We start from the raw sequence: 113,972 nt of genomic DNA on the forward strand, positions 1-113,972 counted from the left end.
CAGCCGGCGTTAGAAACCGAGCCCAAACAGCCCACCGGCCAGGAGCAGGATCGGAACCGCCACCCCGACGATGACGCGCTGGCCCGCCATCAGGAATGCGATGAAACCAAGCGAAGCCGCACCGATGCGCAGCCACATCGGCGAAGCTTCCAGCGTTCCGGTCGGAAAGACGATGAGTTTCGCAGTGACGGCCATGACGAGTGCTGTGGCAACCGCCCGCACCCAATAAAGCGCCTCGGAATCCTCCTTCAGCCGGTTGCCGGCAAGCACACCGAGCCAGCGCCAGAAGTCGGTCGCCAGCCAGCCAGCAATGGCGATGAAGAGATAGGGCGCCCACCAGTTCTCGCTCATCATGGTTCACTCTCCGGTGAAACGGGTTTGATCCTGCGGCGGAAAACGAAGCGGTCAATGAGATAAGCCACCGTCCCGCCGCCGATGCCGGCATAAAGAATGTCGAATTCCGGCGCGATCACCGCAAAGGCCGGTCCGGCGATGACGCCGATGACGAAGGCGACTTTGACAACGGAATGACGGGCCGAGGCCCAGATGGATGCGATGAAATAAACCGGCGTCAGGAAGAACAGCACACCCGCAACGAGCGGCGGAAAGGCAGCGACAACACCGTAACACAGGCCGACAATGATGGCATTAACGACGGTGAGCGTGATGCCGAAACCGGCAAACCAGGCGGCGCGCGCTTCACGCGGCACCTTGGAGAGATTCTGCGTGGCAAAAACCCAGGCCGTGATCGCGACGAAATGAGAGAGAAACAGCAAGATCCATGTCGGCGTCTTCGCACCGCGCATTTCCGGAACGATGGAGGCGACCATCGGCATCATCCGGACCGAAGACAGGGTGACCGCCAAAAAGCAGGCGGCAAGGTTGGCGCCGCCGACCATCGAGCCGATCAGGATCATCTTGGCCGGCAGGGCCCAGATCACCAGCGTCATGAACACCGCTTCGCCACGCGCGACACCCGACTCCAGCGCAAAGGCGCTGAAACCGACAAAAGATGTCATGAGAATGAGCGAGGGTAGCGAAAATATGCCCCGCATTCCCCGGAAGAACCAGCCGCTGAGGGGGATGGTATCGCTATCGGCAGTTTGCATTCGGCTTCCACTATGCATGAAAATGCCGGGCTTTCGCCCGGCATCGGTTTATTGGTGAAACACCAGGGTTATTTCTTCTTCGGCACCTTCGGCACCGTGTTGGTCTTGCGGCGCGGCTTGTCCTCGTCCGCCTTGTCCGCCTCGGCAACAAGAACATCCGCATCCTCATTGGCCTTCGCCGCCTTCGAGGCCGGTTTTGCTTTGGCCTTTGCCTTGCCCGGCGATTTCGCCGCCTTCAGCTCGGCTTCCGGCTGCGGCTTCACGGGTGCGGTCTCCGGCAGAACTTCAAGGATCAAACCGTCGGAGCCGTCATCCTTCTTGCCGACGGTGACGCTGACGACGCCGCCCTTCTTCAGCTTGCCAAAGAGGATTTCATTGGCGAGCGGCTTCTTGATGTTCTCCTGGATCACGCGCGACAGCGGGCGAGCGCCCATCTTTTCGTCGTAACCCTTCTCCGCCAGCCAGGAGATCGCATCTTCATGCAGATCGAAGGTGACGTTGCGCTCGGAGAGCTGGGTTTCCAGCTGCATGACGAACTTCTGCACGACCTTGTGGATAACGGCGGTCGGCAGCGGCGAGAACGGAATGATCGCATCCAGACGGTTGCGGAATTCCGGCGTGAACAGGCGGTTGATCGCCTCTTCATCCTCACCCGTGCGCCGCGAAGAGCCGAAACCGATCGCCGATTTCGCCATTTCGGACGCACCCGCATTGGTCGTCATGATGAGGATGACGTTGCGGAAGTCGATCTTCTTGCCGTTATGGTCGGTCAGCGAGCCGTGGTCCATCACCTGCAACAGGATGTTGTAGATATCCGGATGCGCCTTCTCGATTTCGTCCAGCAGCACCACGGAATGTGGATGCTGGTCGACGCCATCGGTGAGGAGGCCGCCCTGATCGAAGCCGACATAACCGGGAGGTGCGCCGAGCAGGCGCGACACGGTATGCCGTTCCATATATTCCGACATGTCGAAGCGCAGCATCTCGACGCCAAGCGAGGCGGCAAGCTGCTTGGCCACTTCCGTCTTGCCCACGCCCGTGGGGCCGGAGAAGACGTAAGAGCCGATCGGCTTGTTCGGTTCGCGCAGGCCCGCACGCGCCAGCTTGATGGCGGTGGCCAGCGCCTCGATGGCGATGTCCTGACCATAAACGACCGAGCGCAGTTCCTTTTCGAGATTGGCGAGAACCATCTCGTCGTCCTTGGAGACCGTCTTCGGAGGAATGCGGGCCATCGTTGCGATGGTGGCCTCGATTTCCCGTTCGGTGATCAGCTTGCGGCGCTTGGACGCCGGCAGCAGCATCTGCGCCGCACCGGTCTCGTCGATCACGTCGATCGCCTTGTCCGGCAGCTTGCGGTCGGAGATGTAGCGGGCCGACAGCTCGACGGCAGCCTTGATCGCCTCATTGGAATATCTGAGGTGATGGTAATCCTCGAAATAGGGCTTCAGGCCCTTCATGATGGCGATGGCGTCATCGATGGACGGTTCGTTGACGTCGATCTTCTGGAAACGACGCACAAGCGCGCGGTCCTTCTCGAAGAACTGGCGATATTCCTTGTAGGTGGTCGAACCGATGCAGCGGATCGCACCCGAGGACAGCGCCGGCTTCAGGAGGTTCGATGCATCCATTGCGCCGCCGGAGGTGGCGCCGGCACCGATGACGGTGTGGATTTCATCGATGAACAGAACCGCGCCCGGAAACTCCTCGAGTTCCTTGACGACCTGCTTCAGGCGTTCTTCGAAATCACCGCGATAGCGGGTTCCGGCAAGCAGCGTGCCCATATCGAGCGAGAAGATCGTGTCATTGGCGAGAGCCTCCGGCACCTTGCCCTCGACGATGCGCTTGGCCAGACCTTCGGCGATCGCCGTCTTGCCTACGCCAGGATCGCCCACATAAAGCGGGTTATTCTTGGAGCGGCGGCAAAGAATCTGGATCGTGCGGTTGACCTCGTCATGACGGCCGATCAGCGGATCGATCTTGCCGTTTTTCGCCTTTTCATTGAGGTTGACGCAATAGGCTTTCAGCGCATCCTGCTGCTTCTTGGCGGAAGATCCATCTTCCTCGGGATTGCTGCGGCTCGCCTTGTTTTCGCTTTCCGGCTCATCGGCACCCCGCGGCGCACGCGTCTGCGACGTGCCCGGGCGCTTGCCGATGCCGTGGGAGATGTAATTGACCGCGTCATACCGGGTCATTTCCTGTTCCTGCAGGAAATAGGCGGCATGGCTTTCACGCTCGGCGAAAATGGCGACGAGCACGTTCGCGCCGGTCACTTCCTCGCGGCCGGATGACTGAACATGGATGACCGCCCGCTGGATGACGCGCTGGAAGCCGGATGTGGGTTTGGAATCCTCGTCGTAACCGGTGACGAGGTTGGTCAGTTCATTGTCGACATAGTCGCTGACGGTCTTGCGCAGCGCATCGAGATCGACATTGCAGGCAGCCATCACGGCGGCGGCATCCGCGTCGTCGATCAGCGCCAGAAGGAGATGTTCGAGCGTCGCATATTCGTGGTGACGCTCATTTGCAAAGGTCAGTGCCTGGTGCAGCGCCTTCTCGAGACTTGGGGAAAAAGTTGGCACGTTGCGATCCTCATTTCTTTTCCATGACGCATTGCAGCGGATGCTGGTGCTGTCGGGCGAAATCCATGACCTGGCTTACTTTCGTCTCTGCGACCTCATATGTAAACACCCCGCATTCGCCCACGCCGTGCTGGTGCACGTGCAGCATGATGCGGGTTGCCGCTTCGCGATCCTTCTGGAAAAACCGTTCCAGAATATGGATGACGAATTCCATGGGAGTGTAGTCGTCATTCAGTAAAAGAACACGGTACAAATTCGGTCTTTTCGTCTTTGGCTTGACGCGGGTGATAACAGACGTTCCGCGGTTGGTGCCGCCCCCGTCTTCCCCTTCGCCCTCGCCCTGCATGTAGATCGGCTTAGCGATCATCTTTCATCATTCTCCAAACTGTTCTCAAACCGACAGTTCTTTGCCAGGAGGGAGAACTTCGCCTCTTCATATCTAGGTCGTTAAGACGCGATTTTAAGCCCCTTGCGAAACGGTGCAATCACTATTGCGTTTGCGAAGAGGCAAACCTCGGGAAAAGTACGGTTGCGGAGGCTGTACGCGGCGCAAGGAGAGACGAACCGGCAGGAACGGCACATTTCAGCCCGGACATAAACGCAGGGGCAGGTCATGGCGCAGGCGAATCCCGTTCGCCGCCGCCAGCCCTACTCCTTGTCGTCGAGCATTTCGCGAACGGCGATGGCGAGCTGCTTCAGCGAGAACGGTTTTGGCAGGAAGCCGAACTTGGCGTCCGCCGGCAGGTTTTTCGCGAAAGCATCCTCGGCATAACCCGAAACGAAGATGAATTTCAGGTCCGGATAGGACTTGCGCAATTCTCGCAGCAGCGACGGGCCGTCCATTTCCGGCATCACGACGTCGGAGACGACGATATCGACCTTGCCTTCCAGCTCCTCCATTACCTCCAGCGCCTCGGTGCCGGAGCCAGCCTCATGCACGGTGTAGCCGCGGGTTTCCAGCATGCGCTTGCCGCCGCGCCGCACCGCCTCCTCGTCTTCCACAAGGAGCACGACGGCAGATTTGCCGGTGAGGTCCAGCGGTTCTTCCTTCACCGGCTCGGCCGCGACGACCGGAGCAAGCGCCGCCTCGCCGGACTGCTGTCCGTTGGCCTGAACGGCCTCCACGACATGGCGCGGCAGGTAAATACGGAAGGCCGTTCCCTTGCCCATTTCCGATTCGGGATAGATGTAGCCGCCCGACTGCTTGACGATGCCATAGACCATGGACAGACCAAGGCCCGTGCCCTTGCCGACTTCCTTGGTGGTGAAGAAGGGCTCGAAAATCTTGTCCATGATCTCGGGCGGAATGCCGGTGCCGTTATCGGCGACTTCCACCATGACCATGTCTTCGGCCGGGAATTCGGGTCGGCCAAGCGCGGCGACTTCCTCCGCATCGACGTTGCGCGTCCGGATGGTGATCTTGCCACCATCCGGCATGGCGTCACGCGCATTGACGCAGAGATTGATGAGCACCTGCTCGAATTGCGAAAGATCGGTCTTCACCGGCCAGAGATCGCGGCCGTAATCGACCTCCAGCTTGACATTGGTGCCGGAAATCAACCGGTCCACCAGCATGCGCAGATCGCCGATAACATCCGTCAGGTTGAGGACGGCCGGACGCATCGTCTGCTTGCGCGAGAAAGCGAGAAGCTGGCGCACCAGCACGGCGGCGCGGTTGGCGTTGCGCTTGATCTCCATGAGATCGGCAAAGCTCGGATCGGCGGGCCGCGCCTGCAGCAGCAGATGGTCGGACGACAGCAGGATGGCGGTGAGAACGTTGTTGAAGTCATGGGCGATGCCGCCCGCAAGCGTACCCACCGCATTCATCTTCTGGGTCTGCGCCATCTGGGTCTCGAGCGCCTTCTGCTCTGTCACCTCGATGGCATAAACGATCGCCACCTCTTCTGGTGCCTCGTCGTCCTGGTCGATGACGGCGTTGACGTAGAAACGGAAGTGCCGGCCCTCGTCGCTCGGATGGCGGGAATCGAAGGGCGCAATATCGCCCTGGCGATCCTTGGCCTCGGCCAGCGCCTGTTCAAGCCGCGGCTTCTCATTGTCGTGGATAACGGTTTCGAGCGCCACGCCGCGGTCGATATCATCACGCCCGACAACGCCGGAGAACAATTTCAGGAAGGGCGCGTTGATGCGCAGGATGCGGCCTTCGCCGTCAAGCGAGGCGATCGCCATCGGCGTATTGTTGAAGAAGCGCGTGAAGCGCATGGCGGAGGAGGATTCCGTGTCCTCCTGCCCCTTCGGGCGCATCAAGACAATCGTCCGGCTCTCACCCGGCGCACCATCCCTTGCGGTGACCTGATGCACGAGACGGGCCGGCATGCTCTGGCCGTTCACCCGGCGCATGTCGAGATCGAGGATTTCGGTGCGCTTGGCCGTGCCCTGGGGATGCACCGATTCGATCAGCGCCATGCCTTCGCCGGCGACGATATCCGAAATGGTCATCGAGCCCGGCGAAAACTGCGCCAGATCGATGCCGAGCCATTCGGAAAGGGTGGCGTTCAGATAAACGATCTCGCCCTTGCGGCCGGCGGAAAAGAAACCGGCCGGCGCGTGATCGAGATAATCGATGGCATTCTGCAATTCGCGGAAGAAGCGTTCCTGATCCTCGCGCTCCGGCGTGATATCGGCGATCTGGAAAACGTGCAGCCCCTCGCCGCCCGCATCCTTCAGCACCCGGCCCTTCAGCCTGTACCAATGCGGCCCTGTGCCGGAATCCTCTCCGAGCGGCTTCAGCAGCCGGAATTCCTCGTAACCGTCACGGCCCTCGCGCAGCACGTTGATGAGCCGGTACAGCGCTTCGGTCGATTCCCGGCTGCGCGACAAAAGCGTCTCGAGGCTCTGTATGTCGCTCGCCCTGGTGGTGCCGCTCATGCGGCAATAGGTGGCGTTGGCATAGATCATATGCCCCTTGGCGTCGGTGATCAGCGTGCCGTCGGGATGGGCCGAGAGAAACCGGCGGGCAAGCCCGTCCGATTGCGATTGCGGCATGACCTCGATGAAACCGATGATCGACGAGACCAGAAAAAAGATGCCCATCATGGCCAGCACGCCGAGGATGCCGAGCACGATTTCGTTTTCCAGCGAATCCTTGAAATAAACGAAGGCGGCGGCCGCCGCGATCAGCACCAGCGCCAGAAGCAGAATGCGCAAGACCGTGCCGGAACGGGCACGCCTGTCCACCAGCGGAAGGTCGTTGTCGCTTGTCTCGCGCACCCGTGTCATCTTGGCCTCGCAGTCGTGCAGGTCGTCATTCGGTCAGCCTTATTCCGTCGACGGAATCGGGCAGCAGAATTTCTTGTAGCAACTCACTTGACCGTCAAAAAGCTCCGCCACGACACAAAGGCTTAAAAACGCACAGCGAAAACGGCCTGAAAGGTGTATAAAGGCGTTGAAAGATCACTGCCGGGTGCAGGTCAGCTCCTTCACCTGGCATTGAATGCGTGGCGCGGAACAAATGATCTTGCCATCGGTGACGGTGCAAACCGAGCATCCGTCCGTGAAATCAAGGCAGGACGGATTGTCTCGCACGAATTCCGCCATGGTGGCGGCGTTTTGGGGCGCCTTGTCATCTGCCGCAGCCTGATACGGAAAAACGAAAGCCGGCAGCAACAAAAAAACCGCGGCAAAGAGACAGGATGCAGGAGACCTGCCAACACGCAATGCCCTGATCATTTATGAGCGCTCCTGAGGCGAAAGAATTGCAACTTTCCCTGTCTTTCAGCATTGAAGGACGGGATATGGTGTTTTGGTGGCGTCGTCCGGTTGATACGGCGATCCTGTGGGGCGAAATGAATAAACCTTGTATCGCGCCCAAAAAAATCGTCTTTTCCTGCTTGATGTTCACGTTATAGGAACCACGGCAATATTAATTGCCCAAGAAACTAAAAGCCAAAAAATCTGAAGGGATGATCTCCATGATGGAAGATTTTATCGGCACCTATGGAAACAATCTCATCGTCGCCGTCGTCGGTGTGGGTGTGGCGCTTCTCGTTCTGGCGATCGCTTTGTGGCTTCTGCGCAGGCGCAACGGTTCGGCTCCCTTTATTCGCGGCGGCCGCAACCGCCAGCCGCGCCTGCAGGTTCTCGATGCGACGGCCGTGGATGCCCGCCGCCGTCTGGTGTTGGTGCGCCGCGACAATGTCGAACATCTGGTCATGATCGGCGGCCCGACCGATATCGTCATCGAAAGCGGTATCGGTGCGATCCCCATCGTCAGGGACGTGCAGGAGCCGGAATTGAAGGCGCTGCCGCGCCAGGAAAGCGAGCAGAAAAGAGCCGAGCCGCCGATTCACCAGGAACGTCGCGCCGCCCTGCCGCAGCAACAGCCGCCGGTTCCAGCCGCAGCACCCGTTTCCATCGCCGAAGAACCCGTGAAGCAGCCGCAGCGGCCTGAGCCTCCTGCCCCGGCTCCGCGCCCTGCCCCGGTCTCCGCAACGGTTACGCCGCCGCCCCGTCCGTCGACGCCGCCGCAACCCGCCGCTGCGCCCGTAACGGCGCGTGAACCCGTTCCCCCGGCAAGACCGGCGGCACCCGAGCGGGAAACCGCACGCCCCGCGCCGCCACCGATACCGGTGGCTGTCGCCGCCCCGGCTGCCGCCATTTTGCCCGCTGCCGCCGCAACGCTCGACATGGCTGCGGAACGGCCCGAGCTGAAGCGTTCCGAGCCTGCGGCATCCGCCCCGGCGCCCGTGGCGCCGCCCATCGTCCCTGCCCAGACCGTCCAGGCGCCTGTGCAGGCAAGGGCGGCGGAAGAACGGTCGTCCGAGTTTGCGCCGCCGGTCTTTACCGCACGCGAGCCGGTGATCGACCAATCCATCGCTGCCGATTTCCTCGATGCCGCGCGGGAGCGGGTTCTTCCCGGCCTGACGCCCGGACAGAATACGCCGCCCGCCGCCTTCGCGCCGAAGCCTGAAAATCCGGCCATGGCCACCAACGACGCCGAGCCGAAATTTTCCGACGAACTGGCGAGCGATTTCGAAAGCTTTCTTGAGGCGGAGATCGCCAAAAGCAAGGAAGCGGATAATGAGCCGTCAATCGCCCCTGCCGGCGAAAAACAGGCCAAGGCGCAGCCCGTCTCGCCGCCCGTCACCGGCGCCTCACCGGATGGTGACGTACAGAAGGAAATGGCGCGTATTTTCGGAGAGCTTTCCGTCACCCGCGACAGCTAGAGCGTTTCCCCTCGAAATGCGACGACACGCCAACTCCATGTCGTCGCATTTCCGGACGGGAAGCCGGGGGCCACTTTTCCCGGAGACGTTCCAGGGACGTGGGTTCCGGCGACGGGATCAGGACAGCAAAAAGGGCACGGAAATTGTTTCCGCGCCCTTTTTTAAATGGTGATGCGGTTTTCCGGCCTGCTGGCCGAAACGCCTTATTCGTCGCGGTAGACTTTTTCGCGACGCTCGTGACGCTCCTGCGCCTCGATGGAAAGCGTTGCGATCGGGCGGGCGTCCAGACGCTTGAGGCCGATGGGCTCGCCCGTTTCCTCGCAATAACCGTAGGTGCCGTCTTCGATCCGCTGAAGGGCTGCATCGATCTTCGAGATCAGCTTGCGCTGACGGTCGCGGGCGCGCAATTCGATCGCCCGGTCTGTTTCGGAGGAGGCCCGATCGGCGAGATCGGGGTGATTGGCGCTTTCTTCGGCGAGATGTCCGAGGGTCTCGCGCGCTTCTCTCAGGATGTCATTTTTCCAGGCGACCAGCTTCGCGCGGAAGTAGGCACGCTGGCTGGCATTCATGAACTCGTCGTCTTCCGAGAGTACATATTTGCTAAGATCGATCTTCTCACTCAACGCGATTCTCCTCGAAGAACATCTCAATGCGGCGGTGTATACTCCAATGATATAGGCCGGTTCAAGTCTACAGATCAGTTTTCAGGCATTTTTAAAACTGACACAAAAATCATCTAAATGACTAATTTTTATCCGTTATTGGCGTAGGAGCGATCTCTTCTTCGATCACTTAAGTGCGACTTGCCAACAGGAAAGAGGACTTGCGGTCCCGTGATCCTATCCTGTAGCATTCAGGCCGTGCCCTAGAGTTTCGAACGCCGGTCCCTGCCCTTGACAGCTTCTCCCCTCAGCCGAGTTTATCTTCTGCGCCACGCCAAGGCCGCCTGGGCGGCGCCGGGAGAACGCGATTTCGACCGGGGATTGAACGAGGCCGGTTTTGCCGAGGCGGAGATCATCGCCGACCTTGCCGCCGACCGGCGCTACCGCCCCGACGTTCTCCTGTCTTCCACGGCTGCGCGCTGCCGGCAGACGACACAGGCCTGGAAGCGGGCCTTCAACGAAGGCATAGACGTCTTCTACGTCGATGAGATGTATAATGCGCGCAGCGAGACCTATCTTTCCCTCATCGCCGCGCAGACGGACGTGCAATCGGTCATGCTGGTGGGACACAATCCCACCATGGAGGCGACGCTGGAGGCGATGATCGGCGAGGATCTGCTGCACGCCGCCCTGCCCTCGGGTTTCCCCACATCCGGCCTTGCGGTTCTCGACCACGACGACGGCGCCACGAATGGCAAAAACCGCTGGCGGCTGGTCGATTTCCTCGCACCGGGCAAATAATCGCCGCAGCGCTCAACAAGGATGCCGGGCAAGCAGCCACGCTGAAAATCCGCCGGCACGCTTCTTTTTTGGGCAGCCGCAACTTCCTATATGCAGCCGTGACCGTGAAACACAGCCAGGAAACTGCCATTGCCGCCTTCTCTTACGTCCCTGACAGACAGCGCGCTTATCGCTTTCGATAATCTGGCCGACCGTGCGAGCAACCTCACCCATCCGACATTGCGGCTTGGCGTCACCGGCCTTTCGCGGGCGGGCAAGACGGTTTTCATCTCCTCCCTCGTGCATAACCTCCTGAATGGCGGTCGGTTGCCGCTGTTCGAGGCCATGCGATCCGGCCGCGTCTCGAATGTGCGCCTGGAGCCGCAGCCGGACGACGCCATTCCCCGCTTCCAGTATGAAGACCATATCCAGGCACTGGTGCGCGACAGGCTCTGGCCGGATTCGACACGGGCGATCTCGGAACTTCGGATCACGCTGGATTATCAGAGTGCCAGCGGCTGGGGCCGATGGTTTTCGGCCGGCAAGCTTTCCATCGATATCGTCGACTATCCCGGCGAATGGCTGCTCGACCTGCCGCTGCTGTCGCAGGACTACAAGCAGTTCAGCGATGCGACCGTTGCACTGGCCGGAACCGGCATCCGCGCCGAGCTCGCGCAGGAGTGGCTGGCGATCTCCTCTTCGCTCGATATCAATGCACCCGCCGATGAAATGACGGCGCGTCGTCTGGCGGAAAGTTTCGCGGCCTATCTGAAGGCGTGCAAATCCGACGAAAGGTCGCTCTCCACCCTGCCACCGGGGCGCTTCCTGATGCCGGGCGATCTCGAAGGATCACCGGCGCTGACCTTCGCGCCGCTTCCGGACCTGACCGACGAGAAAGCGCCAAAAGGCTCACTTCGCGCCATGATGGAACGGCGATACGACGCCTATAAATCGATCGTGGTGAAACCCTTCTTCCGCGAACATTTTGCCCGGCTCGACCGGCAGATCGTGCTGATAGACACGCTGCAGGCCGTCAATCGCGGCCCGGAGGCCGTGCAGGATCTGGAGCGGGCGCTGGGCGATGTTCTTGCCTGTTTCCGCCCCGGCACCAACAGCCTGCTGTCGTCGCTGATTGGCCGACGCATCGACAAGGTGCTGATCGCCGCCACCAAGGCCGACCACCTGCACCATGAAAGCCATGACCGGCTGGAGCGCCTGACCCGCCGTCTGGTGGACCGCGCCATCACCACCATCGGCATGAATGGCGCCGGCATCGAGGTCATGGCGCTCGCCTCCGTGCGCGCCACCAGAGAGGCCAGCGTGCGCCAGGACGGCCACGAACTGCCGGTTATCGTCGGCACACCGATGGCCGGTGAAACCATCAATGGCGAGACCTTCGACGGCAATCGCAAGACCGCGATCTTCCCCGGTGACCTGCCGGATGATCCGGAACCGCTGTTTCGCAGCATCGACAGGGATGGCGACAAGGCATCGCTGCCCGATGTCAATGTCGTGCGTTTCCGTCCGCCCAATATTGACGAGCCGGGAAGCGGCGGCATCCGGCTTTCCGTTCCCCATATCAGGCTCGACCGCGCCATGCAGTTCCTGTTCGGAGACAAGCTCGCATGAAGGCTCCCACACAAAACGACCCGAAGACGCGCCGTCCCGCGGCTTTCATGCTCGAGACCGAGGAGACGGCACGTCCGTCCGCCACGCAAAAACGTGCGCCGCGCAGCTTCGATGCCGAGATTTCGCTGACGCCCGACGAGGATGATCCGTTTCTGGCGCCTGAAGAGATCGACGCCGCCGCATTACCGGTCGCGACGCCGAAGAAAAGCCGATTCTCTTTCGGCAAGCTCGCGCTCGGCGCATTGGGCGTCCTGTTCTCGCTCGCCTTCGGGCTCTGGGCGGATCAGCTTATCCGCGATCTCTTCTCCCGCTCCGACTGGCTGGGTTACACGGCGACGATCGCGCTCATCGTGGCGCTCTTTGCGGTTCTTGCCCTTGTTGGTCGCGAAGTCTTCGGCATCATGCGGCTCAATGCCGTGCAGTCGCTCAAGGCAGACGCCGAGAAGGCGAGCCTCGACAAGAGCCCGAAACCCGCCCGTGCCATCGTCACCCGCCTCAATGCCGTCCTTTCGCACCAGGCCGAAACGGCCAAGGGCCGCGCGGCGCTGAAGGAAACCGAAAACGACGTCATCGACGGGCCGCATCTGATCGAGCTTGCCGAACGCGAGTTGCTGGTGCCGCTCGACCGGCAGGCCCGTGCCCTCATTCTCAATTCCTCCAAGCGTGTCTCCGTCGTCACTGCGGTGAGCCCGCGCGCGGTGGTCGATCTTGCTTATGTGCTGTTTGAAGTGACGCGGCTGGTGCGCGCCATGGCGGAGCTTTATGGCGGCCGCCCCGGCACGCTCGGCATGCTGAAGCTGCTGCGCGATGTCATTGCCCATCTGGCCGTCACGGGGTCGATTGCCGTCGGCGACGGGCTTGCCCAGCAGGTCCTCGGCCACGGTCTCGCCTCGAAACTCTCCGCCCGTCTCGGCGAAGGTGTCATCAACGGGCTGATGACGGCGCGAATCGGCATTGCGGCGATGGATCTTTGCCGTCCGCTGCCGTTCAGGGCCGTGAAGCGGCCGGGCATCGGCGACTTCATGTCCGATCTCACGCCCGATTTAAGCGGTGGAAAAAGCGATGAGAAAGCCTGATTTGCCGGGCTCGGACGGTTCAAAAGGTTACGGACGAAGCCGCAAATGAGAGTGAAATAAACCAAGCATTAACCATTCCGCCGGTAGATTGCAGCCTATCGAACAGGCTTCTTCGCCGGGGAAAGTATCATGTATTCGCGCTTCTTTTCGCTTGTGGGCGGACTTGCCGCCATTTTGTCCGTCAGCGGCGGCTTCGGCATGTCTGACGTCCATGCCGCATCGCGCGATCGCGACGACGTCTTCTTCCGTTCCGTGGCCGGAGTTTGGAAGGGTCCGGGCGAAATCGTCGCCGGCAAATACAAGGGCACCAAATTCACCTGCGACCTGACGGGCGAACCGCTCGACGACAAGCAGACCGGCATCAAGCTCGGCGGCACCTGCCGCGTCGGTGTCTTCAGTCAACCCATGTCCGCCGTCATCACCCAGAACGGCAGCAGCTACGAAGGCAAGTTCCTCGATGGCGCCGCCGGCAAGGGTCTTGACATCACTTCCGGTCAGGTGAGCGGTGACAAGGTCGTCGTTGGCATCAACCGCGCCAAGCTCAACGGCGCCATGGTTGCCCGCGTTTCGAACGACAATTCCATGAACATCACCATTTCGGTCAAGGTCGCCGATCAGATGATCCCGGTGATCGGCGTCACGCTGGCCCGTGATATCGACCAGATCGCCGTCGGCTCGATCAAACCGTAAAAGCCGTAATCTTCTCAGCCATCACCGAGCGGGAGTGTCCACCACTCCCGCTTTTCATTTGCGCGGACAATGCCGCTCCTGTCCACCTGCTGAAGCCATTCCCGCACGGGCTTACCCTTGACCTCGAGGTCAGGGGCGATGTCGGCGAGCGGCATCAGCACGAACGCCCGTTCCGTCATGCGCGGATGCGGCACTTCGATGCTTTCCGTAACGAGAACCTCATTCCCATAGGTCAACACATCGATATCGATGGTGCGCGGGCCCCAGCGCTCCGTCCGCACCCGCTTCATGCCCTTTTCGATATCGAGGCACAGTTGCAGCAGCGCGGGCGCTGAAAGCGAGGTTTCTACCAGCGCGCAGCAATTGAAGAAATCCGCCTGATCCGTCTTGCCCCAGGGCGGCGTGCGGTAAAGGCCGGAAACGGCCAGCACCCGGCAATCGCCATGCCCGTCGAGTTCGCGCAATGCCCGCGCCATGGCGGCGGCGGGATCGCCGATATTGCCTCCGAGGCCCAACGCGGCGACGGTCATTTTCTCAGGCATGGTGCTCAACGCTCACCTGCGCATAGTCGAGAATGCCCGGAACCGGCGCGGATGGCTTGCGCACCGTGATGCGCAGCCAGACGATCTGCGGATAACGCGCGCGAAGCGCCTTGGCGATATCATTCGCCAGCGCCTCGATGAGATAACGGCGCTGCCCGACAACACTTTTTTCGATGACGGCGAAAGCCACGCCATAATCGACGGTGTTTTCGATATCGTCGGTTTCCAGCGCATCACCGGCCTCGACTTCCATCTCGGCATCGACGAAAAAGCGCTGACCCAGCACCTCCTCCTGCTCGAGAAGGCCATGACGGGCGAAAAAGGAACAGTTTTTCAGGATGATGGTATAGCGGCTCATCGCATCGCCTCCATGGCAGGACTGTTTCGCCTGAAAGCCGCGCCATCTTCAGGACACGGCATTCCGGCACTCGTTGATCTACGCATCGGCCTTTGCCGACGCTTTGGCAAGAACCGCATCGGCAATAGCCAGTGCATCACGGGTCGCGGCGACATTATGCACGCGAAAAATCGAAGCACCCGCGAGCCTCAGGATTGCGGTGGTCGCTGCCGTTCCGATATCGCGTTCCTCCGCAACATCCCTGCCCGTCAGCGACCCGATGAAACGCTTGCGCGACGTGCCGGCAAGAACCGGCAGGCCGAAAGCGGCAAGTTCGCCGAAACGTGCCATCAGCTCGACATTTTCGCTTTCGTCCTTGGCAAAGCCGAAACCGGGATCGAGCACGACGGCATCGCGGGCAATTCCCGCATCCTCGGCGATCTCAAGTGAGCGATTGAGGAATTCGAACTGGTCCTTGATGACATCGGCAAGCTTCTGCCGGTCGCGGCCGGTATGCATGACGCAGACACCCGCGCGGGTGGAGGCGACCACGCCCGCCATTTCCCCATCCTGTTGCAGCCCGAAGACGTCATTGACGATATGGGCGCCGGCACTGATCGCCAGCCTTGCCGTCGAAGCGCGATAGGTATCGACGGAAATCAGCACATCGGTCTCGCGGCGCAATTTTTCAATGACCGGCAGCACCCGGTCCTGCTCCTCCGCACCCGTGACCGCCGCCGCACCCGGCCGCGTGGATTCGCCGCCGATATCGATGATGTCGGCGCCCTCCTCCACGCAGGTCAGCGCATGGGAAAAAGCCGCATCGACGGCAAGATAACGGCCGCCATCGGAAAAGGAATCAGGCGTTGCATTGACGATGGCCATAATACGGCCACGCCCATCAAGTTTCAGGGAGCGGCCATGGGCCGCTTGCCACGCGTTGCTGCCGACTGTTATCACGTAACACGCGCCTTTCGGGAATAACGGAGTGTTATGCCAATTCTTATAAGTTCCGCTCCGCCTATGCAGCAAACCTTTTTCAAGTTCAACCGGAAGGCCGGGTCATGACCAAATCATCACGCGCTCTCTGCGCCGTTTTTGCAGGCGCATTGGCCCTTTCCCTGTCCGGACCGGCTTTTTCCGAAACCATCGTCCGCAAGACCTATTCCTATTTTTCGATCGGCGGCAAAACCGCAGCCGATCTCGACCAGCAGCTTTCCAAGCATGGCCCGCTGACCCGCAATACCGGCGCGCGCCATCCCGGTGCGACCGAAATCAAGTTCGGCGGTGAACTCACCTATGTCGAGAAAAACGGCCTGTGCAGCGTCGGCACGGCCAAGGTGTTGCTCAACACCCGCATTCTCCTGCCGCAATGGAAAAACCGCCGCCGCACCTCGGCGGAACTGGCCTTCATCTGGGATACGCTGCTTGCCGACATCAAGCGCCACGAGGAACGTCACGCGGAAATCGCCCGCACCCATGCCCGCTCGCTCGAAAGGCAGCTAACGGGCCTTCGCCCGCAAAAAAACTGCGAGACGCTGCAGGAAATGGTCGGCAAGATCACCCAGACGGTGATGGATGAGCACGATCGCGATCAGTTGCGCTTCGATGTGGTGGAATCGAGAAACTTCGATACCCGCATGACAAGGCTTTTAAAGAACCGGCTGGAACAGGGTCAGAACCGCCGCTGACGCTTGTTGGCTACCCCTTCCAAATCCCAAGCAACAACAGGGACATGACGTAACGTCATGTCCGATATCACCCGTGAATTCTCGTCATGGTGCGGCCGGCAAGACTCATTGTAGCTTGTTCATACGGTTTGAAATGGTTGCGGCCCACGGCGGGTCCGGCGGTTGCAACCGCCTCCGGTTCTCCCGGTGCGCACTTGAGGGCTCGCAGGTGTTTCCTCCCTCGCCTGCATGCTGCGTACCCGCCTCGCCCCGCTCCCCACTACCAGGTGAGCGGGGCTTTTTCTGCGCGGGACAATGCCGAAAGTTCTCAGCCCTGACGTTCGGGAACATGCACGACGAGGCCGTCCAGCTCGTCATTCATCTTGATCTGACAGGAAAGCCGCGAAGTGGGGCGCACTTCGAAGGCGAAATCCAGCATGTCCTCTTCCATCGGCTCGGGTCCGCCGACGCGCTCTGCCCAGGCATCGTCAACATAGACGTGGCAGGTGGCACAGGCGCAGGCGCCGCCGCATTCCGCATCAATGCCGGGAACGGAGTTGCGCACCGCATTCTCCATGACGGTGGAACCGTTGCTCACGTCGAGTTCATGAGGCGTGCCGTCAAAGGCAACGATGGTGAGTTTTGTCATGCCGGAAATCCAAAATGTGATCTGAGAATTGTTCTAAACACATAGAAAGGCCGACCCGCCTTGGCAACCCGCTTCGGGGACGCACAGGCTGAACCGGCCTTGCAAAATGGCAAATTTGATGGCTTTCGCCTCAGCGGCAGAGCTTGAGGATGAAATTTTCAGCTTCGACTATGGTCGCCGCGAGTTTTGCAATCAGCGCGCTGTCATTGCCCTTCTCCTCCACCGCTGCTGCGGCCGAAGAAACGGCGGAAGCGCCGACGGCCTGTGCCGATCCCTTCAGACGGTGGGCCGTGGCCATGACGGTCTTGTTGTCCGCGCCCGCCATTTCATGCAGGGCTGCGCGGGCGCTGCGGCTGAACAGCTGCAGCACCTCGATTTCCAGATCCTTGTCGCCCATCGTCTGCTGTGCAAGATGATCGAAATCGATTGGCTTCTTGCTGACGGCAGGTGCGCCGCCGTAATTATCGGGAGCTTCGAAAACAATACTGACCGCTGCCATGGCTGGAATCCTGTCTCACCGTTTCCTGTTTCGTGTCACATATGTGTCGTATTCACGCATGCTGGCGGCTGCTATCGGCTTAAATTACGGCGTGACGCAGGCGAAAATCTTCTGCTATGGTTAATTTATGTTAAACTTATGCGAAACAAGGCGTTCAGCGTGAAACTCAGGTTTAAAAACTGTTAAAAAGCCGACACTTCGCTGCCGTCGTAAATCCGCATTAATTGTTTCGAACACCTAAATGTGTCACTACGGTACTGCCGTTCTCGCAGGGCTTAAGCTCAAGCTTTGTTATTGCGGCACAGTGATGTAATTTCGCCCGAAAGCTGGACCACCAGCAATTCGGGATTTGGTAAATGGCGGAACTGTTCTCTCTTGAGGGAAAAGTTTCGTTGGCATGATGGCGGCAGTCCGCTTGCTGATCGCAAGTGGGTCAACGGCATGAAGCCGGGCGTATGTGTAACGAGGCGTAACCGCATGGCGAATAACAAGATCAGCGACTCTGTCGACGAGACTGCATTCCAGGCATTGGAAGATGCCTTGCAGCTTGGCGCTTTCGAAGAAAAGCCGGAATCGCGGAAAACTGCAGCGCCGAAGCAGCCGGAGGCCAGAGTGAAGGAAGCAAGCAGACAGACCCCTGCTCCCGAGGCCGCCCGCGCGCCTGCCGAACAGACGCCCAGATCGCCCAATCTCGAAGCCGCCAATGACGGCTCCAAGCGCAGCCCGGCCATGATCCTGAAATCGCTGGAAGGCGGCTCCATCGGCGGCGCATTGCGCAACGCCACGATCATGTCGGTGATCTGGGCGCTCGGCGGCCTTGGCATCGCACATCTTCTTTACGGCAATGCGCTGTGGAACATCGGCTCGCTCGCCGATCTCACCGCCATCCCCGGGCTGATGGCGATCGTCGTCGGCATCCTCGTTCCCGTCATGCTGTTCTTCGCCTTCGCGATCATGATGGCGCGCGCCCGCGATCTGCGCAATGCCGCCCGCTCCATGGCCGAAGTTGCCCTTCGCCTTGCGGAGCCGGAAACGGTGGCGTCCGACCGCATCATGTCCGTCGGCCAGGCGGTTCGCCGCGAAGTCTCCGCCATGAATGACGGTATCGAGCGCACCATTGCCCGTGCGACGGAACTCGAGACCCTCGTACATTCCGAAGTCAACGCGCTTGAGCGCAGCTACGCCGACAACGAACTGCGCGTGCGCAGCCTCGTGCAGGAACTGACCGCCGAGCGCGACGCCATCGTCAACCATGCCGAGCGCATCCGCTCCTCCATCGTCGGCGCGCAGGAACAGATCAAGGAAGAGCTTTCCATCGTCGGCGAAGAGCTTTCGATGCGGATTGCCACGACAGGCGAGGCTTTTGCCTCGATGATCGACACGCGTTCTGCCGCGCTGCTCGAAAAATCGCGCGCTTCGACCGAAGCAATGGGCAGCCTGATCGCCGCCAAGACAGAAAACCTGCTTCAGGCGCTGAACTCCTCCGGCTCGACGATATCAAACGAATTCGACATGCGCCTGCACAATCTCACCTCGACGCTGGACGAGCGCGGTGAAGTGCTGCTGGAGCGTTTCGCGATCCACGCGTCGACGCTGGATAGCGGCGTGGAAAGCCTCAACAGCGCGCTTGAGGAACGCACCCGCCAGCTTAACGAAACGCTGTCCAACCGCTCGCTGGAACTTAACCGCAATATCGAACGTGGCCAGCAGGTCATCGGCGGCTCGCTGGATACGGTTCTCGACAAGCTTTCGACTACGCTTGAAGAAAAGGGCCTCTCCTTCCGCCAGAGCCTGCAGAGCACGGCCGACGATGCGATCATGGATCTCGATCTTCGCTCCGGCCTCTATGAAGAGCGCATGCAGGCGACGGTCGGGCAGGTCAACTCTGCCTTCGACGAGCATGTGGCGCAGTTTGCCAGCGCCTTCGACCAGCGCGCCGGCAGCCTCGACAGCAAGCTGATGGAGAGCCTCGCCCGCATCAACGAAACCGTTGCCGGCGGCTCCGAAGCGCTCGACACCATGCTGAGCGCCGGTTTGGAGCGCATCGGCACCACCATGACCGATCAGTCGCTGGCGCTCGCAACTGCGCTGGGAACGGGTCAGGAAATGCTGGAAAGTGCGCTTGAAAGCCGGACACAGGCCTTCAGCGACGCCATCGGCCAGCGCACCGCCGAAATCACCGATGCCTTCGCCAACTCGCACGAAAAGATCGACGCCGTGCTGGCGGAACGCAGCAATGCCCTGTTCGGCGCGCTTTCGGCCAGCCAGAACCGTTTCGACGAGGCGCTCGCCAGCCGTTCGATGGCGATTACCGGCTCCGTCTCCGGCACAGCCGAGCGTCTTGCCGCCATGCTCGATGAACGCGCAGCCGCGATCAACAGCGTCGTCGCCGATGTCGAGCGTCGCCTTGCCGAAACGCTCGAAACCCGGGCCGCCGCCATCACCGGCGCGGTATCCGGCATCGAGGACCGTATCTCCGACACGCTGGAAAGCCGCACGGCCGCCCTGCACGACGTCGTCGCCGGTGCAGAGAGCCGTATCGCCGATACGCTTGACGGCCGCACCGCCGCTCTCTCCAGCGCGATTTCCGGCGTCGAGGAACGCATTGCCGACACCATGGACAGCCGCACGCTGTCTCTCGACATGACCTTCGCCAATGTCGAGGAACGCCTTTCCGAGACGCTCGACAACCGCACCTCCGCCCTTACCGGCATTGTTGCAAGTGCCGAAGAAAAGATCGCCGGCGCGCTCGACAGCCGCACGGCCACCTTCGGCGACGTGGTTGCCGGTGCCGAAACCCGTATCGCCGAAACGCTCGATGGCCGCACCGCAGCCCTCAACGCCGTGGTTTCGGGTGCCGAAGAGCGCATTGCCGATGCACTCGACAGCCGCACCATGGCGCTCGACATGGCCTTCTCCGGCGCCGAGGAAAAAATCACCGAAGCGCTCGATACCCGCACCGCAGCCCTTGGCGAGCTGGTTGCAGGCGCCGAGACCCGCATTGCCGGCGCGCTCGACAGCCGTACGGATTCGCTGAAGACCGTCGTTTCCGGCGCGGAAGAGCGGATCACCGATGTGCTGGACAGCCGCACCATGGCGCTCGACATGAGCTTCTCCGGTGTGGAAGAAAAGATCGCCGATATTCTCGACGGTCGCACCGCGGCCCTGCACAGTGCCGTTTCCGGCGTCGAGGACCGCATCGCGAGCGCGCTCGACAGCCGCACTTCGGCCCTTTCGGGCATTGTCTCCAGCGCGGAGGAGCGCATCGCGGACGCACTCGACAGCCGCACCGTGGCGCTCGACATGACGATTTCGGGCGTCGAAGAGCGGATCGCCGAGGCGATGGATGCGAGGGCCTCGTCGCTTTCGCTCGCCGCTGCCGGCGTCGGCCAGCGCCTCGAGGCGACCGCCTTTACGCTTGAAAACGCCCTTGCCAGCGGCCACGAGCGGTTGGAAACCATGCTCGGCTCGCAGGCCGAACGCATTGCCGGTTCGCTGGAACGCAATAGCGGCCTGATCGAGCAGAGCGTTTCGGGTGCCGCCAACCGCATCGAAAGCGTCGTGGAGGACGGCAGCAGCCGTTTTGCCCAGACGGTGGAAGAAGGCGTCTCGCGCCTCGAAAGCAATCTATCGCAGTCTCACGAGGATATCCGCACCACACTCGAACAGCGCCACGCGGACATCGCCACCACGCTCACCTCCGCCACGACCCAGATGGGCGACATGCTCTCCGAGCAGGCGATGATGATCGGCACCACGGTCGCCTCCAGCGCCAGCATGCTCGAATTGTCGCTCGAAACCCAGCAGGACACGTTGCAGAAGGCGATCGACGGCAGTGCCGCAACGCTGGAAGAGCGCCTTCGCAACAGCGCCGGCGACATCGCCGTCAAGATCGGCGAAGCCGCCCGCGAAATCGGCGGCGCGACGGATGCCCTGTCCTCCAAAATCGAGACCTCCATCAGCAATGTCACCGCCCGTCTCGACGAGACCGGCTCCCGTATCGAGACGTCGCTCGATACGCTGCAGGCACGCGTCGGTGGCGATCTGGCCAATGTGAACACCTCGATCGAGGATGCCGGCCGCCGCTTTGCTGACGCACTGGAAGACAAGACGGCCGTGTTCGCCCGCACCAGCGATGAGGCCGCCGAGCGCATCACCGGCATTCTGGACGAGCAGACGACGCGTGTCGCAGACACGTTCGAAAACCGCACCAGCCGTCTGGCCGAAACCTTCGATGCCGGCACGGCCCGTATCGACGAACGCCTCGGCACCATGGACCGGGCGCTGACGATCGGCCTCGACAATGTCAACCGCACCATCGAAGGCAAGGCGAGCGATCTGGCCGTCAGCCTGCGCGGCGCGGTCACCTCCGCCACCCAGAATATCGGCGATGAAGCGGCTCGCTCCTCTGCCCTGCTCGCCAAGTCCGGCTCGGAATTCGCCGAACAGGTGCAGGCGCAGAACGAGGCCTTCACCAAGGCCATCGAGGAACGCTCCGGCGAGATCGTCAACCGCATTTCCGATGCGCAGACACGCCTCTCCGGTCAGGCCGCCGCCGTCGCCCAGACCTTCTCCGAAGCGGGCAACATCATCGTCAACAAGGTGGCCGAAGCCGAAGCCGTCGTGCGCTCTCAGGTCGGCGTCATTTCCGAGACGCTGACGGGTGTGGAATCCGCCCTCGATGCCCGCGGCGAATCCATCCGCTCGGCGCTGGACAACCGCACCCGCGAACTCAACTCGATGCTGGCCAGCCGTTCTGCCGAACTGTCGCGCCTGATCGAAGAAAAGGCGAAACCCGTCGTCGACGAATATGCCAATATCGGCCGGGAAGCCGCCGAAAAGATCGTCTCCGCTGCCCAGCAGAGCGCAGATCTTCTGTCGCAGAGCAATAGCGGCATGGTCGGCATGGTGGAACAGGCGATCAGCGACTACGCCAATGCCGGAACGGATGCGGCAAGCAAGCTCGTTGCCGCCACGCGCCAGAGCACCGACATGTTGTCCGAGACCCATACCGCCATGGCGGATGCCGTCGAACAGGGCATCGACAAATATGCCCGCGCCGGCAGCGATGCGGCCAACAAGCTGGTCGCAGCCACCCGGCAGAGCACGGATATGCTGTCACAGACCCATAACAGCATGGCCGAAATCGTCGAGCAGTCGGCAACCAACTTCAACTCGGCCGTAGAGCGCGCCGCACAGGGCTTCGGCGCGGCCGATGAAGCATTGAACGCCTCTGCGACCCGTTTCTCCGAATCCGCTTCGCAGGCCGCCGACATGGTCTCCAGCTCCAGCCGTCTGCTGGAAGGAAAGATCGACCGCCTGTCGAATATCTCCGGTCAGACGCTGGCCCAGGTTGCCGGCATCGTCGGACGCTTCGAGGAACATTCGAAGGTGCTGAGCCAGGCGTCGGAACTGCTCAATGCCGCGCAGTCGAGCCTCGTCGGCACGCTGGAAGAGCGCCAGGATGCGCTTCGCAGCCTGTCGGTCGGCCTTGTCAAGCGTTCCGAGGAAATCGAAAGCGCCATGCGCAACGTTGTCGGCGTCGTGGAAAACACCCTCAACGAGGCCGAGGAGCGTTCGCAGAATGTCGCGGGTAATCTGCGTGACAATCTGCAGGCCTCCTTCTCCGATATCGGCCGCTCGCTCGACGAGACGGAACAGCGTGCCCGCTCGGCGGCACAGACCATGCGGGGCGCCCTGCTCTCCGCCGGTCAGGATGCCAGCCGCTCGATCGAAAGCACGCTCTCCGACGCGCAGAAATACTCCGACGAGCTGGTCAACCGCCTGCGCGGCGGTGTCGAATCCTCGCTCTCCGAAGTCGACAACCTTCTGGGCAGTGCCTCGGAAAAATCTAACGCCGCGGCAGCCAACCTCAAGGAAACGCTGCGCCAGGCCGTCGAGGAGGCCGTCAGCCGCTTTGCCGGTGCGACGGACGAAATCCGCCGTTCCAGCCACGATATCCGCCGCGAGCTGGATGCGACCCGCGCCGAATTGAAGCGCGGTGCATTCGACCTGCCGGAAGAGGCCAAGGAAAGTGCAGCCGCCATGCGCCGCGCCGTTTCCGAACAGATCAAGGCCCTGCAGGATATTTCCCAGCTCGTCGGTCGCTCGACCCACCAGATGGAAGTGTCCGAACCCGTCGCCCGTGCCATCGCCGCAACCCAGCCCGTCGCAGAACGCCGCGTCGAGCCGCGTCCGCAGCCGGCGGCGGCGGCTCCGGTGCAGCAGCGCCCGGCACAGCCGCAGCCTGCCCCCGCATTGCGTGGTGCGCTGCCGCTTGAGAACCGCCAGGTCGACCGCCAAGTCGAAAATCGTCAGGCACCCGCGCCGGCACAGCCGGTCGCAACCAACCCGGCCGGGCGCCGGGAAGAAGGTGGCGGCTGGATCAGCGATCTCCTGCGCGGTGCATCCCAGGAGACGCCGGCTGCATCCACACCGCGCGCCAGCACTGAGCAGCAGCCCACCCGTGCGGCCGACACCCGCAATCCCCGGCACATGGTGGAATCGCTGAATTCGCTTTCGGTCGATATCGCCCGCGCCATCGATCACGATGCCTCCGTGGAACTGTGGCGCCGCTACCAGCGCGGCGAGCGCGACGTCTTCACCCGTCGTCTCTACACGCTGAAGGGCCAGACGACATTTGACGAGATCAAGCGCAAATACGAGCGCGAAGCGGAATTCCGCACCGCCGTGGACCGCTACATCACCGATTTCGAGAAGCTGCTCGCCGACGTGGCCCGCACCGACCGCGACCGGACCGTCACCCAGTCCTACCTCACCTCCGATACCGGCAAGGTCTATACGATGCTTGCCCATGCGGCGGGCCGGTTTAATTGACCGACAAATGCTGAAATGACAAAACCCCGGTCAAGACCGGGGTTTTTCTTTTAGCTTTCTGGCTTTTCGTCGCGCCTTAACGGCGCGAACTTATCCTGCTCCGTTCACCTCAAATCTCGAACGTGCCCGATGCAACCCGCACCGCGTGGCCGCCGATGCGGGCGCGGGCGATTTCGTTGTCCTTGATGTCCATGCGCAGGTGGATGTGGGATGGTCTTTCCATCTCCACGCCCTGCTCTATCAGGAGCGGATGGTGACCGTCTGTCAGCCCGTCGAAATGGTGGATCGCACCGGAAAGGGCGGCGGCGGCCGAACCGGTTGCGGGGTCTTCCGCAATCCCCATTTCCGGGGAGAACATGCGCGCATGGAATTTTGCCGCGTGATTGACGCCACCGCGACAGTAGATATAGGCCGCCGTCAGCAAACCTTCGACCAAAGGCGCGGTGCGCAGCCAGAGATTGGCGTCGAAATCCATGTCGCGCACGGCGGCGATATTGTGCATCGGCACCAGCAGGAAAGGCACGCCGGCCGTCCAGATCGACGGCAAATGATTCTCGAAGCCTAAATGTCCCTCGCTGACGCCAAGCGCGTCGGCAAGCGCGGTATGATCGAGCGGCAGCTCGACGCGGGAGGATTTGCGCGGCAGGTCGAATTCCGCAAAGCTGACCGCGCCCGCGCGCATCTTCACCGCGCAGCGCACCGGCCCCACCTTTTCCTCCAGCACGCAAACCATGTCGATATCGTCATCACCCTCGCCGCGATTGCGTTCGGCAATGGCGACGGCCGCGCCGACGGTCGGATGTCCGGCGAAGGGCAATTCGCCCGAAGGCGTGAAAATGCGCAGCGAAGCGGCATGAGCCGGATTGGTGGAACGGTTGATGAAAACCGTCTCGGAGAGGTTCATTTCCCGCGCAATCGCCTGCATGGTGTCCTGGGGAAGATCATCGGCGTCATACATGACCGCCAGCGGATTTCCCGCCATTTTCGTCTCGGTAAAGACATCGTAGATATCGTAGTTCAGCGCCACATCCGTCTCCTGCCACTCGTCATTCCGGCTGCCCTGGCAAACTGCATCAGGCCGCCCCGCATCGCAACCCTTGTCGGCGGCCGCAAATCAAGAAGCTGTGGACCGGAACGACAAGACCGATCGCAACGGAACGCCTGCGGGTCCGAAAGGCCTTGTGGCCTGCCGCCCTCTTCATGTACCAAGGGTGCGTCTGGCGGCTTGTTATCGGCCTCTTCATCGGGGTTTGAAGATTTCGAGCCGCTTCAACGGGTTACAGCGTCCTGCGCGGGCCGGGTCCGGTCTGCGCCGTTGTCGAGGGAAGCGGATGTCGCATTCTACCTATTCACTGTCCTTCGTCGCCTCGGCAACTGAGGAGGCTCAAACGGCGCTGAAAGAACTGAAGGACATTTACGGCGATACGCCTTTCGATGAGGCGGACGTGATCGTCGCGCTTGGCGGCGACGGCTTCATGCTGCAAATCCTCAACCAGACAATGAATTCGGGCAAGCGGGTCTATGGCATGAACCGGGGATCCGTCGGCTTCCTGATGAACGACTATCGGGTGGAAGGCCTCATACAGCGCATCGCGGTGGCGAGCGGCAATGATTTCCATCCCCTGCGCATGACGACGACGGATTCCGACGGCGACGAGTTTACCGCCCTTGCCATGAACGAGGTAAGCCTGTTTCGGCAATCGCACCAGGCCGCAAAGCTACGTGTCGAGGTGGATGGCAAGGTGCGGCTGGAGGAGCTTATCTGCGATGGCATGATGGTGGCGACCCCGGCAGGGTCGACAGCCTATAACTTCTCCGCCCATGGGCCGATCCTGCCGCTCGAATCGCCGCTTCTGGCACTCACCCCCGTCAGTGCGTTCCGTCCGCGGCGCTGGCGCGGTGCGCTTTTGCCGAACAAGGTAACGGTCGATATTCATGTCCTGGAGCGCGACAAGCGCCCGGTGAACGCGGTGGCCGACCACACCGAGGTGAAATCCGTTCGTCACGTCAGGATCGCACAATCGCAGGACAGGACGGCGAGAATTCTCTCGGATCCGGATCGTTCATGGTCGGACCGGGTTCTGGCCGAACAGTTCAACAACTAAACCAACCACCACGATAGCCATGTACGCCAAAAAACCCCTCCTAGCTGCCCTGCTTGTTGCCGCGACCGTCTTGCCCGCGCGGGCGCAGACGCAGGCGATCGACACGCTGCCTGTTTCTGCCATATTCGTCGTCAGCAGCGGCATGTGGGAAGATCGGAACCTTGAGCCGGTAAAAGGCCCTGACGGACAATTGCGGCCACCGCCTGCCTCACCCACACGGGGTTATTACAAGGTCATTGCAATCCGCCAGGGCGACGGCACGGCGAAAATCTACCTGCAGCGCATCGTCTTTACCGCCGATGGCCCTAGCCTCCTCGAAAATATCGAGCTGGAAGAATTCAACCAGATGAAGTCCTATGTCACGGATATCCGTCCGGAAAGCTCGAATGGCGCCCCCGCCTCGCCCGGCCTGTTTGTGACGGTTTACCTGAAAACGGACCCGATGGCCAAGGAAGCGGAAAGCTGGACGATCCTGATCGACGAGCTCGGTGAGATGAAGGTCGAAAAAGCCTCGAACTAACCCGGTATTGTGGGTTCACTCTCTTCCGTCATTCCGGCCCTGAGCCGGAAACTAGCCAGCCCAACTCCTTGGGCCGAAGGGACTCTTCCCGCCGCGCCGACGCGTGTCGACTGGATACCGGCTCAAGGCCGACATGACGGAAAAGGAAAATGCCAGTCAAAGTATCGGGTGCATTCGTTGCCTGATCCAAAGCAGTTTCAGTCGTTCAGCTCATGCGGCCCGGCGAGAACCGCTCCGAAATGATGCTTCCATAATCTCGCCCCGAGTTCACCGCTGCGGTCGAGACTGGAGCCCACCGTCAACCACGGCAGAAGCGTAGGATGCAGCCCCGCGTCGAAGAGGGCAAAACCGGCGGCCAGCACGCAGGTATCGGCCTGAATGCCGCAGACCAGCACCCGCTCCGGTTTGAGAGACAGGAGATGGTCGATCGCCACTTTCGGCGGCGCATAACCGTGCTTGATGAAGATGTGGTCCGCCGCGACAAGCGAGCAGTCATCCCTGCCCGGTTTCCAGCCAAGCTGCCGTTCGAAAGGTGTCACGCTTTCATCATGGCGCTCGACGGTGGCAATGCTGGGCATGGTTCCGGCAAGTGCGGAAATCTCCGCCACCAATACAGCCGGCGGATTGAAGCTCGGCTGAACGTCGACGATGTAGAGCACCTGTTTCATGCATCCCTCCAACGAAAAACCCCTCGCAATGGGTTGCGAGGGGCAATTTTCCGATCGACGCATCGGGCGTCTTAATCGATATCCGCGACTTCCACATCCGCGCCGCCGCTGATGCGATGGGCGAGTGCGGCTTCCATGAACTCGTTCAGGTCACCGTCCAGCACGTTGCCGGGCGCGGTGCTTTCCACGCCGGTGCGCAGGTCCTTGACCAGCTGGTAGGGCTGCAGAACGTAGGAACGGATCTGATGGCCCCAGCCGATATCGGTCTTGGATGCAGCCTGGGCGTTTGCCGCCTCTTCGCGCTTCTGCAGTTCCACCTCGTAGAGGCGGGCGCGCAACATGTCCCACGCCTTGGCGCGGTTCTTGTGCTGGGAGCGCTCCTGCTGGCAGGCAACGGCGATGCCGGTCGGAATATGCGTGATACGCACGGCCGAGTCGGTGGTGTTAACGTGCTGGCCGCCTGCACCGGACGAACGGTATGTATCGATGCGGCAATCGCTTTCATTGATGTCGATCTGGATCGAATCATCGACCACCGGATAGACCCAGATGGAAGAAAACGAGGTGTGACGCCGGGCATTGCTGTCATAGGGCGAGATGCGAACGAGGCGGTGAACGCCCGATTCCGTCTTCATCCAGCCGAAGGCGTTATGGCCCTTGACCAGGATCGTGGCCGACTTGATGCCAGCTTCATCGCCGTCATGGATTTCGAGAACTTCGACCTTGAAACCCTGACGCTCGGCCCAGCGGGTGTACATGCGCAGCAGCATGTTCGCCCAATCCTGGCTTTCGGTGCCGCCTGCGCCGGAATGCACTTCCACATAGGTGTCGTTGCTGTCGGCCTCGCCGGAAAGCATGGCTTCCACCTGACGGCGGTTCGCCTCGCTTCTCAGCGCCTTCAGCGCGTCTTCGGCGTCCTTGACGATCTCGTCGTCGCCTTCCATCTCGCCGAGTTCGATCAGCTCGATATTGTCCTTGAGCTGCTGCTCCAGCGCCTTGACGCCGTTGATGCTGTCATCCAGCTGCTGGCGCTCGCGCATCAGCTTCTGGGCTTCGGAGGCATCGTTCCAGAGGGTCGGATCCTCTGCCTTGTTATTCAACCAGTCCAGTCGTCTTATCGCCTGGTCCCAGTCAAAGATGCCTCCTCAGCAGGCTTATGGCCTGCTTGATTTCGTCGACTACATTCACGATTTCATTGCGCATTTCGCTGGTTCTTCGCCTTCATTGAAACTTGCTGCTCAAATAAATGCGGGGGGCGCGGATGTAAAGACCCACGCCCCCCGATGATCCCGGAACTTGAGATCAATAAAGACCGCCGCCACCGCCGGTGATGGCCTGCTGTGCCTGCGGCGAGGTCTTCAGAATGTCTTCCTGCGACATGTAGCCTTCCGCACCGATCACCGAGAAGGTGGAAGCTGGACCCGTGCCGGGCTTGAAGGCTTCCATGATCGTGTCCGGTTCGCCTTCAGCCGCCGCCATGCCCGTCTTGCGGTTGACTGCAACGAAGTTCATGCCAGCAGGCACGATGAACTTGCTCGGCTCCATGTGCTTGGCCGCATCGGCGATGAATTCACCGAAGATCGGCGCCGACAGCGAGCCGCCTGTGCCGCCGCGACCGAGCGGTGCGGGCGAATCGAAACCGATATAGAGGCCGGCGACCATGTCCGGCGTATAACCGACGAACCAGGCGTCCTTTTCATCATTGGTCGTGCCCGTCTTGCCGGCAACCGGCAGATCGACCTTGATCTTGCCCGCCGCCGTACCGCGCTGCACGACGCCTTCCAGCATCGAGGTCGTCTGGTAAGCGGTCATCGGGTCGAGAACCTGCTCGCGATTGTCGACGACGACTGGTTCGTCCTGGTTCTGCCAGCTCGTCGCATTACAGCCTTCGCAGGCGCGCTCCTCGTGGCGGAAGATCGTCTTGCCGTAGCGGTCCTGAATGCGGTCGATCAGCGTCGGCTTGATCTGCTTGCCGCCATTGGCGATGACCGAATAGGCCGAGACCATGCGCATGACGGTGGTTTCACCCGAACCGAGCGACATGGAGAGAAGCGGCGGCATCTTGTCGTAGATGCCGAAGCGTTCGGCATATTCCGCCACCAGGTTCATGCCCATGTCCTGCGCCAGGCGCACGGTCATGAGGTTACGGGATTTTTCGATGCCGAGACGCAGCGTCGACGGACCGGCGGAACCCCCGCCGTAATTCTGCGGCTTCCAGACCTGATTGCCGGAAACCACCTCGATCGGTGCATCGAGAATGACCGACGCCGGCGTGTAGCCGTTATCGAGCGCTGCCGCATAGATGAACGGCTTGAAGGAGGAGCCCGGCTGGCGCATGGCCTGCGTGGAGCGGTTGAATTCCGACTGCGCATAGGAGAAACCGCCGACCATGGCCAGAACACGGCCGGTATGCGGGTCCATCACCACCATGCCGCCCTGCACCTTCGGCGGCTGGCGCAGGCGGTATTCATTGCCGGAATTGGCAAGCGGCTGCGCATAAATGACATCGCCAGCAGCAAGGACGCCGACCGGCGACTTGGCCGTCGCCTTTTTGCCGGTCGCATCGCGATAGGCCCAGCGCATGTTTTCCGCGGAGATATGGCCGCGCGTGCGCGTGTCGCCATCTTCCGTTTCCGTATCTGGCTGCACGCCGATATCGACGCCATCGGCACCAACGGCGAGCACGACCGCTACTTTCCATTCCGGAACGTCGCGCAGGCCCTTGACCTTGGCAAGCGCCGCCGTCCAGTCACCCGTAGTCTCGATCTTTTCAACGGGTCCGCGGAAACCGCGACGCTCGTCATATTGGACAAGCCCGTCCTGAAGCGCCTTGCGCGCCTCCATCTGGATTTGCGGATCGAAAGAGGTGCGGACCGAAAGGCCGCCTTCAAGAAGCGCTTCCTCGCCATATTTCTCGACAATCTGGCGGCGGACTTCCTCGGCGAAATAATCGGATGCAAAAATATGCGCGCCGCCGCGGCGCAGATTGACGCCAAGCGGCTGTTTTTTAGCGTCAGCGGCGTCTGCGACAGTGATGTAGCCGTTCTCGGCCATGCGGTCGATCACCCAGTCACGGCGCTCCAGAGCGGCCTTTTCGCGACGGATCGGATGGTAGTTGGCCGGCCCCTTCGGCAGCGAGGCGAGATAAGCGGTCTCGGCGATGGTCAGTTCCGTCACCGACTTGTTGAAATAGGTAAGTGCCGCACCGGCGATGCCGTAGGAATTCAGGCCGAAAAAGATCTCGTTCAAATAAAGCTCGAGAATCTTGTCCTTGGAATAGGTTTGCTCGATGCGGAAGGAGAGGATGGCTTCCTTGAGCTTGCGGTCGATGGTCTGGTCGTTGGTCAGCAGGAAGTTCTTCGCCACCTGCTGGGTGATGGTGGAAGCGCCGACCGGACGGCGGCCGGAGCCGAAATTCTGGATATTGACGAGGATGGCGCGGCCGAGACCGAAGACATCGACGCCCGGATGATTGTAGAAATTCTTGTCTTCGGCAGAAAGGAAGGCGGCCTTCACGCGGTCGGGAATGGCCTGGATGGGCAGGAACAGGCGCTTTTCATGGGCATATTCGGCCATCAGCGCACCGTTGCCGGCGTGAACGCGGGTCGTCACCGGCGGCTCGTAGGTGCTCAGGACGGCATAATCCGGCAGGTCCTTCGTCACGCCGTGCAAATAAATCGCAGCGACGACGGCGGCGCACAGGAAGAGCACGCTGGCCAAGCCGAAAAAATATCCAATCAGTCTGATCATACCAAGCTACCGATAATTCGAATCGTAACCATCAACGCCCGATGATACGGGCGCATCCTTGCATATCGCGTGCCGTTTTGCACACCATACCTTCGATGACAAGCCGGATACGGCAGCATTCGCCGATATGTTACCGGGCCAACCGTCGCAATCGAGCTTCAGCCGCCATGCGCATCGCCACCGAATCCGCTTTCCGAGTAACGCGGGGAATGTGAGTAAAATAGGGCTCGCGGATGTTAATCAGCCGCAAGCCCCAAGAATTGAACAGCTTTTCGGCGGCCAATGGCAGGGCGGCAACAGTATGGCCACCCTCCGCCCCATGTCTCAGCCGCCGTTCGCCACGGCCTTGGCGCGGTATCGCCCGACGGCGGTTGCCAGCGTATCGGCAACCTTTTTGCGCCATTCCGCATCGAGAAGCAGCTTTTCGTCTTCCGGATTGGAAAGGAAACCGAGTTCCAGCAGCACCGAAGGCACATCATGGGCGCGCAGCACCATGAAACCGGCGTAACGGTGCGGATTGTTGATGAGACCCACCTGCCCCTCGAAGGAAGAGACGATGTTTTCGGCGAGCGTCACCGAAAAGGCCTGGGTTTCGCGGCGGGTGAAATCGAGAAGGATATCGGCCACTTCCGGTGGCTCGCTGGAGACCGCGACACCGGCGATCTGGTCGGATTTGTTTTCGCGCTCGGCGAGCTCCTGCGCCTGCCGGTCCGACGCCCGGTCCGACAATGTATAAACGGTCGCGCCGCGAATGCCCTTCTGCTTCAGTGTATCGGCATGCAGGGATATAAAGAGATTGGCATTGTTCTGGCGGGCGATCGTCACCCGCTCCGACAAAGCAAGGAAAGTATCGGAATCCCGCGTCAGGAACGCTTTTATGCCGGGTTCGCGGTTCAGCCGTTCCACAAGTTCCTTCGCAAAGGTCAGCGTTATGACCTTTTCCTCGGTGCCTGTCGTGCCGCCGGTGGCGCCGGCATCGATGCCGCCATGGCCGGCATCGACCGCGATGACGAATTCCGCCGGGCGCGACGTCTTGTCGTCCGGCGTGATCGCAGCGGTGGTCACCGGCGCCGGCGCCTGCCACTGCTGGTCCTTCACCAGCTCGGCGAACTTACCCTTGGTGGTTATCTCGCTATCCAGAATGAAATGGAAAGATGCGCCGTCATCACCCTTTTTTGTTTCGGCAACCGCCACCTGGACCGGCTTTTTGGCCGTCAACACGATGCGGGCGCTGTTCTGGCCGATACTGCCGAAGCGGATATCTGAAAAAAGGCCGGTCGGTTTAAGGTCGGAGGCGGGGAAGCGGAAATTCACCGCCGGAAAGTCAACGACGATGCGGGCAGGCGAATCGAGATAATGCACATCGAATTCCGGCTCCTCGGCAAAATCGAGAACGATGCGCGTGCGCGCCTCGTCGCCGATGATCCGCGCCTGCTGCGCGACGATCGGTTCGGCGGCATGGGCTGCCGGGATGGCGGAAACGGAGGCGACAAGGCAAAACGCGAAAGCCGCCGCAAGCCGCGCGATTCGCGCACCAAGCCGCCCTGCCCCACCCGATATCGCTGCGCTGCGCGTGAAATTCATGATCTTCAAGAAATTCCGTATTTCAGTCGTTTTCGATAAACGGCGCGGAAAAACACCGGTAACGATGCCTTTTCAACCACGCCGAACGATGGTTTGCGCATTTGCGCCCCACAATCGCAGGCCTTGGTGAACCAATTGTTAACCCGGAAATTCCACCAATAATATGGCATATTTAGCCAGCCTATTGCTATTATGACAGAGAAAACATACAACACGGATGAGGGTTAAAAGTGTTGACGGGATAGATGCCCGCCGGCTGCCAATCGAAAAAGACGCTGGCGCTGCACATCGGGCAATCATCTGCCGTCGTTACATTTATCCTGAAACTGGATCAATTCCGGCTGTGGCCGGAGACCTACCCGGTGGCGCCGCCACCGCCGCTCTGAGGAGAGCAAATTCATCGGACCCCAAGGGGTCTATATATTATTGTCGTTCCGCCTGGCCAATGATGTCGCAGCAGTTTTCACATGAACCGGATACCAGGAGCAGGCCAAGCGCCTCGCCGTCGGTCCGGATGCTGCCAGTTTACAGAGGCCCGGCAGGAGACTTCATTTCCGGCACATCCTTGCACTCATATGAAAGGCTCGTCCGTGTGGCGGGCCTGTTCTCGTATAAAACAAGGCTGCGCCGAGGAGCACAGCTTACATGGCAGACAAAATGCTTATCGACGCCTCCCACGAAGAGGAGACACGCGTAGTCGTTGTCCGTGGGAACCGGATCGAAGAATTCGATTTCGAATCGGAGCACAAGAAACAGATCCGCGGCAATATCTACCTTGCCAAGGTCACGCGCGTTGAGCCCTCACTGCAGGCGGCCTTCGTTGACTATGGTGGAAATCGCCACGGCTTTCTCGCTTTTGCGGAAATCCATCCGGATTATTATCAGATCCCGCTTGCCGACCGTCAGGCCCTCCTGAAGGCGGAAGCCGAAGATCATCGCCGCAGCGACGATTTCGAATCCGCCGACGCACCCGAGCCCGCAGCACCGATGATCGACCTTTCCCAGGTGGATCAGCCGGATGTCGGCATTGTTTCCGCGGATGAAATCACTGAAACCGTCGTCACGGAAGAAGCAGCGCCCGTCGCGGAAGCTGTCTCCGAGGAAGCGGCCGTAGAAGCGGTTGCGGAAGAAGCGCCCGCCGAGGAAGAAAAGCCGAAGAAGCGCACCCGCCGCCCCCGCGCCAAGAAGAAGACCGCGGAAGAAGAAGCCGCAGCGGCCGAGGCTGCCGAAGCGTCTTCCGAAGACGATGGTAGCACCGGTGGCGAAATGGCCGCCATGGTCGATACCGACACGATTTCCGAAGAAGTCGAAGGTCTTCGTCGCGGCAACGACGATGATGACGACGACGATGATGACGATCATCACGAAAAGGAAGTCATCGAATCCGTCGGCGCTGAAGACGCGATGGAGGAAGTTCCCGATCGCGTCGCCCGCAAGCCGCGCAAGCAGTATCGCATTCAGGAAGTCATCAAGCGCCGCCAGATTCTTCTGGTGCAGGTGGCCAAGGAAGAGCGTGGCAACAAGGGTGCCGCACTCACCACCTATCTGTCGCTGGCCGGCCGTTATTCCGTGCTGATGCCGAATACGGCGCGTGGCGGTGGCATTTCCCGCAAGATCACCCAGCCGACCGACCGCAAGCGCCTGAAGGAAATCGCACGCGATCTGGAAGTGCCGCAGGGCATGGGCGTTATTCTGCGCACCGCAGGCGCCAACCGCACCCGCGTCGAAATCAAGCGCGACTTCGAATATCTGATGCGCCTGTGGGAAAATGTCCGCACGCTGACGCTGAATTCCACGGCGCCCTGCCTCGTTTACGAGGAAGGCTCGCTGATCAAGCGTTCGATCCGCGATCTCTATAACAAGGATATCGGCGAGATCATCGTTTCGGGCGAAGACGGCTATCGTGAAGCGAAAGACTTCATGAAGATGCTGATGCCGAGCCATGCCAAGGTGGTTCAGCCCTACCGCGACATTCACCCGATCTTCTCGCGCTCCGGCATCGAAGCCCAGCTCGACCGGATGCTGCAGCCGCAGGTCACGCTGAAGTCGGGCGGTTACCTCATCATCAACCAGACGGAAGCGCTGGTTTCGATCGACGTCAACTCCGGCCGTTCGACGCGCGAGCATTCCATCGAGGAAACCGCGCTGACGACCAACCTCGAGGCTGCGGAAGAAGTGGCGCGCCAGCTGCGCCTGCGCGATCTTGCCGGCCTCGTCGTCATCGACTTCATCGACATGGAAGAAAAGCGCAACAACCGCGCTGTCGAAAAGAAGCTCAAGGATTGCCTGAAGAACGACCGCGCGCGCATTCAGGTCGGCCGCATCTCGCATTTCGGCCTTCTGGAAATGTCGCGCCAGCGCATCCGCGCCTCGGTGCTGGAATCGACCACGCAGGTCTGCCAGCATTGCGGCGGCACGGGCCATGTGCGCTCGGAATCCTCCATCGCCCTGCATGTTCTGCGCGGCATCGAGGAATATCTGCTGCGCAACACCACCCACAACATCACCGTGCGCACCACGCCGGAAACGGCGCTTTACCTGCTCAACCACAAGCGTGGAACGATTGTCGATTATGAAGGCCGCTTCGGCGTGTCGATCATCATCGCCGCCGATTCAGGCGTCGGCGCCCAGCATTTCGCCATCGACCGCGGTGAAGCCGTCGAAAATCCGGTGAAGATCGAAAGCCTCATCCAGATGCTGCCGAACTTCGTCGAAGAGGAAGACGATTTCGTCGCCGAGGTGGAAGAGGACGAAGACGAGGAAGAAATCGTCAAGGCCGAGAGCGCCCAACCACGCCAGCAGCCGCAGGGCGAAAATGGTGAGGATGGCAAGCGTAAACGCAAGCGTCGCCGCCGCCGTCGCGGCAAGGGCGGTCAGGGTGACCAGAACGGCGCGCTCGATGGCCAGTCCGCTGATGCGGAAGGCGATGATGCCGAAGGTGACGACGATGGCGTCGAAGCCGATGAGGCAGGCGCAGACGCCGAAAACGGCACGACGGAAGCGGTAACTTCCGAAGAGGATGGCAAGCGCAAGCGCCGTCGTCGTGGCAAGCGTGGCGGCCGCCGCAACCGTGCGGAAGACGAGGCTCTCGACGCCGCCGATTCCGAAGCCGAGGATGAAGGCGAAAGCGAAGAAGTTTCCGCCGAAGCAGCCGTGAGCGAAGAGCCGGCCGCCGCCGAAGTGGTGGAAAGCGCAGTCGCCAAGGTTGTTGAAGAGGAAGCGCCGAAAAAGCCGCGCCGCACCCGCAAGGCAAAGGCCAAGACGGAAACCGAGGAAGCACCGAAGACCGAAGCCGTCGAAACGGTCGAGCCGGTGATCGTCGAGGAAACCGTCGTTGACGTCGCCGTCGAAGAAGTGAGCGAAGCTCCGGCCGATCTCACTCCGGAAGCGGAAGCACCGGCGAGCGAAGAAAAGGTTCGCGCGAACCGGGGCAGCAACGTCTCGCATTCCGAGCCGGTGGTGACCTCTTCCGGTTCGCCTGCAACACCGGAAGGCGATGAGCCCAAGCCGCGCAAGGGCGGCTGGTGGCAGCGCCGCGGCTTCTTCTGAGAGAAGTGATACTGAATAAAAACGCCCGCAACATGGTTGCGGGCGTTTTGTTTTGTCGGTGCAAGAACGAGCGTTTTCTACGCTGAGACGGCGAAGCGCACCAAGTCGATTGGTTTCCGAAGGACGCACCACGGAAGATCGAACCCATTAATTCGGCGAAAAGCTTGCTTTTTTTGCAATCGCTCCCCTCCCTCATCCCTGCGACAAGCACAGGAATGAGGGGCGATATAACCGTCCGTCAAACAGACCGCGTCAAACCGCCATCAACCCGAATGTTCTGTCCGGTGATATACCCCGCCCCTTCAGACGCAAGAAACGCCACGGTGGCGGCGATTTCCTCGCTCTTCCCGTAACGCTGCATCGGCACGCTTTCACGGCGCTCCTCCGTGGCCGGCAGGCTGTCGATCCAGCCGGGCAGGACATTGTTCATGCGCACATTATCCGCCGCATAGGTATCGGAAAAAATCTTGGTGTAGGAGGCAAGGCCGGCGCGGAACACCGCCGATGTCGGGAACATGGCGCTCGGTTCGAAAGCCCAGGCCGTCGAGATGTTGACGATCGCACCCGCCCTCTGTTTCACCATGATGGGCGCTACGATCCGCGTCGGGCGGATGACGTTCATCAGGTAGACATCAAGGCCGGTGTGCCATTGCTCGTCGGTAATATCGAAAATGGAGGCGCGCGGGCCATGCCCGGCGCTATTAACCAGCACGTCGATGCGGCCGAATTTCTCGAGCGTCTGATCCGTCAGTCGCTGGAGATCGTCATTGGACTGGTTGGAACCGGTGACACCAATACCGCCCAGTTCCTTCGCCAGCGCCTCTCCCTTGCCGGAAGAGGACAGGATCGCGAGGCTGTAACCATCCGCTGCCAGACGTTTCGCCACGGCCGCGCCCATGCCGCTGCCACCTGCCGTTACAATCGCCACTTTTTCTGCCGACATCGCTTTTCTCCATGTCCAATCCGACGGGTGTCCTGCACCATATTGGCCCATCTATAACGGGTTTCAAAGGCGAGTTCGAACCAGAAAGCCTTGCAGCCCATGCAGAAAAACTGATGCTGGAAATCTCAGCCCAAACTGCTCCCCTCTGCCGGGTGGGCGTTCCGGCTGTCGGCTGGCGCCTCCTCCCGTTCCTGCAGACCATAGTCGCGGATCACATGTGCAATACGCAGCCGGTAATCGGAAAAGACGCCGGATCGGCCCAGCGCCTGTGCTGCGCGATGTGGCATGGTGTTGCGCCATGCCCGCACCGCCTCCTCATCCCGGAAGAAGGACAGGGAAAGCATCTTCTCCGGATTGCTGATGCCCTGAAACCGCTCGACGGACAGGAAACCATCAATGGTTTCGAGTTCGGCCCACAGGCCGGCGGCAATATCCAGATAATGCTGTTTCTCGCCCTCCGCCGGCCAGACCTCGAAGATGACGGCGATCATTGCCCGCCTCCCGTCTGCGGGCCGGAAGCGAGGCGCAGGAACAGCCGGTCCTCGCGGCGGATGAATTGTTCCCGGCGGGCGAATTCATAGTTTTCCCGCCCCGCCGGGTCGGCGGCAAGTCGCGCCCGGTAGGCTTCGTAAGCGGCGAGATTTTCAATGTTGTAGACACCATAGGCAATCGTGCTCGATCCCTCCTTCGGCGCGTAATAACCGATGAGATCGGCACCACAGCGCGGTATCGCCTCACCCCAGTTGCGGGCATATCGGTCGAAGGCCTCGACCTTGAAGGGGTCGATCTCGTAGCGGATGAAACAGGTCAGCATCATTGGGCTCCTCGTGTTGTGTCGCTCCCTTTTATACCATTGCCCCGCATCGATGCTTCGGCTATCATCGAAGCATGAAAGACGGACCTCTTATCGCCAATGTCGCCGCCCTGATCGGCGACCCTGCCCGCGCCAACATATTAACGGCGCTGATGGATGGACGTGCGCTGACGGCAAGCGAGCTTGCGGAAGCCGCCGGCGTAACCCTGCAGACTGCCAGCGGGCACCTTTCCAAGCTCTCCGAGGCACAATTGCTGAAGGCGGAAAAACAGGGGCGGCATCGTTATTTTCGTCTCTCCGACGAAGATGTGGCGCAGGTTCTGGAAGCCTTGATGGGGCTTGCACAGCGCACGGGCGCGGTCCGCGTGCGCACCGGGCCCAAGGACAAGGCGCTGCGTGAAGCACGCATCTGTTACGATCACCTGGCAGGGGAAAGCGGTGTGGCACTGCTTGCCGCCATCACCGCGAAGGGGCTAGTGACGCCCGGTGACGACCCGGCGCTGACGGATGATGGGCGCGATTTCTTCTCGAACTTCGGCATCGATCTTTCGCCGCTCGAAAAGGCGCGGCGGCCGGTGTGCCTGCATTGCCTGGACTGGAGCGAACGCCGCCATCACCTCGGCGGCGGGCTCGGCGCATCGCTGCTTGAGGCCATGCAACAGCGCGACTGGCTGCGGCGCGGAAACGGCCGTGTGCTGACCTTTACCGCAAAGGGCGAAAAGGCCTTTGTCAGCACCTTTGGCTGCACGCCCGCCTGATTTCGGAAGGAGGCGGGCATGCTGGCTTATTTCAGCCAGCCGGCAATACGTCCCACCGCCTCGGCAATGTCAGATACCGAACCCGCATAAGAAATACGCAGCGCCCTGTGGCCTTCCTCGGGATCAAAATCCATGCCCGGCGTCGCCGCCACATCGATCTCCGCCAGCATGCGCTTGGCGAAATCCATGCTGTCATTGGAAAAACGGCTGGTATCGACATAGGCGTAAAAAGCCCCGTCCATCGGGGATGCCAGCGGCAGGCCGATTTCCGGCAGGCGCGCCATCAGGAAATCACGGTTGGTACGATAGCTTTCCCGGTAGACATCAAGCTCTTCCGCCGCCGAAAAGGCTGCGGTCGCCGCAAGCTGCGAGAGTTCCGGCGGTGAGATATAGAGGCTCTGGGCCAGGCACTCGACCGGACGGACGAGATTTTCGGGCAGCACCATCCAGCCGATACGCCAGCCGGTCATGCAATAATATTTGGAGAAGGAATTGATGATGATGGCGCTATCGGTGATTTCGAGCGCGCTCGTCTCTTCCCCGACGAAGGTCAGTCCGTGATAGATCTCGTCGGAAATGAAGGCCATGTCGCGGCTTTCGCAGTAGCTCGCCAGCCGCTTTAGCGCCTCGCGGCCAGTAACTGTGCCGGTCGGATTGGCGGGGCTTGCCAGAAGCACGCCCTTCAGCTTGCAGCCGGCTTTCGTTTCCGCGCGTTCGAGACTTGCCGGTGTCAGCGTGTAGCCGGTTTCGGCCGTGACCGGCACTTCCACGACATTGAGGCCGAGCGCTTTCAGAATATTGCGATAGGCCGGGTAACCGGGCCTTGCGATAGCTACATGGTCGCCGGCATCGAACAGGCTGAGGAAGGCAAGATTGAAGGCGGCGGACGAACCTGTTGTCACGGCAATGCGCGCCGGATCGATGGCGACCTGATGGCGCAGCCGGTAATGGCCGGCGATCGCCTCGCGCAGTTCACGCAGGCCGAGCGCGTCAGTATAACCGATGCGCCCGTGTTTCAGCGCTTCCTGAGCCGCTTCCAGCGAGGCTTTCGGTGCGGGATGGGAAGGCTGGCCGACCGCCATGGAAATGACGGGGCGTCCCGCCTGCCTGCGCCTGTTCGCTTCCGCCAGGATATCCATGGCGTGAAAGGGTTCGACTGCGCTCCGCTTCGACATCGTAATCAAGGGCATGCTCTTTCCTGAACCATATTTCAGAGACTTGCCGCAGAATCACAATCTTCACAATCATGCGATCATAATGCGGACAAGTATTTTTGCCGTATGGCATTTGGCTTAAAGTAAGGTAATTGCCTTCATAAGATTTCAAGAGGCTCCGGCCGAACAGAATGAGGACCGATATGGCGCATTTTCTCCGTTCCACCCTTCTCGCCAGCGTGACGGCCCTTTCAACGGTATTCGCTTCCCTGCCCGCCCATGCGCTCGATGAGCAGCAGAAGAAGGAAATGGGCGAGTTCATCAAGCAATATCTGATCGAGAACCCGGAAATCATGCTCGAGGTTCAGGATGCGCTTGAACGTAAGCAATATGCTTCGCGCAACGCCAAGGCCGCAGAAGCGGTTGCCGACAACAAGAAGGCCATCTTCGAATCGAAATACGACATGGCGCTCGGCAATCCCGACGGCGACGTCACGCTGGTCGAATTTTTCGACTATAATTGCGGCTATTGTAAACGCGCCATGGGCGACATGGACAATATCCTGAAGGGCGACAAGAAGGTCCGCGTCGTCCTCAAGGAGTTTCCGATCCTCGGGCCGGAATCGGTCGCCGCACACCGTGTCTCCAACGCCGTGAAGCTTTTGGCGCCCGCCAAATATGCCGAATTCCAGCGCACCCTGCTCGGTGGCCGTGGACGGGCCAACGAGGACAGCGCCATGGAAGTCGCCACCTCGCTTGGCCTCAAGGAAGCCGATATCCGCAAATCGATGGCGGAAAACCCCAATGACGCGCAGGTTCAGGAAACCTACAAGCTGGCAAACAGCCTCGGCATCACCGGAACACCCTCCTACATCGTTGGCAACGAGGCGGTTTTTGGTGCTGTTGGTGCCGACCCGCTGAAGGAAAAAATCGCCAATATGCGCAGCTGCGGTAAAGCCACCTGCTCGTGATTCACGCGCAAGGGCCTCATTGCCTGTGAGATAAGGGCCAGCCCCTGCGCTTTCGGGCTTGCAGGGGCTTTTCCTTGACGGCTGCGCAGTCTATAGGTGTCGCTGATTTTCTTATGGAAACGCGAATGAGCAACATCATCATCGTCATCAACGGCCCCAATCTCAACATGCTGGGAAAACGGGAACCGGGTATCTACGGTGGCAAAACGCTGAAAGACATAGAAAATGATTGCGTGAACGCCGGAGCCGATCTCGGCTTTTCGGTGGAATTTCGCCAATCCAACCACGAGGGCGTGCTCGTGGACTGGCTGCACGAGGCGGGCGAGCGGGCGGCGGGTGTCGTCATCAATCCCGGCGCTTACAGCCACACCTCCATCGCCCTGCACGACGCCATTCGCGCAATTTCGACGCCGGTCGTCGAAGTGCACATCTCCAATATCCATGCACGGGAAGAATTCCGTCACAAATCGATGGTCTCGCCCGCAGCCAAGGGTATGATCTGCGGCTTCGGACCATATGGATACGTCATGGCGCTTCACGCGCTGAAGAACATCACGGCATAAAAAGAAACAAAGAATAGGGTTTGTCATGTCTGAAAAGAAACAGGGTATCGACAAGGAACTGATCCGCGAACTCGCGAATATCCTCAATGATACCGACCTTTCGGAAATCGAAGTGGAGCAGGAAGACCTGCGTATCCGCGTTTCCCGCGCGGCTCCCGCTCCCGCCACGGTCTATGCCGCAGCACCCGCCGCTTATGCGCCCGCGCCGGCAGCAGCAGCGCCTGCAGCCGCACCGGCAGTTGCTGCCCCGGCCGCAGCTGCGGCGTCTGCAGCACCGGCCCGCAACCCGGCCAACACCGTCTCTTCGCCGATGGTCGGCACGGTCTATCTGTCGCCTGCTCCTGGTGCCCGCCCCTTCATCGAAGTCGGCGCAACCGTCAAGGAAGGCCAGACCATCCTCATCGTCGAGGCCATGAAGACCATGAACCAGATTCCGGCACCCAAGTCCGGCAAGGTCGTGGAAATCATCGTCAACGACGCACAGCCCGTGGAGTATGGCGAAGCCCTCGTGGTCATCGAATAAAGGCGGTTCAGCATGGTTTCGAAGATCCTCATAGCCAACCGTGGCGAAATCGCGCTGCGCGTCCTGCGCGCCGCGAAAGAGCTTGGCATTCCCACCGTCGCCGTGCATTCCACGGCCGACGCGGACGCCATGCATGTGCGCCTTGCCGACGAAAGCGTGTGCATCGGCCCGCCGCCCTCGCGTGACAGCTACCTCAACATCCACCAGATCGTTGCGGCCTGCGAAATCACCGGTGCGGACGCCGTTCACCCCGGTTACGGCTTCCTGTCGGAAAACGCCAAGTTTGCCGATATTCTCGACGCGCACGGCATCACCTTCATCGGGCCGACCGCCGAACATATCCGCATCATGGGCGACAAGATCACCGCCAAGCAGACGGCGCAGGAACTCGGCATTCCCGTCGTTCCCGGCTCCGACGGTGAAGTGAAGCCCGAAAACGCGCTTGAAATCGCCCGCACGATCGGCTTCCCGGTCCTCATCAAGGCGACGGCAGGCGGTGGCGGCCGCGGCATGAAGGTGGCCAAGACCGAAGCCGATCTGGAAGAAGCGGTTGCAACCGCCCGTTCCGAAGCGGCAGCAGCCTTCGGCAACGATGCCGTCTACATGGAAAAGTACCTCGGCAAGCCGCGCCATATCGAGGTGCAGGTTTTCGGCGATGGTGAAGGCAATGCCGTTCACCTTGGCGAACGCGATTGCTCGTTGCAGCGCCGTCACCAGAAGGTGCTGGAAGAAGCCAATTCGCCGGCACTGACCGTTGAACAGCGCATGAAGATCGGCGAAATCTGCGCCGACGCCATGCGCAAGCTGAAATATCGCGGCGCCGGCACCATCGAGTTCCTTTATGAAAACGGCGAGTTCTATTTCATCGAAATGAACACCCGTCTGCAGGTGGAGCATCCGGTCACGGAAGCCATCACCGGCATGGATCTCGTGCAGGAACAGATCCGGGTCGCTTCCGGCCAGGGCCTGTCGGTCACGCAGGCGGATATCGAATTCCATGGCCATGCCATCGAATGCCGAATCAATGCCGAAGACCCGCGCACCTTCGTTCCCTCGCCGGGCACGCTGACCTATTTCCACACGCCGGGCGGCCTTGGCGTTCGCGTCGATTCGGGTGCCTATCAGGGCTACAAGATCCCGCCATATTACGACAGCATGATCGGCAAGCTGATCGTTCACGGTCGCGACCGTGACGAATGCATCCGCCGCCTGCGTCGGGCGCTGGACGAGTTTGTCGTTGATGGCATCAAGACCACCCTGCCGCTTTTCCAGGACCTCCTCCAGAACGAGGATATCCTGAAGGGCGATTACGATATTCACTGGCTGGAAAAATACCTGGCCGGTGACGCGTCTCACTAAGACGATATGGTTGGGCGGCGCAGCAGAAATAACGGCATAACGGTCGATATCCTGCTGCGCGCCTATTCCGCCGGCCTGTTTCCCATGGCCGATTCGGCAGACGATCCGGAGCTTTTCTGGGTCGAGCCGGAAATACGCGGTATCATTCCGCTCGATGATTTCCATGTTTCCAAAAGCCTCGCCAAGGCGATACGCAAGAAGCCGTTCGAGATACGCGTCAACACCGCCTTCGAAGCGGTGATTGCGGGCTGCGCGGCGGAAGCGCCGGACCGGCCAAGCACCTGGATCAACGCCACGATCCGCAGGCTTTATACCGAGCTCCACCAGATCGGCCACGCCCACAGCGTCGAGGCGTGGGAGGGTGATGAGCTTGTCGGCGGGCTTTACGGCGTTTCGCTTGGCGCTGCCTTCTTCGGCGAAAGCATGTTTTCCCGCCGCACCAATGCGTCGAAGATTTGCCTCGTGCATCTGGTGGAACGGTTACGAGCGAAGGGATTCGTGCTGCTCGACACGCAATTCACCACAGAACATCTGAAGACATTCGGGGCTATAGACGTGCCGAAGCTGGAATATGCCAAGATGCTCGATCTCGCCGTGAACCGGCCGAGCCTGCAATTCTAGTCTTTACGTTAGGTTATTTGCTTGCCGTGGAGGGAGCCGGAACCTCGGAGTCCTGCTTGCAACCCGTCAGCCACACGTCATAGATCGGGTGTTCGACGGCATTGAGGCCGGGGCTATCGGCAAACATCCAGCCGGTAAAGATACGGCGGATCTTGCGGTCGAGGGTGATTTCATCGACTTCGATGAAGGCGTCGATCTTCTGGGTTTCGGTCTGGTCACGGGAGTAGCAGACCTTCGGCGTCACCTGAAGCGCGCCGAACTGCACCGTCTCGTCGATATAGACATCGAAGGAAGTGATGCGGCCGGTGATCTTGTCGATGCCGGAAAACACCGCAACGCGGTTTTCCAGACGGGCGGCGGAGACGGGTGAGACGAGGAGAACAGCAGAGACAGCCGCAAACAGCGAGACTGTCAGCGCACGCAAAGAACGATCCCGCGTGATTTTCCTCATAAAGTGGTCTCCAAAATTTGCCTGTGTCGCTATTCCGACTGGATCAACGCCTAAGGGCGGAATGTGGCAAAAACCGGTGGGCCGGATGCCGGCGCGGTGTTTTGCACAACACCGCGCATCTGAAATGCTCAGTTGCCGGGGGTCCAGGCGTCGTAGTCGCCGGTCACGCGCGGGCGCTCACCGGCTACCGCCAGCGATCCCTGCGGACGATAGGCCTTGGAGGTGCCGGTGTGGTTGGGCTGGTGCGGCTTCTGCCATTCGCGAGCCGCGTAGCTTTCCTGGCTCGGCGGCACGTCGGTGCGGTAGTGCATCCAGCCATGCCAGCCCGGCGGAATGGCCGACGCTTCGGCATAACCGTTATAGATCACCCAGCGGCGCGGCATGCCCCATGAGGTGGTGCCACCTTCATAATAGGTGTTGCCCAACTCGTCCTGTCCTACCTTCTTGCCGAAACGCCAGGTGTGAAACCGCGTTCCGATCGTCTGGCCGTTCCACCAGGTGAAGATTTGCGTCAGGAGAGTCTTCATTATGCGTTCCTCGGGCTTGAATGCGCCGCAGCGATTTTCCGTGCACGGCACAAGACATGCTTATGCCGCCCCTCACGGCAATTGTCCAGCATTTCGAGATATATCCGCGCTATTTCAGCTTCATCCTGAAGCCCAGATGCCGCTTCTCGAAACCCAGCCGCTCGTAGAAGCGATGCGCGTCCAGCCGGGCCATGTTGGAGGTGAGTTGCGCGGCGTTCAGCCCCTGGCGGCGGGCTTCTTCCAGGCAATGATTGATCATCACCGCGCCGATGCCGCGACCGCGCATATCGGCACGCGTCTGCACCGCTTCGATCACCATCGACTTCGCCCCTCGCCCGACCAGCTTGGTCAGGATCGCCGTCTGAAAGGTGCCGACCACTTCACCATCCAGTTCCGCCACATAAAGCGTTTCGCTGGGCGATGCTTCGATCGCCCGGAAGGCAGCGAGATAGTCCGGCTGCGCCGATTCGTCGGCCGTATCGCCGTGGCCGCCGATCTCGTCGGCGGCAAAGATGGCGGCGAGCGCCGGCAGGTCGTCTTCGCGTGCCGTGCGTATAGTCAGCGTCTGCAATGTCGCATTCATCGTCTCAGGCTCTTTTCCATAACGATGCCGGGCAGACCCTCGATGCCCGCCATGCGCTCGATTCGGTCTACCTCGACAAATCCGACGCCTTCATAAAAGGCGATTGCGACAGTATTTTTAGGCTCGACCTCGAGACGCATGATTTCCGCATCGGGAAAGCAGGTTTCAAGCTCGGCGAAGAGATCGCGGCCCACGCCTTGCCGCTGAAGATCGGGCGCCACATAAAGCTGATGCAGCAGGGCGGTCTTCGCCATCTTGGTGGACATGGAGCCATAGGCCATGCCGCCGATCCGCTTGCCGTCATCGGCCACCAGAAACTCGCCACCCTTTTTCTCGATACGGTCCTTCATGGCCTGCGGCGAATGCCATGCGGCAATCAGCTCGTTTACCTTGTCCGCACCGTAGATCGTGTCATAGGTGGCGTGCCATGTCGTGGCGAGCAGGGTGCGTACCGGCTCGATGTCTCGCAGGCTGGCTGTGCGGATGAAAAACATGATCTGGCTCCGTCTCAGAATAGAAAAAGCCGGGCGTTGATCCCGGCAGCAAGCGATGTCAGCCCCCAATCTCGACGTCATCCTCGGGCTTGTCCCGAGGATGTAATCACGTTTGATCTTGTGGGTCGTTAGATCCTCGGGACAAGCCCGAGGATGACGACGGAGAGGTCTACAGTCTCTCTCAACCTTTTCTGAGAGCCACTCCGGCCCGCAGTTCCTATTCGTCCTCGATGCCGAGCTTGGCCTTGACCAGCGCCTGCACGGCCTGCGGGTTGGCCTTGCCGCCCGTCGCCTTCATCACCTGACCGACGAACCAGCCGGCAAGTGTCGGCTTCGCCTTGACCTTCTCGACCTGATCCGGGTTGGCTGCGATGATTTCGTCCACGGCCTTTTCGATGGCACCGGTATCGGTCACCTGCTTCATGCCGCGGGCCTCGACGATCTCAGCCGGATTGCCGCCTTCGTTCCAGACGATCTCGAACAGGTCCTTGGCGATCTTGCCGGAGATGGTCTCGGCCTTGATGAGATCGATGATATCGCCCAGCTGCTCCGGAGAAACTGGCGTCGTCTCGATATCCTTGCCGAACTTGTTCAGTGCACCGAGCAGATCGTTGATGACCCAGTTGGCGGCGGCCTTCGCATCGCGACCGGCGGCAACGGCTTCGTAATAATCGGCAATCGCCTTTTCCGAAACGAGGATCGAGGCGTCATAGACCGACAGGCCGAGATCTGCCACGAAGCGGGCCTTCTTGTCGTCCGGCAGTTCCGGCAGGTCGACCTTCAGCGCCTCGACGAAGGCATCGTCGAATTCCAGCGGCAACAGGTCCGGATCGGGGAAATAACGATAGTCATGCGCGTCTTCCTTGGAACGCATGGACCGCGTCTCGCCCTTGCCCGGATCGAACAGGCGGGTTTCCTGATCGATGGAACCGCCGTCCTCCAGAATGGCGACCTGACGGCGCGCCTCATATTCGATGGCCTGACCGACGAAGCGGATGGAGTTGACGTTCTTGATTTCGCAGCGCGTGCCGAAACCTTCGCCCGGACGGCGCACGGAAACGTTGACGTCGGCGCGCATCGAACCTTCGTCCATGTTGCCGTCGCAGGTGCCGAGATAACGCACGATGGAGCGCAGCTTGGTGAGATAGGCCTTCGCCTCATCCGACGAACGCATGTCCGGCTTCGACACGATTTCCATCAGCGCCACGCCCGAACGGTTCAGGTCCACGAAGGACATGGTCGGGTGCTGGTCATGCATCGACTTGCCAGCATCCTGCTCCAGATGCAGACGCTCGATGCCGATCTCGATATCCTCGAAATTGCCCTGACGGTCCGGACCGAGAGAAATGGTGATGGTACCTTCGCCGACGATCGGGTCCTTGAACTGCGAAATCTGGTAGCCCTGCGGCAGGTCCGGATAAAAGTAGTTCTTGCGGTCGAAGATCGAGCGGTTGTTGATCTTCGCCTTCAGGCCGAGACCGGTACGCACCGCCTGCTTGACGCATTCCTCGTTGATGACGGGCAGCATGCCGGGCATGGCGGCGTCGACCAGCGACACGTTGGAATTCGGCGCATTGCCGAATGTGGTGGACGCACCGGAAAACAGCTTGGAATTGGAGAGAACCTGCGCATGCACCTCCATGCCGATCACGATTTCCCAATCGCCGGTGGCGCCGGGAATGAAGCGTTTCGGGTCGGGGGTGCGCACGTCTACAAGGGTCATCTGAAGCTCACGATATACGGGTTCTTTGGCCTTGGTGGGTAGAACAAATGGCGCGCGGGCGCAAGACATCTTGCACCCTGTGACACGACGCACCGGCTTTTCGGCGGCGTGGGACACGGGTTTTTTACGCTTCTCGATTTCAATTCAGGTCATGATGACGATCATTCTGTGTTTCCTGATCTATATCGCCTTCAATCTTTTCGTCTTTCTTGTCTATTGGCGGGACAAGCAGGCGGCGGGAAACGGCGGCTGGCGCATTCGCGAAAGCACCCTGCTGTGGCTTGCGCTGGCGGGCGGCAGCATGGGTGCGATTTCGGCGCAACGCCTGCTGCGACATAAAACGCGCAAGGAACCTTTCCGCAGCATCCTGCTACTCATCGTGATGGTGCAGGCAGGCCTCGTTGCATCCCTTGTCATTATGCCGGCGTGGCCGACGCGGCTTGCAAACGACCTTGGGCTTCTCTTTCAGAACTCCGTGCCGTAAAGACCGCTCTCGGCCTCGACCAGTTGCTTCTGCAGGCCGACCGACTGCACGTCCCGATCGAGTTTGGGGGCATAAGAAACCGAAAGCCAGCGAATGCTGTAATCATGATGTCGAAAAAACGCGACGGCGGGCTCGTTCTGGGCATGGGTTTCAAGCAGGATGGCGTCGAACCCCCTTTCCCGGATCAATCGCTCCATATCCGCCAGCAGCAAGGTACCGACGCGTCGCCGCTGAAAATCCGGATCGATCCAGAAATCGGATATCGTCTCGTTGAAATGTTCCCGCGCCGCCCATCCGGCAACCGCGCCACCAAATTCCGCCACGCGGATGGCCAGCCATGACGAGCGGGTGAAATTGGAAAAGGCGCTGGCTGCGTTATCGTAGAGGGTGGGTGTGATGCCAAGCGCCGCAGTTGCCTGCCGCCATGCCCTGAGGCCGATGGCCGCCAGAACCTCCGCTTCCTGCTCATGCGCATTGCGAATGACGATCAAGCCGCGCCCTCCATGGCCGTCGAAAGTAAACCATTGGCAGCGCGATTCGACCAGCAGGGTTTTGTCGCGCTTGCGCGGACTTGACCGCGACGGTTTCGCCCGCTACCCAAAAGGAGCAAGAACGGAGTTTTTATGTTCGCTCAATCGGAGTCCTGGTAAGGGCCCTGCCCGCAAGTTTCTTGCGCGCCGGGCCATATGAAATCGAGCTGGCTGCCCTAACGGCACCCGGGTTTGTTTTCACGCGTCTAGATGACGCCGACCGGACTTCCAAAAATGGACATTTCCCGCGCCGAACAGCGCATTCTTCACCTGCTCGCCCAGGGCGGCAGAATTGAACTCGTTCGAGACGACGCCCACAAAATCGAAAAACTCTCGCTTTTCACGCGTGAGGGCTGGATTTTCAGTGGCCTCGATCTCCTCACCTTCCGCAAGCTGAAGCGAAAGAGGGCCATAGCCTCTTCCGGCGGCAAGCCCTACCGTATCACCACACGCGGGCTGGAACTCGTGCGGGGTGAGCTGGACAACAGATAGAACTGGCCGGGCGGCGGCGGCACACCGTCGCCCGGCATTTACCCAGCGACGGCCACGGCACGAAGAAGGGATTAAGGCGAGAGCCTGCGCTCCAGCTTCACCTTTTCAAGCTCGACTTTCATGATGTCGGACCATTCCATGCCGCGCCAGACGATCTGAAAACCGCAACGCTCGTAAAGACCGATGGCGGCACGGTTTCTGGCGTGGGTGTCGATCGTGGCAAGCGGCAGGCCTTGCGCGCGCATCCTGTCGAAAAAATGGAGGATCAGGGCTTTGCCGATCCCCTTGCCCTGCCAGTTGGGGTCCACCCACAGATCGGAAATATGATGAGGCGCTGTATCGCACGCACCCCAGCCGACAACGAGGCCATCGATTTCGGCGACGACGACATCACCGGTCGGAGACTTGGCGAAATTCTCGAATTCACCCCTCACCCGCTCGATGACATCAGGATCGATATAACTGTCATCGAAGGCCTCACCGGATCGCCAGGCGGCAAAACCAACAAAGCCGACCGCATCGCGATCGGCTTTGTTCATGTCTCTGAGCTTGAGGTCGCTCACCACCACTTGGCGGGAGTGAACTTGCCGGCAGCCTGTTCGATGGCATGGGCTGTCTTGAACAGCGTTTCTTCCTCGAAAGGCTTGCCGATGAGCTGCAGGCCGAGCGGCAGTCCCTTTCCGTCAAGACCGGCCGGAACCGAAAGGCCCGGAAGACCGGCCATGTTGACGGTGATGGTGAAGACGTCCTGCAGGTACATCTTCACCGGATCGGATGCGAGTTCCTCATCACCGACAGCGAAGGCGGAAGACGGGGTGATCGGCGCCAGAATGGCATCAACGCCCTCATGGAAGACGTTTTCGAAGTCGCGCTTGATAAGGGTGCGAACCTTCTGCGCCTTCAGGTAATAGGCATCGTAATAACCGGCCGACAGTACATAGGTGCCGACCATGATGCGGCGCTGCACTTCCTTGCCGAAACCGGCGGCGCGGCTCTTTTCGTACATGTCGGCAATATCCTTGCCGTCGACGCGCAGACCGTAACGAACGCCGTCATAACGGGCAAGGTTGGACGAGGCTTCCGCCGGCGCGACGATGTAATAAGCGGGCAGCGCGTATTTGGTGTGCGGCAGCGAAATATCGACCACTTCGGCACCGGCATCGCGCAGCCACTCGACACCCTTGGCCCAGAGCTTTTCGATCTCTTCAGGCATGCCGTCGACGCGATATTCCTTCGGAATACCGATCTTCAGGCCCTTCAGCGACTGGCCGATGGCCTTTTCATAATCCGGCACCGGCAGGTCGACGGAGGTGGTGTCTTTCGCATCCACACTCGCCATGGTCTTCAGGAGGATGGCGGCGTCGCGCACGTCGCGGGCGATCGGGCCGGCCTGATCGAGCGAAGAAGCATAAGCGACAATGCCGAAGCGCGAGCAGCGGCCATAGGTGGGCTTGATGCCGACGGTGCCGGTGAAGGCTGCCGGCTGGCGGATGGAGCCGCCGGTGTCGGTCGCGGTGGCGCCGGCGCACAGATGGGCGGCAACAGCTGCCGCCGAACCGCCGGAGGAACCGCCGGGCACCAGCTTCTGCTCGGAACCATTGGCGCGCCACGGGTTGATGGCCGGGCCGTACCAGGAGCTTTCATTGGACGAACCCATGGCGAATTCGTCCATGTTGAGCTTGCCGAGCATGACGGCGCCCTGATCCCAGAGGTTCTGGGTGACGGTGGATTCGTATTTCGGCTTGAAACCATCGAGAACATGCGAACACGCCTGTGTGTGCACGTCACGGGTGGCGAAAAGGTCCTTCACACCGAGAGGAACACCTTCCAGCTCACCGGCCTTGCCGGCGGCGATGCGTTCGTCGGAGGCTTTCGCCATGTCGCGCGCCTTTTCCGGCGTCGTCGCCACATAGGCGTTCAAGGCGCCGTTCGCCGCATCGATGGCGGAGAGATAGGCGTCGGTCAGCTCGAGGGCGGAAAATTCTTTGGCCTTCAGCTTTTCGCGGGCTTCGGCAATGGTCAGGCTCGTCAGGTCGGTCATGGTCGGCAACGGCTTTCGAAAATCTCGGAAAAATCGGGCGGCAGAGGCGGTCGCTTATTCGACCACTTTCGGGACCATGAAGAAGTCCCGGTCGGTCGCAGGCGCATTGGCGACAATGTCTTCCGCCTTGTTGCCGTCGGTCACCGCGTCGGCACGTTTTTTCATTTCCACCGGGGTAACGGATGTCATCGGCTCGACGCCGTCGACATTCACTTCCGAAAGCTGCTCCACGAAACCGAGTATGCCGTTCAGCTGGCCGAGCATATTCTGTGCTTCTTCTTCGCTGACAGCGATACGGGCAAGGCGCGCAACGCGCTTTACGGTGGCGAGATCGACGGACATGGTTTTACTCCGGTAGGAATTTTCCTACCCGCTATAATCACCATGTCCGTCCTTCGCAACGGTAGAAAGCATGTCGCGTCAAACTGCGGAGCGGTTTTGCGGCAACGACATGCTCTGGGGGAGCCTCAGAAGGAGAGCGTATCGCCCGTCTTCGGCGTGTGGACACGCGCTTCCGCACCCTCCATGCCGGCCACGAACTTTTCCGGCGTCTGGTCGATGATCGGGAAGGAACCGTAGTGGCAGGGAATAACGTGCTCGAACTTGAAGAAGCGCTGGCAGGCGAGCGCCGCCACGGCACCGCCCATGGTGAAACGATCACCGATCGGCACCAGGCCGATATCCGGCTGGTGCAGTTCGTTGATGAGCTTCATGTCGGAGAATATATCCGTGTCACCCATATGATAGACGGCCGGACCGTCCTCGAAATGCAGCATCAGACCGTTGGCATTGCCGAGCGAATGGGAGACGCCGTCTTCGGTGATCTGGGCCGAGGAATGCAGCGCATTGGTGAAAGTGACGGAAAAACCGTCGAAATGCACGGTCCCGCCGGTATTGCCCATATCGACCTTCGCGACACCCTTTGCGGAAAGCCAGGCGGCAAGATCGGCGTTCGCCAGCACCGTGGCACCCGTTTCGCGGGCCAGCTGGACGGTATCGCCGACATGGTCGCCGTGGCCGTGGGTCAGGAGAATATGGGTGATGCCTTCGGCCGCCGTTTTCGCATCGTGTCCGGCAAAACCGGGGTTGCCGGTGAAGAACGGATCGATGAGGATTTTCGTTCTGCCGTTCTCAAGGCGGAAGGCGGAATGGCCGAGCCAGGTGATTTTCATGGGAAGTTCTCCTTGTATTGCCCTTGTAGTATGACATAGGACGGCTTGAGAAACCGCACTACCGATATTTAGGAGAAGCGACAATGGCCGCTGACAATGACGATTATGTGTATGACGAAGCCACCGGCGAATGGCGGCCGGCTTCCGAACTGGCTGCTGAAGCGGCGCGCTCAAAGGAAGTGCGCGATGCGGCCGGCAATCTGCTGGCGGATGGCGATTCCGTGACGCTGATCAAGGACTTGAAGGTCAAGGGCACCAGCACGGTTATCAAGCAGGGCACCGTCATCAAGTCGATCCGCCTGACCGACAATCCCGAAGAAATCGATTGCAGGCATGATGCGGTCAAGGGTCTGGTGCTGCGCACCGAATTCGTCCGCAAACGATAAGGCAGCGCGCGACATGGCGATACTCAGCATCGAGGAACTGGCGGAAACCCTTCAGCCCGGACAGGCGATTGCCGGCCTCGACCTTGGCACGAAGACCATCGGGCTTGCCATGTCGGACCTGTCGCGGCGTTTCGCGACGCCGCGCCCCGTCATCAAACGGGTGAAATTCACGCAGGACGCGGAAGTGCTGCTGGCTTTTGCCGAAAAGGAAAAAGTCACCGCCTTCATCATCGGGCTGCCGATGAACATGGATGGTTCGGCCGGTCCGCGCGTGCAGGCGACACGCGCTTTCGTGCGCACCATGGGCGAAAAAACCGCCCTGCCCTTCATTTTCTGGGATGAACGGCTTTCCACCGTCGCGGCCGAACGCGCGCTGCTGGAAATGGACGTCTCACGCGCCAAGCGTGCCGAACGCATCGATTCGGCCGCCGCGAGCTTCATTCTTCAGGGTGCGCTGGACAGGCTTTCCGCGCTGACCCGCGCGGCCGACTGACGGCCCTGCCACCAGGCGGCGATCTGCTTTCTCTTGCGGAAGGCGAGGATCGCAAAAACGATCAGGCTGTCGACCGCAATGGCGCGCGCCACCAGCGGCGGCAGGCTTTCCGGCGGCAGGCCGAGAATAGTGCCGTAAATCTCGAATACCAGATCATGTGTCTGGCGCGTCAGCATATAGAAGCCGAAACTCATGTCGTAATAGGAAAGCCAGTACCAGCTGCCAAGCAGCGCGACGGGACCGGCCCAGAGGATCAAAAACCACTTCATGCCGCCTGCCCTCGCGCAAAAATCGTATCGGGAATGCCAGCAAGCACCGCCCAGCGCACCACGGCCATAAGGCACAGGTTCAGCGCCGGCACGTCGATATCCAACGGCAGCATAGCAAAAAACGTCATCATGACGCCCAAGGCTGTCCAGCGGCTCACTTGCGGCTCCCTTATGCGCAGTCATTGCGCATGGTTAACACTTTATTAATACACACTGGACCCGCAGCCGTGGCGAGGCAAATGAAAGCTGTCATTATGGTTAATGCGGCCGGCATGGGTGTGGAAAACCCGTGGCAGAAGCAACGGATGGACCTGCCCTGCGGTTGCCTGCCGATGAAAACATGGCTGATTTTTCTTTAATGCCCCATCGGCCCCGAAGGCCGGCTGACTTCCGCCGGTGAAACCGGCTCAGCCGTAAACGCCGCGCACCAGCCTTTTGACGGCCGTGGCGATCTTGTCCCAGTCCCGGTCCGATTTGAGCGGCACGCCGGCAAACTGGCCGCTTGTGGCAGCGGAGATAACAAGGTGCTGGATGGCGGCGAACAGTACGGCGTTGACGGCAGCGGTATCCACGCCCTTCGGAGCCGCAAGCGAACCGCGCATGCGCTCCAGCCATTTGCCCAGCGACTTGGCGCGGGCTTCGGCCAGTTGGCGCACCTGCGGCGAGCCATCGGACACTTCCCAGGCGATGATCTTGCAGACGAGCGGATCGCTGCGCAGCGCATCCATGAAATAAAGCGCCAGCTTTTCCATGAGGTCGCCATAGGTCAGCAGAAACATGCCGCCGGTATCCTCGGGAATGCGATCCTTCACCCAGGAACCGAGATCCTCGCCGATAGCCTCGATCAGGCCATCAAGGCCGCCGAAATAACGGTAGATCAGTTGCTTGTCACAGCCGGCGCGGCGGGCAACGGCATTGATGCCGAAGCCCTGAAACCCCTCTTCGGCAAGCAGCGACCGCGCCGCATTAAAAATCGCCTTCTCGGTCTGAGCGCGATCCTTGATGCGCTTTTCCGGTCTGTCGGCTGAAATCGCCTCTGCGTTCGCCAGCATGATTCCCTACCCGTTCTCTGAAAGGCCTTTTGAACGGGTTAACAAAGCATGAAGACAAGAACAATGTGGCGGGATGGATGAACGAAAGGTTCCTGTGGATGAAGGGTTGTTGACGTGAACAATCCCGAATCCATGCTTCATGGAATCCGCCAATGTCACTCCAGCCCCATGCCGAACCAGACGCTGCCGGGCGTTTCGTGGCTGTCGAGACGTTTGAAGCCACGGGTTTCCCAGAACCGCATGCCCGCATGGTTGCGTTCACTGGCGCCGAGGTGAATGCCGTAGACGCTGTTCTGTCTTGCCATGTCCAGCCAGCGAGACAGAAGCCGGGTGCCACCGCCCTTGCCCTGCGTGCGCGGCAAAAGGTTCATGTGAATATGGGCCGGAAACGGATCGGTAAGCCAGGACGGCGTGCGGCGCGGATGGTGGATGAAATGGGCACGGCGCTGGTCGGCGTCCCATGTCTGCTGGTCGCCACCCGGATCGGGATAAAGGGCGCGCAGATGCGGCCACCATTCCTGCTCCAGCCGTTCTTCGTGCGAAGCCGTATCGAGCGCGCCGACGATGTAACCGCAGACACCCTCCTCGTCCTCCGCCACGAAAACGGCATCGGGCCAGAGATGAAGATAGGGCGCGGAATAGATGTGCCCGACCATGTGGCCGTCATTGTAAAGCGCCGTAGCATCTTGCCCGGCATCACCGGTGGCAAGGCTTATGGCGTAGAGCGCCTCTTCATCTTCAGAGCGGGCGGAGCGGAAGATCAGCATTTGCAGGAGCCCTCCATCTTCACGCGCGGACACGCGCCAACCGCCTGAAAAACAGGAATACACCCCACACCAACGCTTCGTCTCAAATCCGATACCCCTCCCACAGGGACTGCAACAATTGCTCTCCGCCCTTTATCGGTCAGGATGCGGGCGGATACAATAAATCGATTATATAAGTCGGATCGAAGCGGGAATCGAGCATGCCGTAAGTGTGCCGCCAGCCGCCCGCGAGACGCGTTTCGAGGAAGGCATCGGCGATCTTGCCGGCACCCAGCCGGCAAAGCTCGGCGGCAGCGGCCGCAAGCGCGAACTGTTCCACCAGCAGACGGGCCGCGCCCTCGTCACGTTCCGCAAGCGCGATCGCGGCGCGCAACACGTCGGTAGTCTTCTTGCCGGCAGGTCCGAGATCGCGCTCCAGCGTCTGGAAGACGAGATCGAACAGATCCTTGCCGCGCTGGAGAACCCGCAGCACATCCAGCGCCATGACGTTGCCCGAGCCTTCCCAGATGGCGTTGACGGGCGCTTCGCGATAGTGGCGGGCAATCGGCCGCTCTTCCACGTATCCATTGCCGCCAAGGCATTCCATGGCCTCATAGATGAGCGCCGGCGCGATCTTGCAGCACCAGTATTTGACGATAGGCGTCATGACCCGCGCATAAGCGGCTTCTGCCGGATTGTTGCGGGCAGCATCGAAGGCCGTCGCCAGCCGGAAGGAGAGTGCCGTCGCGGCGGCCACATCCAGCGCCATGTCGGCGAGAACGCGCGTCATGATCGGCTGGCTGACCAGCATCTTGCCGAAAACCGAACGGCCGCGGGCGAAATGCACGGCTTCGGCGAGCGAGGCGCGCATCATGCCTGATGATGCCAGCGCGCAATCGAGCCGCGTCAACGTCACCATATCCAGGATGGTGCGGATGCCGCTGCCGGGATCGCCGAGCAGATAACCGAAGGCATCAGTGAACTCGACTTCGGCCGACGCATTGGAGCGGTTGCCGAGCTTGTCCTTCAGCCGCTGGAAATGCAGGCCGTTCTTCGAACCGTCTTCGAGATAACGCGGTACGAGGAAGCAGCCCATGCCGTCGCCCATCTGGGCCAGCATGACGAAGCCGTCGCTCATCGGCGCGGAGAGGAACCACTTGTGGCCGGACAGGCGATAGATGCCCTCGCCCACCCGCTCGGCCGTGGTGCGGTTGGCACGCACATCCGTGCCGCCCTGCTTTTCCGTCATGCCCATGCCGATGGTGACGGCGGTTTTCTGCAGGGCCGGTTTCTGCGCAGAATCATATTTGCGCGAGAGAATCTTCGGCGCCCATTCCTTCTGTACGCGCGGCGAAGCCATGATGGCGGCAACGGAGGCGCTCGTCATGGTCAGCGGGCAGAGATGCCCCGCCTCCAGCTGCGAAGTCAGGTAGAATTTCGTGGCGCGGGCCTTGTGCTCATTGCCGCGCGTATCGGGAGAGTTCTCCCAGACGCTGGAATGCAGACCTGATGACATCGAACGGCGCATCAGCGCATGCCAGGCGGGATGGAATTCCACCTGGTCGAGACGCTCGCCGCGCGGGCCGTGGGTGTGCAGCTGCGGCACGCCCTGATTGGCCATGCGCGCCAGCTCCTGCGCCTCATGCGAGGTGACGTAACGGCCGAGCTGATCGTACTCGTCCCTCAGATTGCGCGACAGGCCGGAGGTGAGATCGACGATCAGCGGATCGGAACGATAGGCATTGATGCCGGACCAGAGGCTAGGCTGGTTCAGTTCGGCGAGCGATTCTTCTGTCCGGGAATTCTGGGTCATCCGCTGCTTCTAGCTGTTTTGTACTGGCATTGCATAGTGGGGTGATATTGCATAATTCCGCACACAGGAAGCGATTGAGACGATTAAGCCGCCGCTTTCAGCATTTTTCGGGAGTGACCCTGATTTAGGTATCCGGCCTAGAGAATGCCAAACACGTTTCCGGCAAGACCGAGCGAAAGCACCAGGAGGAAGCCCGAAGCGGTGCCGCGCACCAGCCGCGGCGAAGACTGGCCGGCATGGCGGATAAGAAGCGCCCCGGCCGATAGCCATACGAGGGCCGCAAAACCCACCAGCACCGAAAAAAGCAGGATATGCGGCCAGATTTCAGCCAGCGGGGCCTGCGGCAACAGGACGAGGCCGACGATCAGCGCCTTCGGGTTGAGGCAGGTGGTCACGAAAACCCGGCGAAGTGTTATCGCCTCCCCGATCGGCGTGGAGGACGGCAACGTCCATAACCGGGCGGCCAGAAACGCCACCCAGATGGCAGTGCAGAGCTTGATTGCCTGCGCAAGGCCCGCATGCGTTTTCAGAAATTCGGAAAACAGCACGGCAACGGTAAGGATGACGAGCAGGTAGCCGGTGATTTCACCGATCATCAGCGGCAGCGACGCCCGGACGCCACGACCGGCACCGGAAAGGGCCAGAAGCGTGTTCGTCGGGCCGGGCGTCAGAAGCAGGGCCAGAACGGCAAGAGCAAAAACAGAATAGGAATACATTTCGATAGGTCCGATCATCTGCGTCGTAGACAGGAATTTAGCTTTGAACTCCAACCGAAACTGACCGATGCCACGGCGGTGCGCCTTGATATAAGGCAAGTGAAGAAGCATTCCCGACTCTGACCAAACTTCGGGTTCCGCCTATTGCAAGTCCCCGCTTGCAGCCCTCGGACGATCTCGTTTGAACCACCATCATCAACATTCTGCATAATCCTTCGCCCGGCGTGGAACTTGCGACAGGCTTTTTCGGTTCGCGACTTACTGAAAGGCTGCACAGGGAGGAAGCCATGGAGGCCAGCGCAAGAAAGCTCTTCGAACGATATGAGCGGTTTTTCAACAAGTCTCTCAAGGGCGACATGAATATGGAGGAGGTAGCATCCCTCTACGCCTCCGACTTCATCGCCGCATCCCCTGCCGGGGTGATGACCGGAAAGAACGATGACCACCTGAAGCAGGTCATGACGAAGGGTTACGAGCGCTATCGGGCCATAGGAACGAAGGAGATGCGGATACGCCATATCCGTATCTCGCCCATCGATGAACATCATTGCGTCGCCCATGTCGCCTGGACGGCGACCTTCGCCCGCAAGGGCCGACCCGATGTCGCGATCGATTTCGATGTTCACTACTTCGTACAGGAGCTGGAAGGGCCGCCGAAAGTTTTCGGCTGGGCGTCAGGAGACGAGCAGGCGCTTTTAAAGAAGCATGACATCGTCTGACACGCGCTCGTCCCATCACCGCCCGCCGAAATGCCGGTCTAGAGGGTTGGGGAAACATCGTCGTGTTTTCATTTCAGGGGCCGCTGGCGCTTGCTCCTGCGCCGAGCAATCTCTATAGAGCGCAGGACCGAATTCCGCGGCACTCCTGAGGCGTGTTCACAGCGAATGGAGCGCACGGATCAGCATTCGGGCGTTCCGGGCATTTTCACGGGAAAATGCGGCGCCCGTCAGGAGGCAAACCGCATGGTCTTCTTCCCCCATCGCCATCTCCTCGGCATCAAGGGGCTTTCCCATCAGGATATCACCCTGCTTCTCGACAAGGCCGATGAGGCGGTGAAAATCAGCCGCCAGCGCGAGAAAAAGACCTCGACGCTTCGGGGCCTGACGCAGATCAACCTGTTCTTCGAAGCCTCGACGCGCACGCAATCCTCCTTCGAGCTTGCCGGAAAACGCCTCGGCGCAGACGTGATGAACATGTCGGTCGGCAATTCCTCGGTGAAGAAGGGGGAAACGCTGATCGATACGGCGATGACGCTGAACGCCATGCGCCCGGATGTGCTGGTCGTGCGCCATTCCTCCGCAGGGGCCGCAGCGCTTCTCGCGCAGAAGGTCGCCTGCTCCGTGGTGAATGCCGGCGACGGCCAGCATGAGCACCCGACGCAGGCGCTGCTCGATGCGCTGACCATCCGTCGCGCCAAGGGGGAACTTTCCGGCATCACGGTTGCGATCTGCGGTGATGTGCTGCATTCGCGCGTGGCCCGCTCCAATATCATCCTCCTCAACCAAATGGGCGCGCGCGTCCGCGTCGTCGCCCCCGCCACGCTTCTGCCTTCGGGCATTCGCGACATGAGCGTGGAGGTCTTCCACGACATGAAGGAAGGTTTGAAAAACGCCGACGTGGTGATGATGCTGCGCCTGCAGCGTGAGCGCATGTCCGGCTCCTTCGTGCCTTCGGTGCGCGAATATTTCCATTATTACGGCCTCGACGCCGAAAAGCTGAAGGCGGCGAAGGAAGATGCTCTGGTCATGCATCCCGGCCCGATGAACCGCGGCGTGGAAATCGCCTCCGACGTGGCAGACGGTCCGCAGAGCGTCATCGAAAGCCAGGTGGAAATGGGGGTTGCCGTGCGCATGGCCGTCATGGAAACCCTGCTTGTCTCGCAAAATCAGGGTGAGCGCGTATGAGTGCCGTTACCGTTCTCAAGAACCTCCGCATCGTTGATCCCTCCCGCAATCTGGATGAGACCGGCAGCATCGTCATCGGTGCCGATGGCACCATTCTCGCAGCAGGCAAGGATGCGCATAATCAAGGCGCGCCGGAAGGTGCAACAGTGCGCGACTGCAAGGGTATCGTGGCCGTTCCCGGTCTGGTTGATGCCCGCGTCTTTGTCGGCGAACCCGGTGCCGAGCACCGCGAAACCATCGAATCCGCCTCACGCGCGGCAGCGGCCGGCGGTGTCACCAGCATCATCGTGATGCCGGATACCGATCCCGTCATCGATGACATCGCGCTTGTCGAATATGTGAAGAAGACGGCGCGCGACAAGGCAATCGTCAATGTCCATCCGGCAGCGGCCCTGACCAAGGGCCTCAATGGCGAAGAAATGACCGAATTCGGCATGTTGAAGGAAGCCGGTGCGGTTGCCTTCACCAATGGCCGCAAGGCGCTTTCCGACACGCTGGTGCTGCGCCGCGCCATGACCTATGCCCGCGAACTGGGCGCCGTCATCGCGCTCGAGACCCGCGACAAATATATCGGCGGCGGCGACATGAACGAGGGGCTTTTCGCAAGCTGGCTCGGGCTGTCGGGCGTTCCGAAGGAAGCCGAAATCATTCCGCTGGAGCGTGACCTTCGCATTGCCGGCCTGACACAGGCAATCTACCACGCCGCCAAAATTTCCGTTCCGGAATCGGCAGAGGCGATCCGTGTCGCCCGGCAACGGGGCGTGAAGGCCACCTGTGGCATTTCCATCAACCACCTTACGCTCAACGAGAACGATATCGGCGAATACCGCACCTTCTTCAAGCTTTCCCCGCCGCTGCGCGCCGAAGACGACCGCAAGGCCATGGTGGAAGCCCTGAAGGACGGTACGATCGACATCATCGTCTCCTCCCATGACCCGCAGGATGTCGACACCAAGCGCCTGCCGTTTTCCGATGCGGCGAGCGGCGCGGTGGGGCTGGAAACCATGCTGGCGGCGGCGCTGCGCCTCTACCACAGTGGCGAGGTTCCGCTGATGCGGCTGATCGATGCGCTCTCCACCCGCCCGGCCAAGATTTTCGGTCTCGACGCCGGAACGCTGAAGGCTGGCGCGAAGGCCGATATCACCCTGATCGATCTCGACGAACCGTGGCTCGTGGCGAAGGAACAATTGGTCTCGAAATCCAAGAATACGCCGTTCGAGGATGCCCGTTTCAGCGGCCGTGCCGTCGCCACTTATGTGGCTGGCAAAGCCGTTCATTCCTTGGCATAAGATCACGGCAAGAGATCACGCGGGCAGCGCGACAGAGGGGACGTTTGAATGAGTGCTTTGACTGACTGGCAGACGGCGCCTGCCCTTCTCGCGCTGGCCGCGCTGATCGGCTATCTGCTTGGCTCCATCCCCTTCGGCCTCATCCTCACCCGCATGGCGGGGCTGGGTGACGTGCGCAAGATCGGCTCCGGCAATATCGGCGCCACCAATGTGCTGCGCACCGGTAACAAGAAGCTCGCCGCCGCAACCCTGCTGCTCGACGCGCTGAAGGGTACGGCGGCGGTTCTGGTCGCCAATGCGCTCTGGGGTTACGAGGCCTCGCTGGTTGCCGGTTTCTTCGCCTTTCTCGGTCACCTGTTTCCGGTGTGGCTGGATTTCAAGGGCGGCAAGGGTGTGGCGACCTATATCGGCGTGCTCCTGGGTGCAGCACCGCTGATGATGCTGGCCTTTGCGCTGATCTGGCTCGCGACAGCCTTCATCACCCGTTATTCGTCGCTCTCGGCGCTGCTTGCCATGCTGGTCATTCCCGTGGCGCTCTGGGTGCTTGGTCCGGAAAAGACGGCGCTGCTGGTGACGCTGCTCAGCATGATTTCCTGGTGGAAACACCGCGAGAATATCGCGCGCCTGCTGGCGGGCACCGAAAGCAGGATCGGTCAAAAGGGCTGAGCCCATCTTGAGGACAAGCCATGCCGCATGAGGAAACGACACGGCAGGGCATAGAGCTTTCCGCGCGGCAGCGGGTCGCGTGGCTGAGGCTCATCCGCAGCGACAATATCGGTCCCGTTACCTTCCGCGAACTCATCAATCATTTCGGCAGCGCCGAAAAGGCGCTCGATGCCCTGCCCGAGCTTTCGCGGCGCGGCGGTTCCTCCCGCAGCCCGCGCATCGCCACACAGGCGGAAGCGGAAGGCGAGATCGAAACCGCTGAGAGATTCGGCGCGCGTTTCGTCGGCATTGGCGAACCGGATTACCCACATGCCCTGCGGCAGATGGATGGCGCGCCGCCACTGATCGCCATGAAGGGATCGGCAGATGCAGCGACAAGGCCGTGCGTCGGCATCGTCGGCTCGCGCAATGCCTCCATCAACGGCGCGAAATTCGCCGCCATGCTGGCACGCGATTGTGGGCGCGCCGGTTATACGATCGCATCGGGGCTGGCGCGCGGCATCGATGCGGCCGCGCACAGGGCTAGCCTTGCGACCGGCACGGTTGCGATGCTGGCCGGCGGTCTCGACCGTCCCTACCCGCAGGAAAATTTCGGGCTTTTGCAGGAGATATATGATCAGGGCGGCGCGACGATCAGCGAAATGCCTTTCGGCTGGGAGCCGCGCGCCCGCGATTTCCCCCGCCGCAACCGGTTGATCGCGGGCGTGTCGCTTGGCGTCGTCATCGTGGAGGCGGCGGAGCGCTCGGGTTCGCTGATTACGGCGCGGCTTGCCGGCGAAGCGGGACGGCTGGTTTTTGCCGTGCCCGGCTCCCCGCTCGATCCACGCTGCGAAGGTACCAACCGGCTGATCAAGGAAGGCGCCATGCTGACCACGGGTGCGGCCGATATTCTCGAAGCGCTGCGACCGCTGATGGAGCCGCAATTGCCCTATAACCGCAAGATCGAGGAACCGCGCTCCGACGAGGACATGTCACCGCCCGGAGATTATGAGCGCAGCGTCATCGCTTCCGCCCTCGGCCCCTCGCCCGTGGAGATTGACGACATCATCCGACACACGGGCTTTTCCGCGGCCACCGTTCATCTGGTGCTGCTGGAGCTTGATATAGCGGGACGTCTAAACCGGCATGCCGGGGGACGGGTTTCTCTCCTCGCGGATTGACAGCTTGCGCCGTCCGCTCTGGATATCGCCGACTTCGACATAGGCCATCTCGATCAGATAACACAGCATGTCCGCGCCCTCGCGGCTGGCGACCTGGCGCAACTCCGCCAGCATCTGGCGAATGTAAGCCAAGTTCTCTCTGGTCCCTTCATTATCAGCATTATTGTTTGTCGCGTTCGGGACCATATATTTATCCTGCAATATCCGCCTGAAACGAAGAGCTTAAGTAGATTCAAATGATGTTGCCCAACATAACCAAATTACCAAAGATTGCAATACAACAATAGATTATCCATAGGTTGCAGTCGCCTTGAAGCGATAAAATCGGGCTTGCCTCTTGACCAGCGGGCATTACCTGTCCATGTCGAATTATAAGGAAGGCCAATTGCGGCATCGCGCCGTGACCGGGCCACGTTAACGGACCAGTTCCAGAGAAGAACAATATGAATGTCGTCGTCGTAGAATCTCCTGCCAAAGCCAAGACGATCAACAAGTATCTTGGCTCGGGCTATAAGGTTCTTGCATCCTTTGGCCACGTCAGAGACCTTCCTGCCAAGGACGGATCGGTGCTGCCCGACCAGGATTTCGAAATGTCCTGGGAGGTCGACAGCGCATCCGCCAAGCGCATGAAGGATATTGCCGATGCGGTGAAATCCTCCGACGGCCTCATTCTCGCAACCGACCCGGATCGCGAAGGCGAGGCCATTTCCTGGCACGTTCTCGATCTTTTGAAGAAGAAGCGCGTTCTCGGCGACAAACCGGTGAAGCGCGTGGTCTTCAACGCCATCACCAAGAAGGCGGTGCTGGACGCGATGGCGAACCCGCGCGACATCGACGTGCCGCTGGTCGACGCCTATCTCGCCCGCCGTGCGCTGGATTATCTCGTCGGTTTCAACCTGTCGCCTGTGCTGTGGCGCAAGCTGCCCGGCGCGCGTTCCGCCGGCCGTGTGCAGTCGGTTGCGCTACGTCTCGTCTGCGACCGTGAATCCGAGATCGAGCGTTTCGTCTCCGAGGAATACTGGAACATCAGCGCGCTTTTGAAGACACCGCGCGGTGACGAGTTCGAAGCCAAGCTGGTTTCCGCCGACGGCAAGCGACTGCAAGCCCGCTCGATCAAGACCGGCGAGGATGCGAACCGGCTGAAGGCGCTGCTGGAAGGTGCAAGCTATGTCGTGGAGAGCGTCGAGGCGAAGCCCGTCAAGCGCAACCCCGGCCCGCCCTTCACCACCTCGACACTGCAGCAGGCCGCGTCTTCGCGCATGGGCTTTGGTGCCTCGCGGACGATGCAGGTAGCGCAGAAGCTTTACGAAGGCATCGATATCGGCGGCGAGACCGTCGGTCTGATCACCTATATGCGTACTGACGGCGTGCAGATGGCGCCGGAGGCGATCGACGCTGCGCGGCGCGCCATCGGCGAGCAGTTCGGCGGCCGTTATGTGCCGGAAAAGGCGCGCTTTTATTCCACCAAGGCCAAGAACGCCCAGGAAGCGCACGAAGCGATCCGCCCGACCGATTTCAACCGCACGCCGGATCAGGTGAAGCGTTATCTCGATCCCGACCAGCTGCGTCTTTATGACCTGATCTGGAAGCGCGGTATCGCCAGCCAGATGGCGTCCGCCGAAATCGAGCGCACGACCGTCGAAATCCTCGCCAGCAATGGCGGCGAAAAGGCGGGCCTGCGCGCCGTCGGTTCGGTGATCCGTTTCGACGGCTTCATCGCCGCCTATACCGACCAGAAGGAAGATGGCGAACAGAGCGACGACGGTGATGACGAAGGCCGTCTGCCGCCGATCAATGAGCGCGAGAACCTCGCCAAGCAGAAGATCAACGCCAGCCAGCACTTCACCGAGCCGCCGCCCCGTTATTCGGAAGCCTCGCTGATCAAGAAGATGGAAGAGCTCGGCATCGGCCGTCCTTCCACCTACGCAGCGACGCTGAAGACGCTGAGCGACCGCGAATATATCGTCGTCGACAAACGCAAGCTGATCCCGCATTCGCGCGGCCGGCTGGTGACGGCTTTCCTCGAGAGCTTCTTCACCAAATACGTCGAGTATGATTTCACTGCAGCGCTGGAAGAAAAACTCGACCGCATTTCCGCCGGCGAGCTGGACTGGAAGCAGGTTCTGCGTGATTTCTGGAAGGATTTCTTCGCCCAGATCGAAGACACCAAGGAACTGCGGGTCACCAACGTTCTGGATGCGCTGAACGAGGTTCTGGCGCCGCTGGTCTTCCCGAAGCGCGAAGACGGTTCCGATCCGCGCATCTGCCAGGTTTGCGGCACCGGCAATCTTTCGCTGAAGCTCGGCAAATATGGCGCCTTCGTCGGTTGCTCCAACTATCCGGAGTGCAACTACACGCGCCAGCTCACCTCCGATGGTGCGGAAGCGGAGGCTGCGGCCTCGAACGAGCCGAAAGCACTCGGTTCCGATCCGATGACCGGCGAGGAGCTGACGCTTCGCTCCGGCCGTTTCGGACCCTATATCCAGCGCGGCGATGGCAAGGAAGCCAAGCGTTCCTCGCTGCCCAAGGGCTGGAAGCCTGAGGACATCGACCACGAAAAGGCGCTGGCGCTCATCAATCTGCCGCGCGATATCGGCAAACATCCGGAAACCGGCAAGATGATTTCCGCGGGTCTCGGGCGCTATGGGCCGTTCCTTTTGCATGACGGTTCCTATGCGAACCTCGAAAGCATCGAGGACGTGTTCTCGATCGGCCTGAACCGTGCCGTGACCGTCATTGCCGAAAAGCAGAGCAAGGGACCGGGGCGCGGCCGCAGCGGCACACCGGCTGCTCTGAAGGAACTCGGTGACCATCCCGATGGCGGCGCCATCACCGTCCGCGACGGGCGTTATGGCGCTTACGTCAACTGGGGCAAGGTCAACGCCACCATTCCGAAGGGTCAGGACCCGGCTTCGGTGACGCTGGACGAGGCGCTGGTGCTGATTGCCGAGCGCATCGCCAAGACCGGCACCGGCGGCAAGCCTGCCAAGGGCAGGAAGACGGCTGCCAAGAAGGCCGATGGCGACGCGGCAGCAAAGCCGAAGGCCACCAAGGCCAAGGCGGCAACCAAGAGCAAGGCGGCCGCCAAGCCGAAGGCAGCGGCCAAACCCAAGAAGGCAGCAGAGTGAGCAAAGCGCCGCGTCAGAGACAAGGTTCCGCCAGCGACGGTTTCGGACGCACCGGGCGTGGCAAGCGAGTGAGCGAAGGTGAAGGCATCATCCATGGCGAGGTGCCTTCCCGCGAAGTTTTGCTGAAATTCATCGCGGACCATCCGCAGCAGGCCTCCAAACGCGAGATCGCCAAGGCTTTCGGGCTGAAGGGCGAAAACCGCGTGGTTCTTAAGGCGCTGTTGAAGGAGCTTGAAACCGATGGCATGGTGCAGAAGAGCCGCAAGTCGCTGACGCGGCCGGGCGGCCTGCCGCCCGTCACGGTTCTCGACATCACCACCCGCGACAAGGATGGCGAATTGATCGGCCGTCCGGCGGAATGGCCGGAGGATCAGGGCGCGGCACCGGCCGTGCTGATCCGCCAGTCATCGCAGGATCGCGGCAAGAAGGCCCCGGCTGCCGGTCTCGGCGACCGTATTCTCGCAAAGATATTCCCCTCCAAGGAAAGCTCCGGCCCGGCCTATACGGCCCGCGTCGTCAAGCTGATCGACCGCCGCCAGAATGCGCTGCTCGGCGTGTTCAAGGAAACGGCGGGCGGTGGCGGAAGGCTGATGCCCATCGACCGGCGCGGCGAAGAAATGGTCATCGACCCCGACGGCGTTGGTGACGCCAGGGACGGCGATCTGATCGAGGTGGAAACCTCGCGCAACAGCGGCCGTTACGGGCTGACGCGCGCCAAGGTGCTTTCGGTCATCGGCTCCGTGGCTTCGGAAAAGGCGATCTCAATGATCGCGATCCATTCCCACGGCATTCCCCATATCTTCCCGCAGAATGTTCTGGCCGAAGCGGATGCCGCCAAGGCCGCGACCATGTCGCACCGCGAGGACTGGCTCGATCTGCCGCTCATCACCATCGATCCGGCCGACGCCAAGGACCATGACGATGCGGTCTATGCCGAACCGGACACTTCGCCCGACAATCCGGACGGTGTCATCGTCACCGTCGCCATTGCCGATGTCTCCTGGTATGTGCGGTCCGGTTCTCCGCTCGACCGCGAGGCGCTGAAGCGAGGCAATTCCGTCTATTTCCCCGACCGCGTCGTGCCGATGCTGCCGGAGCGCATCTCCAACGATCTCTGCTCGCTGAAGGAAGGCGTCGACCGCCCTGCCCTTGCTGTGCGGATGACCTTCTCGAAGGAAGGCCGCAAGGCGGGCCATACCTTCCATCGCATCATGATGAAGAGTGCTGCCAAACTCTCCTACCAGCAGGCGCAGGCAGCGATCGACGGCCGTCCGGACGACAAGACCGGACCGCTGCTGGAGCCGATCCTGAAGCCGCTGTGGCACGCCTATGAGGTGATGAAGCGCGGCCGCGACCGTCGCCAGCCGCTGGAGCTCGACATGCCGGAGCGCAAGATCCTGCTTCGGCCTGATGGAACGGTGGACAAGGTCGTCATTCCCGAGCGGCTCGACGCGCATAAGCTGATCGAAGAAATGATGATCCAGGCGAATGTCGCCGCCGCCGAGACGCTGGAAAAGAAAAAGCAGCCGCTGGTCTATCGTGTCCACGATGCTCCCACACTTTCCAAGCAGGAGGTGCTGCGCGAATTCCTCGGCACCATCGGTATTTCCATGGCCAAGGGTGCGGCCATGCGTGCCAATTCCTTCAACGGCATTCTGGCGCGTGCCATTGATACGCCGCACCAGATCATGGTCAACGAGATGGTGCTGCGCAGTCAGAGCCAGGCGATCTATAGCCCGGAAAATATCGGCCATTTCGGCCTAAACCTGATGAAATACGCCCATTTCACCTCGCCGATCCGCCGTTATGCCGATCTGATCGTGCATCGGGCATTAGTGGGCTCGCTGGGGCTCGGCGAAGGCGGCATCACGCCGCAGGAAGAGGCGACGCTCGACGATATCGCCGCCGAAATCTCGACCTTCGAGCGCCGCGCCATGGCAGCCGAGCGCGACACCATCAACCGGCTGATCGCCCATCATCTGTCCGAACGGGTGGGCGAGGAATTCGAAGGCCGCGTCGGCGGTGTCACCAAGGCGGGACTATTTGTCGCGCTGCCGCAGTTTGGTGCTGATGGCTTTGTTCCTATATCTACACTCGGAACCGATTATTTCCTGTATGATGAAGCCCATCAGGCTCTGACCGGGGAAAAGACCGGTCTCGGCTATCAGCTTGGCGACACGGTTCAGGTCCGGCTTGCGGAAGCCGTGCCACTGGCGGGTGCGCTACGGTTCGATATGTTGAGCCCGGGGCGCAAGATGCCGGTCGGCGCGCGCTCTTTCCACAAGGCAGGCCGGCGGACATCGCGTCTTGCCGCCAAGCCAGGAACAAGGCCGCCGAGAAGGCGACGATAACAAAACCGCTTCAGGCGGTTGAAAGCGGGAGAAGGACTTAGGGATGAGTGCACATCAGGGCTCGGAAACGGTCACCTTCGGAGATAGCAGTGCGGAACGGCCGCTTGGCCGCTCGATCATGCGGGGTATGGCCAACCGCTGTCCGGCCTGCGGCAGCGGCCGCCTGTTCCGGGCCTTCCTGAAGCCGGTGGATGCCTGTGCGGCCTGCGGCGAGGAAATGCACCATCACCGTTCGGACGACCTGCCGCCCTATATTTCCATCGTCATCATCGGCCATATCGCCGTTGGCGGCTTCATGATGACAGACATGGTGTTTTCCGTGCCCATGTGGGTGCATTTCGCCATCTGGGTGCCGATCACCATCCTGGCCGCGCTCCTGACGCTGCAGCCCATCAAGGGCGGCGTCATCGGCCTGCAATGGGCGCTAAGGATGCACGGCTTCGACCGAAAACAACCAAAAGCGCAGATAGACGGCTCGTCTCACTGACGGTGCGCGGGACCTTGCAAGAGCCTCAGCGCTCCCGGGAAGCCGAAACGGCAAGCGCGCCCATGCGGCCGCGCGATGCCGCCTCCATCATCCTGTTCGACCGCTCCGGCCCGCAGCTCAGGGTGCTGATGGGCCAACGCAGCAGCGCCCACGTCTTCATGCCCGGTGCTTACGTATTTCCGGGCGGCAAGCGCGATCCACGTGACCATGCGCTGCCCTTTTCCGGCGATCTGCATCCGGCCGTCCTTCACAGCCTCACCGCTTCCGCAGCGCGCCGCCTGAGTGCCGCCGGTGCAAGAGCACTGGCGCTGGCCGCCGCGCGCGAACTTTTCGAGGAAACCGGCATGGATCTGGGACTCAGCGCCGACGGTCCGGATCTTTCCCGTTTTCGTTATGTGGCACGCGCCATCACCCCACCCGGAAATGTTCGACGTTACGACACGCGATTCTTTTGCTGTTATACCGATGAATTGGGGCTCGATACCCGGCTAACACGGGATTCCGACGAGTTGCACGATGTGCAATGGCTTGACATGACAGACCTTTCCGGTCTGAACATGCCCAAAATCACGCGTACGGTTCTCGAAGATGTCACAAAACTCATGATAGGTGATCCCTCATTGCCCTTTGAAAGCCCCGCGCGGCTCTATGTCACGCGCCACGGCCGGTTCATTCGAGACTTTGTATAAAGGCCGTCATGTCACAAATGAAATGCGAAGAAGCGGACGCCATTCACTGGCCCTCACTGATCGCCGCGATTTCTGCCATCAGCGCGGTTGGTGTCGCCATCGGTCTTGGCCTGCCGCTCCTGTCGATCATCCTTGAAAAGCGTGGCATCTCCTCCACCATGATCGGCGTGAACTCGGCCATGGCCGGCGTCGCGGCGATGATGGCGGCACCGGTGACCACCAAGATCGCCCATGATTTCGGCGTGGCGCGAACCATGCTGTTTGCGGTCTTCATTTCGGCGGTCAGCGCACTCGGCTTTTATTTCGCCGAGGCCTTCTGGATGTGGTTTCCGCTCCGAATCGTCTTCCACGGCGCCACCACCACGCTGTTCATTCTCTCCGAATACTGGATCAACATGACCGCGCCGTCGAAGAAACGCGGCATGGTTCTCGGCATCTATGCCACCGGCCTCGCTGTCGGCTTTGCAGTCGGGCCGCTGCTGTTTTCCGTGGTCGGCAGTGAGGGCATCCTGCCGTTTCTGGTGGGTGCGGCGATCATCATGCTAGCGGCGATCCCGATCTTCGTGGCGCGCAGTGAAAGCCCGGAGCTGGACGAGCGGCCCAACCACCATTTCGTGCGTTATGTCTGGCTGGTGCCCATGGCGTCCGCCGCAGCCTTCGTCTTCGGCTCGGTGCAGGCGGGCGGTCTTTCACTCTTTCCGATCTACGCCACCCGTGAGGGCTTCAACGAATCGCAGGCCGCCCTTCTGCTCACCGTGATGGGCATCGGCAACATGGTCTTCCAGATCCCGATCGGCCTGCTTTCCGACCACATGAAGGACCGGCGAACCATGCTGGGGCTGATGGCCTTTGCGGGCGTCTGCGGCACGCTGGCGCTGCCTTTCCTGGTGGAAAGCTGGATGCTGGTGGCGGCCTTGCTGCTGTTCTGGGGCGGGCTTGTTTCCGGCATGTATACGGTCGGCCTCACCCATCTCGGCTCACGCCTGAAGGGTGCTGATCTGGTCGCCGCCAATGCCGCCTTCATCTTCTGTTATGCCGTCGGCACGATTGCCGGTCCGCAGGCTGTCGGCATTTCCATGGACGTTGCCGGAACCGACGGCTTTGCCTGGTCGCTCGCCGTATTTTTCGGGCTTTACGTGGTGCTTTATGTCGTCCGTTTTGTTTTCCGGGCAAAACAGGCTTGACTTTTCGGGCGCGATACGTAGTTTCGCGCCAGATTTAGCCGAGGTGAGAAGCGCCTGGCTTCTCTTTTTTGTTTAAAGGCAGGACGACCATGGCGAAAGCTACAACAATCAAGATCAAGCTGCTGTCGACAGCCGACACCGGTACCTTCTACGTCACCACCAAGAACAGCCGTACGTTCACGGACAAGATGACGAAGACGAAGTACGACCCGGTTGTACGCAAGCACGTTGAATTCAAGGAAACCAAGATCAAGTAATTTGCTTGATCGGTATTCCGGCAAATAGCGCGCCCAATGGGCGCGTTTTTTGTTTGTGCATGTATGGACCGGCTGGCCGCAAATGCGCCCCTCCCAGCCTGAAACAACCCTGCTTTTTTTCGCAGGCCATGGCCCCTGCCCGACCGGCAGATCCAGGAATCATACTCAGCCAACATCGATATTCTGATTCTGCCCCTCCCGAGAGATGCGCCAGCGACGCCAAACAGGCTCACGCGACGGGCGGGAACCCAGTGCGACCGCACATCGAACCTGATCTCTGGAAAGCGCAACAGGCCGCTAAAAAGCACGAGAGCGCCGTTCACCCTCTTAAGGCGGGCAGCGCTGCAACAGGCGAATTTCGGGAAGAAGGCGGTCGGCCAACGATGCGATTACGGCACGAGGAACCGATTCGGACATCGTCAGCCGACCGACCCCACGATTCAGGAGATGCGGCGGACCTGAGCATCATGGGGCATTCAAACTACGCAATACCAGCCCCTGAGCAGCGAAATCACGGGCGGCCAAAGCCACCATCATCTCACCATCACGAGACGGAAAAACCGCCGGAAGAACTGTTACTCTCAATAGGGAGTGTGCGCAGAAGTAAAATAAAAATCAACAAATTCTTAAGCCAGAGATACATCACCTCGGAAACATGGTTAAATATACCAAGCTGGCACACTATAGTTCTCTGAGAGATTGAATTCAATGTATTTTTCAACTTGGACTCTATTAATCTCGTTCAATTTCATCCATTCATTGTAAAATGATAAAATACATCCAAGGTCAACGGCTTGCAGTCTCGCAAGCCCTGCTCTCGATTGTTGAATGACTATTTCGCCGGGAAAAACCGGAGAAAAATGAACTATTTTATTTTATCCGTTGCTGCCGGCTCAGGCCGCCGCCGCCACGACGCGGTTGCGTCCGGCGTGTTTTGCCTCGTAAAGCGCCCTGTCGGCCTGCTTTAATATCTCGTCCGGCGCACCGAAGGCGCCGCTGCTGGTGGCGATGCCGAGGGAAGCGGTGATGCTCAATTCACGGTCGATGGAACGAACATAAAAAGGCTGGTCCTCAACGATCGCCCTCAGGCGCTCGGCAACGCTTGCAGCAAGCTCCATCGGCGTATCGGGCATGACGACGACGAATTCCTCGCCGCCATAACGGCAGGCGAGATCGGCGCCACGCACCGTACTGCGGATGCGCGCCGCAAATTCCCGCAGGACCTCGTCACCCACATCGTGGCCATAGGTGTCATTGACCAGCTTGAAGCGGTCTATATCGGTCATGCAGATGGAGATCGGGCGGCCACGAACGGCGGCGCGATCGAAGAGTATCTTCAGATGATTGTCGAGATAACGGCGATTGTTGAGGCCCGTCAGCCCGTCAACGATGGCAAGCTCCATCGTGTGCTGCAGGTTGAGCCGCAGATGCTCGTTGTAGCGCTTGCGCCTGATCTGCGTCAGCGACCGGGCGACGAGTTCGTTCGGATCGATCGGACGGAGAATATAATCATTCACGCCAAGATCGAGCGCACGCGCCACCATGTCATCCGCCCCCTGCTCCGCCACCAGAAGCAGCGGCAGGAACCGGGTGCGCTCCAGCGAGCGAAGCTGTGAACATAGCCGCAGCGGATCGTAATCCTCGAAATTCGAATTGACGATGACAAGCTCGAACGGGTTACCCGCCGCCTTGAGCAAGGCCGCCTGCGGTTCCGTCACGGCATCGACCTCGGCAACCGGCTTCAGCGCCCGGACGATACGTTCCTGCGAACTGGCGCGGCCATCGGCAACCAGCACGCGGCCCGGCGTCTGCATCAGGCCGTCGCTGCGCAGCATCTCTTCGATGCCGATCTGCCGCGCGGTTTCGGCACGCAGCCGCAATTCGTCACTGACAGCCTTGAGACGGACCAGGCTTTTGACGCGGGCGATCAGCTGGAGGTCGTTGACAGGCTTGGTCAGGAAATCGTCGGCGCCGGCTTTCAGGCCGCGCACGCGGTCCGAGGGCTGATCGAGCGCGGTGACCATCACCACCGGAATATGCGCGGTTTTCGGGTCGGCCTTCAGCCTTTCGCAGACCTCGAAGCCATCCATACCCGGCATCATGATATCGAGCAGGATGATATCCACCTGCTCCTCGTCGCAGATGGCCAGCGCCTTGAATCCATCCTCGGCGGTGACGACATCGAAATATTCCGCCAGAAGCCGCGCTTCGAGAAGCTTCACATTGGCCGGAATATCGTCAACAACCAGAACTCTCGCCGTCATAACCGTTCCCCAGTCGCCTCACGCATCGCCCAGATAAGTCTTGATGACTTCGATGAATTTCGGAACGGAAATCGGCTTCGACACATAAGCCTCGCATCCGCCCTGACGAATACGCTCCTCGTCACCCTTCATGGCAAATGCCGTGACCGCAATGACCGGGATGACGTGCAATTCGTCATCCTCTTTCAGCCACTTCGTCACCTCCAGTCCCGAAACTTCCGGCAACTGGATATCCATCAGAATAAGGTCCGGGCGGTGCTTGCGGGCGAGATCGAGCGCTTCCATGCCATTGCGCGTCTGGATCGTCGTATAACCGGACGCCTCGATCAGGTCGCGAAAGAGCTTCATGTTCAGCTCGTTGTCTTCGACTATCATGACCTGCTTGGGCATGGTGAGCAGTCCCCGTTTCACTTTGAAACCTTCTTCCAGACATATAAGTTGCCAGAGAACCGATTCCATCGTCCATTTTGCGCAAGGCTAGAGGGATTTGGTTTCAAAATAGGTAACTTCGGGGAAGAAATGCTGCGCGATACGAAAAACAAAGGCAAAGCCGGTCAGGATCCGCAAGAAACGGCGGCCGCCATACTTGGCTGGCTGGCAAACGAACCGGACATGCTGGCACGTTTTCTGGCATTGAGCGGGTTGCAGGCCAACATGCTGCGCCAGGCCGCCACCGATCCCGGCTTTCTGGCCGGGCTCACCGATTTCCTGATGAGCCATGAACCGGACCTGATGGCGTTCTGTGCCGCCACCGATACATCCCCCGAAACGGTGGCCGCCGCCTGGCACCATTTTTCCGGGCCGGGGCTGGATTCGGGTGTGTATTGACGGGACGCCCCTTGAGCCATCGCCACGGCCGGAGTATGGTCGGCGACGTTCTGGTTTTGTTTTCAGCTCATGTCCACGTCGCACCGCTATGATCCCGGTTTTTGCCGCGACTGTCTGGCCGGCCAGCCAGAAGGGTTGAGGCGTTGCCGTGCCTGTGGCAGCCCGCGCCTTCTTTATCACTCCGAACTTTATGATCTGACCATCGCCCATATCGATTGCGACGCCTTTTACGCCTCGGTCGAAAAGCGCGACAATCCGGAACTGGCCGATAAGCCGGTCATCGTTGGCGGCGGCAAGCGCGGGGTTGTTTCCACCGCCTGTTATATCGCCCGCATCCACGGCGTGCGGTCCGCCATGCCCATGTTCAAGGCGCTGGAAGCCTGCCCCGACGCAGTCGTCATCAGGCCGGATATGGAAAAATACAGCCGTGTCGGCCGCGAAATCCGGGCCATGATGCAGGAATTGACGCCGCTGGTGCAGCCGCTTTCCATCGACGAGGCGTTTCTCGATCTCTCAGGCACCGAGAAGCTGCATCACGATCCGCCCGCACGGGTGCTGGCGAAATTCGCCCGGCGCGTGGAAAAAGAGGTCGGGGTGAGTGTTTCAGCGGGGCTTTCCTATTGCAAGTTTCTCGCCAAGGTCGCCTCGGACCTGCAAAAGCCGCGCGGCTTTTCGGTTGTCGGCGAAGCGGAAGCGTTGTCCTTTCTCGCGGCGCGGCCGGTTACGACCATCTGGGGCGTCGGCAAGGCCTTTGCCGCGACGCTGGAGGCGGATGGCATCCGCATGATCGCGCAATTGCAGGAGATGGAAGAGAGCGAGTTGATGCGCCGTTACGGCGTGATGGGGCAGCGGCTGTTCCGGCTCTCGCGCGGCATTGACGAACGGCATGTGCATAATAATGATCCGGTCAAAAGCGTCTCGTCCGAAACCACCTTCTTCAACGATATTTCCCGCTATGAGGACCTCGTTCCCATCCTGCGGTCGCTTTCCGAAAAGGTGGCCTGGCGGCTGAAGAAAAGCGGTATTGCCGGCCAGACGGTGGTGCTGAAGATGAAGACGGCCGACTTCAAGAGCCGCACCCGCAACCGCAGGCTGGACGACCCCACCCAGCTTGCCGACCGCATATTCCGCACCGGCCTTGCGCTGCTGGAAAAAGAAACCGATGGCACGAAATTCCGCCTCATCGGCATCGGTGTCAGCGACCTGCGCGACGCCGGCCTCGCCGATCCACCCGATCTGGTCGACCGGCAAGCCGGGCGGCGGGCGGCGGCGGAAGCGGCGATGGACAAGCTGCGCGACAAGTTCGGCAAGGGCAGCGTCGAGACCGGCTATACCTTCGGCACCCGCAAATAGGGACCTTAAGGCGGCCATGCGCGAGACCTGTCCACCCGCATCCACCATCACCTCGTGCCCGAGGTATTTTAGATTTTACACAAATTAGTGATGTCGCGGCCGCGGCTTCCTTAAACTTCATTAAACTTCACATGGTTGAGTGAGGGAAGTTTTGTGCATGTGGTGTATTGCGTCATGTCCCTTCGCCTCAGTCTTCTGACCGGCATGCTGTCGGCCAGCATTCTTGCCTTTCCGGCGCTTGCCGCCGACAGCCGGTCGCTGCAGATCCTGGTGTCCAAAAGCGACCAGTCGCTCTCGCTTTATGAGAATGGCGAGATCATCGCCACCTCGAAAGTCTCCACCGGCAAGCCGGGGCATGAGACGCCGAGCGGCATTTTCTCCATTCTGGAAAAGCGCAAATACCACGAGTCGAATATCTATTCGGCCGCGCCCATGCCTTTCATGCAACGGCTGACATGGTCCGGTATCGCGCTGCACGAAGGCAAGGTGCCGAATTATCCGGCCTCGCATGGCTGCGTGCGCCTGCCCTCGAAATTCGCCAAGTCACTCTTCGGAGACACGCAGACCGGCGTGCATGTCATCATCACCGATCGCCCGGTTTCGCTGCGTTTCGTGCAGCATCCGACGCTGTTTGCGCCGCGCGACGATGCCGATGACGGCAAGCTGCTTCTGTCAGATGTGGAGTTACGCCCGGCGACCTTCGATGCGGCTTTGGGTACGGTCGAGGTTGCCGTCAATGAAAAGACGCAAGCCATCAAACCGGTGGCAAAAACCAAGCTCCCCTCGCCGCTGCGCATTCTCATTACAAGGCGTGGCGAGCGGGAAAAGGTGATGGACGTCCAGACCGTGCTGACGCGCCTCGGCTTCGACGCCGGTTCTGCCGATGGTTACGCCGGTGAGATGACGGTGAGTGCCATTAACGGGTTCAAGCGGTGGAAAGGGCTGAAAACCACCGGGCCGCTTCTGACCGACGCCTTTGTGGCAGCGCTTTACGCTTCCGCCGGTGAAGATCATCCGCCGAACGGACAGATCATGGTGCGACAGGACTTCAAGCCGCTGTTTGAAGCGGCCATCGATATCAAGGACCCGGAAGTGGCGCTCGGAACCCATTTCTTCGAGGCTGTTTCCGTGGATCGCGCAGCCGGAACCGCCGAATGGAACGGCGTGACGCTCGAAAATCATCTTCCGGCCGCTGCCCGCAAGCGGCTTGGCATCACCGTTACCGAAGCGCCCGGCGGTTTCGACCAGTTGAGCGGTGTGCTCAGCCGTCTCGAAATCCCCGCGGAGATACGCAACCGGATCGAGCAGGAGCTTTCAAGCGGCAGCTCGATCACCGTTTCCGATCTCAGTCACCAGCTGGAGACAGGCATGGGAACGGACTTCATCACCGTCACCAAGGAAGGACCGGTGTGAGGGCTTTCGCCCTACACCAGTTCGACATCAACGACCCCGGGTGCAGACCGCAACGCGGCGGCGATTTCAGGTGAAATGCGGTATTTCTCCGTCAATTCCACCTCGATCTCGCGGCTGCCCTCGTCTTTGATAACGATGAAATAGACCGATCCGTCGCCCTTGGTGTTGAGGTGACGGGCCACCGTCTTCAGTGGGCCGGAATCGCGCACATAAACACGAAGCGCCTTCTGCATCTGCACGGATTTCTCTTCCAGAGACTGAGCCGTCTGGATACGCAGGCCGATGCCTTCCGGCCGCTCTTCCGCCTGTACGGTAATGACAAGCGATTTGCCGACTTCCAGCAGATCACGGAACTGGCCGAGCCCCTCGGAAAACAATACGGCCTCATATTGCCCTGAAGCATCCGAGAAGGTGACGATACCCATCTTGTTGCCGGTGCGGGTCTTGCGCTCCTGCTTGCCGGTGACGGTGCCGGCCAGACGCCCGGCGGTGGCGCCCTGTTTCACCGCGGCGGAAAAATCGGCGAAATTCTGCACGCGCAACTTTTCCAAGATCGGACGGTAAGTATCGAGCGGATGGGCAGTAAGGTAAAAACCGAGCACCTGATATTCGCGCAGCAGCTTTTCCGAGGCGAGCCAGGACTGGAAGGCGGGCAGGATAAGCTTTTCCGGGCCATTGCCGCCACCGGAGCCGAACATGTCCGACTGACCAATGGTGCGGTTGTTCTGCGCCATCTGGGCATAACCGATGATGCGGTCCAGCCCGCCGATCAGTTCGGCGCGGTCACGGCCGAAACAATCGAAGGCGCCGGCATTGATCAGGCTTTCCAGCACACGCCGGTTGATCTGCTTGGGATCGATGCGCAGGCAGAAATCCTCCAGGCTGGTGAACGGCTTGTCGCCACGCACTTCAACGATGTGCTCCACCGCCCCCTCACCCACGCCCTTGATGGCGGCGAGCGAATAATAGATGCGGTTTTCACCCGTCTCGAATTGCCGGAAGGAGGTCTGCACCGAGGGTGCGACGACCTCGATACCAAGGCGGCCGGCATCCTGACGGAAATCGTTGAGCTTTTCCGTGTTGGCCATATCGAGTGTCATGGAGGCCGCGAGGAACTCCACCGGATAATGCGCCTTCATATAGGCGGTCTGGTAGGACACGATGGCGTAAGCGGCGGCATGGCTCTTGTTGAAGCCGTAATTGGCGAATTTCGCCAGGAGGTCGAAGATGGTGTCGGCCTGCGGTTTCGAGACGCCGTTCTTGATGGCGCCATCAACGAAACGTTCGCGCTGCTTGTCCATCTCCTCCTTGATCTTCTTACCCATGGCGCGGCGCAGAAGATCGGCTTCGCCGAGCGAATAACCCGAGAGGACCTGGGCGATCTGCATCACCTGTTCCTGATAGACGATAACGCCCTGCGTTTCCTTCAGCAGATGGTCGATGGTGGGATGGATCGATTCCAACTCCTCCTCGCCATGTTTGCGGGCATTATAGACCGGGATGTTTTCCATCGGGCCGGGACGATAAAGCGCCACCAGCGCGATGATGTCCTCGATGCAGTCCGGGCGCATGCCGATCAGTGCCTTGCGCATGCCCGCACTTTCCACCTGGAACACGCCGATGGTCTCGCCGCGCGACAACATCTCGTAGGTTTTGGCGTCTTCGAGCGGGATTGCCGCGAGATCGACCTTGATGCCCCGCTTGGCAACAAAATCGACGGCGACTTTCAGCACCGTCAGTGTCTTCAGGCCGAGAAAGTCGAATTTGACGAGGCCGGCGCTTTCCACCCATTTCATGTTGAACTGGGTGACCGGCATATCGGATCGCGGATCGCGATACATCGGTACGAGTTTGGAGAGCGGGCGGTCACCGATGACGATACCGGCAGCGTGGGTGGAGGCGTGGCGGTAAAGCCCCTCGATCTTCTGAGCGATATCCAACAGGCGGGCGACCACCGGCTCCTTGTCCGCCTCCTCCTGCAGGCGCGGCTCTTCCTCGATCGCCTTCGACAGCGGCGTCGGGTTGGCCGGGTTGTTGGGCACCAGCTTGCAGATCTTGTCCACCTGGCCATAGGGCATTTCCAGCACACGGCCGACATCGCGCAGAGCCGCACGCGCCTGCAACGAACCGAAGGTGATGATCTGCGCCACCTGCTCGCGGCCATATTTGGCCTGCACGTAGCGAATCACCTCTTCGCGGCGATCCTGGCAGAAGTCGATATCGAAGTCGGGCATCGAAACGCGTTCGGGATTAAGGAAGCGTTCGAACAGCAGCGAGAAGCGCAGAGGATCAACATCGGTAATCGTCAGCGCATAAGCAACGAGCGAGCCCGCACCCGAGCCACGGCCCGGCCCGACCGGAATATCATGCTGCTTGGCCCATTTGATGAAGTCGGCAACGATCAGGAAGTAACCGGGAAACTTCATGCGCGAGATGACGCCGAGTTCGAAATCCAGCCTCTCGCGATATTCCTGTTCCGTATAACCGGGCGCCATGCCAAGAGCGGCAAGACGCTGATCCAGCCCCTCCACCGCCTGCCGTCGAAGCTCCTCGGCTTCGGCACGTTCGGCCGCTTCCGGATCTTCGCTGGCGCCGGTGAAACGCGGCAGGATCGGGCCGCGCTTTTTCAGCACATAGGAGCAGCGCAGCGCAATCTCGACGGTATTCTCCAGCGCTTCGGGAAGATCGGCAAACAGCGCCGTCATCTCCGCACGGCTCTTGAGGTAGTGATCGGGTGTCAGGCGGAACCGGCTGTCATCGGACACGATGGCGTTGTGCGCCACCGCCATCAGCGCATCATGTGCCTCGTAATCGGCCTTGGACGGGAAAAACGCCTCGTTGGTGGCAACAAGGGGAATGTCGTGCTCATAAGCAAGGCCAATCAGGCGCCGCTCATGGGAGCGATCGTAACCGGACTGGCGCTGCAATTCGATATAAAGCCTGTCACCGAAGAGTGACTTAAGTGCCAGCAGCCGCTCCTTCGCCTGCGCGGCGTGGCCTTCCTTCAGCGCCATATCGACAGGGCCGCCGGAAGCGCCGGTCAGCGCAATGAGGCCGGCATTGGAAGCTTCCTCCAGCCATGCGCGGGTAATGTGCACGGAATGGCTGCTGCCCTCACCGTCCAGATAGGCGCGGCTGACGAGATCCACCAGCCGCTCATACCCTTCCGCATTGGCGGCAAGGAGAACGATGGCGGGAAGTTTCTGGAGGTGACTATTGTGATTGCGGCGATCCTCCGCCGCATCCTGCATGTCGATGGACAGCTGGCAGCCAATGATGGGCTGCAGACCTTCATCCCGCGCCTTTTCGGAAAATTCCAGCGCGACGAAAAGATTGTTGGTGTCGGTAATGGCAATGGCCGGCTGGCCGTCGCCAACGGCCTTGGTCATGATTTTCTTGAGGGGCAACGCCCCCTCAAGCAGGGAGTATGCGGAATGAACCCGAAGATGGACAAAACCGGGGGTCTTCAGCGTTTCGCCAGAGGTCTCTCCACGCACAACCGTATCGCCCATATCGTCTTCCTGTCATTCTGAATCGAGGGGGCGATTTTCCGATTTCCGGCGCTTAATGTCCACCATTTTGCGGTATCCATACAGGCTTCTGCGCCGGTGTCTTCTTCACAGGGCGGTGAGGATCACCGAAAAGCTGGCAACGAAGACAGCGATGGAGGCGAAAGCGGCAACGTCACGGATGAAATCAGTCATTGGTCTCTCCTTACTCGTTATGTTCCAATTTTGTTCTCATTTTGTTCGATTGTCAACAGGGTTCTGCTGATATTCCTCTTGCTAATGCAGCAGAATCGCCTCCGGTTCCCCGATGAGGTGCAACAAGCCCCTGACTCCAAAGCGAAAAAATCCGGAGGCAAAAACACCTCCGGGTTCGGAAAAAATTCAGATGTGGAGAACAGGCATCCCTTGCAGGGTGCTGACGGGCCGACTCGCCCGCTCGACATGACCCCTTCCAGAACCGTTCCTTCCATGACGGAAGTGATCGTCTCAAATGCTGCGGACGCACGGGATGCACGAGGACCGGTCTCGTGCAATCGACGTCAGAAATCGACTATCTTGCCGTCGGCAAGTGTGACGCGTCGGTCCATGCGGGCAGCGAGTTCGTGATTGTGGGTGGCGATCAGCGCCGCGAGGCCGGACTGGCGCACCAGCGCCTCCAGCGCATCGAAAACATAATGCGCGGTTTCCGGATCGAGATTGCCGGTCGGCTCGTCGGCCAGCAGCAGGAGCGGCGCATTGGCGACGGCGCGGGCGATGGCGACGCGCTGCTGTTCGCCGCCGGAGAGTTCGGCCGGGCGATGTTCGCCGCGATGACCGACCCGCATATAGTCGAGCAGCGCGCTGGCACGCTTGCGGGCTTCCGCCTGCGTGAGACCGGCGATGAGCTGCGGCATCATCACATTTTCCACTGCCGAAAATTCCGGCAGGAGATGATGGAACTGATAAACGAAACCGATATCGCTGCGACGGATCGCGGTACGCGCTTCATCCGGCAGGCCGTTGCAGGGCGCGCCGTTGATGAAGACCTCGCCGGCATCAGGATGTTCGAGAAGCCCAGCCAGATGTAGCAACGTCGATTTGCCGGTGCCCGAAGGGGCGACCAGCGCCACCATCTCACCACTCTTCAATTCAAAATCGGCCTTGCGCAGAATGGAAAGCGATGTCTCGCCCTGACCATAGGTTCTCTCGACACCGGTAAGCCGCAGCACTGTTTTTTTTGCCATATTGCGAAGCGGTCCTTATTCGTAACGCAGGGCCTGCACCGGATCGAGCTTGGAAGCCCGCCAGGCCGGGAAGATCGTTGCCAGGAAAGAGAGCGTGAGCGCCATGATGACAACGGAAATGGTCTCGCTGATATCCATTTCAGCCGGAAGCTGGCTCAGGAAATAAAGCTGCGGATCGAACAGCACCGTGCCGGAAATCCACGAGAAGAACTGGCGGATCGATTCCACATTGAGGCAGACGATGACGCCAAGCGCCACGCCGGCAAAGGTACCGACCATGCCGATGGCTGCCCCGGTCATGAAGAAGATGCGCATCACCGCACCCGAGCTTGCCCCCATGGTGCGCAGAATGGCGATGTCGCTGCCCTTGTCCTTCACCAGCATGATGAGGCCGGAAATGATGTTCAGCGCCGCCACCAGAACGATGAGGGTGAGGATCATGAACATCACGTTTCGTTCCACCTGCAGGGCGGAGAAGAAGGTCTGGTTCCGCTGTCTCCAGTCGGTGATATATATCTGCCTTCCGGCCGCCTGCTCCACCAGCGGACGGATGCCGTCGACATCATCAGGACGACTGACATAAAGCTCGATGGACTGCACGATGCCGTCGGCATTAAAATAGAGCTGCGCCTCGGACAGCGGCATATAGATCATCGAGGCGTCATATTCCGACATGCCGATCTCGAAGACGCCCGATATCTTGTAGGATTTGACGCGTGGATTGACGCCCATCGGCGTCACGTCGCCTTCCGGCGAAATCAGCGTGATATCGTCGCCCGCCGTCACGCCCAGCTGGGCGGCGAGCCGCGAGCCGACGAGAACGCCATCACCCGCCATGAAGCCGACGAGATCGCCGGTCTTGATGTTGGTGGCGACTTCCTTGACCTTGTCGATATCTTCCTGCCGCACGCCGCGCACCAGCGCGCCGGAACCCGCACCGCCACGGCCGGAGGCCAGCGTCTGGCCCTCCACCAGCGGCAGGGCCATGGTGACGCCGGGAACGGCGGCGAATTTCTTCGCCAGTTCATCGTAATTGTTGAAGGGCTGGTCGATCGGCTGCACGATCATATGACCGTTGATGCCGAGAATGCGGGAGATCAGCTCGGTGCGGAAACCGTTCATCACCGCCATGACGATGATGAGCGTCGCCACGCCCAGCATGATGCCGACAAAGGAAAACCCGGCAATGACGGAAATGAAGGCTTCCTTGCGCCGCGAGCGCAGATAGCGCCAGGCCACCATACGTTCAAAAGCGGAAAACGGCCGGGCGGTCTTTGCCCCGGCGGAAACAGCCGCACCCTTTTCAGCCTCGGCTTGTGCCATGTCGTCTCCCTGATCTCACACTGCAAGGCCGGTCTTTTCCGAAAACCGGCCTCTATTTCTGCGGCACCCGCGCTGCGAAAGGGGAGCGGACTTCGCCCGAAGCCGCTCCCATCTTTCCCTGGCGCTTAGCCAAGCACCTTGTTCATCGCCGCTTCGATCGTCACGGTTTCCCGTTCGCCGCTCTTGCGATCCTTCACTTCGACTTCGCCATTCGCAACCGAACGCGGGCCGACAATGATCTGCAGCGGCACGCCAATCAGATCGGCGGTGGCGAATTTCTGGCCCGCACGGTCGTCCGTATCGTCGTAGAGAACATCCTTGCCGGCGTTGGAGAGCGAGGAATACAGCTTTTCACAAGCCGCATCGCAGGCCGCATCGCCAGCCTTCATGTTGATGATCACGACATCGAAAGGAGCGACCGAGGCCGGCCAGATGATTCCGTTCTCATCATGCGATGCTTCAATGATGGCGGGAACAAGGCGTGTCGGCCCGATGCCATAGGAACCCATGTGGACAGGGTGTTCCTTGCCATCCTTGCCCTGCACTTTCGCGCCCATCGGCTCGGAATATTTGGTGCCGAAATAGAAGATGTGGCCAACCTCGATGCCGCGCGCGGAAAGGCGCTCGCCATCGGGAATGGCGTCGTAGGCGGCTTCGTCATGCATTTCTGACGTCGCGGCGTAATCGGCCGTCCATTCGTCGAACACGCCCTGCAGCGCCGCGACATCGTCGAAATCGGTGCTTTCGGCCGGAATGGCACGGTCAAGGAAGCTCTTGTGGCAGAAAACCTCGGATTCGCCGGTATCGGCCAGAATGATGAATTCGTGGCTGTGGTTACCGCCGATCGGGCCGGTATCGGCGCGCATCGGAATGGCGCGCAGGCCAAGACGCTCGAAGGTGCGCAGATAGGCCACGAACATCTTGTTATAGGAATGGATCGCGTCTTCCTTGGTGAGGTCGAAGGAATAGGCGTCCTTCATCAGGAACTCGCGCGAGCGCATGGTGCCGAAACGAGGACGCACCTCGTCGCGGAACTTCAGCTGGATGTGATAGAGGTTCAGCGGCAGGTTCTTGTAGGACTTCACATAGGAACGGAAGATGTCGGTGATCATCTCCTCATTGGTGGGGCCGTAGAGCATCTGGCGGTCCTGGCGGTCCTTGATGCGCAGCATTTCCTTGCCGTAGTCGTCGTAGCGACCGCTTTCCTGCCAGAGCTCAGCCGTTTGCAGCGTCGGCATCAGAAGCTCGATGGCGCCCGCACGGTTCTGCTCCTCGCGTATGATCTTGTTGACCTTGTCCAGCACGCGCTTGCCAAGCGGCAGCCAGGAATAGATGCCAGCCGATTGCTGCCGGATCATGCCGGCGCGCAGCATGAGGCGGTGAGAAACAATCTCGGCTTCCTTGGGATTTTCCTTCAGGATGGGCAGGAAATAACGGCTAAGACGCATGACGGCTTCCATTGATACGGACGATAGCGACCAAAGGCGCGGGAATCGCCCCGAATAGAGGGATATTGGCGCCGGATATAGCCGTTTCCCGCCAAGAAGAAAACCCGGCATGAAAAGAGTGATAAAGGCCATTTCAAGGTATTTTCGCGATAGCTAATTCGCGTCAAAACGCTTTGGCCGGAATAATATTCTTGATCGGGTGCGACATAATGCACCACAGAGAATTTTTTGCCGACTGTAACAAATATGCAAAAAATGAGATGACAAGCATGGGGGTTTGAGCTAGCTTTAGCTTACAAAAGAGGCAGGAAGTTTAAATTCTTGTCATTTTCGCGGTCAGTCTTGGGAGGATCAGATCTTAGGCGCGCTCGTTCGCAGCCCCGGCAACGGTTACAGATCACGCGAAACCTGGAAAACAAGGCTGAAAGGCCTTGTTTTTTTTTGATCTCAGCACACAAAAGCGCCCCGGCCCGTTATTCCGGTAAAATTATGGCGGTGAATCAGCCGCCAGACACGCTTATGCTGTTTGCACGACAGAGATGACATCCATATGACAGTGTTCTGCGCATTCCCAGGCGGAACAGGCCGCGCCGTTAGCGCGTCACAACTCTTTCCCTGCCGGCTTCGGCCACCGTCGTCCGGTTTAGATGTCTCGGTGGGCTGCATCCATTGAAGTCGAAGGCAAAGGGCCGTGCATTCTCTCGGCGTCCTCGCTTTGGTGACGAAGGGCGCCCAGTCAAGGCTGCCGGCGAATACCGATACCTCAGTCGAAAACGGGAATGATCCTCGGAAGATCATCAAGGCTCACGTCGAACCACCAGGTTCCGCCGTACCAGAGCCCACAGATCAGGGCGGAGATCAGGGTCGTCCACAGAACGATCCGCCCGCCCCGGAATCGCGACGGCGCGCTCGCCACCGTGCCCAACGCCACCTCACCCTCCTCCGCCTGCGTGCGCAGGCCGATAGGCAGCACGATGAAAAGCACCGTCCACCACACGATGAAATAAACGGCGAAGAGCGAAAGAAGCGGCATGTGATCCTCCTGCACAATGCGCTCTTGTAACGCATTCATCTGCGAACCGGAATCATTTCTCCGCAAGAAGCACAAAAAGCCTTGGGAGGACGAACAGAACCGATCTTTGCCCAGGCGCCCCCAGATCGCTGACGAAGGCGCGCGACCGCTCCTCCGTCATGCCGGGCTTGATCCGGCATCCAGCCACGGCGCGTCTGCGCCGTGAGACGAGTCTTTACGCGATCAAGGACTTGATCGCGCTGGACCCCGGATCTAGTCCGGGGTGACGGAGTGCGGATGATACTATCGCCCGAAAGCTCCTGCCTCTCCGGCTCAGACTTTCGTGACGAACACGGTCACGATCGGCTTCTTGCCCCAGCTCTGGTTGGCAGCGGCGCGCACGGCGCGGCGCACCGCTTCACGCAGCAGATCCAGATCCTTGCGGCGGGCACGCGGAATGCTTTCGACCGCACCGAGCACGGCGTCATAAAGCGTGTCTTCCATCGCCTCGTCCTCGTCATCGAACTCAGGCAGGCCGAAAGGCACGACATCGGGATCGCCGTGGAAGTCGTAACGGCTGTCCAGCACGACATTAACCGCGACATGGCCGGCGAAGGAGAGCTTGCGGCGGTTGCTGATGCCCATCTCGTCCATATCACCAACGAGATTGCCATCCTTGAAGACGCGGCCATGCGGCACGTCGTCGATGACTTCCGCGGGACCGGGCGCCAGACGCAGAACATTGCCGTTGCGCACCTTCGGCACCTGGGAAATACCGGCCTGTTCGGCCAGCTCCTTCTGCGCCACCAGATGCGCCGCTTCACCATGCACGGGCACGACGATCTGCGGCTTGGTCCATTCATACATCTTCAGAAGTTCATTGCGGCGCGGATGGCCGGAAACGTGAACCAGCGCCTCATTGTCGGTGACGATATGCACGCCCTGCTCGATCAGGCCGTTCTTGATATCGATGATGGCCTTTTCATTGCCGGGAATGGCACGCGAGGAAAACACTACGGTATCGCCGGACGCCAGCGCGACATTGCGCATCTCGTCACGCGAAAGCTTGGCGAGGGCTGCACGCGGCTCGCCCTGCGAACCGGTCAGGATCAGCACGACACGGTCCCGCGGAATATAGCCATATTCGTCTTCGGCCAGGAACGGCTTGATGCCTTCCATGATGCCGAGATCCTGCGAAACGTTGACGACCCGCTTCAGTGACGAGCCAAGCAGCAGCACCTCGCGGCCGGCCGCTTCCGCCGCCTGCGCAATCGAGCGGATGCGCCCGACATTGGAGGAGAAGGTGGTGACGGCCACTCGGCCTTCGGCACTTTCGATGATCTGGCGCAGGCCTTCGGAAACCTCGTGTTCGGAAGGCGACACACCATCGCGCACCGAATTGGTGCTGTCGCACATCAGCGCCAGCACGCCCTCTTCACCGATGGCGCGGAAACGCGCCTCATCCGTCAACGGACCGAGCGACGGCGCCTCGTCGATCTTCCAGTCGCCGGTGTGGATGACGTTGCCGAGCGGCGTGCGGATAACCAGCGACATAGGCTCCGGAATGGAGTGATTGACACCGACCGCCTCGATTTCGAACGGACCGACATTGATGCGGTCGCCGGCCTTGAAGATCGTCACCGGAATTTCGGCACGGGTGCCTTCATAGGCGCGCTTGGCTTCCAGCATGCCGGCGGTGAAAGGCGAGGCATAGACAGGCACGTTGAGGCCGGGCCAGAGATCGTTCAGCGCACCATAATGGTCCTCATGGGCGTGGGTGATGATGATGCCCTTGAGGTTCTTTTTCTGCTCAGCGATGTAACTGATATCCGGCAGCACCAGATCGACGCCCGGCAGGTCCAGGCCGGCGAAGGTCACGCCACAATCCACCATGATCCATTGGCGCTTGCTTTCCGGCCCGTAACCGTAAAGCGCCAGATTCATGCCGATTTCACCCACGCCGCCAAGCGGCACAAAGACCAGTTCGTCCTGTTTAGCCATTGTTTTTCTTATCCATTCACGAAAGCGCACCGGCGCCGGCAATTTGCCGCGCCCGCCACCTCTATCCAGCATCGGACCTGTTGAACCATCTGATCGACCGGGCCGATGCGGAACCGGTTTGTCACCCTGCATTTCATGAGCCGCAGGAAAGCTCCAACCTCCGGGATCCGGTTCGGCGCGGGCTCCTCGGCCGCACCGTTCACCTCATCCGAAAAACACGTCGCCGGCGGCGATGGAGCGCCTTGCGCCCTCGTCCTCGTCCAGCAGCAGATAACCATTATCATCAATTCCGACAAAACGCCCGCCAATCGAACGGTCCGGAAAATTGACGGTGATGTGTTCGCCAATCCCGCAGGCGGCGGCCCGCCAGCCGGCCATGATGCCGGAAACGCCCCTGCCCTCGTCCCAGTCCCGCAGAACCTCCGCCGTTTCGCGGAAGAGATGGGCAAAGAGTTCATCCGGCGAGCAGGACGCGCCATGTTCGGAAAGCATGGTGACGGGATAGAGCGGATTGTCCGGCTTATGGGCAATGTTGATGCCGATGCCGATGACGATGGCACGCCGTCCGTCGGGCAGCAGCTCCGCCTCCATCAGGATGCCGCAGGTCTTGCGGCGGCCGATCAGCACATCGTTCGGCCATTTGATTTCGAGCGGTTCACCACCCGTCGGCAGCACCGCACGAATGGCGCGATAGACCGCAAGCGCGAAAGCAAGCGGCAGGGAGCCGATGCGCTCCATCGGCGCGGGATCGATCAGAAGAAGCGAGGCATAAAGATTGCCGGGTTCGGAGACCCATGGACGGCCACGACGGCCACGACCGCCGGTCTGGCGGATGGCGGTAACCCACAGGTTGCCGCCATCACCTGCCCGCGCCCGGGCGAAACATTCCAGATTGGTCGACGGCGTCTCCGCCATCGCCTCGTGCCGGAAGTCATCGATGGACATCCGGCCCGTATGCCTGTGTGTGCTGCTCAAAAGAAGGTCTTCGCCGCAGCGGTCACCGCATTGCCAAGCGCGCCGCCGAAGACGACGAAGGCAACGACGAACAGGGCTGAAAGCGCATAAACGACCTTCAATTCACCGGCCGGACGTTCGAACTTGTCCTTGGCCTCATCGAACCACATGACCTTGACGACGCGGATATAATAATAGGCGCCGACGACCGAGCCGATAACGCCGATGACGGCGAGCGCATAGAGCTTTGCCTCGATGGCGGCGAGGAAGACGTAATACTTGCCGAAGAAGCCGGCGAGCGGCGGGATGCCGGCAAGCGAGAACATCAGGATCGTCAGCACAACCGCCATGAAGGGATTGGAGGCCGAAAGACCAGCGAGATCCTCGACAGTCTCGACATTGCCGATTTCCTTGCGGCGCATGGAGAGAATGCAGGCGAAGGTGCCGAGCGTCATGACCATATAAACGGTCATGTAGAGAATAACGCCGGCAACACCAGCCTGCGTGCCAGCGGCAAGGCCGACCAGCGCATAACCCATGTGACCGATGGAGGAATAGGCCATCAGACGCTTGATGTTCTTCTGGCCGATTGCGGCAAAGGAGCCGAGCAGCATGGAAGCGATGGAGATGAAGACGACGATCTGCTGCCAGTCGGCAAAGACCGGCTGGAAAGCCTCGACGACGATACGAACGAGGATCGCCATGGCGCCGATCTTCGGTGCGGCAGACAGGAAGGCAGTGACCGGGGTCGGCGCGCCTTCATAAACGTCCGGCGTCCACATGTGGAACGGCACGGCGGAAATCTTGAACGCAAGACCGGCGAGAACGAAGACCAGACCGAAAACGAGGCCGAGCGAGCGGGTTTCCGACGCCAGAACCTGTGCGATTTCAGTAAAGCCGGTATTGCCGGTGAAGCCGTAAACCAGCGACATGCCGTAAAGCAGCATGCCCGAGGAGAGCGCACCAAGAACGAAATACTTCAGGCCCGCTTCCGTGGAGCGCAGGCTTTCGCGGTTGATGGCGCACACGACGTAAAGCGCCAGCGACTGCAGTTCCAGCGCCATGTAGAGCGAGATCAGGTTGTTGGCCGAGATCATCAGCAGGATGCCCAGCGTCGCAAGCACCAGCAGCACCGGATATTCGAAACGGCCGATCGGCTCGAAACGGCCCTGGCCAACGGCCAGGATCATGGCGGTGATGGAGCCGATCAGCGCCAGAACCTTCATGAAGTTGCCGAAGGCATCGGCGATGTAGACACCGCCGAAAGCCACGCCCGATGCGGGGGCGAAGATGATCCAGAGACCGACGACGAGCAGGAGGGCAACGGCAAGGCCGGTGACCGTCGTTGTCGACTTGTCGCCCGAGAAGACGCCAATCATGAGCAGCGCCAGCGCGCCGACCGCAAGGATCAGCTCGGGCGTCGCGATGTGCAGACTGGCAAAAAGGATTTCAGCGGTCATGTCCAACGGGTCCTGTCGTCAATTCATAGTGAGCGCAACATTTTGCGCCGCCTGCAATGCAGCCGTATAGTTGTTTACCAGAAGATCGACCGATGCGGCGGTGGCATCGAACACCGGTGCCGGATAGACGCCGAAGAAGATCGTCAGAGCAACCAGCGGATAAAGGATGACCTTTTCGCGGGTCGACAGATCGAGCATCGATTTCAGGCTTTCCTTCTCCAGCGCACCGAAGATCACGCGGCGGTAAAGCCACAGCGCGTAAGCGGCCGAGAGGATGACGCCGGTTGCCGCAAACAGTGCGACCAGCGTGTTGGCACGGAATACACCGATCAGCGTCAGGAACTCACCGACGAAGCCGGAGGTACCGGGCAGACCGACATTGGCCATGGTGAAGATCATGAAGGCCACGGCATATTTCGGCATGTTGTTCACGAGACCGCCATAGGCGGAAATCTCGCGGGTGTGCAATCGGTCATAGACCACGCCAACGCAGAGGAAGAGCGCGCCGGAGACAATGCCGTGCGACAGCATCTGGAAGATCGCGCCCTGCACGCCCTGAACATTGGCGGCGAAGATGCCCATGGTCACGTAACCCATGTGGGCGACGGAGGAATAGGCGATCAGCTTCTTGATGTCATCCTGCATCATCGCCACCAGCGAGGTGTAGATGATGGCGAGAACCGAGAGCGTGAAGACGAAGGGTGCGAAATAATCCGACGCCAGCGGGAACATGGCGAGCGAGAAACGGATGAAACCGTAACCGCCGAGCTTCAGCATCACACCGGCCAGAATGACCGAACCGGCGGTCGGTGCCTGAACGTGTGCATCCGGCAACCAGGTATGCACCGGCCACATCGGCATCTTGACCGAGAAGGCGGCAAAACAGGCGAGCCACAGCCAGGTCTGCATGCCGGCCGGGAATCCGTATTTCAGGAGTTCGGTGATGTCCGTCGTGCCGGCCTGCCAGTACATCGCCATGATGGCGAGCATGGTGAGAACCGAACCGAGCAGCGTATAAAGGAAGAACTTGTAGGATGCGTAGACGCGATCCTTGCCGCCCCAGACGCCGATGATGATGAACATCGGGATCAGCGTCGCTTCGAAGAAGACGTAGAAGAGAACGGTATCCAGCGCCACGAAGACGCCGATCATGACGACTTCCAGAAGCAGGAAGGCGATCATGTATTCCTTGACGCGCTTTTCGATCGAATCCCAGCTTGCCAGCACGCAGAAGGGCATGAGGAAGGTGGTGAGGATGACGAAGAGCATGGAGATGCCGTCGACGCCCAGATGATAGGCGGCGATATTGCCGAACCATGCGTGTTTTTCGACCATCTGGAAACCGGGGTTCGAATTGTCGAAACCGATCCAGACGAACAGCGACACCAGGAAGGTGAAAACGGTCGTCAGCAGCGAGACATTGAGAATGTTGCGGCGACCGTAAGGGCCGTTCTCATTTGTCAGAAGCAGGAGCACCACGCCGACGAGCGGCAGAAAGGTGACCGTTGAAAGAATGGGCCAATCGGTCATCAGAAGGCACTCCCGAGCATCATCCAGGTGACAAGCGCCGCGATGCCGATCAGCATCGCAAAGGCATAATGATAGAGGTAACCGGATTGCAGGCGGACCATGCGGTTGGTCACGTCAACCACACGCGCTGCAATGCCGTTCGGTCCATAGTGGTCGATGACGGCGACGTCGCCCTTCTTCCACAGGAAGCGACCGAGCGCCTTTGCGGAACGTACGAAGAGGAAGTCGTAGAGTTCGTCGAAATACCACTTGTTCAAGAGGAACTGGTAGAGGCCGCGATGGGTCTCGGCCAGACGCTTCGGCGTCTCCGGCGACTTGATATACATGTACCATGCGGTCACGAAACCAAGCGCCATGGCGAAGAACGGGCTCCACTTCACCCACAGCGGCACGTGGTGGAATTCCTCGAGGATTTCGTTTTCCGGAAGTGTGAACAGGGCACCCTTCCAGAATTCGGCATATTCATGACCGAAGAAATAACCTTCGAAGAGCACACCGGCGAAGATCGCGCCGACGGTGAGGATGAAGAGCGGGATCAGCATGACCATCGGCGATTCATGCACATGGTGCATAACGTCGGCGGAAGCGCGCGGCTTGCCGAAGAAGGTCATGAAGGCCAGACGCCAGGAATAGAAGCTGGTGAACAGCGCAGCGATAACCAGCAGTGTGAAAGCGAAACCGGACAGCACCGAATGGGACGCGTAAGCGGATTCGATGATGACGTCCTTGGAGAAGAAGCCGGCAAAACCGATCATCGTGCCCGGGATACCAACGCCGGTCAGCGCCAGCGTGCCAACGGTCATGGTCCAGAAGGTGATGGGGATATGCTTGCGCAGGCCACCCATGTAACGCATGTCCTGTTCGCCATCGACGGCATGGATGACCGAGCCGGCGCACAAGAACAGCAGGGCCTTGAAGAAGGCGTGCGTGAAGAGGTGGAATACGGCGGCACCATAAGCGCCGACGCCGAGCGCCACGAACATGTAACCGAGCTGCGAGCAGGTCGAATAGGCAATCACGCGCTTGATGTCGTTCTGCACGAGACCGACGGTCGCGGCAAAGAAGGCGGTGATCGCGCCGATCAGCGTCACGACGGTCAAGGCATCATGCGACAGTTCGAACAGCGGCGACATGCGGGCGACAAGGAAGACGCCGGCGGTAACCATGGTTGCGGCGTGAATGAGGGCCGAAACCGGGGTCGGGCCTTCCATCGCGTCCGGCAGCCAGGTGTGCAGCAGAAACTGCGCCGACTTACCCATGGCACCCATGAAGAGCAGCAGGCAGACGCCCGTCATCGCATTGGCCTTGTCCAGCTGCATGCCGAACAGGTTGATGACGGTTTCGGTGGAAGCGGCACCTTCGGCCGGCAGATAGGTGCCGGCGGCGGCGAAGATTGTTTCCAAATTGATCGAGCCGAACAGCACGAAGACACCGCCAATGCCGAGGATGAAGCCGAAGTCACCGACACGGTTGACGATGAAGGCCTTCATGGCGGCGGCAGAGGCCGAAGGTTTCTTGAACCAGAAACCGATCAGCAGATAGGACGCCAGACCCACGCCTTCCCAGCCGAAGAACATCTGCAGCAGGTTGTCGGAGGTTACCAGCATCAGCATGGCGAAGGTGAAGAGCGACAGATAGGCGAAGAAGCGCGGACGATGCGGATCGTGGTGCATGTATCCGATCGAATAGAGGTGCACCAAGGTCGAGACCGTGTTGACCACGACGAACATGACGGCCGTCAACGTATCGATGCGGAACGCCCACTCGACATCGATGCCGCCGGACTGGATCCAGCGCAGCACGGTGACCTTGATCACCTCGCCCGGCTCGCCATGGGCGAGTGCAATGTTGAAGAACACGATCCACGACAGGATGGCGACCACGATCATCAGACCGGTGGTGACATATTCCGAGGCCTTGGCGCCGATAGAGCGGCCGAACAGGCCGGCGATCAGGAAGCCGATCAGTGGAAGAAAGACGATAGCCTTGTAGATCATAGCCTTATCAGCCCTTCATCATATTGACGTCTTCCACGGCGATCGATCCGCGGTTGCGGTAGAAGACAACGAGTATTGCAAGACCGATGGCCGCTTCGGCGGCTGCGACGGTCAGAATGAAAAGTGCGAAGACCTGGCCGACGATATCGTTCAGGAAGGCCGAGAAGGCCACCATGTTGATGTTGACGGCGAGCAGGATGAGTTCGATCGACATCAGGATGACGATGACGTTCTTCCGGTTGAGGAAGATGCCGAAGACGCCGATCGTAAAGAGGATGGCGCTGACCGTCAGGTAGTGGGAAAGACCGATTTCCATATTCTGTTTCCTTGGATCCGTTCGCGCCTCAGATGCCCTGGCCCGGCTTGACCTTGACCGTGGTAACGGCGGTCTTCGGGTCGCGGCCAACCTGCGTGGTTATATCCTGCCGCTTGATGTCGGTGCGATGACGCAGCGTCAGCACGATGGCGCCGATCATGGCCACCAGCAGCACGAGGCCGGCGAGCTGGAAGAAATAGACGTAGTTGGTATAGAGCACATCGCCGAGCGCCGCCGTGTTGGTGCGTTCCGTCACCGGCGGGATCGGCATGGTGATCGATTTCGCCGCCTGCGGGTTCAGCACGCTGCCGCCGACAACGACGATCAGTTCAGCCGCGAGGATGATACCGATCAGCGCGCCGACCGGGGCATAATGCAGCACGCCGGAGCGAAGCTCGGCGAAATCCACATCCAGCATCATGACGACGAAGAGGAAGAGCACCGCAACGGCGCCGACATAGACCACCAGCAAGATCATGCCGAGGAATTCGGCCCCCGTCAGCAGGAACAGCGCGGCTGCGTTGAAGAAGGTCAAGATCAGAAACAGCACCGAATGAACAGGGTTCTTCGATGCGATGACCATGAACGCAGACGCCACGGCGACGAAAGCGAATATATAAAAAAATACAGCGTGCAGACCCATCTTGGTGCCTTCTTGTCCTCATCGGGAGAAGATGGCTCGAAGGCCCCTCACCCGTTTCGTCCCCGCCGGCGAAAACCGCGCAGGCATTTTACTTTTCATCGCTCTCCGGGGTCGCCCCCGGAAAGACGGTTGCACCTTAACGGTAAGGTGCATCCAGTGCGAGGTTGCGCGCGATTTCACGCTCCCAGCGGTCGCCATTGTCGAGAAGCTTCTGCTTGTCGAAATAAAGCTCCTCGCGGGTTTCCGTCGCGAATTCGAAATTCGGGCCTTCGACGATGGCATCCACCGGGCAGGCTTCCTGGCAGAAACCGCAATAGATGCACTTCACCATGTCGATGTCGTAACGCACCGTGCGGCGGGTGCCGTCATTGCGGCGCGGGCCGGCTTCGATGGTGATCGCCTGAGCGGGACAGATCGCTTCACACAGCTTGCAGGCGATGCAGCGTTCTTCACCGTTCGGATAACGGCGCAGCGCGTGTTCACCACGGAAGCGCGGCGAAACCGGACCCTTTTCGAAAGGATAGTTGATCGTCGCCTTCTGCTTGAAGAAGTGGCGCATGGTCAGGAAGATCGCGCCTACGAATTCCTTCAGGAACAGCGAGTTGACGGCTTGGGAGAGGCTTGCCATCTCAGTCTCCAGATCTTTGAGCGAGGAGTTCAGACATCAACCGGCCCACCCCGTCAGCTTCAATACGAATGCAACAATAACGACCATGGCGAGCGACAGCGGCAGGAACACCTTCCAGCCAAGGCGCATGAGCTGGTCATAACGATAACGCGGAACGAAAGCCTTGGTGAGCGCGATCATGAAGAAGACCATGCAGCCCTTCAAAGCGAACCAGACAATGCCCGGAACCCAGTTCAGGAACCACACATCCACGATCGGCAGCCAGCCGCCGAGGAACAGGATCGTCGTCAGGCAGCAGATCAGGACGATCGCGGCATATTCGCCGAGCATGAACATCATGTAAGGCGTGGAGCCGTACTCGACCATGTGGCCGGCAACCAGTTCCGATTCCGCTTCCGGAAGGTCGAAGGGCGGGCGGTTGGTTTCGGCAAGGCCCGAGATGAAGAACACGATGAACATCGGGAACAGCGACAGCCAGTGCCAGTCGAGGAACGATGCCGGCAGGCCGAGCATGGTGCCGAGGCCGGTGCGCTGTGCAAGAACGATATCCGTCAGGTTCAGCGAGCCGACGCAGAGCAGAACGGTGACGATGACGAGACCGATCGATACTTCGTAGGACACCATCTGCGCGGCCGAACGCAGCGCGCCGAGGAACGGATACTTCGAGTTCGAAGCCCAGCCGCCCATGATGATGCCGTAGACTTCAAGCGACGAGATCGCGAAGATGTAGAGAATGCCTACATTGATATTGGCGACGACCCAGCCATCGGCGAAGGGAATGACGGCATAGGTGGCGAGCGCCAGCGTCACGGCGACAAGCGGCGCCAAAAGGAAGACGGCCTTATTGGCACCGGCCGGAATGACCGGTTCCTTCAGGATGAACTTCAAGAGGTCGGCGAAGGACTGGAAAAGACCAAAGGGACCAACGACGTTCGGACCACGGCGCAGCTGCACGGCTGCCCAGACCTTACGGTCGGCAAGCAGAAGGAAGGCGATGGCCACGAGAAGGCAAACGAGAAGCAGCAGGGACTGGCCGACCATGATCAGCGCGGGCCAGACGTAGCTCCAGAAAAACTGTTCCATAAATCCCCTACCCTTACTCTGCCGCAGCCTGGAAATTGTTGCGGGCCAATGCGGAGCACTCGGCCATGACGGCAGAGGCGCGCGCAATCGGGTTCGTCAAATAAAAGTCTTTTACCGGCGAGGCAAACGCCGACTTGGTGAGCGAGCCGGTTTTGCCGGCCAGCGCTTCGATATCCTTACCGTTGCCGGCGGCGATCTCGTCGGTTTCCGCCAGATGCGGATGCGCGACATAAAGCTGGCCGCGCAGCGCCGACAGCGAATCGAACGGCAGCTTCTTGCCGAGAACGTCGGACAGAGCACGCAGGATCGCCCAGTCTTCACGGGCTTCGCCCGGTGCGAAACCGGCGCGGTTGCCCACCTGAACGCGACCTTCGGTATTGACCCAGATACCGGATTTCTCGGTATAGGCCGCACCCGGAAGGATGACGTCGGCGTTCATCGCGCCCTGATCGCCATGGCTGCCGATATAGACGGTGAACTTGGCGCCCTTGTTGGACAGGTCGAGTTCATCGGCGCCGAGCAGGAAGAGAACGTCCATCGAAGCGACCATTTCGGCTGCGGCAACACCGCCCTCGCCCGGCACGAAGCCAATATCGAGACCGCCAACGCGGGCGGCGGCAGTGTGCAGCACCGAGAAGCCATTCCACTCTTCGGTAACAGCGCCAACCGAAACGGCAAGCTTTGCAGCAGCCGCGAGAACGGCAGCGCCATCGGCACGCGCCAGAGCGCCCTGGCCGATGATGATCAGCGGGTTCTTGGCGGATTTCAGCTTGTCGATGAAGCTGTGCGAGCCATTGGCCAGATCCGAAAGCGTTTCAGCACCCGAACCGAGATATTCGTAATTGTAGCGCAGTTCACCAGCCTCACCGATCACGCCGATCGGGAAACCGCCGCGACGCCAGCGCTTGCGGATGCGCGCGTTGAGCACGGCCGCTTCGAAGCGCGGGTTGGAACCAACGATCAACAGGGCGTCGGCCTGTTCGATGCCTTCAATGGTGGAATTGAAGATGTAGCTAGCGCGACCCAAAGACGGATCAAGCGCTGCGCCATCCTGGCGGCAATCGACATTGGCCGAGCCGAGCGAAGCGAGAAGCGACTTCAGCGCGAACATTTCTTCGACGGAAGCCAGATCACCGGCGATTGCGCCGATCTTCGAACCAGACGTTGCGGCAACCGCCTGCTTGATGGCGCCAAAGGCTTCACCCCAGCTTGCAGGCTGCAGACGGCCGTCCTTGCGGACGTAAGGCCGGTCGAGACGCTGCGTCTTCAGGCCGTCCCAGATGAAACGGCTCTTGTCGGAAATCCACTCTTCGTTGATCGCCTCGTTGACGCGCGGCATGACGCGCATGACTTCGCGGCCACGGGTATCGACGCGGATGGCTGAACCGAGAGCGTCCATCACGTCGATGGTTTCGGTCTTGTTCAGTTCCCACGGACGGGCGGTGAAGGCGAAAGGCTTGGAGGTGAGCGCGCCGACCGGGCAGAGGTCAACCACGTTGCCCTGAAGCTCGGAGGTCATGGCCTGCTCGAGATAGGTGGTGATTTCGGCATCTTCGCCGCGGCCGATGAGGCCGAGTTCGGCAATGCCGGCAACTTCCGTCGTGAAACGGACGCAGCGCGTGCAGTGGATGCAGCGGTTCATCACCGTCTTGACGAGCGGGCCGATATATTTGTCTTCAACCGCGCGCTTGTTTTCCGCGTAACGCGAACCGGCGATACCGAAGGCCATGGCCTGGTCCTGCAGGTCGCATTCGCCGCCCTGGTCGCAGATCGGGCAATCGAGCGGATGGTTGATGAGCAGGAATTCCATCACGCCTTCGCGGGCCTTCTTGACCATCGGCGTGTTGGTGAAAACTTCCGGCAATTCGCCGTTCGGGCCACCGCGAACGTCGCGAACGCCCATGGCGCAGGATGCGGCAGGCTTGGGCGGTCCGCCCTTCACCTCGATGAGACACATGCGGCAGTTACCCGCGACCGACAAGCGCTCATGAAAACAAAAGCGCGGAACTTCAGCACCCGCCTCTTCGCACGCCTGCAACAGCGTGAAATGATCCGGAACCTCGATCTCTTTACCGTCAACCTTGAGCTTTGCCATGGTTCTACTTACGTCCTGTTACCTGTTCGTCCCATGTCTCACACGGTCCGCAACAAATCCTTAATCGCGCCCGGCATCCGAAAAATCGCCAGACGCTTCATGGTGTCGCGGGGCCGGAAATTTCCGGCTCCGCCTGAAGCCTGAGTGCTTATTCAGCGGCTTCCAGAACAGCGCCATCATCCATGGCCCTGTAGGTATATTGGTCGATCCGCTTTTCGATTTCCGGACGGAAATTGCGGATCAGCGCCTGTACCGGCCATGCGGCGGCATCGCCGAGCGCACAGATGGTATGGCCTTCGATCTGCTTCGTCACTTCGAACAGCATGTCGATTTCACGCTTCTGCGCATTGCCCTTGACCATGCGCTCCAGCACGCGCCACATCCAGCCCGTGCCTTCGCGGCACGGCGTGCACTGGCCGCAGCTTTCGTGCTTGAAGAAGGCTGCGATGCGGGCAATCGCCTTGATGACGTCGGTGGACTTGTCCATGACGATCATGCCGCCGGTGCCGAACGAAGACTTCACTTCGCGCATGCCGTCGAAATCCATGATGGCGTCCTTCATGTCCTCACCGCGAACGATGGGGCAGGATGCGCCGCCGGGGATGACGCCGAGCAGATTGTCCCAGCCGCCGCGAATGCCACCGCAATGGTGTTCGATCAGCTCGCGGAAGGACAGGCCCAGCGCATCTTCGAAGGTGCACGGACGCTCGACGTGGCCGGAGACCATGAACAGTTTGGTGCCGACATTGTTCGGACGGCCAATGGACGAGAACCAGGCAGCGCCACGGCGCAGGATGGTCGGTGCAACGGCGATCGATTCAACGTTGTTGACGGTCGTCGGGCAGCCGTAAAGACCCATATTGGCCGGGAACGGCGGTTTAAGGCGCGGCTGGCCCTTCTTGCCTTCAAGGCTTTCGAGCAGAGCAGTCTCTTCGCCGCAGATATAGGCACCCGCGCCGTGATGGACGTAGATGTCGAAATCCCAGCCATTCTTGTTGTTCTTGCCGAGCAGGCCGGCATCGTAACATTCGTCGATGGCCGCCTGAAGCGCTTCACGCTCGCGCATATATTCGCCGCGAACATAGATATAGGCCGTATGCGCACCCATGGCGAAACCGGCGATCACGCAGCCTTCGATCAGCGTATGCGGATCGTTGCGCAGGATTTCGCGGTCCTTGCAGGTGCCGGGCTCGGATTCGTCGGCATTGACGACGAGATAATGCGGGCGGCCGTCATTTTCCTTCGGCATGAAGGACCATTTCAGACCCGTCGGGAAGCCAGCGCCGCCGCGACCGCGAAGGCCGGAGGCCTTCATCTCGTTGATGATCCAGTCACGGCCCTTTTCGATGATCTGCTTGGTGCCATCCCAGTGGCCGCGCGCTCTCACGCCCTTCAGGGACTTGTCCTTGAGGCCGTAGAGATTGGTAAAGATGCGATCCTGATCTTTTAACATGCTTCACCTCTTACCGCGGCTTCTTGCCGAAGACCCTGATATACTCGGCTTCGCCACCCTTGGCGAGCGCCTCGGCCTGCTTGATCCACTCGTCGCGTTCGATGCGGCCCTTGAAATTCAGATAACCGTCAACCCAGTCGCATTCGGGCTTCTTCCAGCCGGCGATCTGCGCATAGGTGAAAATGCCGAGCTCGTTGAGCGTGCCCTCGATCTTCGGACCGACGCCGGAAATGAGCTTCAGGTCATCGGGCGTTGCCGGCTTTTCGATGCCGGCCGGACGATCCTTGGAATCGAGCGACGGCTTCGCAGAACTCGAAGCTTCCTTTTCGGCGGCCTTCACATTGGCTTCCGCAGCCTTCGGCTCATTGGCCGGCGTCTTCAGCTTCGGATCGGTTTCCGGAGCGTCCGTCTTCGGCTTTGCCGCATTGGACGGCGGAACCGGAGCGGCATCCGCAGCCACTTCGGCCGGCTTGTCGAGATTGGAGCGATCCGGCTTGATCTCTTCCGTCAGCGTCGTCAGGCCACCGACCGGGACCGACTCGTGACGGTCGATCTGCGGACCGGTCTTGACGGTGTCGCCCTTGCCTGCCTCGAACGTGTCGATGATCTCTTCCAGACGCTCGGGCGTCAGATCCTCATAGGCATCCTTGAAGATGATGACCATCGGCGCGTTGACGCAGGCGCCCTGACATTCCACTTCTTCCCAGGAGAGCGTGCCGCTCTCATTGGTGTGCAGTGGATCATGGTGGATCTTCTTGCGGCAGACATCCATCAGCGCTTCCGAGCCGCGCAGCATGCACGGCGTGGTGCCACAGACCTGGACGTGGGCGCGTGTGCCGACCGGCTTCAGCTGGAACTGGGTATAGAAGGTCGCCACTTCCATCACGCGGATATAGGCCATATCCAGCATGTCCGCGACTTTTTCAATGGCGGCGCGGGTAACCCAGCCGTCCTGCTCCTGCGCACGCATGAGCAGCGGGATGACAGCCGATTGCTGGCGTCCCTCGGGATATTTCTTGATCGTCTTTTCCGCCCATGCGGTGTTTTCCGCATTGAAGGCAAATGCCACGGGCTGGAACTGATCTTCGGCTAGTCGACGAACGGACATACTTCCTCACGCCTTTTCAGTTTAACGTCTCACAACGCGATCTCGCCACCGTGACGAATTCGCAGGCGTAAGCCGCCTTGTCTTTCTGCATGAACACGATGAACTTGCTGCCATTGGGAACCGAGGCCTTGATCTCGTATCCCAGGGACAGAAGCTGCTTGATGGTCGAAGAGCCGCCGCTCGACAGCGATACGCCGCCCTCATCCGTCGCCGTCTGGGCGAAAACGGGGGCAGACATCGCAGCAAGAAAAGCCGGAATGGCCAGCGGCAGACGCATCAGCGGTCGACCTCCCCGAACACGATGTCGAGAGAGCCGAGCACGGCTGTAACGTCGGCAAGCTGATGGCCCTTGCACAGGAAATCCATGGCCTGCAGATGCGCATAACCCGGCGCGCGGATCTTGCAGCGGTAGGGCTTGTTGGAACCGTCCGCGACCACGTAGACGCCGAATTCGCCCTTCGGCGCTTCGACGGCGGCGTAAACTTCGCCGGCCGGAACGTGGTAACCTTCGGTATAAAGCTTGAAGTGGTGGATCAGCGCTTCCATCGAACGCTTCATCTCGCCACGCTTGGGCGGAACTACCTTGCCATCCAGCGAGGAGACCGGGCCGATGCGATGCTTGCCGGACAGAAGATCGACGCACTGCTTCATGATCTTTACGGATTCGCGCATTTCCTGCATACGGATCAGGTAACGGTCGTAGCAATCGCCGTTCTTGCCGACGGGAATGTCGAATTCCAGATCGGAATAGCATTCATAGGGCTGCGAACGACGCAGATCCCAGGCAGCGCCGGAACCGCGCACCATCACGCCCGTGAAACCCCAGGCAAACGCATCTTCCAGCGACACGACGCCGATATCGACGTTACGCTGCTTGTAGATGCGGTTGTCGGTCAGAAGACCTTCGATATTGTCGAGAACGGTGAGGAACGGATCGCACCACTTGCCGATATCGTCCACCAGTTCCGGCGGCAGATCCTGATGCACGCCGCCCGGACGAACATAAGCCGAGTGCATGCGGGCGCCACAGGCGCGCTCATAAAACACCATCAGCTTTTCGCGCTCTTCGAAACCCCAGACCGGTGGCGTCATGGCGCCAACGTCCATGGCCTGCGTCGTGACGTTCATGATGTGCGACAGGATACGGCCGATTTCCGAATAAAGAACGCGGATCAGCTGGCCACGCATCGGGATTTCAAGGCCCAGCAGCTTTTCGACGGCGAGCGCGAAAGCATGTTCCTGGTTCATCGGCGCGACATAGTCGAGACGGTCGAAGTAAGGAACGGCCTGCAGATAGGTCTTGGTCTCGATCAGCTTTTCGGTACCGCGATGCAGGAGACCGATATGCGGGTCGACGCGCTCGACGATTTCGCCGTCCAGTTCCAGAACCAGACGCAGCACGCCGTGCGCGGACGGATGTTCCGGACCGAAGTTGATCGTGAAATTGCGGACGTTATGCTCAGTCATTCTAGTGCTCCGCCGAGGTGATCATGGCGATGAATTCGGGGCCGGTCATGTTCTGCGTGGTTTCTGCGAAGGAATAGCTCGAAGGCTTTTCATCCGTGAAAATCTGCGACGCGAACTTGAAGCTGGAAGGGTTGTCGAAAGCCTGCAGCGAAACGGCAAAATGCTTGCCATCCTTGGAACGCCAGACCAGCGTGCTGCCGCAGTTCTTGCAGAAGCAACGCTCACCCCATTCCGACGAGGAATAAACGCCAAGGCTTTCCTCGTTCTCGAAGGTGATACCAGTGCATTCAACAGCCATGAAAGCACCGCCGGACCAGCGGCGGCACATGGAGCAATGGCAAACGCCGAATTCGCGGGCGCCGATCGTGGCCGTGAAGCCAACGGCGCCGCAAAGACATTGTGCATGCTCTGTCGCGGGGGCTTCGCTCATTGCTTGGCCTTTTCATCGCCCGGGAGAACATATTCAGTCCCTTCCCAGGGGGAAAGGAAATCGAAGTTGCGGAATTCCTGCTTCAGTTCGACCGGTTCATAAAGAACCCGTTTCAGAACGTCATCGTAACGCACTTCCACAAAGCCGGTAACCGGAAAATCCTTGCGCAGCGGATGGCCTTCGAAACCATAGTCCGTGAGGATGCGGCGCAGGTCCTTGTGGCCCTCGAAAGGAATGCCATACATGTCCCATGCTTCGCGCTCGAACCATTCCGCGCCCATGTAAACGGAGGTCGCCGAAGGAACGCCCTCGTCCTCTTCCACCTGCAGCTTGACGCGCACGCGCAGGTTCTGGCGCGGCGACAGCAGGTGGTAGACGACGTCAAAGCGCTTTTCGCGCTGCGGCCAGTCGACGCCGCAAATATCGATGATGTTGACGAAACCGCACTGTACGTCGTCCCGCAGGAAGGTCAAAAGCGCGATGACGTTTTCCGGCGTCGTGTTCAGCGTCAGCTCGCCATAGGCGATATCGGCCGACACCACGAGAGAACCGCGCGCTTCCTTAACGTAAGCAGCAAGATCGTTGAGAGCTTCGCTCATTCCTAAATCCGTCCTTTGCCCTTAGCGCTCGATCGTACCGGTACGCCGGATCTTCTTCTGCAGCAGAAGTACGCCGTAAAGCAGCGCCTCCGCCGTGGGGGGACAGCCCGGAACGTAGATATCCACCGGCACGACGCGGTCGCAGCCGCGCACGACAGCGTAGGAATAATGGTAATACCCACCACCGTTGGCGCAGGAGCCCATGGAGATGACGTAACGCGGCTCGGGCATCTGGTCATAGACCTTGCGCAGAGCGGGCGCCATCTTGTTGGTCAGCGTGCCGGCAACGATCATCACGTCAGACTGTCGCGGTGAGGCGCGCGGGGCGACACCGAAGCGCTCCATGTCGTAACGGGGACCGGACGCCTGCATCAGGCCTTCAACGGCGCAGCAGGCGAGACCGAACTGCATCCACATCAGCGAGCCGGTGCGCGCCCAGGTGATCAGCTCGTCGGTGGAGGTGACGAGAAAGCCCTTGTCGGCCAGCTCGTCATTGATTTCCGTGAAGTAGGCGTCGTTGCTGCCAACCGGCTTGCCGGTCGAGGGATCGATGATGCCCTTCGGCTGCGGCGCAACGAGCGTGGTGTTGTTCTGGCTCATGCCCATTCCAGCGCTCCCTTCTTCCACTCATAGATAAAGCCGATGGTGAGAACGATGAGGAACACCATCATCGACCAGAAACCGAACCAGCCCATCTCGCCGAAAGACACCGCCCAGGGAAACAGGAAGGCGACTTCCAGATCGAAGATGATGAACAGGATCGATACCAGATAAAAGCGGATATCGAACTTCATGCGGGCATCGTCGAAGGCGTTGAAACCGCACTCGAAAGCGGAGAGCTTTTCCGGGTCCGGCGCCTTATAGGCGACAGCAAAAGGCGCAATGAGAAGCGCCAGGCCGATGACAAGAGCGATACCGATGAAGATTGCGATCGGAATATAGGAACTGAGGAGTTCAGTCATGGTCTCTTCCCTGCCCGGCCAGGTGCCGGACCTGCCTTTGCGACCCAAGGTCTCAAAGAGCGCACAAATATGTTGCAACGCCAAAGTGGTTAGCGCAGCCGCGCCCTCTCTGCAAGAGTTTAGGCTCCATTTCAAGACACCTGCCGCATTGATTGGCAACAATATTGCCGGAATTGACGCAAATTTGGGCCACAATTCCGGCCTAAGCCCCTCAAATACAATAATAATCGATTGAAGGACGCAACCGCAAAAAAGTCACACGAATTTTACGTCGAAATGGCAGCGAAGTGACGGTTTTTGGAAATCGAAACCTGACTAAAAAAAGCAGGAAAAATCGCGCATAAAAACGCTGGAATCAGCCACCGGAAATGCCAATACCAGAGCGCGTACAGGACACGTCTGTTTCACTTTTGAGGAGACATTTCGGAAGAGAGAAATGGCGCGAGTGACGGGGCTCGAACCCGCGACCTCCGGCGTGACAGGCCGGCACTCTAACCGACTGAGCTACACCCGCGCACCACAGACATTCATCTGTGTTTTCCGAGGAACAGGATGGCGCGAGTGACGGGGCTCGAACCCGCGACCTCCGGCGTGACAGGCCGGCACTCTAACCGACTGAGCTACACCCGCATCTCCTGACGACAGGACCTTGTCCCGCCGCTCGAACCAGCCTCGGCCGTTCGATGAGCGGCTAACTACGGCGTTCGTGCGGGGGTGTCAAGCAGGTTTCACGACAAAAGAATAAGCTTCTTCATTTTGATCGGGAAAAACCGGAGGGCCTTTGACCGCCATTGCGGCAAACGCCCTATTTTGCGGGCTTTTCCCAACGAAAACAAAAAACTTGTCCACAGCCACCGGCTTCCGCGACGGGATTTCCACATGGCCGTCAAGGCGCCATCGTATCGTGTTTCGACCAAAAACCCCGCAGTTCCCGGCTTTTTGCCGACAACCTCCAGCGGAGAAAAAAGCGGCCCGGAAAAAAAACAAAAAAACTTCACAAAAGCCCTTGCGGTTTTTTTCCGATCCGAATACATCACGGCCACCGACGCGGCGGACATGATCCGCAGGACGCGAAGGGCGATTAGCTCAGTTGGTAGAGCGCCTCGTTTACACCGAGGATGTCGGGAGTTCGAGTCTCTCATCGCCCACCATTTTCCCGAATTCCTTAAATCAGATCTTATCGCGCCGGATATTTCTTCCGCATGCTGTGTTCTGTCCGGAATTTACATCGGCAATCAGACATCCCTGCCCCGCCACTCGTCTTCGAAGCACAGGATTTGCGCTCCGAACCGGAGGAATCGTTTTTTCCGGCCCGTTTCTATTTCAAATTGACACTTCTGTTCCAGATTCCAACAGTTCCGTCGAATCTCTGTGTCACTCCGTAACATACCGAAAAATAAGCAAATTCAGACTTTTTAAAGAGATTTCAGGCATTGTTTCCATACCGTTTCATGATGAACGGTTGAACTGATGGATGAAACCATGTCGATCGACGCGTTTGTAACACTCGCGCTTATTGCGCTGCCTATTTATATTTTTTTTCGCTGGGTCCAGCAGGATTCGGAAAAATCAGATACTCCCAAAAGCAGGAATTCCATGGGGCGCTGACCCGCACAAGATCCCAGGCATTTGCACGGACAGCCCTCGAACAATCCCCCCGACAATCCGACACAGAAGCGCCAAAACCGATTCTAGCGGCTTTGGCCCACTGATGGCGCAAAATCGGTGATCCCTCCCCCGGGAAACTCCTCGCCACAAAAAAGCCGGGCACAGCCCGGCTTTTCTATTTGCGATACAATCGAGCGATCAGTTGATCGCCTTCAGATTGACGGTGAAGAACAGCGTCTCGCCGGAAGAATCGTCAACGCCGTCATTGTCGGTCACGGCATAGGCGGTTCCTGCCTTGTCGAAGGTGAAGCCTTCCAGCTTGTCGACGACATAACCATTGGTCTGGGCCTTGAGGTCGGGCAGGAAATCATGCGCTTCCTGCTTGGCCACCAGCGGCAGCTCGCCGCCGATCTTGCCCGGCTTCAGGTCGGCGATAGCGACGCGGTAGAGCTTCTTGAGCTTGGCCTTGTCGCCGATCTGGTTGTCGCGTTCGACGATATAGACATATTCGCCCTGCGCAGTGATTTCAGACAGACCAACCCAGCCTGCTTCGGTCTTGTCGAGCGGGTAACGCACGGCGCCCCACTCCTTGGACTTCGGATTGTAGGAGACGAGCTTGACGAAGCCCTTCTCATCCGTGCCCCATTCGCGCTGCACGGCCATCCACAGCGTGGCGTCATCGCCCTTACCGATCATGGTCACGCCTTCGAAACCGAAACGGGTGTCGCCGGAAAGCAGTTCCTTCGGCAGTGCGATCTCAGCCTTGATCTCGCCCTTGGCATTGACGTTGTAAAGCGCGTGCGGAACGAGCTTGGCACTGTCGCCTTCCGACGCCAGCCAGAAGCCACCCTTGCCGTCGAGCGTGATACCTTCGATGTCGAGTTTCTGGGCAGCGATACCGTCACGCTTCACCCGCAATACGCTGGTGATGGTGGCGGGCTTCTTCGTGGCGTCGATGGTGTAGATCGACGGCTGGTTGCCATAGACCGAGTCGGAAACGGCATAGAGGATGCCGGGCTTTTCGGCGTCACCAACCAGGCCGGAGAGCGCACCCCAGCCGATCGGCGCGCCGTCGACGGTGGCGGAAACGAGCTGCGGATAGGCCGGCTGGCCTTCGGCGCGCTCATAGAGCATGACATGCGAGCGGACGCCGCCGTCTTCGATCAGATCCACCTCATTGGCGGTGGCGAGAAGGTTGCGCGACGGGATGGCAACCGCACCTTCCGGGGAAACGCCCGAAGGCAGGAGCTGCGTCAGCTGCGGCTCTGCGCCGGTATCCTTGTAGACGGCAACGACGGAGGCGCGCTCGGCAAGGACGAAGAAATACTTCTGGCCATCGAAGGTCGCGGCCTCAAGACCTTCCGGCTCGATACCCTTGGCCTTGGAACGCTTTTCCGGATAGTGGCCGATGGCGGCAACGGCGTGCTCGAGCGAAGCACCCGATTCGTAGACGAGCTTGCCCGTCTTGTCGAAGATGGTGAAGCCGCGCGAACCGCCCTGCCAGTCGCCCTCATTGGCGACGACGATGCGGTCATTATCCAGCCACTTCACCGCATCCGGCTCGCGCTTGCGGCCTTCCTGCTTGTCGGTGAACTTCAGCTGGCCGTCGGTCTTGGTGTCGATGCCTTCCAGATTGACGGTGCCGGCGGAGAAATGCGTCTTCACCGTGCCGGTTTTTCCGTCGAGAATGACGATGTGGTTGTTTTCCTGCAGCGTCAGCGCGATCTCGCCATTGGCGTTGATCGAGACGAATTCCGGCTCCGGATCTTCCGGGGAGATTTCGGCAAGGCCGGTCAGCTCGATCTTCTTCAGCGTTGCGCAATCGGCAACACCGTCCTTCAGGCCGACAGTGACCAGGTAACCGGCAGGCATCTGCGGCAATGCGCCTTCGTTCACTTCTTCATCGCGCTCATTTTCGATGGCGATGGCGGCAAAGGTCTTGTCCGGGGAAATGGCGACGGAATCGGGCTGACCGCCGAGATCGCAGCTCGTGTCGATCTTCTTGGTGGCGATATCGACCGTCACCAGCTTGCCGGAGGGCTTGGCGCGGTTTTCGGACGTGTTGACACCGGCCAGAACCTTTGCGCCGATGGCGGCAACGGAGGTAGGCTCGCCCTGCAGCAGCAATGCGCCGCCGGCCTTGGGAGCCTTTGCGTCCGTAATGTCGATGAAGCCGATGCCGCCGAGGGGGCTGTCCGAATAGATCAGCGTCTTGCCGTCTTCGCTGGCGGTGATGATTTCAGCCGAGGTGACGGATTTGGCGTCCTTGTCGGCGGGAAGGTTCTTCGCCACCGGGAAAGACGCGATGCGGTTGAAAACCGGCTCGGCAGCGGCCGGGAAGGCAGCGGATGCGAGCAGTGCCGCGGTCAAAGCCATTTGAGAAAATCGGAACGCCATTTTAATCCCCCTTGGGTCCAGAAATACCCCAAGGCTTCTGCGTCAAAGACATGACAGTGGCATGACATTTCATTGCAGGAATCAAAAAGCCCGGCCGTAAAGGCCGGGCTTTCGTGTTTCTGCGCACATTCCGCGTTTCGAAACGCCGTGTGTCCGGATGGAAAGCTACACAGGCGCAGGCGCCGAGACCTTCAATCCATACCATACCGGATGAAACCGGGCCGCCCGAAAGAGCTTTCGAAGGCCGCCCCTTTATGCCGGTTGATGGCATGAGCGCGTCACAACATGCTTCCTCGTGAACCTGAAAAGCCGCCCGCCCGCCGCCGGGCGTTGCGGCTTTCCGGAAAACTTACGAGTTAACGGCGTCCTTCAGGCCCTTGCCTGCGGAAAACTTCGGTACGTTGCGAGCCGGAATATCGACTTCAGCACCCGTGGAAGGGTTACGACCCTTGGAGGCTTCACGACGGCTGACGGAGAAGCTGCCGAAGCCAGCGAGACGGATGTCGCCACCGCTCTTCAGTTCGTTCTGTACGGTTTCGAATACGGCATCAACAGCGGAAGCAGCATCTGCCTTCGTGAGACCAGCCTTTTCGGCAACAGCAGAGACGAGCTCGTTCTTGTTCATGTTTCCACCCCTTTCAATGGTTTGAAACGACTAGGAATTAAGCCGGCGCAGAATACGTTTGCATCCGCGCACAGCAACTCAAAAGCGCTGGAATCGCCTGAAAAACAAGGGGTCTGCGATTTTTTTCACAAAAAAGGCCGACATTTCTGCCGGCCTTCCACATATTCGTGCCAATTTGGCATCAGTTGCGCGGAGCGGAGCACCGCGCGCGCCCTCTGACACCTAACGCATTGATTCTATGCATTGCCCGTCGCGAAAGGCGATTCCCGCCCTCGCGACGATGCCATCCATCAATGCGCGATCGTCTGGCTGCCGTCGTCGACGCCTTCGACCGTTGCGATCACCGGCGTCTCGATGCTGCCGTCCCACTCGATGGGCTCCGGCGTGCGGATGAGGGCGTGCCTGATGACCTCGCCCATGCGCGAAACCGGGATGATCTCCATCTCGTTCTTCACATTGTCCGGAATCTCCGCCAGATCCTTGGCGTTTTCTTCCGGAATCAGCACCTTCTTGATGCCGCCGCGCAGAGCCGCAAGCAGCTTTTCCTTCAGGCCGCCGATCGGCAGCACGCGACCGCGCAGCGTGATCTCGCCCGTCATCGCCACGTCCTTCGAGACCGGAATACCGGTCATGATGGAGACGATGGCGGTGGCCATGGCAACACCGGCAGACGGACCGTCCTTCGGGGTTGCCCCTTCCGGAACGTGGACGTGGATGTCGCTCTTGTCGAAGCGCGGCGGTTCGATGCCGAAGTCCACGGCGCGCGAACGGACATAGGATGCCGCCGCCGAAATGGATTCCTTCATCACTTCCTTGAGGTTGCCGGTGACCGTCATGCGGCCCTTGCCCGGCATCATCACGCCTTCGATGGTGAGCAGCTCACCGCCGACTTCCGTCCAGGCCAGACCCGTGACGACACCGACCTGATCCTCGCGCTCGGCCTCGCCGTGGCGGAACCGCGGAACGCCCAGATAATCCGGAACGTTGGCAGCGGTGACTTCCACGGACTTGACCTTGCCCTTGATGATCTCGGTGACAGCCTTGCGCGCCAGCTTCATCAGCTCGCGCTCGAAGCTGCGCACGCCCGCCTCGCGGGTGTACTGCTGGATCACGACCATCAAAGCTTCATCCGTAACCGAGAACTCTTCCGGACGCAGGGCATGTTCCTTGATCGCCTTCGGCAACAGGTGACGCTTGGCGATTTCGCGCTTTTCGTCTTCCGTGTAACCGGCGATGCGGATCACTTCCATACGGTCCATCAGAGGACCCGGAATGTTCAGCGTGTTGGCCGTGGTCACGAACATCACGTCCGACAGATCGTATTCCACTTCAAGGTAGTGATCCATGAAGGTGGAGTTCTGTTCCGGATCGAGCACCTCAAGCAGAGCAGACGACGGATCGCCACGGAAATCCATGCCCATTTTGTCGATTTCGTCGAGCAGGAAGAGCGGGTTCGCCTTCTTGGCCTTCTTCATCGACTGGACGATCTTGCCCGGCATGGAGCCGATATAGGTGCGGCGGTGACCGCGGATTTCCGCCTCGTCACGAACGCCACCAAGCGCCATGCGCACATATTCGCGGCCGGTCGCCTTGGCGATCGACTTGGCGAGCGAGGTCTTGCCGACGCCGGGAGGACCGACGAGGCACAGGATGGGTCCGCGGATCTTCGAAGCGCGCGCCTGTACGGCGAGATATTCGACGATGCGTTCCTTGACCTTGTCGAGACCGAAATGATCCTGGTCGAGGATTGTCTCGGCAGCATTGAGATCGGTCTTGATCTTCGACTTCTTGCCCCAGGGCAGGCCCAGCAGCCAGTCCAGATAGTTGCGCACGACGGTCGCTTCCGCGGACATCGGGCTCATCTGGCGAAGCTTTTTCATTTCCGCCTCGGCCTTTTCCTTGGCCTCCTTGGAAAGCTTGGTCTTGGCGATGCGCTCTTCCAGCTCGGCCATCTCGTCACGGCCGTCCTCGCCGTCGCCGAGCTCCTTCTGGATCGCCTTCATCTGCTCGTTCAGGTAATATTCGCGCTGGGTCTTCTCCATCTGGCGCTTGACGCGCGAGCGGATGCGCTTTTCGACCTGCAGCACGGAAATTTCGCCTTCCATGAAGCCGAGGGCCTTTTCAAGCCGCTGCTTCACGCTGACGGTTTCCAGCATTTCCTGCTTTTCAGTGATCTTGATCGACAGGTGCGAAGCAACCGTATCGGCCAGCTTCGAATAATCGTCGATCTGACCGGCAGCGCCGACAACCTCGGGCGAAATCTTCTTGTTGAGCTTCACATAGCTCTCGAATTCGGACACGACCGAACGCGACAGCGCCTCGATCTCGACCGGATCTTCGGCGGGTTCCTGCAACGGCGTCGCGGAGGCTTCGTAGAAATCCTCGCGGCCGGTATAGCTGTCGATCTGGGCGCGACCCTTGCCTTCCACCAGCACCTTCACGGTGCCGTCGGGAAGCTTCAGAAGCTGCAGGACGTTGGCGACCGTGCCGACCTTGTGGATGGCCTCCGGGGTCGGGTCGTCATCGCTGGCGTTGATCTGGGTGACAAGCATGATCTGCTTGTCCGAGCCCATGACTTCCTCGAGCGCACGAATGGATTTTTCCCGCCCGACGAACAGGGGAACGATCATATGCGGGAAAACGACAATGTCGCGCAGGGGAAGTACCGGGTAGGTACCGCCAGATGCCGCAGACGTGATGTTCGTCATATCATTTCCTTTCCTGGTCCCTTTCGGGACACTTTGCCGGACAGCTTGGGGCATCCGGCACATTCATTTCTCGAGACTGAAAGTGGAGTTTCGAAACGCCGATTTCAAGTCGCCGGAACAGACAGTCTCGCGCAGCGGCAAGACCGTGAAATTCAACAAAACCCAGCGCCGGCTCATACTCCCGACATTTCCGGTTATCCCTGAGGACATGGGAACCGGGTCGCCGACGGGAATTCACATTTCCGTCATATCGCGCTGCAAATCAGTTGTAAGACTTTATCAGCAAAGCGCAATCCGCTCCAAACGCAAAATCGGGCTTCGCCAAGTTAGGCGCAAGTTTCATGCGCCGCAGACAACGGAAAAGGCCCGCATGAATGCGGGCCTTCTGATTTCATTACAGTACCGGACCAGCCGATCAGGCCGAAACGTTGGTCTTTTCTTCCTGACGATCCGCATAGATGTAGAGCGGACGCGCGACGCCACTGACGACATCGTTGGAGATAACAACTTCACGTACACCTTCCAGGGTCGGCAGTTCGAACATGGTATCCAGCAGGATCTTTTCCATGATCGAGCGCAGGCCGCGGGCGCCGGTCTTGCGGGTGATCGCCTTGCGGGCAATCTCGCGCAGCGCGTCCTCGTGGAAGGTCAGCTCCACGTCTTCCATCTCGAACAGGCGCTGATACTGCTTGACCAGCGCGTTCTTCGGCTCGGACAGGATCTGGATCAGCGCATCCTCGTCGAGGTCTTCCAGCGTCGCCAGAACGGGCAGACGGCCGATGAATTCCGGGATGAGGCCGAACTTCACCAGGTCTTCCGGCTCCAGCTCGCGCAGCACTTCGCCCACACGGCGATCGTCTTCCGCCTTGACGGTCGCACCGAAGCCGATCGAGGTTTTTTCACCACGGGCCGAGATGATCTTGTCGAGGCCGGCAAAGGCGCCACCGCAGATGAACAGGATGTTGGTCGTATCCACCTGCAGGAATTCCTGCTGCGGATGCTTGCGGCCGCCCTGCGGCGGAACGGAAGCGACCGTGCCTTCCATGATCTTCAGAAGCGCCTGCTGAACGCCCTCGCCCGACACGTCACGCGTGATGGACGGGTTATCCGACTTGCGGGAAATCTTGTCGACTTCATCGATATAGACGATACCGCGCTGGGCGCGCTCGACATTGTAATCCGCAGCCTGAAGCAGCTTCAGGATGATGTTTTCCACGTCCTCACCGACATAGCCGGCTTCGGTCAGCGTCGTTGCATCCGCCATGGTGAAGGGAACGTCGATGATACGGGCGAGCGTCTGGGCAAGATAGGTCTTGCCGCAACCCGTCGGACCGACGAGCATGATGTTCGACTTCGCCAGCTCGACATCGCCGTTCTTGGAGGCGTGCGCGAGGCGCTTGTAGAGGTTGTGAACGGCCACCGACAGGATCTTCTTCGCCTGCTTCTGACCGATGACATATTCGTCGAGGATCTTGATGATGTCCTGCGGGGTGGGAACACCCTCACGCGACTTCACCATCGACGTCTTGTTCTCCTCGCGGATGATGTCCATGCACAATTCGACGCATTCATCGCAGATGAATACCGTCGGTCCGGCAATGAGTTTCCGGACTTCGTGCTGGCTCTTGCCGCAGAATGAACAATAGAGTGTATTCTTAGAGTCGCCGCCGTTGCTGCCGCTGACTTTGCTCATATCTCTTTCCTTCCAGCACGCCGCAGGTCCGCCAAACGGATCGCGGTCAACTTACCGCCCGCAGATACGGCCCGCCTTGGGGTGCATTGCCGTATCCGCCTCGTTTCCCGGGGTACTAGCCGTATCAGATACAGGAGCTGACAACCGGCTGCAACGAATTCCCCACAAACCAAAGGCCACGTCATAAAAACTCAACATAGCCTTTATATATACTAATATCGCTTTCTGTTGCGGTTGAAAGCCCCGAAATTACTTTTGCGGGGTCAAACAAACGTCAGAAAGCGGCGCGCCTCAATTCGCGGCGGCGCCCTCGATTTCCTGGCGCGAGGTCAGGATCTTGTCGATCACGCCCCAGTCCTTCGCCTCGTCTGCATCCATGAAGTGGTCGCGATCAAGGGTTTTTTCAACCTCTTCGAGCGTGCGGCCGGTGTGCTTCACGTAGACTTCATTGAGGCGGCGCTTCATCTTGATGATGTCGCGGGCGTGACGCTCGATATCCGATGCCTGGCCCTGGAAACCGCCGGAAGGCTGGTGCACCATGATGCGGGCGTTCGGGGTTGCGAAACGCATTCCTTTCTCACCGGCAGCCAGAAGCAGCGAGCCCATGGATGCGGCCTGGCCGACGCAGAGCGTCGAAACGGCAGGGCGAATGAACTGCATCGTATCGTAGATCGCCATACCGGCGGTCACG

103 protein-coding genes and 3 tRNA genes (1 of these 106 only partly in view) are annotated in these 113,972 nt (G+C 60.1%); 35 read left to right on the plus strand and 71 right to left on the minus strand.

Translation table 11 applies throughout. The features are described from left to right. Positions 1-9: 9 nt before the first annotated feature. The 6 genes from QD336_RS02270 to QD336_RS02295 all read right to left on the minus strand — a co-directional run bounded on the left by QD336_RS02270 (position 10) and on the right by QD336_RS02295 (position 7,375). Complete coding sequence (locus QD336_RS02270; protein ID WP_269343630.1) at positions 10-354, minus strand: AzlD domain-containing protein; 345 nt, start codon at positions 352-354, stop codon at positions 10-12. Then, positions 351-1,109 (minus strand): AzlC family ABC transporter permease, encoded by a 759-nt coding sequence (locus QD336_RS02275; RefSeq protein WP_499169126.1) that lies wholly within the window; start codon positions 1,107-1,109, stop codon positions 351-353. Before QD336_RS02275 ends, QD336_RS02270 begins: the two co-directional genes overlap by 4 nt. A 68-nt stretch (positions 1,110-1,177) precedes the next feature. Beyond that, complete coding sequence (clpA, locus tag QD336_RS02280) at positions 1,178-3,688, minus strand: ATP-dependent Clp protease ATP-binding subunit ClpA (RefSeq protein WP_269343634.1); 2,511 nt, start codon at positions 3,686-3,688, stop codon at positions 1,178-1,180. A 10-nt stretch (positions 3,689-3,698) separates the two neighbouring features. Continuing rightward, on the minus strand, positions 3,699-4,055 hold the full coding sequence (clpS, locus tag QD336_RS02285; protein WP_003502541.1) for an ATP-dependent Clp protease adapter ClpS: 357 nt from the start codon (positions 4,053-4,055) through the stop codon (positions 3,699-3,701). 281 nt (positions 4,056-4,336) lie between these two features. Continuing rightward, positions 4,337-6,925 carry a cell cycle histidine kinase CckA gene (gene cckA, locus QD336_RS02290; RefSeq protein ID WP_499169128.1) on the minus strand — a complete coding sequence of 863 codons (2,589 nt, stop codon included), beginning with the start codon at positions 6,923-6,925 and terminating at the stop codon, positions 4,337-4,339. Positions 6,926-7,099: 174 nt separating this feature from the next. After that, a complete protein-coding gene (locus tag QD336_RS02295; protein ID WP_499169129.1) occupies positions 7,100-7,375 on the minus strand; it encodes a hypothetical protein in 276 nt (91 codons plus the stop codon). A 233-nt stretch (positions 7,376-7,608) separates the two neighbouring features. On the opposite strand from QD336_RS02295, the gene QD336_RS02300 reads away from it, so the two are divergent. Continuing rightward, on the plus strand, positions 7,609-8,871 hold the full coding sequence (locus QD336_RS02300; RefSeq protein ID WP_499169130.1) for a flagellar biosynthetic protein FliO: 1,263 nt from the start codon (positions 7,609-7,611) through the stop codon (positions 8,869-8,871). A gap of 203 nt (positions 8,872-9,074) precedes the next feature. Here QD336_RS02300 and dksA read toward each other — a convergent pair whose 3' ends face one another. After that, complete coding sequence (gene dksA / locus QD336_RS02305) at positions 9,075-9,494, minus strand: RNA polymerase-binding protein DksA (RefSeq protein WP_003496274.1); 420 nt, start codon at positions 9,492-9,494, stop codon at positions 9,075-9,077. 303 nt (positions 9,495-9,797) lie between these two features. Here dksA and QD336_RS02310 point away from each other — a divergent pair, with 303 nt between their 5' ends. The 4 genes from QD336_RS02310 (at position 9,798) to QD336_RS02325 (ending at position 13,648) form a co-directional block, all read left to right on the plus strand. Further along, positions 9,798-10,274, plus strand: a complete 477-nt coding sequence (locus QD336_RS02310) for a SixA phosphatase family protein (protein WP_499169261.1) — start codon at positions 9,798-9,800, stop codon at positions 10,272-10,274. A 129-nt stretch (positions 10,275-10,403) separates the two neighbouring features. Next, positions 10,404-11,882, plus strand: coding sequence for a YcjX family GTP-binding protein (locus tag QD336_RS02315; protein WP_499169132.1), 1,479 nt, complete (start codon positions 10,404-10,406; stop codon positions 11,880-11,882). Next, complete coding sequence (locus QD336_RS02320) at positions 11,879-12,958, plus strand: TIGR01620 family protein (protein WP_499169133.1); 1,080 nt, start codon at positions 11,879-11,881, stop codon at positions 12,956-12,958. Before QD336_RS02315 ends, QD336_RS02320 begins: the two co-directional genes overlap by 4 nt. 129 nt (positions 12,959-13,087) lie before the next feature. Continuing rightward, complete coding sequence (locus QD336_RS02325; protein WP_269343644.1) at positions 13,088-13,648, plus strand: hypothetical protein; 561 nt, start codon at positions 13,088-13,090, stop codon at positions 13,646-13,648. A 14-nt stretch (positions 13,649-13,662) separates the two neighbouring features. Here QD336_RS02325 and folK read toward each other — a convergent pair whose 3' ends face one another. The 3 genes from folK to folP form a co-directional block, all read right to left on the minus strand. Next, the gene (gene folK / locus QD336_RS02330; protein ID WP_331284194.1) at positions 13,663-14,190 is read right to left on the minus strand and encodes a 2-amino-4-hydroxy-6-hydroxymethyldihydropteridine diphosphokinase; all 528 of its coding nucleotides are present in this window, start codon (positions 14,188-14,190) and stop codon (positions 13,663-13,665) included. Next, positions 14,183-14,548, minus strand: a complete 366-nt coding sequence (gene folB, locus QD336_RS02335) for a dihydroneopterin aldolase (protein WP_269343646.1) — start codon at positions 14,546-14,548, stop codon at positions 14,183-14,185. The genes folK and folB overlap by 8 nt, the downstream gene beginning before the upstream one ends. A 78-nt stretch (positions 14,549-14,626) precedes the next feature. Continuing rightward, complete coding sequence (gene folP / locus QD336_RS02340) at positions 14,627-15,487, minus strand: dihydropteroate synthase (RefSeq protein WP_499169135.1); 861 nt, start codon at positions 15,485-15,487, stop codon at positions 14,627-14,629. A 104-nt stretch (positions 15,488-15,591) separates the two neighbouring features. Between folP and QD336_RS02345 the strand changes: the two genes are divergently transcribed. Continuing rightward, entirely contained in the window at positions 15,592-16,218 is a 627-nt protein-coding gene (locus QD336_RS02345; protein WP_269343650.1) for a DUF922 domain-containing Zn-dependent protease, read from the plus strand. A 307-nt stretch (positions 16,219-16,525) separates the two neighbouring features. On the opposite strand, the gene QD336_RS02350 is transcribed toward QD336_RS02345, so the two are convergent. After that, a complete protein-coding gene (locus QD336_RS02350; RefSeq protein ID WP_006312579.1) occupies positions 16,526-16,846 on the minus strand; it encodes a 2Fe-2S iron-sulfur cluster-binding protein in 321 nt (106 codons plus the stop codon). Positions 16,847-16,976: 130 nt separating this feature from the next. After that, positions 16,977-17,345 carry an Hpt domain-containing protein gene (locus tag QD336_RS02355; RefSeq protein WP_499169137.1) on the minus strand — a complete coding sequence of 123 codons (369 nt, stop codon included), beginning with the start codon at positions 17,343-17,345 and terminating at the stop codon, positions 16,977-16,979. Positions 17,346-17,822: 477 nt separating this feature from the next. Here QD336_RS02355 and QD336_RS02360 point away from each other — a divergent pair, with 477 nt between their 5' ends. Further along, positions 17,823-24,182, plus strand: coding sequence for an apolipoprotein A-IV repeat region-like domain-containing protein (locus QD336_RS02360; protein ID WP_499169139.1), 6,360 nt, complete (start codon positions 17,823-17,825; stop codon positions 24,180-24,182). A 109-nt stretch (positions 24,183-24,291) separates the two neighbouring features. Here QD336_RS02360 and QD336_RS02365 read toward each other — a convergent pair whose 3' ends face one another. Next, positions 24,292-25,209 (minus strand): PhzF family phenazine biosynthesis protein, encoded by a 918-nt coding sequence (locus tag QD336_RS02365; RefSeq protein WP_499169141.1) that lies wholly within the window; start codon positions 25,207-25,209, stop codon positions 24,292-24,294. A gap of 304 nt (positions 25,210-25,513) precedes the next feature. Between QD336_RS02365 and QD336_RS02370 the strand changes: the two genes are divergently transcribed. Next, positions 25,514-26,287 carry an NAD kinase gene (locus QD336_RS02370; RefSeq protein ID WP_269343657.1) on the plus strand — a complete coding sequence of 258 codons (774 nt, stop codon included), beginning with the start codon at positions 25,514-25,516 and terminating at the stop codon, positions 26,285-26,287. 19 nt (positions 26,288-26,306) lie between these two features. Next, on the plus strand, positions 26,307-26,807 hold the full coding sequence (locus QD336_RS02375; protein ID WP_499169142.1) for a hypothetical protein: 501 nt from the start codon (positions 26,307-26,309) through the stop codon (positions 26,805-26,807). Between the two features lie 197 nt (positions 26,808-27,004). Here QD336_RS02375 and QD336_RS02380 read toward each other — a convergent pair whose 3' ends face one another. The 4 genes from QD336_RS02380 to QD336_RS02395 form a co-directional block, all read right to left on the minus strand. Continuing rightward, positions 27,005-27,475 (minus strand): hydrolase, encoded by a 471-nt coding sequence (locus QD336_RS02380; RefSeq protein WP_499169143.1) that lies wholly within the window; start codon positions 27,473-27,475, stop codon positions 27,005-27,007. 71 nt (positions 27,476-27,546) lie between these two features. Further along, positions 27,547-28,678 (minus strand): peptide chain release factor 2 gene (gene prfB, locus QD336_RS02385; RefSeq protein ID WP_269343662.1). Its coding sequence is split into 2 segments (ribosomal slippage): positions 27,547-28,608 and positions 28,610-28,678, totalling 1,131 coding nucleotides; the frame shifts between segments, so codons are not numbered across the junction. Positions 28,679-28,777: 99 nt separating this feature from the next. After that, the gene (locus QD336_RS02390; RefSeq protein ID WP_269343664.1) at positions 28,778-31,225 is read right to left on the minus strand and encodes a penicillin-binding protein 1A; all 2,448 of its coding nucleotides are present in this window, start codon (positions 31,223-31,225) and stop codon (positions 28,778-28,780) included. 324 nt (positions 31,226-31,549) lie between these two features. Further along, entirely contained in the window at positions 31,550-32,809 is a 1,260-nt protein-coding gene (locus QD336_RS02395; RefSeq protein ID WP_499169146.1) for an N-acetylmuramoyl-L-alanine amidase, read from the minus strand. Positions 32,810-33,454: 645 nt separating this feature from the next. On the opposite strand from QD336_RS02395, the gene QD336_RS02400 reads away from it, so the two are divergent. Beyond that, the gene (locus QD336_RS02400) at positions 33,455-36,358 is read left to right on the plus strand and encodes an Rne/Rng family ribonuclease (RefSeq protein WP_499169147.1); all 2,904 of its coding nucleotides are present in this window, start codon (positions 33,455-33,457) and stop codon (positions 36,356-36,358) included. Positions 36,359-36,596: 238 nt separating this feature from the next. On the opposite strand, the gene QD336_RS02405 is transcribed toward QD336_RS02400, so the two are convergent. From QD336_RS02405 to QD336_RS02415, 3 genes are all read right to left on the minus strand, one after another. Next, positions 36,597-37,301, minus strand: coding sequence for an SDR family oxidoreductase (locus tag QD336_RS02405; RefSeq protein ID WP_499169149.1), 705 nt, complete (start codon positions 37,299-37,301; stop codon positions 36,597-36,599). 125 nt (positions 37,302-37,426) lie between these two features. Then, positions 37,427-37,792: an antibiotic biosynthesis monooxygenase family protein gene (locus QD336_RS02410; protein WP_499169150.1), complete on the minus strand. Its 366-nt coding sequence runs from the start codon at positions 37,790-37,792 to the stop codon at positions 37,427-37,429. Continuing rightward, positions 37,789-38,115: an NIPSNAP family protein gene (locus tag QD336_RS02415; protein ID WP_499169262.1), complete on the minus strand. Its 327-nt coding sequence runs from the start codon at positions 38,113-38,115 to the stop codon at positions 37,789-37,791. Before QD336_RS02415 ends, QD336_RS02410 begins: the two co-directional genes overlap by 4 nt. Positions 38,116-38,189: 74 nt before the next feature. On the opposite strand from QD336_RS02415, the gene QD336_RS02420 reads away from it, so the two are divergent. After that, complete coding sequence (locus QD336_RS02420) at positions 38,190-38,873, plus strand: ArsR/SmtB family transcription factor (RefSeq protein ID WP_269343674.1); 684 nt, start codon at positions 38,190-38,192, stop codon at positions 38,871-38,873. A 26-nt stretch (positions 38,874-38,899) separates the two neighbouring features. On the opposite strand, the gene QD336_RS02425 is transcribed toward QD336_RS02420, so the two are convergent. Next, positions 38,900-40,057: a pyridoxal phosphate-dependent aminotransferase gene (locus QD336_RS02425; protein ID WP_269344422.1), complete on the minus strand. Its 1,158-nt coding sequence runs from the start codon at positions 40,055-40,057 to the stop codon at positions 38,900-38,902. A 173-nt stretch (positions 40,058-40,230) separates the two neighbouring features. On the opposite strand from QD336_RS02425, the gene QD336_RS02430 reads away from it, so the two are divergent. From QD336_RS02430 to aat, 5 genes are all read left to right on the plus strand, one after another. Next, on the plus strand, positions 40,231-40,998 hold the full coding sequence (locus QD336_RS02430) for a DsbA family protein (RefSeq protein WP_269343676.1): 768 nt from the start codon (positions 40,231-40,233) through the stop codon (positions 40,996-40,998). A gap of 125 nt (positions 40,999-41,123) precedes the next feature. After that, the gene (aroQ, locus tag QD336_RS02435) at positions 41,124-41,561 is read left to right on the plus strand and encodes a type II 3-dehydroquinate dehydratase (protein ID WP_006312617.1); all 438 of its coding nucleotides are present in this window, start codon (positions 41,124-41,126) and stop codon (positions 41,559-41,561) included. A gap of 25 nt (positions 41,562-41,586) precedes the next feature. Then, a complete protein-coding gene (accB, locus tag QD336_RS02440) occupies positions 41,587-42,084 on the plus strand; it encodes an acetyl-CoA carboxylase biotin carboxyl carrier protein (protein WP_269343681.1) in 498 nt (165 codons plus the stop codon). Between the two features lie 12 nt (positions 42,085-42,096). Then, positions 42,097-43,443, plus strand: coding sequence for an acetyl-CoA carboxylase biotin carboxylase subunit (accC, locus tag QD336_RS02445; protein WP_080825234.1), 1,347 nt, complete (start codon positions 42,097-42,099; stop codon positions 43,441-43,443). A gap of 6 nt (positions 43,444-43,449) precedes the next feature. Further along, the gene (gene aat, locus QD336_RS02450; protein WP_499169151.1) at positions 43,450-44,064 is read left to right on the plus strand and encodes a leucyl/phenylalanyl-tRNA--protein transferase; all 615 of its coding nucleotides are present in this window, start codon (positions 43,450-43,452) and stop codon (positions 44,062-44,064) included. A 13-nt stretch (positions 44,065-44,077) separates the two neighbouring features. On the opposite strand, the gene QD336_RS02455 is transcribed toward aat, so the two are convergent. From QD336_RS02455 to gatB, 5 genes are all read right to left on the minus strand, one after another. Further along, positions 44,078-44,515 (minus strand): DUF2155 domain-containing protein, encoded by a 438-nt coding sequence (locus tag QD336_RS02455; protein ID WP_269343684.1) that lies wholly within the window; start codon positions 44,513-44,515, stop codon positions 44,078-44,080. A 128-nt stretch (positions 44,516-44,643) separates the two neighbouring features. Further along, positions 44,644-45,042, minus strand: a complete 399-nt coding sequence (locus tag QD336_RS02460) for an NADH:ubiquinone oxidoreductase subunit NDUFA12 (RefSeq protein WP_080825237.1) — start codon at positions 45,040-45,042, stop codon at positions 44,644-44,646. A 109-nt stretch (positions 45,043-45,151) separates the two neighbouring features. Next, positions 45,152-45,625 carry a GNAT family N-acetyltransferase gene (locus QD336_RS02465; protein ID WP_499169153.1) on the minus strand — a complete coding sequence of 158 codons (474 nt, stop codon included), beginning with the start codon at positions 45,623-45,625 and terminating at the stop codon, positions 45,152-45,154. Continuing rightward, positions 45,622-46,119, minus strand: a complete 498-nt coding sequence (locus tag QD336_RS02470) for a GNAT family N-acetyltransferase (protein ID WP_269343688.1) — start codon at positions 46,117-46,119, stop codon at positions 45,622-45,624. Before QD336_RS02470 ends, QD336_RS02465 begins: the two co-directional genes overlap by 4 nt. A 217-nt stretch (positions 46,120-46,336) precedes the next feature. Next, positions 46,337-47,842 carry an Asp-tRNA(Asn)/Glu-tRNA(Gln) amidotransferase subunit GatB gene (gene gatB, locus QD336_RS02475; protein ID WP_499169155.1) on the minus strand — a complete coding sequence of 502 codons (1,506 nt, stop codon included), beginning with the start codon at positions 47,840-47,842 and terminating at the stop codon, positions 46,337-46,339. A gap of 151 nt (positions 47,843-47,993) precedes the next feature. Here gatB and QD336_RS02480 point away from each other — a divergent pair, with 151 nt between their 5' ends. Further along, positions 47,994-48,326, plus strand: coding sequence for a DUF1294 domain-containing protein (locus tag QD336_RS02480; RefSeq protein ID WP_269343693.1), 333 nt, complete (start codon positions 47,994-47,996; stop codon positions 48,324-48,326). Here the strand turns inward: QD336_RS02480 and QD336_RS02485 are convergent. After that, a complete protein-coding gene (locus QD336_RS02485; RefSeq protein WP_499169157.1) occupies positions 48,308-48,817 on the minus strand; it encodes a GNAT family N-acetyltransferase in 510 nt (169 codons plus the stop codon). The two genes, QD336_RS02480 and QD336_RS02485, sit on opposite strands and share 19 nt — an antisense overlap. A gap of 273 nt (positions 48,818-49,090) precedes the next feature. On the opposite strand from QD336_RS02485, the gene QD336_RS02490 reads away from it, so the two are divergent. Continuing rightward, complete coding sequence (locus QD336_RS02490) at positions 49,091-49,348, plus strand: YjhX family toxin (protein ID WP_269343696.1); 258 nt, start codon at positions 49,091-49,093, stop codon at positions 49,346-49,348. A 71-nt stretch (positions 49,349-49,419) separates the two neighbouring features. Here QD336_RS02490 and QD336_RS02495 read toward each other — a convergent pair whose 3' ends face one another. The 4 genes from QD336_RS02495 to QD336_RS02510 form a co-directional block, all read right to left on the minus strand. Next, positions 49,420-49,917 (minus strand): GNAT family N-acetyltransferase, encoded by a 498-nt coding sequence (locus tag QD336_RS02495; protein WP_499169159.1) that lies wholly within the window; start codon positions 49,915-49,917, stop codon positions 49,420-49,422. Continuing rightward, positions 49,908-51,389 carry an Asp-tRNA(Asn)/Glu-tRNA(Gln) amidotransferase subunit GatA gene (gene gatA, locus QD336_RS02500; RefSeq protein ID WP_499169161.1) on the minus strand — a complete coding sequence of 494 codons (1,482 nt, stop codon included), beginning with the start codon at positions 51,387-51,389 and terminating at the stop codon, positions 49,908-49,910. The genes QD336_RS02495 and gatA overlap by 10 nt, the downstream gene beginning before the upstream one ends. A 54-nt stretch (positions 51,390-51,443) precedes the next feature. After that, positions 51,444-51,731, minus strand: a complete 288-nt coding sequence (gene gatC / locus QD336_RS02505; protein ID WP_269343701.1) for an Asp-tRNA(Asn)/Glu-tRNA(Gln) amidotransferase subunit GatC — start codon at positions 51,729-51,731, stop codon at positions 51,444-51,446. A 125-nt stretch (positions 51,732-51,856) separates the two neighbouring features. Then, entirely contained in the window at positions 51,857-52,561 is a 705-nt protein-coding gene (locus QD336_RS02510; protein WP_499169162.1) for a metal-dependent hydrolase, read from the minus strand. Between the two features lie 83 nt (positions 52,562-52,644). Here QD336_RS02510 and QD336_RS02515 point away from each other — a divergent pair, with 83 nt between their 5' ends. Beyond that, complete coding sequence (locus tag QD336_RS02515) at positions 52,645-52,947, plus strand: zinc ribbon domain-containing protein YjdM (protein WP_269343705.1); 303 nt, start codon at positions 52,645-52,647, stop codon at positions 52,945-52,947. A 13-nt stretch (positions 52,948-52,960) separates the two neighbouring features. Beyond that, on the plus strand, positions 52,961-53,440 hold the full coding sequence (gene ruvX / locus QD336_RS02520) for a Holliday junction resolvase RuvX (protein ID WP_269343707.1): 480 nt from the start codon (positions 52,961-52,963) through the stop codon (positions 53,438-53,440). On the opposite strand, the gene QD336_RS02525 is transcribed toward ruvX, so the two are convergent. From QD336_RS02525 to QD336_RS02550, 6 genes are all read right to left on the minus strand, one after another. Continuing rightward, complete coding sequence (locus QD336_RS02525; protein ID WP_269343709.1) at positions 53,392-53,709, minus strand: DUF6105 family protein; 318 nt, start codon at positions 53,707-53,709, stop codon at positions 53,392-53,394. The two genes, ruvX and QD336_RS02525, sit on opposite strands and share 49 nt — an antisense overlap. Next, a complete protein-coding gene (locus tag QD336_RS02530; protein ID WP_499169269.1) occupies positions 53,706-53,867 on the minus strand; it encodes a hypothetical protein in 162 nt (53 codons plus the stop codon). Before QD336_RS02530 ends, QD336_RS02525 begins: the two co-directional genes overlap by 4 nt. 249 nt (positions 53,868-54,116) lie before the next feature. Then, entirely contained in the window at positions 54,117-54,761 is a 645-nt protein-coding gene (locus tag QD336_RS02535) for a TetR/AcrR family transcriptional regulator (protein WP_269343711.1), read from the minus strand. Between the two features lie 155 nt (positions 54,762-54,916). Beyond that, on the minus strand, positions 54,917-55,528 hold the full coding sequence (locus tag QD336_RS02540; RefSeq protein ID WP_499169264.1) for a GNAT family N-acetyltransferase: 612 nt from the start codon (positions 55,526-55,528) through the stop codon (positions 54,917-54,919). A gap of 139 nt (positions 55,529-55,667) precedes the next feature. Further along, on the minus strand, positions 55,668-57,320 hold the full coding sequence (locus QD336_RS02545; protein ID WP_499169164.1) for an acyl-CoA dehydrogenase family protein: 1,653 nt from the start codon (positions 57,318-57,320) through the stop codon (positions 55,668-55,670). A 137-nt stretch (positions 57,321-57,457) separates the two neighbouring features. After that, complete coding sequence (locus QD336_RS02550) at positions 57,458-58,036, minus strand: LysE family translocator (protein ID WP_499169166.1); 579 nt, start codon at positions 58,034-58,036, stop codon at positions 57,458-57,460. 287 nt (positions 58,037-58,323) lie between these two features. On the opposite strand from QD336_RS02550, the gene QD336_RS02555 reads away from it, so the two are divergent. The 5 genes from QD336_RS02555 (at position 58,324) to dprA (ending at position 63,055) form a co-directional block, all read left to right on the plus strand. Beyond that, complete coding sequence (locus QD336_RS02555; protein WP_499169168.1) at positions 58,324-58,755, plus strand: DUF6841 family protein; 432 nt, start codon at positions 58,324-58,326, stop codon at positions 58,753-58,755. A 243-nt stretch (positions 58,756-58,998) separates the two neighbouring features. Beyond that, a complete protein-coding gene (locus tag QD336_RS02560) occupies positions 58,999-59,940 on the plus strand; it encodes an aspartate carbamoyltransferase catalytic subunit (protein ID WP_003521487.1) in 942 nt (313 codons plus the stop codon). After that, complete coding sequence (locus QD336_RS02565; protein ID WP_499169170.1) at positions 59,937-61,229, plus strand: dihydroorotase; 1,293 nt, start codon at positions 59,937-59,939, stop codon at positions 61,227-61,229. Before QD336_RS02560 ends, QD336_RS02565 begins: the two co-directional genes overlap by 4 nt. 48 nt (positions 61,230-61,277) lie before the next feature. Beyond that, entirely contained in the window at positions 61,278-61,895 is a 618-nt protein-coding gene (gene plsY / locus QD336_RS02570; protein ID WP_499169171.1) for a glycerol-3-phosphate 1-O-acyltransferase PlsY, read from the plus strand. 20 nt (positions 61,896-61,915) lie between these two features. After that, positions 61,916-63,055: a DNA-processing protein DprA gene (gene dprA, locus QD336_RS02575; protein ID WP_499169172.1), complete on the plus strand. Its 1,140-nt coding sequence runs from the start codon at positions 61,916-61,918 to the stop codon at positions 63,053-63,055. Here dprA and QD336_RS02580 read toward each other — a convergent pair. Further along, positions 63,011-63,241 (minus strand): hypothetical protein, encoded by a 231-nt coding sequence (locus QD336_RS02580; RefSeq protein WP_269343721.1) that lies wholly within the window; start codon positions 63,239-63,241, stop codon positions 63,011-63,013. The genes dprA and QD336_RS02580 overlap by 45 nt on opposite strands. Positions 63,242-63,498: 257 nt before the next feature. Here QD336_RS02580 and topA point away from each other — a divergent pair, with 257 nt between their 5' ends. The 6 genes from topA (at position 63,499) to rpmG (ending at position 71,151) form a co-directional block, all read left to right on the plus strand. Next, positions 63,499-66,183, plus strand: a complete 2,685-nt coding sequence (gene topA, locus QD336_RS02585; RefSeq protein ID WP_499169174.1) for a type I DNA topoisomerase — start codon at positions 63,499-63,501, stop codon at positions 66,181-66,183. Further along, the gene (gene rnr / locus QD336_RS02590; RefSeq protein WP_499169176.1) at positions 66,180-68,534 is read left to right on the plus strand and encodes a ribonuclease R; all 2,355 of its coding nucleotides are present in this window, start codon (positions 66,180-66,182) and stop codon (positions 68,532-68,534) included. The genes topA and rnr overlap by 4 nt, the downstream gene beginning before the upstream one ends. A gap of 43 nt (positions 68,535-68,577) precedes the next feature. Beyond that, entirely contained in the window at positions 68,578-69,021 is a 444-nt protein-coding gene (locus tag QD336_RS02595) for a DUF983 domain-containing protein (protein WP_269343726.1), read from the plus strand. Between the two features lie 62 nt (positions 69,022-69,083). Next, positions 69,084-69,710: an NUDIX hydrolase gene (locus QD336_RS02600; protein WP_499169266.1), complete on the plus strand. Its 627-nt coding sequence runs from the start codon at positions 69,084-69,086 to the stop codon at positions 69,708-69,710. 17 nt (positions 69,711-69,727) lie between these two features. Further along, on the plus strand, positions 69,728-70,894 hold the full coding sequence (locus QD336_RS02605; RefSeq protein WP_499169267.1) for an MFS transporter: 1,167 nt from the start codon (positions 69,728-69,730) through the stop codon (positions 70,892-70,894). 89 nt (positions 70,895-70,983) lie between these two features. After that, positions 70,984-71,151: a 50S ribosomal protein L33 gene (rpmG, locus tag QD336_RS02610; protein ID WP_003496403.1), complete on the plus strand. Its 168-nt coding sequence runs from the start codon at positions 70,984-70,986 to the stop codon at positions 71,149-71,151. 893 nt (positions 71,152-72,044) lie between these two features. On the opposite strand, the gene QD336_RS02615 is transcribed toward rpmG, so the two are convergent. Together QD336_RS02615 and QD336_RS02620 are read right to left on the minus strand one after the other, a co-directional pair. Further along, positions 72,045-73,415, minus strand: coding sequence for a PleD family two-component system response regulator (locus tag QD336_RS02615; RefSeq protein WP_499169178.1), 1,371 nt, complete (start codon positions 73,413-73,415; stop codon positions 72,045-72,047). Between the two features lie 18 nt (positions 73,416-73,433). Then, positions 73,434-73,805, minus strand: coding sequence for a response regulator (locus QD336_RS02620; protein ID WP_003521498.1), 372 nt, complete (start codon positions 73,803-73,805; stop codon positions 73,434-73,436). Positions 73,806-73,934: 129 nt separating this feature from the next. Here QD336_RS02620 and QD336_RS02625 point away from each other — a divergent pair, with 129 nt between their 5' ends. The 3 genes from QD336_RS02625 to QD336_RS02635 all read left to right on the plus strand — a co-directional run bounded on the left by QD336_RS02625 (position 73,935) and on the right by QD336_RS02635 (position 77,009). Then, positions 73,935-74,243 (plus strand): DUF3572 domain-containing protein, encoded by a 309-nt coding sequence (locus tag QD336_RS02625; protein WP_499169179.1) that lies wholly within the window; start codon positions 73,935-73,937, stop codon positions 74,241-74,243. A gap of 69 nt (positions 74,244-74,312) precedes the next feature. Then, a complete protein-coding gene (locus QD336_RS02630; RefSeq protein ID WP_499169181.1) occupies positions 74,313-75,596 on the plus strand; it encodes a DNA polymerase IV in 1,284 nt (427 codons plus the stop codon). A gap of 174 nt (positions 75,597-75,770) precedes the next feature. Beyond that, positions 75,771-77,009: a L,D-transpeptidase family protein gene (locus tag QD336_RS02635; RefSeq protein WP_499169183.1), complete on the plus strand. Its 1,239-nt coding sequence runs from the start codon at positions 75,771-75,773 to the stop codon at positions 77,007-77,009. An 11-nt stretch (positions 77,010-77,020) separates the two neighbouring features. Here QD336_RS02635 and dnaE read toward each other — a convergent pair whose 3' ends face one another. The 26 genes from dnaE to QD336_RS02765 all read right to left on the minus strand — a co-directional run bounded on the left by dnaE (position 77,021) and on the right by QD336_RS02765 (position 105,284). After that, a complete protein-coding gene (gene dnaE, locus QD336_RS02640; RefSeq protein ID WP_499169185.1) occupies positions 77,021-80,521 on the minus strand; it encodes a DNA polymerase III subunit alpha in 3,501 nt (1,166 codons plus the stop codon). 536 nt (positions 80,522-81,057) lie between these two features. Next, complete coding sequence (locus QD336_RS02645) at positions 81,058-81,741, minus strand: ABC transporter ATP-binding protein (protein WP_499169187.1); 684 nt, start codon at positions 81,739-81,741, stop codon at positions 81,058-81,060. Positions 81,742-81,756: 15 nt separating this feature from the next. Further along, entirely contained in the window at positions 81,757-83,064 is a 1,308-nt protein-coding gene (locus tag QD336_RS02650; RefSeq protein ID WP_499169189.1) for a lipoprotein-releasing ABC transporter permease subunit, read from the minus strand. A gap of 125 nt (positions 83,065-83,189) precedes the next feature. Continuing rightward, on the minus strand, positions 83,190-84,512 hold the full coding sequence (gene proS / locus QD336_RS02655) for a proline--tRNA ligase (protein WP_499169191.1): 1,323 nt from the start codon (positions 84,510-84,512) through the stop codon (positions 83,190-83,192). A 763-nt stretch (positions 84,513-85,275) separates the two neighbouring features. After that, positions 85,276-85,545 carry a DUF1467 family protein gene (locus QD336_RS02660; RefSeq protein WP_269343744.1) on the minus strand — a complete coding sequence of 90 codons (270 nt, stop codon included), beginning with the start codon at positions 85,543-85,545 and terminating at the stop codon, positions 85,276-85,278. 312 nt (positions 85,546-85,857) lie between these two features. Beyond that, entirely contained in the window at positions 85,858-87,525 is a 1,668-nt protein-coding gene (locus QD336_RS02665) for a ribonuclease J (RefSeq protein WP_269343745.1), read from the minus strand. A 204-nt stretch (positions 87,526-87,729) separates the two neighbouring features. Beyond that, positions 87,730-88,470 (minus strand): biotin--[acetyl-CoA-carboxylase] ligase, encoded by a 741-nt coding sequence (locus QD336_RS02670; RefSeq protein ID WP_499169193.1) that lies wholly within the window; start codon positions 88,468-88,470, stop codon positions 87,730-87,732. A gap of 26 nt (positions 88,471-88,496) precedes the next feature. Further along, on the minus strand, positions 88,497-89,939 hold the full coding sequence (gene nuoN, locus QD336_RS02675) for an NADH-quinone oxidoreductase subunit NuoN (RefSeq protein ID WP_269343748.1): 1,443 nt from the start codon (positions 89,937-89,939) through the stop codon (positions 88,497-88,499). A gap of 18 nt (positions 89,940-89,957) precedes the next feature. Next, positions 89,958-91,469 carry an NADH-quinone oxidoreductase subunit M gene (locus QD336_RS02680; RefSeq protein WP_269343749.1) on the minus strand — a complete coding sequence of 504 codons (1,512 nt, stop codon included), beginning with the start codon at positions 91,467-91,469 and terminating at the stop codon, positions 89,958-89,960. Beyond that, positions 91,469-93,466, minus strand: a complete 1,998-nt coding sequence (gene nuoL, locus QD336_RS02685; RefSeq protein WP_269343750.1) for an NADH-quinone oxidoreductase subunit L — start codon at positions 93,464-93,466, stop codon at positions 91,469-91,471. The genes QD336_RS02680 and nuoL overlap by 1 nt, the downstream gene beginning before the upstream one ends. A 7-nt stretch (positions 93,467-93,473) precedes the next feature. Continuing rightward, on the minus strand, positions 93,474-93,782 hold the full coding sequence (gene nuoK / locus QD336_RS02690) for an NADH-quinone oxidoreductase subunit NuoK (RefSeq protein ID WP_003521516.1): 309 nt from the start codon (positions 93,780-93,782) through the stop codon (positions 93,474-93,476). A gap of 28 nt (positions 93,783-93,810) precedes the next feature. Further along, complete coding sequence (locus QD336_RS02695) at positions 93,811-94,425, minus strand: NADH-quinone oxidoreductase subunit J (protein WP_499169196.1); 615 nt, start codon at positions 94,423-94,425, stop codon at positions 93,811-93,813. 136 nt (positions 94,426-94,561) lie between these two features. After that, positions 94,562-95,053, minus strand: coding sequence for an NADH-quinone oxidoreductase subunit NuoI (nuoI, locus tag QD336_RS02700; RefSeq protein ID WP_004441327.1), 492 nt, complete (start codon positions 95,051-95,053; stop codon positions 94,562-94,564). A 36-nt stretch (positions 95,054-95,089) separates the two neighbouring features. Beyond that, on the minus strand, positions 95,090-96,136 hold the full coding sequence (gene nuoH, locus QD336_RS02705) for an NADH-quinone oxidoreductase subunit NuoH (RefSeq protein WP_269343757.1): 1,047 nt from the start codon (positions 96,134-96,136) through the stop codon (positions 95,090-95,092). 13 nt (positions 96,137-96,149) lie between these two features. Continuing rightward, the gene (gene nuoG, locus QD336_RS02710; RefSeq protein WP_499169198.1) at positions 96,150-98,231 is read right to left on the minus strand and encodes an NADH-quinone oxidoreductase subunit NuoG; all 2,082 of its coding nucleotides are present in this window, start codon (positions 98,229-98,231) and stop codon (positions 96,150-96,152) included. Positions 98,232-98,379: 148 nt separating this feature from the next. After that, positions 98,380-99,684, minus strand: a complete 1,305-nt coding sequence (gene nuoF, locus QD336_RS02715) for an NADH-quinone oxidoreductase subunit NuoF (protein ID WP_020012329.1) — start codon at positions 99,682-99,684, stop codon at positions 98,380-98,382. A 10-nt stretch (positions 99,685-99,694) separates the two neighbouring features. Next, positions 99,695-100,792, minus strand: coding sequence for an NADH-quinone oxidoreductase subunit E (locus QD336_RS02720; RefSeq protein WP_499169199.1), 1,098 nt, complete (start codon positions 100,790-100,792; stop codon positions 99,695-99,697). A 16-nt stretch (positions 100,793-100,808) separates the two neighbouring features. Then, positions 100,809-101,069 carry a hypothetical protein gene (locus QD336_RS02725; protein ID WP_269343763.1) on the minus strand — a complete coding sequence of 87 codons (261 nt, stop codon included), beginning with the start codon at positions 101,067-101,069 and terminating at the stop codon, positions 100,809-100,811. After that, entirely contained in the window at positions 101,069-102,259 is a 1,191-nt protein-coding gene (locus QD336_RS02730) for an NADH-quinone oxidoreductase subunit D (RefSeq protein ID WP_020012326.1), read from the minus strand. Before QD336_RS02730 ends, QD336_RS02725 begins: the two co-directional genes overlap by 1 nt. Before the next feature lies 1 nt (position 102,260). Next, positions 102,261-102,689 (minus strand): GFA family protein, encoded by a 429-nt coding sequence (locus QD336_RS02735; RefSeq protein WP_269343764.1) that lies wholly within the window; start codon positions 102,687-102,689, stop codon positions 102,261-102,263. Further along, positions 102,686-103,288: an NADH-quinone oxidoreductase subunit C gene (locus QD336_RS02740; protein ID WP_269343766.1), complete on the minus strand. Its 603-nt coding sequence runs from the start codon at positions 103,286-103,288 to the stop codon at positions 102,686-102,688. Before QD336_RS02740 ends, QD336_RS02735 begins: the two co-directional genes overlap by 4 nt. Before the next feature lie 21 nt (positions 103,289-103,309). Continuing rightward, positions 103,310-103,894, minus strand: coding sequence for a NuoB/complex I 20 kDa subunit family protein (locus QD336_RS02745; RefSeq protein WP_003521524.1), 585 nt, complete (start codon positions 103,892-103,894; stop codon positions 103,310-103,312). Next, positions 103,885-104,250 (minus strand): NADH-quinone oxidoreductase subunit A, encoded by a 366-nt coding sequence (locus tag QD336_RS02750; protein ID WP_035259670.1) that lies wholly within the window; start codon positions 104,248-104,250, stop codon positions 103,885-103,887. Before QD336_RS02750 ends, QD336_RS02745 begins: the two co-directional genes overlap by 10 nt. 437 nt (positions 104,251-104,687) lie before the next feature. Then, positions 104,688-104,764 (minus strand) — tRNA-Asp (locus QD336_RS02755). A gap of 39 nt (positions 104,765-104,803) precedes the next feature. After that, a tRNA-Asp gene (locus QD336_RS02760) sits at positions 104,804-104,880 on the minus strand. A 98-nt stretch (positions 104,881-104,978) separates the two neighbouring features. Next, positions 104,979-105,284, minus strand: a complete 306-nt coding sequence (locus QD336_RS02765; RefSeq protein ID WP_499169202.1) for a hypothetical protein — start codon at positions 105,282-105,284, stop codon at positions 104,979-104,981. Positions 105,285-105,325: 41 nt separating this feature from the next. On the opposite strand from QD336_RS02765, the gene QD336_RS02770 reads away from it, so the two are divergent. Beyond that, a tRNA-Val gene (locus QD336_RS02770) sits at positions 105,326-105,401 on the plus strand. Positions 105,402-106,056: 655 nt separating this feature from the next. Here the strand turns inward: QD336_RS02770 and QD336_RS02775 are convergent. From QD336_RS02775 to clpP, 5 genes are all read right to left on the minus strand, one after another. Continuing rightward, positions 106,057-108,255, minus strand: a complete 2,199-nt coding sequence (locus QD336_RS02775; RefSeq protein WP_499169204.1) for an esterase-like activity of phytase family protein — start codon at positions 108,253-108,255, stop codon at positions 106,057-106,059. A gap of 349 nt (positions 108,256-108,604) precedes the next feature. Then, positions 108,605-108,880, minus strand: coding sequence for a DNA-binding protein HupB (gene hupB, locus QD336_RS02780; protein WP_003496481.1), 276 nt, complete (start codon positions 108,878-108,880; stop codon positions 108,605-108,607). Positions 108,881-109,170: 290 nt separating this feature from the next. Beyond that, positions 109,171-111,588: an endopeptidase La gene (gene lon / locus QD336_RS02785; RefSeq protein ID WP_269343771.1), complete on the minus strand. Its 2,418-nt coding sequence runs from the start codon at positions 111,586-111,588 to the stop codon at positions 109,171-109,173. Between the two features lie 415 nt (positions 111,589-112,003). Continuing rightward, the gene (clpX, locus tag QD336_RS02790; RefSeq protein WP_499169206.1) at positions 112,004-113,281 is read right to left on the minus strand and encodes an ATP-dependent Clp protease ATP-binding subunit ClpX; all 1,278 of its coding nucleotides are present in this window, start codon (positions 113,279-113,281) and stop codon (positions 112,004-112,006) included. A gap of 291 nt (positions 113,282-113,572) precedes the next feature. Then, positions 113,573-113,972, minus strand: partial view of an ATP-dependent Clp endopeptidase proteolytic subunit ClpP gene (gene clpP, locus QD336_RS02795; protein WP_003521529.1) — the 3' portion only. The gene runs 233 nt beyond the window's last position; 400 of the gene's 633 nt are visible here — the last part of the coding sequence; its start codon lies beyond the right edge, outside the window; the stop codon is at positions 113,573-113,575.

Source organism: Rhizobium sp. BR 250, assembly GCF_047445855.1.
Lineage (GTDB): Bacteria > Pseudomonadota > Alphaproteobacteria > Rhizobiales > Rhizobiaceae > Agrobacterium > Agrobacterium tumefaciens_I.

What these genes read in the sequence shown, in the direction of transcription:
- QD336_RS02270 (WP_269343630.1), bottom strand. Translation starts at nt 354, where the DNA reads ATGATGAGCGAGAACTGGTGGGCGCCCTATCTCTTCATCGCCATTGCT.
- QD336_RS02275 (WP_499169126.1), bottom strand. Translation starts at nt 1,109, where the DNA reads ATGCAAACTGCCGATAGCGATACCATCCCCCTCAGCGGCTGGTTCTTC.
- clpS (WP_003502541.1), bottom strand. Translation starts at nt 4,055, where the DNA reads ATGATCGCTAAGCCGATCTACATGCAGGGCGAGGGCGAAGGGGAAGAC.
- cckA (WP_499169128.1), bottom strand. Translation starts at nt 6,925, where the DNA reads ATGACACGGGTGCGCGAGACAAGCGACAACGACCTTCCGCTGGTGGAC.
- QD336_RS02295 (WP_499169129.1), bottom strand. Translation starts at nt 7,375, where the DNA reads ATGATCAGGGCATTGCGTGTTGGCAGGTCTCCTGCATCCTGTCTCTTT.
- QD336_RS02300 (WP_499169130.1), top strand. Translation starts at nt 7,609, where the DNA reads ATGATCTCCATGATGGAAGATTTTATCGGCACCTATGGAAACAATCTC.
- QD336_RS02320 (WP_499169133.1), top strand. Translation starts at nt 11,879, where the DNA reads ATGAAGGCTCCCACACAAAACGACCCGAAGACGCGCCGTCCCGCGGCT.
- QD336_RS02325 (WP_269343644.1), top strand. Translation starts at nt 13,088, where the DNA reads ATGTATTCGCGCTTCTTTTCGCTTGTGGGCGGACTTGCCGCCATTTTG.
- folK (WP_331284194.1), bottom strand. Translation starts at nt 14,190, where the DNA reads ATGCCTGAGAAAATGACCGTCGCCGCGTTGGGCCTCGGAGGCAATATC.
- folB (WP_269343646.1), bottom strand. Translation starts at nt 14,548, where the DNA reads ATGAGCCGCTATACCATCATCCTGAAAAACTGTTCCTTTTTCGCCCGT.
- QD336_RS02345 (WP_269343650.1), top strand. Translation starts at nt 15,592, where the DNA reads ATGACCAAATCATCACGCGCTCTCTGCGCCGTTTTTGCAGGCGCATTG.
- QD336_RS02350 (WP_006312579.1), bottom strand. Translation starts at nt 16,846, where the DNA reads ATGACAAAACTCACCATCGTTGCCTTTGACGGCACGCCTCATGAACTC.
- QD336_RS02355 (WP_499169137.1), bottom strand. Translation starts at nt 17,345, where the DNA reads ATGGCAGCGGTCAGTATTGTTTTCGAAGCTCCCGATAATTACGGCGGC.
- QD336_RS02360 (WP_499169139.1), top strand. Translation starts at nt 17,823, where the DNA reads ATGGCGAATAACAAGATCAGCGACTCTGTCGACGAGACTGCATTCCAG.
- QD336_RS02370 (WP_269343657.1), top strand. Translation starts at nt 25,514, where the DNA reads ATGTCGCATTCTACCTATTCACTGTCCTTCGTCGCCTCGGCAACTGAG.
- QD336_RS02375 (WP_499169142.1), top strand. Translation starts at nt 26,307, where the DNA reads ATGTACGCCAAAAAACCCCTCCTAGCTGCCCTGCTTGTTGCCGCGACC.
- QD336_RS02380 (WP_499169143.1), bottom strand. Translation starts at nt 27,475, where the DNA reads ATGAAACAGGTGCTCTACATCGTCGACGTTCAGCCGAGCTTCAATCCG.
- QD336_RS02390 (WP_269343664.1), bottom strand. Translation starts at nt 31,225, where the DNA reads ATGATCAGACTGATTGGATATTTTTTCGGCTTGGCCAGCGTGCTCTTC.
- QD336_RS02395 (WP_499169146.1), bottom strand. Translation starts at nt 32,809, where the DNA reads ATGAATTTCACGCGCAGCGCAGCGATATCGGGTGGGGCAGGGCGGCTT.
- QD336_RS02400 (WP_499169147.1), top strand. Translation starts at nt 33,455, where the DNA reads ATGGCAGACAAAATGCTTATCGACGCCTCCCACGAAGAGGAGACACGC.
- QD336_RS02405 (WP_499169149.1), bottom strand. Translation starts at nt 37,301, where the DNA reads ATGTCGGCAGAAAAAGTGGCGATTGTAACGGCAGGTGGCAGCGGCATG.
- QD336_RS02410 (WP_499169150.1), bottom strand. Translation starts at nt 37,792, where the DNA reads ATGATCGCCGTCATCTTCGAGGTCTGGCCGGCGGAGGGCGAGAAACAG.
- QD336_RS02415 (WP_499169262.1), bottom strand. Translation starts at nt 38,115, where the DNA reads ATGCTGACCTGTTTCATCCGCTACGAGATCGACCCCTTCAAGGTCGAG.
- QD336_RS02420 (WP_269343674.1), top strand. Translation starts at nt 38,190, where the DNA reads ATGAAAGACGGACCTCTTATCGCCAATGTCGCCGCCCTGATCGGCGAC.
- QD336_RS02430 (WP_269343676.1), top strand. Translation starts at nt 40,231, where the DNA reads ATGGCGCATTTTCTCCGTTCCACCCTTCTCGCCAGCGTGACGGCCCTT.
- aroQ (WP_006312617.1), top strand. Translation starts at nt 41,124, where the DNA reads ATGAGCAACATCATCATCGTCATCAACGGCCCCAATCTCAACATGCTG.
- accB (WP_269343681.1), top strand. Translation starts at nt 41,587, where the DNA reads ATGTCTGAAAAGAAACAGGGTATCGACAAGGAACTGATCCGCGAACTC.
- accC (WP_080825234.1), top strand. Translation starts at nt 42,097, where the DNA reads ATGGTTTCGAAGATCCTCATAGCCAACCGTGGCGAAATCGCGCTGCGC.
- aat (WP_499169151.1), top strand. Translation starts at nt 43,450, where the DNA reads ATGGTTGGGCGGCGCAGCAGAAATAACGGCATAACGGTCGATATCCTG.
- QD336_RS02455 (WP_269343684.1), bottom strand. Translation starts at nt 44,515, where the DNA reads ATGAGGAAAATCACGCGGGATCGTTCTTTGCGTGCGCTGACAGTCTCG.
- QD336_RS02460 (WP_080825237.1), bottom strand. Translation starts at nt 45,042, where the DNA reads ATGAAGACTCTCCTGACGCAAATCTTCACCTGGTGGAACGGCCAGACG.
- QD336_RS02465 (WP_499169153.1), bottom strand. Translation starts at nt 45,625, where the DNA reads ATGAATGCGACATTGCAGACGCTGACTATACGCACGGCACGCGAAGAC.
- QD336_RS02470 (WP_269343688.1), bottom strand. Translation starts at nt 46,119, where the DNA reads ATGTTTTTCATCCGCACAGCCAGCCTGCGAGACATCGAGCCGGTACGC.
- gatB (WP_499169155.1), bottom strand. Translation starts at nt 47,842, where the DNA reads ATGACCCTTGTAGACGTGCGCACCCCCGACCCGAAACGCTTCATTCCC.
- QD336_RS02480 (WP_269343693.1), top strand. Translation starts at nt 47,994, where the DNA reads ATGATGACGATCATTCTGTGTTTCCTGATCTATATCGCCTTCAATCTT.
- QD336_RS02490 (WP_269343696.1), top strand. Translation starts at nt 49,091, where the DNA reads ATGGACATTTCCCGCGCCGAACAGCGCATTCTTCACCTGCTCGCCCAG.
- gatA (WP_499169161.1), bottom strand. Translation starts at nt 51,389, where the DNA reads ATGACCGACCTGACGAGCCTGACCATTGCCGAAGCCCGCGAAAAGCTG.
- gatC (WP_269343701.1), bottom strand. Translation starts at nt 51,731, where the DNA reads ATGTCCGTCGATCTCGCCACCGTAAAGCGCGTTGCGCGCCTTGCCCGT.
- QD336_RS02510 (WP_499169162.1), bottom strand. Translation starts at nt 52,561, where the DNA reads ATGAAAATCACCTGGCTCGGCCATTCCGCCTTCCGCCTTGAGAACGGC.
- QD336_RS02515 (WP_269343705.1), top strand. Translation starts at nt 52,645, where the DNA reads ATGGCCGCTGACAATGACGATTATGTGTATGACGAAGCCACCGGCGAA.
- ruvX (WP_269343707.1), top strand. Translation starts at nt 52,961, where the DNA reads ATGGCGATACTCAGCATCGAGGAACTGGCGGAAACCCTTCAGCCCGGA.
- QD336_RS02525 (WP_269343709.1), bottom strand. Translation starts at nt 53,709, where the DNA reads ATGAAGTGGTTTTTGATCCTCTGGGCCGGTCCCGTCGCGCTGCTTGGC.
- QD336_RS02535 (WP_269343711.1), bottom strand. Translation starts at nt 54,761, where the DNA reads ATGCTGGCGAACGCAGAGGCGATTTCAGCCGACAGACCGGAAAAGCGC.
- QD336_RS02540 (WP_499169264.1), bottom strand. Translation starts at nt 55,528, where the DNA reads ATGCTGATCTTCCGCTCCGCCCGCTCTGAAGATGAAGAGGCGCTCTAC.
- QD336_RS02545 (WP_499169164.1), bottom strand. Translation starts at nt 57,320, where the DNA reads ATGACCCAGAATTCCCGGACAGAAGAATCGCTCGCCGAACTGAACCAG.
- QD336_RS02550 (WP_499169166.1), bottom strand. Translation starts at nt 58,036, where the DNA reads ATGTATTCCTATTCTGTTTTTGCTCTTGCCGTTCTGGCCCTGCTTCTG.
- QD336_RS02555 (WP_499169168.1), top strand. Translation starts at nt 58,324, where the DNA reads ATGGAGGCCAGCGCAAGAAAGCTCTTCGAACGATATGAGCGGTTTTTC.
- QD336_RS02560 (WP_003521487.1), top strand. Translation starts at nt 58,999, where the DNA reads ATGGTCTTCTTCCCCCATCGCCATCTCCTCGGCATCAAGGGGCTTTCC.
- QD336_RS02565 (WP_499169170.1), top strand. Translation starts at nt 59,937, where the DNA reads ATGAGTGCCGTTACCGTTCTCAAGAACCTCCGCATCGTTGATCCCTCC.
- plsY (WP_499169171.1), top strand. Translation starts at nt 61,278, where the DNA reads ATGAGTGCTTTGACTGACTGGCAGACGGCGCCTGCCCTTCTCGCGCTG.
- dprA (WP_499169172.1), top strand. Translation starts at nt 61,916, where the DNA reads ATGCCGCATGAGGAAACGACACGGCAGGGCATAGAGCTTTCCGCGCGG.
- QD336_RS02580 (WP_269343721.1), bottom strand. Translation starts at nt 63,241, where the DNA reads ATGGTCCCGAACGCGACAAACAATAATGCTGATAATGAAGGGACCAGA.
- topA (WP_499169174.1), top strand. Translation starts at nt 63,499, where the DNA reads ATGAATGTCGTCGTCGTAGAATCTCCTGCCAAAGCCAAGACGATCAAC.
- QD336_RS02595 (WP_269343726.1), top strand. Translation starts at nt 68,578, where the DNA reads ATGAGTGCACATCAGGGCTCGGAAACGGTCACCTTCGGAGATAGCAGT.
- QD336_RS02600 (WP_499169266.1), top strand. Translation starts at nt 69,084, where the DNA reads ATGCGGCCGCGCGATGCCGCCTCCATCATCCTGTTCGACCGCTCCGGC.
- QD336_RS02605 (WP_499169267.1), top strand. Translation starts at nt 69,728, where the DNA reads ATGAAATGCGAAGAAGCGGACGCCATTCACTGGCCCTCACTGATCGCC.
- rpmG (WP_003496403.1), top strand. Translation starts at nt 70,984, where the DNA reads ATGGCGAAAGCTACAACAATCAAGATCAAGCTGCTGTCGACAGCCGAC.
- QD336_RS02615 (WP_499169178.1), bottom strand. Translation starts at nt 73,415, where the DNA reads ATGACGGCGAGAGTTCTGGTTGTTGACGATATTCCGGCCAATGTGAAG.
- QD336_RS02620 (WP_003521498.1), bottom strand. Translation starts at nt 73,805, where the DNA reads ATGCCCAAGCAGGTCATGATAGTCGAAGACAACGAGCTGAACATGAAG.
- QD336_RS02625 (WP_499169179.1), top strand. Translation starts at nt 73,935, where the DNA reads ATGCTGCGCGATACGAAAAACAAAGGCAAAGCCGGTCAGGATCCGCAA.
- QD336_RS02630 (WP_499169181.1), top strand. Translation starts at nt 74,313, where the DNA reads ATGTCCACGTCGCACCGCTATGATCCCGGTTTTTGCCGCGACTGTCTG.
- QD336_RS02635 (WP_499169183.1), top strand. Translation starts at nt 75,771, where the DNA reads ATGTCCCTTCGCCTCAGTCTTCTGACCGGCATGCTGTCGGCCAGCATT.
- dnaE (WP_499169185.1), bottom strand. Translation starts at nt 80,521, where the DNA reads ATGGGCGATACGGTTGTGCGTGGAGAGACCTCTGGCGAAACGCTGAAG.
- QD336_RS02645 (WP_499169187.1), bottom strand. Translation starts at nt 81,741, where the DNA reads ATGGCAAAAAAAACAGTGCTGCGGCTTACCGGTGTCGAGAGAACCTAT.
- QD336_RS02650 (WP_499169189.1), bottom strand. Translation starts at nt 83,064, where the DNA reads ATGGCACAAGCCGAGGCTGAAAAGGGTGCGGCTGTTTCCGCCGGGGCA.
- proS (WP_499169191.1), bottom strand. Translation starts at nt 84,512, where the DNA reads ATGCGTCTTAGCCGTTATTTCCTGCCCATCCTGAAGGAAAATCCCAAG.
- QD336_RS02660 (WP_269343744.1), bottom strand. Translation starts at nt 85,545, where the DNA reads ATGCCGCTTCTTTCGCTCTTCGCCGTTTATTTCATCGTGTGGTGGACG.
- QD336_RS02665 (WP_269343745.1), bottom strand. Translation starts at nt 87,525, where the DNA reads ATGGCTAAACAGGACGAACTGGTCTTTGTGCCGCTTGGCGGCGTGGGT.
- QD336_RS02670 (WP_499169193.1), bottom strand. Translation starts at nt 88,470, where the DNA reads ATGTCCATCGATGACTTCCGGCACGAGGCGATGGCGGAGACGCCGTCG.
- nuoN (WP_269343748.1), bottom strand. Translation starts at nt 89,939, where the DNA reads ATGACCGCTGAAATCCTTTTTGCCAGTCTGCACATCGCGACGCCCGAG.
- QD336_RS02680 (WP_269343749.1), bottom strand. Translation starts at nt 91,469, where the DNA reads ATGACCGATTGGCCCATTCTTTCAACGGTCACCTTTCTGCCGCTCGTC.
- nuoL (WP_269343750.1), bottom strand. Translation starts at nt 93,466, where the DNA reads ATGATCTACAAGGCTATCGTCTTTCTTCCACTGATCGGCTTCCTGATC.
- nuoK (WP_003521516.1), bottom strand. Translation starts at nt 93,782, where the DNA reads ATGGAAATCGGTCTTTCCCACTACCTGACGGTCAGCGCCATCCTCTTT.
- QD336_RS02695 (WP_499169196.1), bottom strand. Translation starts at nt 94,425, where the DNA reads ATGGGTCTGCACGCTGTATTTTTTTATATATTCGCTTTCGTCGCCGTG.
- nuoI (WP_004441327.1), bottom strand. Translation starts at nt 95,053, where the DNA reads ATGGCAAGCCTCTCCCAAGCCGTCAACTCGCTGTTCCTGAAGGAATTC.
- nuoH (WP_269343757.1), bottom strand. Translation starts at nt 96,136, where the DNA reads ATGGAACAGTTTTTCTGGAGCTACGTCTGGCCCGCGCTGATCATGGTC.
- nuoG (WP_499169198.1), bottom strand. Translation starts at nt 98,231, where the DNA reads ATGGCAAAGCTCAAGGTTGACGGTAAAGAGATCGAGGTTCCGGATCAT.
- nuoF (WP_020012329.1), bottom strand. Translation starts at nt 99,684, where the DNA reads ATGTTAAAAGATCAGGATCGCATCTTTACCAATCTCTACGGCCTCAAG.
- QD336_RS02720 (WP_499169199.1), bottom strand. Translation starts at nt 100,792, where the DNA reads ATGTCCGTTCGTCGACTAGCCGAAGATCAGTTCCAGCCCGTGGCATTT.
- QD336_RS02725 (WP_269343763.1), bottom strand. Translation starts at nt 101,069, where the DNA reads ATGCGTCTGCCGCTGGCCATTCCGGCTTTTCTTGCTGCGATGTCTGCC.
- QD336_RS02730 (WP_020012326.1), bottom strand. Translation starts at nt 102,259, where the DNA reads ATGACTGAGCATAACGTCCGCAATTTCACGATCAACTTCGGTCCGGAA.
- QD336_RS02735 (WP_269343764.1), bottom strand. Translation starts at nt 102,689, where the DNA reads ATGAGCGAAGCCCCCGCGACAGAGCATGCACAATGTCTTTGCGGCGCC.
- QD336_RS02740 (WP_269343766.1), bottom strand. Translation starts at nt 103,288, where the DNA reads ATGAGCGAAGCTCTCAACGATCTTGCTGCTTACGTTAAGGAAGCGCGC.
- QD336_RS02745 (WP_003521524.1), bottom strand. Translation starts at nt 103,894, where the DNA reads ATGGGCATGAGCCAGAACAACACCACGCTCGTTGCGCCGCAGCCGAAG.
- QD336_RS02750 (WP_035259670.1), bottom strand. Translation starts at nt 104,250, where the DNA reads ATGACTGAACTCCTCAGTTCCTATATTCCGATCGCAATCTTCATCGGT.
- QD336_RS02765 (WP_499169202.1), bottom strand. Translation starts at nt 105,284, where the DNA reads ATGTATTCGGATCGGAAAAAAACCGCAAGGGCTTTTGTGAAGTTTTTT.
- QD336_RS02775 (WP_499169204.1), bottom strand. Translation starts at nt 108,255, where the DNA reads ATGGCGTTCCGATTTTCTCAAATGGCTTTGACCGCGGCACTGCTCGCA.
- hupB (WP_003496481.1), bottom strand. Translation starts at nt 108,880, where the DNA reads ATGAACAAGAACGAGCTCGTCTCTGCTGTTGCCGAAAAGGCTGGTCTC.
- lon (WP_269343771.1), bottom strand. Translation starts at nt 111,588, where the DNA reads ATGACGAACATCACGTCTGCGGCATCTGGCGGTACCTACCCGGTACTT.
- clpX (WP_499169206.1), bottom strand. Translation starts at nt 113,281, where the DNA reads ATGAGCAAAGTCAGCGGCAGCAACGGCGGCGACTCTAAGAATACACTC.